General features: G+C 70.8%; 57 protein-coding genes, 1 tRNA gene and 4 pseudogenes (1 of these 62 only partly in view). 30 read left to right on the forward strand and 32 right to left on the reverse strand.

Annotated features, from left to right (window positions below):
* Positions 1–558, reverse strand: partial view of a selenide, water dikinase SelD gene (gene selD / locus F603_RS0126025; RefSeq protein WP_019548875.1) — the 5' portion only. 492 nt of this gene lie to the left of the window's left edge; the window shows 558 of its 1,050 coding nt (coding positions 1–558); the start codon lies at positions 556–558; its stop codon lies beyond the left edge, outside the window.
* Between the two features lie 86 nt (positions 559–644).
* Between selD and F603_RS35245 the strand changes: the two genes are divergently transcribed.
* A tRNA-Sec gene (locus F603_RS35245) sits at positions 645–742 on the forward strand.
* 23 nt (positions 743–765) lie between these two features.
* On the opposite strand, the gene F603_RS0126030 is transcribed toward F603_RS35245, so the two are convergent.
* The 4 genes from F603_RS0126030 to F603_RS0126045 form a co-directional block, all read right to left on the reverse strand.
* The gene (locus F603_RS0126030; RefSeq protein ID WP_019548876.1) at positions 766–2,562 is read right to left on the reverse strand and encodes a selenocysteine-specific translation elongation factor; all 1,797 of its coding nucleotides are present in this window, start codon (positions 2,560–2,562) and stop codon (positions 766–768) included.
* A gap of 5 nt (positions 2,563–2,567) precedes the next feature.
* Positions 2,568–3,890: an L-seryl-tRNA(Sec) selenium transferase gene (gene selA, locus F603_RS0126035; protein WP_019548877.1), complete on the reverse strand. Its 1,323-nt coding sequence runs from the start codon at positions 3,888–3,890 to the stop codon at positions 2,568–2,570.
* 327 nt (positions 3,891–4,217) lie between these two features.
* The gene (locus F603_RS0126040; RefSeq protein ID WP_037957057.1) at positions 4,218–5,267 is read right to left on the reverse strand and encodes a DUF6924 domain-containing protein; all 1,050 of its coding nucleotides are present in this window, start codon (positions 5,265–5,267) and stop codon (positions 4,218–4,220) included.
* Positions 5,268–5,657: 390 nt separating this feature from the next.
* Entirely contained in the window at positions 5,658–6,344 is a 687-nt protein-coding gene (locus F603_RS0126045; RefSeq protein WP_019548879.1) for an HAD-IA family hydrolase, read from the reverse strand.
* A 144-nt stretch (positions 6,345–6,488) separates the two neighbouring features.
* On the opposite strand from F603_RS0126045, the gene F603_RS36100 reads away from it, so the two are divergent.
* The 16 genes and pseudogenes from F603_RS36100 to F603_RS32960 all read left to right on the forward strand — a co-directional run bounded on the left by F603_RS36100 (position 6,489) and on the right by F603_RS32960 (position 50,850).
* A complete protein-coding gene (locus F603_RS36100) occupies positions 6,489–7,274 on the forward strand; it encodes a DUF4232 domain-containing protein (protein WP_245600905.1) in 786 nt (261 codons plus the stop codon).
* Positions 7,275–7,830: 556 nt separating this feature from the next.
* Positions 7,831–13,446: a type I polyketide synthase gene (locus F603_RS32940; protein WP_281168911.1), complete on the forward strand. Its 5,616-nt coding sequence runs from the start codon at positions 7,831–7,833 to the stop codon at positions 13,444–13,446.
* Entirely contained in the window at positions 13,443–18,023 is a 4,581-nt protein-coding gene (locus tag F603_RS0126060; RefSeq protein ID WP_019548882.1) for a type I polyketide synthase, read from the forward strand. The genes F603_RS32940 and F603_RS0126060 overlap by 4 nt, the downstream gene beginning before the upstream one ends.
* Positions 18,020–24,577 (forward strand): type I polyketide synthase, encoded by a 6,558-nt coding sequence (locus F603_RS0126065; RefSeq protein ID WP_019548883.1) that lies wholly within the window; start codon positions 18,020–18,022, stop codon positions 24,575–24,577. Before F603_RS0126060 ends, F603_RS0126065 begins: the two co-directional genes overlap by 4 nt.
* A complete protein-coding gene (locus tag F603_RS0126070) occupies positions 24,574–30,123 on the forward strand; it encodes a type I polyketide synthase (protein ID WP_019548884.1) in 5,550 nt (1,849 codons plus the stop codon). The genes F603_RS0126065 and F603_RS0126070 overlap by 4 nt, the downstream gene beginning before the upstream one ends.
* Positions 30,120–34,613, forward strand: a complete 4,494-nt coding sequence (locus F603_RS32945) for a type I polyketide synthase (RefSeq protein ID WP_019548885.1) — start codon at positions 30,120–30,122, stop codon at positions 34,611–34,613. Before F603_RS0126070 ends, F603_RS32945 begins: the two co-directional genes overlap by 4 nt.
* Before the next feature lie 13 nt (positions 34,614–34,626).
* Positions 34,627–39,822, forward strand: coding sequence for a condensation domain-containing protein (locus F603_RS0126080; RefSeq protein ID WP_026328723.1), 5,196 nt, complete (start codon positions 34,627–34,629; stop codon positions 39,820–39,822).
* 365 nt (positions 39,823–40,187) lie between these two features.
* Positions 40,188–40,916: a thioesterase II family protein gene (locus F603_RS32950; RefSeq protein ID WP_019548886.1), complete on the forward strand. Its 729-nt coding sequence runs from the start codon at positions 40,188–40,190 to the stop codon at positions 40,914–40,916.
* The gene (locus tag F603_RS0126090) at positions 40,897–42,510 is read left to right on the forward strand and encodes an acyl-CoA carboxylase subunit beta (protein ID WP_425427021.1); all 1,614 of its coding nucleotides are present in this window, start codon (positions 40,897–40,899) and stop codon (positions 42,508–42,510) included. The genes F603_RS32950 and F603_RS0126090 overlap by 20 nt, the downstream gene beginning before the upstream one ends.
* The gene (locus F603_RS32955) at positions 42,507–42,776 is read left to right on the forward strand and encodes an acyl-CoA carboxylase subunit epsilon (protein WP_019548888.1); all 270 of its coding nucleotides are present in this window, start codon (positions 42,507–42,509) and stop codon (positions 42,774–42,776) included. Before F603_RS0126090 ends, F603_RS32955 begins: the two co-directional genes overlap by 4 nt.
* 35 nt (positions 42,777–42,811) lie before the next feature.
* Positions 42,812–44,572, forward strand: a complete 1,761-nt coding sequence (locus tag F603_RS0126100; RefSeq protein ID WP_019548889.1) for a fatty acyl-AMP ligase — start codon at positions 42,812–42,814, stop codon at positions 44,570–44,572.
* A 184-nt stretch (positions 44,573–44,756) separates the two neighbouring features.
* A pseudogene (locus tag F603_RS36610) lies at positions 44,757–44,903 on the forward strand (3-oxoacyl-ACP synthase); the annotation flags it as partial.
* A 153-nt stretch (positions 44,904–45,056) separates the two neighbouring features.
* Positions 45,057–46,589, forward strand: coding sequence for an amino acid adenylation domain-containing protein (locus F603_RS0126105; RefSeq protein WP_245600906.1), 1,533 nt, complete (start codon positions 45,057–45,059; stop codon positions 46,587–46,589).
* A 91-nt stretch (positions 46,590–46,680) separates the two neighbouring features.
* On the forward strand, positions 46,681–48,465 hold the full coding sequence (locus F603_RS0126110; RefSeq protein ID WP_019548891.1) for an acetyl/propionyl/methylcrotonyl-CoA carboxylase subunit alpha: 1,785 nt from the start codon (positions 46,681–46,683) through the stop codon (positions 48,463–48,465).
* Positions 48,466–48,590: 125 nt separating this feature from the next.
* Positions 48,591–50,168 carry a DHA2 family efflux MFS transporter permease subunit gene (locus F603_RS0126115; protein ID WP_019548892.1) on the forward strand — a complete coding sequence of 526 codons (1,578 nt, stop codon included), beginning with the start codon at positions 48,591–48,593 and terminating at the stop codon, positions 50,166–50,168.
* Positions 50,169–50,289: 121 nt separating this feature from the next.
* Entirely contained in the window at positions 50,290–50,850 is a 561-nt protein-coding gene (locus F603_RS32960; RefSeq protein WP_158678692.1) for an acyl-CoA-like ligand-binding transcription factor, read from the forward strand.
* Positions 50,851–51,644: 794 nt separating this feature from the next.
* Here F603_RS32960 and F603_RS0126130 read toward each other — a convergent pair.
* On the reverse strand, positions 51,645–52,229 hold the full coding sequence (locus tag F603_RS0126130; RefSeq protein WP_026328724.1) for a TetR/AcrR family transcriptional regulator: 585 nt from the start codon (positions 52,227–52,229) through the stop codon (positions 51,645–51,647).
* A gap of 292 nt (positions 52,230–52,521) precedes the next feature.
* Between F603_RS0126130 and F603_RS35610 the strand changes: the two genes are divergently transcribed.
* A complete protein-coding gene (locus F603_RS35610) occupies positions 52,522–53,160 on the forward strand; it encodes a VC0807 family protein (protein WP_019548896.1) in 639 nt (212 codons plus the stop codon).
* Between the two features lie 84 nt (positions 53,161–53,244).
* Here the strand turns inward: F603_RS35610 and F603_RS36615 are convergent.
* The 8 genes and pseudogenes from F603_RS36615 to F603_RS0126165 form a co-directional block, all read right to left on the reverse strand.
* Positions 53,245–53,442: pseudogene (locus F603_RS36615) on the reverse strand (Lrp/AsnC ligand binding domain-containing protein); the annotation flags it as partial.
* An 80-nt stretch (positions 53,443–53,522) separates the two neighbouring features.
* Positions 53,523–53,627: pseudogene (locus tag F603_RS36620) on the reverse strand (winged helix-turn-helix transcriptional regulator); the annotation flags it as partial.
* A 290-nt stretch (positions 53,628–53,917) separates the two neighbouring features.
* Complete coding sequence (locus F603_RS0126140; RefSeq protein WP_019548897.1) at positions 53,918–55,531, reverse strand: gamma-glutamyltransferase; 1,614 nt, start codon at positions 55,529–55,531, stop codon at positions 53,918–53,920.
* Entirely contained in the window at positions 55,528–56,982 is a 1,455-nt protein-coding gene (locus tag F603_RS0126145; protein ID WP_106431399.1) for an MFS transporter, read from the reverse strand. Before F603_RS0126145 ends, F603_RS0126140 begins: the two co-directional genes overlap by 4 nt.
* A gap of 103 nt (positions 56,983–57,085) precedes the next feature.
* On the reverse strand, positions 57,086–58,741 hold the full coding sequence (locus F603_RS0126150) for a hydantoinase B/oxoprolinase family protein (protein WP_019548899.1): 1,656 nt from the start codon (positions 58,739–58,741) through the stop codon (positions 57,086–57,088).
* Between the two features lie 23 nt (positions 58,742–58,764).
* Positions 58,765–60,855, reverse strand: a complete 2,091-nt coding sequence (locus tag F603_RS0126155; RefSeq protein ID WP_019548900.1) for a hydantoinase/oxoprolinase family protein — start codon at positions 60,853–60,855, stop codon at positions 58,765–58,767.
* Entirely contained in the window at positions 60,852–61,718 is an 867-nt protein-coding gene (locus tag F603_RS0126160; RefSeq protein WP_019548901.1) for a PfkB family carbohydrate kinase, read from the reverse strand. The genes F603_RS0126155 and F603_RS0126160 overlap by 4 nt, the downstream gene beginning before the upstream one ends.
* On the reverse strand, positions 61,718–62,746 hold the full coding sequence (locus tag F603_RS0126165; RefSeq protein WP_019548902.1) for an SIS domain-containing protein: 1,029 nt from the start codon (positions 62,744–62,746) through the stop codon (positions 61,718–61,720). Before F603_RS0126165 ends, F603_RS0126160 begins: the two co-directional genes overlap by 1 nt.
* 218 nt (positions 62,747–62,964) lie before the next feature.
* On the opposite strand from F603_RS0126165, the gene F603_RS32970 reads away from it, so the two are divergent.
* Together F603_RS32970 and F603_RS0126175 are read left to right on the forward strand one after the other, a co-directional pair.
* Positions 62,965–64,140 carry a LacI family DNA-binding transcriptional regulator gene (locus tag F603_RS32970; protein WP_019548903.1) on the forward strand — a complete coding sequence of 392 codons (1,176 nt, stop codon included), beginning with the start codon at positions 62,965–62,967 and terminating at the stop codon, positions 64,138–64,140.
* Positions 64,141–64,231: 91 nt separating this feature from the next.
* On the forward strand, positions 64,232–65,404 hold the full coding sequence (locus F603_RS0126175; protein WP_019548904.1) for an NAD(P)/FAD-dependent oxidoreductase: 1,173 nt from the start codon (positions 64,232–64,234) through the stop codon (positions 65,402–65,404).
* Between the two features lie 421 nt (positions 65,405–65,825).
* On the opposite strand, the gene F603_RS0126180 is transcribed toward F603_RS0126175, so the two are convergent.
* Positions 65,826–67,214, reverse strand: coding sequence for an MDR family MFS transporter (locus F603_RS0126180; RefSeq protein WP_078503762.1), 1,389 nt, complete (start codon positions 67,212–67,214; stop codon positions 65,826–65,828).
* A gap of 166 nt (positions 67,215–67,380) precedes the next feature.
* Between F603_RS0126180 and F603_RS0126185 the strand changes: the two genes are divergently transcribed.
* Complete coding sequence (locus F603_RS0126185; RefSeq protein WP_019548906.1) at positions 67,381–67,950, forward strand: TetR/AcrR family transcriptional regulator; 570 nt, start codon at positions 67,381–67,383, stop codon at positions 67,948–67,950.
* Between the two features lie 348 nt (positions 67,951–68,298).
* On the opposite strand, the gene F603_RS34355 is transcribed toward F603_RS0126185, so the two are convergent.
* Positions 68,299–69,768, reverse strand: coding sequence for a serine hydrolase domain-containing protein (locus tag F603_RS34355; protein ID WP_078503758.1), 1,470 nt, complete (start codon positions 69,766–69,768; stop codon positions 68,299–68,301).
* A 421-nt stretch (positions 69,769–70,189) separates the two neighbouring features.
* Positions 70,190–71,578, reverse strand: coding sequence for an FAD-dependent monooxygenase (locus F603_RS0126190; protein WP_019548907.1), 1,389 nt, complete (start codon positions 71,576–71,578; stop codon positions 70,190–70,192).
* 218 nt (positions 71,579–71,796) lie between these two features.
* Here F603_RS0126190 and F603_RS0126195 point away from each other — a divergent pair, with 218 nt between their 5' ends.
* On the forward strand, positions 71,797–72,408 hold the full coding sequence (locus F603_RS0126195; RefSeq protein ID WP_019548908.1) for a TetR/AcrR family transcriptional regulator C-terminal domain-containing protein: 612 nt from the start codon (positions 71,797–71,799) through the stop codon (positions 72,406–72,408).
* 206 nt (positions 72,409–72,614) lie between these two features.
* On the opposite strand, the gene F603_RS34360 is transcribed toward F603_RS0126195, so the two are convergent.
* The gene (locus tag F603_RS34360) at positions 72,615–73,082 is read right to left on the reverse strand and encodes a TetR family transcriptional regulator (RefSeq protein WP_019548909.1); all 468 of its coding nucleotides are present in this window, start codon (positions 73,080–73,082) and stop codon (positions 72,615–72,617) included.
* A 106-nt stretch (positions 73,083–73,188) separates the two neighbouring features.
* Between F603_RS34360 and F603_RS35255 the strand changes: the two genes are divergently transcribed.
* The 3 genes from F603_RS35255 to F603_RS32980 all read left to right on the forward strand — a co-directional run bounded on the left by F603_RS35255 (position 73,189) and on the right by F603_RS32980 (position 75,005).
* Complete coding sequence (locus F603_RS35255; RefSeq protein WP_019548910.1) at positions 73,189–73,356, forward strand: XdhC family protein; 168 nt, start codon at positions 73,189–73,191, stop codon at positions 73,354–73,356.
* 424 nt (positions 73,357–73,780) lie between these two features.
* Positions 73,781–74,290: an FCD domain-containing protein gene (locus F603_RS0126210; RefSeq protein WP_245600910.1), complete on the forward strand. Its 510-nt coding sequence runs from the start codon at positions 73,781–73,783 to the stop codon at positions 74,288–74,290.
* 31 nt (positions 74,291–74,321) lie between these two features.
* Positions 74,322–75,005 (forward strand): GntR family transcriptional regulator, encoded by a 684-nt coding sequence (locus F603_RS32980; RefSeq protein WP_019548912.1) that lies wholly within the window; start codon positions 74,322–74,324, stop codon positions 75,003–75,005.
* On the opposite strand, the gene F603_RS0126220 is transcribed toward F603_RS32980, so the two are convergent.
* From F603_RS0126220 to F603_RS0126235, 4 genes are read right to left on the reverse strand one after another with little or no spacing between them, the layout of a single operon-like run.
* Positions 74,944–75,621: an SRPBCC family protein gene (locus F603_RS0126220; RefSeq protein WP_019548913.1), complete on the reverse strand. Its 678-nt coding sequence runs from the start codon at positions 75,619–75,621 to the stop codon at positions 74,944–74,946. The genes F603_RS32980 and F603_RS0126220 overlap by 62 nt on opposite strands.
* A 3-nt stretch (positions 75,622–75,624) precedes the next feature.
* Positions 75,625–76,134 carry a (2Fe-2S)-binding protein gene (locus F603_RS0126225; RefSeq protein ID WP_019548914.1) on the reverse strand — a complete coding sequence of 170 codons (510 nt, stop codon included), beginning with the start codon at positions 76,132–76,134 and terminating at the stop codon, positions 75,625–75,627.
* A complete protein-coding gene (locus tag F603_RS0126230; protein ID WP_037957109.1) occupies positions 76,131–77,003 on the reverse strand; it encodes an FAD binding domain-containing protein in 873 nt (290 codons plus the stop codon). The genes F603_RS0126225 and F603_RS0126230 overlap by 4 nt, the downstream gene beginning before the upstream one ends.
* A complete protein-coding gene (locus tag F603_RS0126235; protein ID WP_106431400.1) occupies positions 77,000–79,399 on the reverse strand; it encodes a xanthine dehydrogenase family protein molybdopterin-binding subunit in 2,400 nt (799 codons plus the stop codon). Before F603_RS0126235 ends, F603_RS0126230 begins: the two co-directional genes overlap by 4 nt.
* Positions 79,400–80,339: 940 nt before the next feature.
* Here F603_RS0126235 and rodA point away from each other — a divergent pair.
* Positions 80,340–81,437, forward strand: coding sequence for a rod shape-determining protein RodA (gene rodA / locus F603_RS0126240; protein ID WP_019548917.1), 1,098 nt, complete (start codon positions 80,340–80,342; stop codon positions 81,435–81,437).
* On the opposite strand, the gene ftsW is transcribed toward rodA, so the two are convergent.
* Together ftsW and tatA are read right to left on the reverse strand one after the other, a co-directional pair.
* A complete protein-coding gene (gene ftsW, locus F603_RS0126245; protein WP_019548918.1) occupies positions 81,410–82,681 on the reverse strand; it encodes a putative lipid II flippase FtsW in 1,272 nt (423 codons plus the stop codon). The two genes, rodA and ftsW, sit on opposite strands and share 28 nt — an antisense overlap.
* Position 82,682: 1 nt before the next feature.
* Positions 82,683–82,955, reverse strand: coding sequence for a Sec-independent protein translocase subunit TatA (gene tatA, locus F603_RS0126250; protein ID WP_019548919.1), 273 nt, complete (start codon positions 82,953–82,955; stop codon positions 82,683–82,685).
* Between the two features lie 102 nt (positions 82,956–83,057).
* On the opposite strand from tatA, the gene F603_RS0126255 reads away from it, so the two are divergent.
* A complete protein-coding gene (locus tag F603_RS0126255) occupies positions 83,058–84,521 on the forward strand; it encodes an LCP family protein (protein WP_019548920.1) in 1,464 nt (487 codons plus the stop codon).
* Here F603_RS0126255 and F603_RS0126260 read toward each other — a convergent pair.
* The 5 genes from F603_RS0126260 to F603_RS0126280 all read right to left on the reverse strand — a co-directional run bounded on the left by F603_RS0126260 (position 84,512) and on the right by F603_RS0126280 (position 90,343).
* The gene (locus tag F603_RS0126260) at positions 84,512–87,403 is read right to left on the reverse strand and encodes a cation-translocating P-type ATPase (protein WP_106431401.1); all 2,892 of its coding nucleotides are present in this window, start codon (positions 87,401–87,403) and stop codon (positions 84,512–84,514) included. The two genes, F603_RS0126255 and F603_RS0126260, sit on opposite strands and share 10 nt — an antisense overlap.
* Positions 87,285–87,662, reverse strand: a complete 378-nt coding sequence (locus tag F603_RS32985; protein ID WP_245600908.1) for an ArsR/SmtB family transcription factor — start codon at positions 87,660–87,662, stop codon at positions 87,285–87,287. Before F603_RS32985 ends, F603_RS0126260 begins: the two co-directional genes overlap by 119 nt.
* A gap of 421 nt (positions 87,663–88,083) precedes the next feature.
* A complete protein-coding gene (locus tag F603_RS34365; protein WP_019548923.1) occupies positions 88,084–88,251 on the reverse strand; it encodes an IS3 family transposase in 168 nt (55 codons plus the stop codon).
* Positions 88,252–88,401, reverse strand: a complete 150-nt coding sequence (locus F603_RS35455; RefSeq protein WP_019548924.1) for a hypothetical protein — start codon at positions 88,399–88,401, stop codon at positions 88,252–88,254.
* A 979-nt stretch (positions 88,402–89,380) separates the two neighbouring features.
* A complete protein-coding gene (locus F603_RS0126280) occupies positions 89,381–90,343 on the reverse strand; it encodes a TetR/AcrR family transcriptional regulator C-terminal domain-containing protein (protein WP_019548926.1) in 963 nt (320 codons plus the stop codon).
* A gap of 180 nt (positions 90,344–90,523) precedes the next feature.
* Between F603_RS0126280 and F603_RS0126285 the strand changes: the two genes are divergently transcribed.
* Positions 90,524–91,735 carry an FAD-dependent monooxygenase gene (locus tag F603_RS0126285; protein ID WP_019548927.1) on the forward strand — a complete coding sequence of 404 codons (1,212 nt, stop codon included), beginning with the start codon at positions 90,524–90,526 and terminating at the stop codon, positions 91,733–91,735.
* Positions 91,736–91,984: 249 nt separating this feature from the next.
* Here the strand turns inward: F603_RS0126285 and F603_RS35460 are convergent.
* A pseudogene (locus tag F603_RS35460) lies at positions 91,985–92,171 on the reverse strand (IS5/IS1182 family transposase); the annotation flags it as partial.
* 404 nt (positions 92,172–92,575) lie between these two features.
* On the reverse strand, positions 92,576–93,433 hold the full coding sequence (locus F603_RS0126290; protein WP_019548928.1) for a LysR family transcriptional regulator: 858 nt from the start codon (positions 93,431–93,433) through the stop codon (positions 92,576–92,578).
* 93 nt (positions 93,434–93,526) lie between these two features.
* On the opposite strand from F603_RS0126290, the gene F603_RS0126295 reads away from it, so the two are divergent.
* Together F603_RS0126295 and F603_RS0126300 are read left to right on the forward strand one after the other, a co-directional pair.
* Positions 93,527–93,844 carry a hypothetical protein gene (locus F603_RS0126295; protein WP_019544786.1) on the forward strand — a complete coding sequence of 106 codons (318 nt, stop codon included), beginning with the start codon at positions 93,527–93,529 and terminating at the stop codon, positions 93,842–93,844.
* Positions 93,841–94,599, forward strand: a complete 759-nt coding sequence (locus tag F603_RS0126300; RefSeq protein ID WP_019544787.1) for an SDR family NAD(P)-dependent oxidoreductase — start codon at positions 93,841–93,843, stop codon at positions 94,597–94,599. Before F603_RS0126295 ends, F603_RS0126300 begins: the two co-directional genes overlap by 4 nt.
* A 72-nt stretch (positions 94,600–94,671) precedes the next feature.
* Here the strand turns inward: F603_RS0126300 and F603_RS0126305 are convergent, their stop codons facing one another.
* A complete protein-coding gene (locus tag F603_RS0126305; protein WP_342665900.1) occupies positions 94,672–97,143 on the reverse strand; it encodes a DEAD/DEAH box helicase in 2,472 nt (823 codons plus the stop codon).
* Positions 97,144–97,612 lie beyond the last annotated feature (469 nt).

A 97,612-nucleotide genomic window follows, 5' to 3' on the forward strand; every position in this document is an offset into this window, starting at 1 on the left:
CGTGTCGTTCCGCAGCAGCCGCGCCGGATCGGCGACCCCGGTCACGGCCATCCCGTACTTCGGCTCCGGATCGTCGACGCTGTGCCCACCGCCCACGTGGCAACCCGCCTCGGCGGCGACGTCCAGACCGCCGCGCAACACCTCCCTCGCCAGATCCAACGGCAGCAACTCACGCGGCCAGGCGAGCAGATTGACGGCCATCACCGGGCGCCCGCCCATCGCGTACACGTCAGACAGCGCGTTCGCCGCCGCGATCCGCCCCCAGTCGTACGCCCCGTCCACCACCGGCGTGAAGAAGTCCGCCGTCGAGATCACCGCGGTACCGCCCTCCCGAGGCCCCGGCAACCGCACCACCGCCGCGTCGTCCCCGGTCTCCACCCCGACAAGCAGCTCGCCCGACCCGGCCTGCGGCACCCGCAGACCGGCAACCATCTCCTCCAACTCGCCGGGCGGAATCTTGCAGGCGCAACCGCCACCGTGCGCGAACTGCGTCAGCCGCACCCGCCCGCCGGCGCTCTCCTCGCCTCCTGCCACGGCTTCTTCCTCGATCGACGTCATCCTTCTTCTCCTCCCTGCGCGTACTCCGCCACACCCGGCCGGACTACCGATAGTTTGTCCCCGTTCGCCCGGCACGTACCGGACGAGGAGGCGTGTGGGTGCCTGGTGGCCCTCCCGGTCTTCAAAACCGAGGTGCCCGAGGATCTCGGGCAGGCGGGTTCGATTCCCGTCCGCCTCCGCTCCAACTGCCGTGCAAGGCACGCCGGTTCACTGCCCGCGCCCCGCCGTCCGACAGCGCCGGCGGACGTCGTCCACACGCTCCGTTCGGCCCTGCCGGTCCAGACACTCCAGCAGCGGGACTGCCACCCGCCGTGATGTATCCAGCGCCTGTCTCGCCTCACTCAGCGTGAACGGCCTCCCCAACCCGGCGAGAACCTCGGCCGCCCGCACGTCCGCCCCCGGCAGCAGCACGATCCCGTCCGCCACCTTCCACAACGCTTCCGCCGCACACGCCGCGGCCAACTCCCGTTTCCGCAGCCCAAGTTCGGCGAGACGCCCAGCCTCCGGCGCCCGGAACGGAGCAGCCGCGAGATCCCGACGCACCGCCTCGACCGCCTCCCGCACCCCGGCGGGCAACCTGGGCAGCTCCGCCTCCCCGTACAGCTTCCCCTCCCGCTGCCGCAGCGCGCGAGCGCCCCGCGTCCCCAACAACGCGTCCACCAGCGCCCGTTCGGGCAGACCGAGCGCCCGCCGGGCCGCTTCGGTGCTCAACCCCGGGTCCAACGGATGACGTGCGGCATGCGCAGCCACCGCGGCCTCCAACTGCTCGCCCAAACCGGCCCAGTGGGCAGGATCGGCGAACCACCCGTCGGCCACCTCGACACCCGCAGCAGGCACCCCCATGGCGAGAAGATCGTCCCCCCGGACCAGACCGCGCCTCCGCACCTCGTCCGCACCATCCGGAACACCGCTCATGCCCTCGAGCTCCACCGCCCGCGCAACGGCCGCACCCCGCCGCGCCAGCCGCGGCGGCCGCACGTCGAGGACGGTGACCCCGCCCGCAACCCGGTGCAGCCCCGGATCACGCAGCAGAGCCCGGTCACCGACGCGCAGCGGCAGCGACCGCTCCAGCGAGAGCCGCACCGTGTCCCGCCCCAGCGGCCGCACCCCCACCGGCACCGCAGCAGCCCCGACGTGCAGCACAAGCCGACGCGGCAGCGCACCGGCCTCGTCTCCCCGCACCCGCACATCCACCAGCTCGGCGCCTGCCCACCGCCCCGGCGTCACCAAAGCACCCCCGCGCCGAAGGCGCCCCGCACCCGCACCGTGCACATCGACGGCCACCCTCGCCACCGCTTCCACCCCCGCGCGCTCCTCGCCGAGACACTGCAACCCCCGCACCCGCACCGTCGCCCCCGCAGCAGAGCCGTCCGCGACGACAAGCCGCTCCCCGACACGGAGCCTCCCCCCGCCGAGCGTCCCGGTGACCACCGTTCCGCGACCGCGCACGGTGAACACCCGATCCGCCCACAGCCGCACGTCCGCCTCCCGATCCGCGTCCGGCAGCCCCGCCGCGAGCCGCACGAGCGCCGCCCGCAACGCCCCCATCCCCTCCCCGGAGACCGCGCTCACCGGCACCGCTTCGACCCGTCCCAGAGAGCTCTCGGCGACCCGCCCCCGCGCCTCCCGCAGCACCGGCCCCGGATCGGCGAGATCGCTGCGCGTGACCACCAGCAGCCCGTCCCGCACCCCCAACGCGTCGACGATCGCCAGGTGCTCCTCCGACTGCGGCTGCCACCCCTGGTCCGCCGCGACCACCAGCAGCACGGCCGGCACAGGCCCCACACCGGCGAGCATGTTCCCGACCAACTTCTCGTGCCCCGGCACATCCACGAACGCCAGCGACCCCCCACCCGGCCCGAGCGGCCCCCAGACGAACCCCAGGTCCAGAGTGAGCCCCCGCCGCCGCTCCTCCTCCCACCGATCCGGCTCCATACCGGTGAGCGCCCTGAGCAACGTGGACTTCCCATGATCGACGTGCCCGGCCGTCGCCACCACGTGCACCGCCCTCACCTCCCCGAAACAGCGCGAACGGCACCCACGAGCACCTCGTCCAACTCCTCACCCACAGCCCGCACATCCAGCAGGCACCGCCCCTCCTCAACACGCCCCACCACCGGCGGCGCCCCCGTACGCAACAGCTCCGCAAACGACTCGGGCAGCGAGACCGCGGCGCTCGCCAACCCCACCCCCGGCGCACCACCGCCCCCCACGGCCGACTCGACGGACACCGCCCGCGCATCCACACCGGCATCGCGCAGCAACCCCGCCAACCGCTCGGCACGCACCCGCAGCGCCCCCACCTGCGCGTGCAACGCCGCATGTGTCGGCGTCTCCGGCCCGCGCACCGTCGCTTCCAACGCCGCGAGCGTCAACTTGTCGACGCGCAACGCCCGCGACAGCGGATGCCGCGCCATCCGCCGCAGCAACTGCCCCTCGCCCAGGACCAGACCGCACTGCGGACCACCGAGCAGCTTGTCCCCACTCGCCGTCACGACCGACGCCCCCGCGCGCAACCAGCTCCGCGCATCCGGCTCCTCGGGCAGCACCGGATCGGGCGCGAGGAGACCCGAGCCGATGTCGGCGACGACCGGCACACCCAACTGAGCCAACTCGGCGACCTGCACACTGCGCGTGAACCCGCAGATCCGGAAGTTCGACGGATGCACTTTCAGCACGAATCCCGTCCCGGGCCCCACCGCCTCGGCGTAGTCCGCCGGCGACGTCCGGTTGGTCGTCCCCACCTCCCGCAGCCTCGCCCCCGTCGAGACCAGCAGATCCGGCAACCGGAACCCGTCCCCGATCTCCACCATCTCGCCACGGCTGACGACGATCTCCCTGCCGCTCGCCAGCGCCGTCGCAGCCAACACCAGAGCACCGGCCCCGTTGTTGACCACGTGAGCCGCCTCCGCATCCGGCACCGCGCCGAGCAGCGCGTCGAGAACCGTCCGCCCTCGTCGCGACCGCCGACCGCTCTCCAGGTCCCACTCCACATCGGTGCAACCACACGCATCGGCCACGGCCTCACGAGCCGCAGTCGACAAGGGCGCACGCCCCAGATTGGTGTGGAGCACCACCCCGGTCGCGTTGATGACCGGCCGCAAGCCACCACACGTACGAGGCAGGGCCGCCACCACGAGGTCCGCTACCGCATCGACCGGCACCGCACCTTGCCGCGCCCGCTCCTGTGCCGCCCTCACAAGAGGCTTGACCACGCCCGCACCCAGCCGCTCCACAGCCGCCGACAGCCGCGGATCGGCCAGCACCGCATCGGTACGGACCACGTGCCGCCGCACGTCGACCGCTTCGTCCACTGCACCGTCGGTCTGCACCGCCCGCCTCTCCGCCACGTCTGAACCGGGAGTCGACTGCACAACGCGGATATCGCCGTGACGACACGGAACGGCGGCCGTCCGGTGGAAGCGGAAGCGGCTTACGACGCTTGAACGCCGTCACTGCCGAACCGAACGGCCGTATACGCGAGGCGCTCGGCCGGGAGATCCCAGCCGAGCGCCTGTCTGAACCGGTCGCGGCTTGGTCAACTCACCGCGGTGTTGTGGAAATCCCTTGCATTGCGCACCTGTACTGGCCCTGCGGAGAAGGGCGAGGTGGCGGAGTCGCGGGGAAGTGTTCCTGCAGGTCGAACTCTCCGGCCACTCTTACGAGTTCGGACTCTTCCGTGCATGGATGGCCCGAAGCCACTCCCAGCCCGGAAGGTTGGCCTTGGTCTCATCATCCATGAAATCTTCTATGTCCATGTTGCCGATCGCTAGGTTCGCCACCATGCCCCCGATCGGCTCGGGGTCGATTCGGAAGGCGTACCCGACGGGACCTTCCAGGGGTGTGACCAGGACGCGGTGGTCGGGATCGCGCATCGCGGTCCGGTCCGCGATCATCACGAGGTCCGCGGTCATCTCTCCCTCGTCATGGCTGTCGTGGATCAGTGCCATGAGCTGCTCGGGACTGGAGCCCTCGAAGATCGGGTCATCCACGGTGTCGACGTAGTCGGTGAAGTCTTCGATCGGGTCGTCATAGCCCACCCCCGGACGGTGCATGGTCTCGAGGAGCGACGTCCAGGCGGCGTCATCGGTGAAGTCGGTACGCACGAGCAGACCGAAGTTCTCCTGGGTGAGGAGGGGCAGAGCCCGGGCTGGGGGCTCGTAGTGCGGTGGAGGGTTCAGCGACTCCAGGCAGGCACCCACGGGATCGGGGAGGCCGTCGTCCGCTGCCTCTTCTTCCTCGACAGGGGCCTCCTCCTCGAAGCGTTCCAGCGTTGTGTCGAGGTACGGGCGGTGCAGTACCAGGTGGAGCAGGGCTGCTTGGCGGGGCGTGATCCGGAAGGCGTCTCCGTCGGTGCTGCGGAACGCCAGCAGCGGGCGTAGTTGAGGGTCGGCCGTGGTCTCGTCGTTGGTGAGCAGCACGAGGTCGGGTATCCACGTTTCGTGTGTGCGTAGGGTCTCGCGTGCCTCCTCGGGGGTGGCGCCTTGCCAAGCGGGGTCGTCCACCACGATCAGGCGTCGGGGGATGGGCTCTGGCGGCACCGCGTGGGTTTCGTCTCCCGGGTGCGGGGTGACCAGGCCGGGCAGGCCATCCAGGTGGGAGAGCACGTCGCGCCAGGTTTCGTCGTCGTGGTGGTGGGTGCGGATCAGCAGCATGCCGGGTACCCGCGGGCCGTCATCGATCGGGGGCAGGGGCAGAGCAGGACGCATCGGGGTACCTCGCAAGTCTCGCTGTGGTTTGCCAGTTGCTCAGTTCTACCTGCTGCCTCTGACAAGGCCGGGTTCTCTTGCGGCGGCTTCCTGAGGACCACTCGGTCTTTGTCCAACTCGTCGATGCCGACCGGCTGTTGCCGCGGCGTGGGTTCGGTGGTGGGCGAGTGTTCGTTGCCCGCGGTGCGGTGCGGTGCGGTGCGGTGCGGGGCGGGGCGGGGCGGAGCCGAGTTCAGGTGTCCCCAGAAGATCCCGGTGTGCACGCACGCAATGCCCTGGAAATCAGCCGGCCCAAGTGCCGAGTGCCGCCCACAACATTGGCAGCAGCCACCCGACCATCGCCCGCAACTGGAGTGACGGTTCGTCACCTCTGCTGTGGCGGGCGTCGTGTCATGGCCGTACGGCGGGGAGGCGGACCGCGAGAGAGCCGTCCGGCAGTGTCTCGATGCGGATGCCTGTCAGGTCGGCGGCGTGCGCGTCGGGCAGGTGGGCGGCGGCGCGGGGACCGACACCGAGGACGCGCATGCCGGCGGCGCGGGCCGCGGCGACGCCGGCGGCGGAATCCTCCAGCACGAGGCAGTGGGCGGGGTCGACGCCGAGTTCGGCGGCGCCCTTGAGGAAGCCCTCGGGATCGGGCTTGCCGGCCGAGACGCTCTCGGCGGTGACGCTGACCGCCGGACAGGGCAGTCCGGCCGCGGCCATCCGTACGGTGGACAGCGGGATGTCGGCGGAGGTGACCAGCGCATGCGGAACGTGCTGCGTCGCGAGCGCGTCGAGGAGTGCCCGCGCGCCGGGCACCTCGATGACGCCGTCGGTGTCGGAACGCTCCCACTGCGACATACGGGCGTGGTCGGCGGCGTGGTCGGCGGGGGCCCGTTCCGGCAGCAACGCGGCCATCGTCTCGTGGCTTTGCCGACCGTGCGCGATGCGCAGCACCGCGGCCGGGTCGATGCCCTGCTGATCGGCCCACCGGCGCCAGCAGCGCTCGACGACGGCGTCGGAGTCGACCAGGGTGCCGTCCATGTCGAGCAGCACGCCGTCGACGGGGAGCGTCAGGGGCGTCGCTTCGGTGGTCATCGGTGGGGCTCCTGACGGGACGGCCGACTTTGTTCCGCCACGATACTAAAGGAGCGCGCGGTCGGCGCCCCGCCGGAGCCGGCGGCACCGCTTACTGCCCGAGGCGCCACGTTGAGCAGGCCCCGGTGCTGCCGTGACAGCACGATGCAGTCTCGGCGGGCCGCCTGTAACTCGGTGCGGTTCAGGTTCTGCAAAACGGAGGACCTAGCCAGGGACGCCGCGCCTGACGCGGCTTCAGGCAGGATCGACATCACCATGATCAACCGGGGTTCGACGACCTGCTCGGCGACGGGGTTCGCGGGCGTCGACATCAAGGACGTCGACCACACCTCCAGCCCCATTGAGCGAGGCCGCGCCCAGCCACGTGTCACCAACCTCAAGCCCGGCGACGCTGCTGTCTTCAACCTCGCCCACGCCATCGACAAGAACGGCGACAGCCACACCCATCCGACCGACTGCGTGGCCGTCGTCTCTCGGCGGATACAGTCCAGCTCGAGAGCGGAACCCGGACCCGGGAAGCCGCAACGCCGCCGTCATCAGGCCGTCGCGCACCCGCTGCCCGCTTGCCGGTCATCGATGTCTTCGACAGCCACCGAGAAATGCCGCGGAAACGACAGCGTCAGTGTCGTTCCTCTCGCCGTTGGCAGAGATCCGAGGGCTTCTGGGCGCTCTGCTTCCCCGCTCCGCGCTGGTGCAGACAGCGCCAAGCCACCGCACGACGCTGCCCACGGCCGACGAGGAACCGGTTCGGGACGCGAAGTCTCGCTGAAGCACTGGGCGGCCGCCGTGGTTCCGGCAACCCTGCAGCATCCACCACCCTGCGCCGGTCGATCGACGCCGTTCCGCAATTTCCAGCTTCCTCCAGGCACTCCCTTACCCGCGCCGCGGTCCGGTGCCGGAGCGGTCATGGCCACCACTCAACGTCGGTAGGCGACCCCGGCTCCGGTAGGTGGTTGGCGGAGGCTGTTCAGTCGGAGGGGAAATGTCTGCTTCCTGATTTAGCGGAATGGTGTATTCCTCATGTCGACGTGACTCTCTGTTGTAAATCCTTCGCTAGTGTGCAGATTTGATCATTGATCTACTCCTCGGGGTCCGCTACTGTCCCCCACATGGGAGGCGGTGCCACTCCGTACTCCCTGGCGAGTGCTAGTGGGTTCTGGTTGGTTGGTACGCTGCGGCGGTTAGGCTTCGCCGCCGACCGCTGGGGCGTATCTTTTCGGGGGTAGTTCTGTGTTCCAAATCTTCTTGCCACTTTGTTGGCCTTCTTCTGTCGTGCCCGCCAGGTCCCCGGGGTAGTCTCTGACTTTGCCCTCGCGGTGATTTCCACACCTGGCCGAGGTATTTTTCTGTAGCCCCCTGTGCGTGAAGTGTCGACGTCCAGCGGGCGTTCCTTCATTCGGAGAGCCCACGTGTTCTCCGGTTTCGTTTGCGCCGATTCTTCAGGGCTTTCCTGAGCGCATCTTATCTGCGAAAGGGCGATTGCGGCGTGTCTGGAGTTCGGTCTGCCCTGTTGAGGACAGAGATCGCGGTAATCGGTATGTCCTGTAGGTTTCCTGGAGGTGGCGAATCACCAGAAGCCTTCTGGGACCTGCTGCGGAGAAAAGGTGATGCCGTCGGAAAGGTTCCTGACGGCCGCTGGGCAGAGTACGAGGGGCGTGGCCCGAGGACGGACGCTCTTTTGAGCGAGACCAGCCGGCACGGCGGGTTCCTCACCGATGTTGCGGGATTCGACGCGGAGTTCTTCGGCATCAGTCCGAAGGAGGCGCGGGCGATGGATCCGCAGCAGCGCCTGCTCCTGGAGGTGGCCTGGGAGGCGTTGGAGCGTACCGGAACGGCTCCCGGCAGCCTGGCCGGGACGTCCGCCGGTGTGTTCGTCGGGGCCTGGTCGGACGACTACGGGCGCCGTCTTCTGGAAGACCTCCCCTCGATCGAGGCATGGACCGGTGTGGGGAGCACCCTGGGCAGCGCCGCAGCCCGGCTGTCGTACCACCTGGGTCTGCACGGACCGTCCCTCACCGTGGACACCGCATGCTCCTCTTCGCTGGTCGCCGTGCACCAGGCATGCCAGAGCCTGCGCCTGGGGGAGTCCCGCCTGGCGCTCGCGGCCGGGGTGAACTTGCTGCTGTCGCCCGGACTTACCGTCAACTTCGACCGTGCGGGGGCGCTGTCCCCCAGCGGACGCTGCCGAGCCTTCGACATCGACGCCGACGGGTACGTGCGGGCGGAAGGCTGCGGCGTCGTCGTCCTCAAGACGCTCGCCGACGCCCTCGCCGACGGCGATCCGGTGCTCGGTGTACTGCGTGGAAGTGCCGTCACCCAGAACGGCCACGGCGTAGGGATCATGGCTCCCGACAGCGAGGCCCAGGCCCGCACCGTCCGGCTGGCCTGCGAGGCCGCGGGAGTGGAGCCGACGACGCTCGACTACATCGAGGCGCACGGCACCGGCACTCCCGCCGGGGACCGTGCCGAAGCGGCCGGCCTCGCCTCCATCACCTCCGCGCGGCTCGCGGACGACCCGTGCCTCGTGGGGTCCGTGAAGACGAACATCGGGCACGCCGAGGCCGCTGCCGGGATGGCCGGCCTCATCAAGGTGCTGCTCGCACTGGGACACGGTGAGATTCCGCCGTCCCTGCACCACCGCAACCCGAGCCCCGCGCTGGCCGATGAGCGACACCGCTTCCGTATCGTCACGGAAGCCGTCCCCTGGCCCCGTCGCGCGCGTTCCCGTCGCGCCGGAGTCTCCTCCTACGGCTTCGGCGGCACCAACGCGCACCTGGTGGTCGAGGAGTCGCCTGCGGCTTCGGCTGCCGCTTCCGCCGTGCCCGGTGCGCCGGGTGCCGCGGACACGGTCGGCGAGGTGGCGGCAGGCGTGGGAGCTGACGGCCCGGACCGGCCCATGGTGTTCCCCTGGTCCGGCTCCTCAGAAGCCGCGCGCGAGCGTGCGGGCGGTCGGCTCGCTGACTGGCTCAGGGAAGCGGCGGGAGAGGCGAGTGCCGCATCCGTGGCGCACACGCTGGCTGAGGGGCGTTCACACGCTGCCTGTCGAGCAGCGGCCGTGGCATCGGATTCGACGGAAGTGCTGTCCGCGCTGGACACGTGGTTGGCGGGCGAGGCGCACGCCGATCTGGTCGCCGGACGTGTGCTGCCCGGGGGCGATGCCGGTGCGGTCTGGGTGTTCTCCGGACATGGCTCGCAGTGGACCGGCATGGGACGCGAACTCCTGGCCACAGAGGCGGCGTTCGCCGGTGTCCTGGCCGAGTTGGAGCCGGTCTTCCTCGCAGAGGCCGGTTTCTCGCTCCACGAGTTCCTCACCGGCGCCGACGCGGAACATGCCGGCGCGGACCAGATACAGCCCGTGCTGTTCGCCGTTCAGACGGCCTTGGCCGAAGTCTGGCGGGCGCACGGTGCCGAGCCTGCCGCGGTGCTCGGACACTCCGTGGGGGAGATCGCCGCCGCTGTGGTGGCAGGCGCTCTCTCGCGCGTGGACGGCGCACGCCTGGTGTGCCGCCGCTCGCTGCTGCTGCGTCGAGTCATGGGCAAGGGAGCGATGGCGCTCGTGTCCCTCCCGGCGGGCGAGGTACGCGAGTTGCTCCGGCGGGAGGGCGGGGAAGGGCTCAGCGTGGCCATCAGCGCCTCGCCCGAGGCCACCGTCGTGGCGGGCGGCCCCGACGACGTCGAACGGGCCGTCGAGCGCTGGGGCAAGGAGGACTTCCTGGTGCGGCGTGTGGCGTCGGACGTGGCGTTCCACAGCCCGCAGATGGACCCGCTCCTGGACGATCTCGCGACCGCCGCTGACGGCCTGGCGCCCCAAGTGCCGGACATCCCCCTGTACTCCACTTCGGGGCCCGAGCCACGCGCGTCCTACACGTTCGACGCCGCTTACTGGGTGCGCAACCTGCGCGGTGAGGTACGGCTGGAAGCGGCGGTGCGGGCGGCCGCTGAGGACGGACACCGAGCGTTCGTCGAGCTTTCCCCGCACCCCGTGGTGGTGCACTCCATCCGCGAGTCCCTTCACCACGCGAGCATCGAGGACGCGTGCGTCGTAGGAACGCTCCGGCGGGCGACACCGGAGCGCAGAGCTTTTCTGCGTGCCGCCGCGACCCTGCACTGCCACGGGGTCCCGGTCCGCTTCGACTCCGAGGCAGGCGGTTCGGCGCGTGAGCGGGCCGCCGTCCCCACGACAGCATGGGATCACCAGCGTCACTGGCACGATGCCGTGTCGTCGCCAGGGTTCACCGGCGGCCACGCCCCTGCCACCGGAACGCTCCTCGGCGCGCCCGTCCCCCTGGGCCGCGGGGCCATCGGACGGGTGTGGCACACGCTTCTCGACGGCGCGTCGGCGCCGGGGGAGCCCGACACGTCGGGCGACCGCCCCGCGCTCGCACCCGCCGTCATCCTGGCCACGCTCATAGCGGCGGTACAGGACAGCGCGGGGAAAGCCCAGGAAAGCGGTTCCGCCACGGTATGCGACGTCTCGCTCCGGGAGCCGCTGACCCTGGAGGGCGAGCGGGACGTGCACGTCGTCGCCGTCGACGGCACGGTCAGCGTCTCCTCGTCCCCGACGGCCCACGACGCGGCAGCGACCACGGGCAGCGCCCCGGACGGGCACGGCCCCGAACGACTGCACGCCGCGTGCCGGAACGGAAGCACCGGCGACGCCGGGGCGGGAGCACGGCACGCCCCGGCATGCGGGGCGCCGCGCGCGGACGCTTCCGACGACGGCGCCCCGTCCGTCGCGGGACCGCCGGCCCGTACGGGCGCCGCCGCGTTCCCGTGGCGTGTGGTCACCCACCGGGTGACGGACGAGGAGCTGACCGCGGAACTGGAGGTCGTCGGGGCGCCGACAGGCGACGAACCCCCTGCCGGAGGCTGGGCGGTATGGGCCGACGCGGCGCTCTCGCTGGCCTGCGCGCTACTTCCGGACGGCACCGGGCCCGCCCTCGCCGAGGAGCTGAGCGAGCTCAGCGTCACAGGGCCCCCGCCCCGCCGGGCGCTGCTCACCCTCGCCCGCGATGAGTCCCCGTCCGGTGCGGCCGACCCGGCGGCATCGGAGCCCGGCGGACCGCTCTTCTCCGGGTCGGTTGCGGGCCCCCGGGGTGAGTCGCTGACCCTGACCGGTCTGCGGTTCTCCGCCCCGGAGGCGGCGGCAGGAAAAGTCCCCCCGGACGAGATCCTCCGCGTCGTGCGCTGGGAGCCCGTGCCGGAGGACGCACTGGTCCAGGCGTCCCGCCCCGCCGTGGCAGTGATCGGCGCGTCGGACGGACCCGCCGGTGCCGTTGCCGCGGGGCTGCGGGCCGCGGGCGCCCGAACGGTCTGTCTGGAGGATTCCGGTGATCTGGCCGAGGACGCGCAGCTCGCTCGCCTGGCCGGGGTCGGCACCGCGGTACTCGTCCCTTCCTGCGCGGAACCGGCGGACGGACCGGACACGGCGGAGCACGTCGAGGAACTTGCCTGGCAGATGGTCCGCGCGGTGCGGGACCTCGCACGTGTACCGGAGGGCAGCGCGCCCAGACTGTGGTGCGCCGTCGGCGACTGGGACGGCCGGGGGAGCGATGCGCTGGGGCAGCAGGCGCTGCGTGGACTGAGCCGCGTCGCGGCCGGAGAACACCCCGAGCGGTGGGGCGGGTTGATCCACCGCGACCCGCACACTCCGGACGGCACGGCGTTCCCGAGCCTGCTGCGGGTGGTCGCCGGAGAGCCGCGCGACGACGTGCCGTACGAGGAAGTGCTGCGCCTCACGGCCGAAGGGCCGCTACGGCCGCGCCTCACGCGCGCGCCACTGGCGGCGCCGGAGGACCAGCGCCCGTACTGCACACCCGACGGGAGTTACCTGGTCACAGGGGGACTCGGCGCACTGGGGCTGCGTATCGCGGAGGAGTTGGTCGCTGCCGGAGCACGGCGACTCGTCCTGGCAGGGCGTGGTGCGCTGCCGCCGCGCACCACGTGGCACAGCGTCACCGACCCAAGGACCCGCTACCGCATCGAACGGGTGCGTCAACTGGAGCGCGCGGGGGCGACGGTGCGCACGGTGGCCGTGGACATCGCCGACGAGGAGCAGGTCCGTGCGGTGCTCGACCCCGACGCCCTCGACATGCCGCCGATCCGCGGGGTGGTGCACGCGGCGGGCGTGATCCACGGCGGCACGATCGACGGACTCACCCGCTCCTCGCTCCGGGCCGAGCTGCGGCCCAAAGTCGCCGGCGCGCTGACGCTCGACCGGCTCCATCCGCCGGGCACGGTCGACTTCTTCGTCCTCTTCTCCGCCGTGGCGGGTCAGCTGGGCCTCGCGGGCCAGGGAGGGTACGCCACCGCCAACGCCTTCCTCGACGGTCTCGCGGAGCGCCGACGCGCCCAGGGCTGCCGCCACACGATGAGCATCGCCTGGCCCGCCTGGCGCGACACGGGCCTGGCCGCGACGGCGGGGGAGCTGACAGCGGAGTTCGAGGCCGTCGGGGTGCGTGATCTGACGGCGCGCGAGGGGCTGGCCGCCTGGTGGCACGCCGGGCGACGGGCCGGCGCCCACCTCGTGGTGCTGCCCGTGGACCGCACTCGGCGACCGCCCCGTGCGCTGCCCCTTCTCGAAGAGCTTCTCGGCGAGGGCGCCGACGCCGACGACACCGACCGCGACGGCGACGGCGACACGTACCGGGGAATGAGCGGGGCCGAGCTGCGCGACCGGGTCGGGAGCAGCGTCCGCGCCTTGGTGGCGGCCGAACTCGGCCTCACCGTGGCGGCCCTGGATCCCCGTCGGCCGCTCGCGGAGATCGGCATGGACTCCATCATGGCCCTCGCCATCCGGCGCCGCATGGAGCGGGAGTTCTCGCTCGCCCTGCCCGCCACGCTGCTGTGGAACCACCCCACGGCACACGCCCTCAGCGAGCGGATCACCGAGCTGCTGGATGCGGCCGACACGCCTTCCGCCACCGAGAAGACGGACCGGGAAGGCGCCCCCGGGCCCGGCACGGACACCGCATCCGCCCCGGCGGTCGACGGGTTCGCCGCCCTGCTCGACGAGTTCGAGGCCGACACCGGTTCCGACGGTCGCCACGAAGGGCGTGACGGCACCAAGGAGAGCGCGCAGACCAGGAAGGGACAGGCATGACCAGCATGAGTCAGCGGCTGGCCGAACTGACGGACGGGCGGCGCGGCGAACTCGCCGCCCGGCTCGCCGGTACGGCCGGTACCGTCGCGTCGGAACCGATCGCGGTCATCGGGCTGGGGTGCCGCTTCCCGGGCGGCGTCACCACCCCGGAGGACTTCTGGTCGGCGCTGCTCGAGGCGCGGGATCTCGTGGGGGAGACCTCGCGCGGCGGGGGGAGGGCCAACGGCCGGACCGGGGCGCTCGCGGAGCCCCGACTGGCGCACGGCGGGCTGCTCGACGACCCCTGGGGCCTGGACAACGAGTTCTTCGCGGTCTCGCCGCGCGAGGCCGCCGCCATGGACCCCCAGCAGCGCATGCTCCTGGAAGTGGCCTGGGAGACGGCCGAGCACGCGGGTGTCCCGGTGCCCGGGCTGCACGGCAGCCGTAGCGGCGTCTTCCTCGGGCTGTACTACAACGAGCACCTGCAAGCGGGGCTCGCCGAGCCGGAATCGGTCGACGCCTACACCATCACCGGCGGCCTGCACAGCGTGGCCGCGGGACGGCTGTCGTACACGATGGGGCTCCGCGGCCCGTGCATAGCGCTGGACACGGCCTGCTCGTCGTCGCTGGCCGCAGTCCACCTCGCGTGCCAGAGCCTGCGTCTGCGGGAGAGCGATCTGGCGTTCGCCGGTGGCGCCAATCTCATCCTCGGCCCGGAGCTGAGCCTGTCGCTGCACCGGTACGGCCTGCTCGCCGAGGACGGGCGGTGCAAGACGTTCGACGCGTCCGCCAACGGCATCGTGCGCACCGAGGGCTGCGCGATGGTGCTCCTCAAGCGGCTGACCGACGCTCTCGACGACGGCGACCGCGTGCTGGCGGTGCTGCGGGGCTCCGCCGTCAACCAGGACGGCAAGTCGAACGGGCTCACCGCTCCCTCGGGAACCGCCCAGCGGGAGCTGCTGGCCGACGTGGTCGCCCGGACCGGCACCGCTCCGGAGGACGTCGGCTTCATCGAGGCCCACGGCACGGGCACGGAACTGGGCGACCCGATCGAAGTCGAGGCCATCGCCTCGGCGTACGGCCGAGGGGACAAGGGCGGACTGGCGCTGGGCGCGGTCAAGACGAACCTGGGGCACACGGAGGCCGCCGCGGGCGTCACCGCGCTGCTGAAGGCGGTGCTCTGCGTCCGGCACGGAGTCGTCCCGCCCAACCTGCACTTCCGGCAGCCCAACCCCAAGATGGAGCTGGCCGGTACGCGGCTGTTCGTGCCCACGGCCGTCACGGAGTGGCCGGTCGCCGGGGGACCGCGGCTCGCGGCGGCCTCCTCGTTCGGGATGGGGGGTACGAACGCGCACGCCATCGTCGAGGAGTCACCGGTCCCGGAGCCCGGGACGCGCCCGGAACTGCCCCGCGCGGCACGGGTGTTCGTGCTCACGGGCGCAACCGAGCAGGCGGCCAGGGAGAACGCCGGGCGACTGGCACGGCGCCTGGAGTCCGACCCGCCTGAACTCGCCGACGTCGCGCATACGTTGGCACATCGGCGCGCCCACGCGAAGCACAGGATCACCGCCGTCGCAGACGGTCCGCAGGAACTGGCCGAACGGCTCGACGCCGCCGCACGGGGCGAAGCCGCCACGCTGACCGCGCACACGGCCGTGACGCCGAGCGCGGCGGACGGGGCCGTGTGGGTCTTCTCCGGGCACGGCTCGCAGTGGACCGGGATGGGCCGCGAACTCCTCGACGAGCCCGAGTTCGCCGCCGTGATCGACGCGCTGGCCCCGGTGTACGAGGAGGAGGCCGGTATTCGGCTGCGCGCCGACCTGGCCGAGGCCGACCTCGACGCGCTGCCCGCCGACCGTGTCCAGCCGCTCATCCACGCCGTGCAGGTCGGCCTCGCGGAGACGCTGCGAGCCCACGGTGCCGCCCCCGCGGCCGTCCTCGGCCACTCCATGGGAGAGATCGCCGCCGCCGTGGCCGCCGGGGCGCTTCCCCGCGAGACGGCGGCGCGGATCGTACTGCGCAGGTCGCGGCTGCTGGCCGAGGTGGCAGGGCAGGGCGCGATGGCAGTGGTGACGTTGCCCGAGCCGGAGGCGGTCGAGCGCTGGCACGACGTCGAGGTGGACGTCGCGATCCGCGCCGCCCACGACTCGGTCGTGTTGTCGGGGTCCCCGGCGGCCGTCGACGCTGTGGTGGCGGAGTGCGAAAGCGAGGGAATTCCCGTGCGTCGGGTCGCCTCCGACGTCGCGTTCCACGGCCGGCAGATGATCGGTCTCGACGACCGCTTGGCCGCGAGCGTCTCCGATCTGACCGCGCTGACGCCGCGCGTCCCCGTATACAGCACGGTGCACGAGGACCCGCGCCGGACCCCCGCCTACGACGCTGCCTACTGGGGCGCGAACCTGCGCGGCACGGTGCGCTTCGCCGACGCGGTGGACGCCGCGCTGGAGGACGGGCACCGGGTCTTCCTCGAACTGGCCCCGCACGCCGTCCTGACCCGGTCCGTCACCCACATCGCCCGGCAGCGTGACGTGTCCGACGCCGTCGCCGTCGCGTGCTCCCGGCGCGGTACGAACGCCACGGCGACGCTGCGTTCGGCCCTCGCGACGCTGTACGGGGCGGGTGCTCCCGTGGACCTGTCGGCCCTCGTGCCCGACGGCCGCCTCACGGACCTGCCGCGATACGCCTGGCAGCACAACCACCACGGCATGCCGGACGCGGACCGGAAGAGCGAACCGGAGCACGTCCGCGAGGAGTGGACGCACCGGCTCGTCTGGTCACCCGCACCGCCGGTCCGCCCGGAGCGCCCCGCGGAATCCGCCGGCACCCCGGGCGCGCAGGGCACCCGCTGGCTGCTGGTCGGTGACGACCCGTCGGGCGTCGCAGCCGCGCTCGCCGAACGGCTGGAGGCCGCGGGCGCCCGGTGCCGCCGCGTGGTCTCGGTCGACGCCGCGCTGGCAGACGACGCCCCGCTCGCGGAGATCGACCGGGTGGTGCACCTGGGCGGACTCGCCCTGCCCGGCGCGCCGGACGGCGACCCGGCACCCGTGCACGAGGAGACGATCCGCCTGCTGCGGCTCGTCCGCGTCCTCGCGGACCGCGATCCCACGCCGCGGCTGCACCTGGTCACCCGGCTCGCCCAGGCCGTGGACGGGCGGTCGGAGGTCCGCCCGGGCGGAGCCGCCCTGTGGGGGCTGGGCAGCACTCTGGCGCTGGACTACCCGGCGACGTGGGGCGGGGCGGTCGACGTGGACGCGGACGATCCGCGGGCCGCCGCGGAACTCGTCGTCGACGAGCTCGTGGAGTCCCGTCCGGACGCCGCCGGCCACGAACCCGAGGTCGCCTTCCGCGGCGGCGAGCGGTACGTGCCGCGGCTGGAGAAGGACAGGGTGCCGCGATCGGACCTGAGGCTGGACCCCGACGGCTGCCATCTGGTCGTCGGCGCCAGCGGGCTGCTCGGCCCGCGGCTCGCCAGGCACCTGGTCGCGCTGGGCGCCCGGCACCTCGTCCTCACCTCGCGGAAGGGCCCGTCGCCGGAACTCGTCGCCACGTTGCGGGAGTCCGGTGCGCGGGTCACCGCCGTGGCCGCGGATGTGGCCGACCCCGGTGCGATGGACGCGCTCTTCGCACGCTTCGGCGCGGACCTGCCCGAGCTGCACGGCGTCTACCACGCGGCCATGACCAACGACTTCACCGAAACCGACGCGCTGACCCCGGCCGGAGTGACGGACATGCTCCGGCCCAAGGTGGACGGGACGGTCCTGCTGCACCGGCTGAGCCTCTCCCAGCCGGTCCGTCACTTCGTCCTGTTCTCCTCCACGACCGCGCTCCTGGGCTCGCGGGGACTGGCCCACTACGCGGCGGCCAATCGCTTCCTGGACGCGTTCGCCCACGCCCGGGAGGCACGGGAGCTGCCGTGCCGCGTCGTCAACTGGGGCGCGTTCGGCTCCTGGACCGACACCGCGTCGTACGGGCATCTGATGAAGGAGTCCGGCATGCGGGGGCTCGACGACGACGAGGCGATCCGCCTGCTGGGGCACATCATGGCCGACGCGCGGGTGCAGCGCGTCGTGGCCGACGTCGACTGGCAGCGGCTCGCCGCCGCCTACCGGTCGCGGACCGCGATGCCGCTCCTGGACCCGCTGACCGGCTCAGACATGGCCGGTACGGGGGCCGGCGGGGAGACCGGGGAGGAGCCGGGTGCCGCCCGGGCGAGCGTCGAGGCCGCCCCGAGGGCCCGCCGCAGGACGCTGGTGCGGGACCACGTGCGCCGGACGGTGGCAGAGGTGATGGGCTTCGCCGACCCGCGTCAACTGCCGCTGCGTGTGGGGTTCTTCGAGATCGGCCTGGACTCCCTGATGAGCGTCCAGGCCCAACAGCGGCTCGCCACGGCGTTCGACTGCGACCTGGCGCCCGCTGCGGTGTTCAACCACCCCACCGTCGAGGCCCTGACGGACCACGTGCTCGCGCTGCTCGCTCCGTCGGACCAGGAGGCGACGGCCCCACCCCCGACCGCTTCTCACGCCCCGGACCGCGGCACCGACCTGTCCGAGGACGAACTTGCTCACCGTCTCACGGAAAAGCTGAGGTCCCTCTCATGACCACGAACAACGCCGACCGTCGTGACCTGCTGCTTGAGGCCATGGAGACCATCGAGCGTCTGGAGGAGCGGGCCGGAGCCGCCGAGGAAGCGCTCCGGCAGCCGATCGCGGTGATCGGCATCGGCTGCCGGCTCCCCGGCGGCGCCGGCGGACCCGACGCCTACTGGAGCCTGCTCGACGAGGGGCGCGACGCCGTGGTCGACGTGCCGGAGAGCCGCTGGGACCACGGCCGGTTCCTGGGCGAGGACGCTGATGTGCCCGGCACCATCCGTGCCCGCGGCGCCGGATTCCTGACGGGCTGGGAACCCGACCAGTTCGACGCGGCGTTCTTCGGTATCGCGCCGCGCGAGGCGATGGCCATGGACCCACAGCACCGCCTGCTGCTCGAAGTCGCCTGGGAGGCACTGGAACACGCCGGAGTGCGCGCCTCGGACCTGCGCGGCAGCAAGACGGGCGTGTTCACCGGCATCACTCTCCACGAGTACGCCGTGCGCCAGCTCCGCCACCTCGGCCCCGAGGAGGTGGACGGGTACACGGTCACGAGCTGCCTGCCCAACTACGCCTCCGGCCGCGTCTCCTACTTCCTCGGCTGCACGGGACCGAGCATCGCGGTGGACGCCGCCTGCGCGTCGTCCCTGGTGACGACCCATCTGGCCTGCCAGAGCCTCCGCACGGGCGAGAGCGACCTCGCTCTGGCCGCCGGCACGAACCTGATGCTGCTGCCGGAGACCAACGTCACCATGAGCCAGTGGGGTGCTCTCGCGCCCGACGGACGCTGCAAGGCCTTCGACGAGTCGGCGGACGGCCTGGGACGCGGCGAGGGCTGCGGTGTCGTGGTGCTCAAGCGCCTCGACGACGCGCAGCGCGACGGCGACCGGGTTCTCGCCGTGGTCCGTGGCTCGGCCGTCAACCAGGACGGCGCGAGCACCAACTTCACGGCTCCCAACGGCCTCGCGCAGGAAGCGGTGATCCGCGAGGCGCTGCGCACCTCCCGGCTCACGCCCGCCGACATCGACTACGTCGAGGCGCACGGCACCGGCACGGCTCTGGGCGACCCCATTGAACTGGAGGCCCTCGCCGCCGTGTTCGGCGACCGGAAGCCGGAGGCGCCGCTGCTGGTCGGCTCGGCCAAGACCAACATCGGGCATGTCGAGGCCGCCGCCGGGGTGGCCGGGCTCATCAAGACCGTGCTGGCCCTGCACCACGACCGGATACCGCCGCACCTGCACTTCCACCGGATGACGTCCCGCATCGGCCGCCGCGCCGCACGGCTGGCGGTGCCCGCCGACGGAGCCGCTTGGCCCGACGCCGACCGGGCACCCCGCGCGGGCGTCAGCGCCTTCGGCGTCAGCGGCACCAACGCCCATGTGATCCTCGAGGCGTACCGCCCGGAGCCGGACGGATCGCCGGAGCCCGGCGACGTCCCGGACACCGTTCCCCGCCCGTACCCGGTGTACGCGGCGAGTCCCCGAGCCCTGGCCCAGGCCGCCGAACGGCTCGCGGACCGGATCGACGCCCCGCACGACGCTCCCGCCCTGCGGGACGTCGGCCACACCCTCGGCCTGCACCGCACCCCGCTCCCGCACCGCCTGGTGGCGACCGCACGGAACCGCGCGGAACTGGTGGCCGGGCTGCGGGCGCACGCGGAAGGCGGCACCGCGCCCCGTCCGGTCACCGGACAGGCGCGTGAAGAGGCTGACGCGGTCTGGGTCTTCTCGGGCTTCGGCTCGCAGTGGGCGGGCATGGGACGCGAACTGCTCGACGACGAACCCGAGTTCGCCCGGACCGTCGAGGACCTGGAACCCGTGCTGGAGCAGGAGGCGGGCTTCAGCCTGCGCGCGTGCCTGCGATCCGGCGACTTCGGCGACGTCGCCCGGAGCCAGCCCGTCGTCTACGCGCTCCAGGTCGGCCTGGCCGCGGTGTGGCGCTCGTACGGCCTGCGCCCGGCGGCCGTTCTCGGCCACTCCATGGGTGAGGTCGCCGCGGCCGTGACCGCCGGCGCACTGTCTCCCGCCGACGGGGCACGCGTGATGTGCCGCCGCTCCCTGCTGCTCCAGGAGCACTTGGCCGGCAAGGGCGGCATGGCACTGGTCGAGCTGCCCGCGGACGAGGCGGCTCGCCGCGCGGCGGTCCACCCGGACGTCACCGTGGCCGTGCACGCCTCGCCCCGCTCCACGGTGCTCGCGGGACCGGAACAGGCCCTCGACGCCCTTGTCTCCGAGCTGGCCTCGGAGGGGCTGATGGCCAAGCGCATCAAGGGCGCCACGGGCGCGGGCCACAGCCCGCAGGTCGACCCGGTGATGCCGCTGATCACGCGGGCGTTGTCCGACCTCGTGCCGGACGAGCCGGAGGTGCCCGTCTACACGACGGTGCTGGACGACGCGCGCAAGACCCCCGCCTTCGACGCGGACTACTGGGCGGCGAACGCGCGCAACCCGGTCCGTTTCACCGACGCGGTGACCGCCGCCGCCGAGGACGACCACCGCGTGTTCCTGGAGATCTCGCCGCATCCGATCGTCACCCAGTCCGTGACGGAGGCGCTGACGGCCGCCGGTGTCGCGGACGCGCACGTCGGTGCGTCCACGCGGCGCGAGGCGCCCGAGCGCGAGACCCTGCTCGGCTCACTGGCCGCCCTGCACGTGCACGGCGTCGCCGTCGACTGGCGCCGCCTCCACCCGCACGGCGCCCTCACCACCCTGCCGACCACGTCCTGGCAGCACGAACGCTACTGGTACACCTCCCTAACGGGAGGCGGCGCGGCACGGCGGACGGACGGGCATCCACTACTCGGCACCGGAGTCCGCGTGCCCGGTTCGCCTGTCCAGCACGCGTGGCGCGCCACCGTGGACACCCAGCGCCTGCCCTGGCTCGCCGACCACCGTTCCGAGGACATCGCCGTGATGCCGGGCACCGGGTACTGCGAGATGGCGCTCGCCGCCGCGGCCGAGGCGTTCGGCTGCGGACCCCGGGAGATCCTGGCGGAGGACATCGCCTACGAACGGCTGCTTCCCCTCGTGGAGCCGACGGAAGTCGTCACCCTCCTCACGGAGGAGACGGCAGACAGCGGAATCGTCGAGATCAGCGCACAGGACGCGGCGGGCGAGTGGGCCCGGCACGCCCGCGCCCGGGTCCGGCGGGCCGCAGCCGGCGAACAGGCCGTCCACGAATCCGGCGACGTGGCCGCGACGTATCCCGAGCGGAGCGACAGCGCCGCGCTGTACGAGCGGTTGCGGGCCGCCGGCCAGCACCACGGGCCCGCGTTCACCGGCGTCACCGAAGTAGCGGTCTCGCCGGACGCGACGGACAGCGTCCTGGGGACCATCGCCCTGCACGAGCGGTGCCGCGTCGGCGCCGACGGGATGCACCTGCACCCCGCCCTTCTCGACTCCGCGATGCAACTCCTCGGCGCCGTACCGGACGCGGTCGGAGGGATCGCGGGCGGCGGGGACGGCGTCCTGCTGCCGTCCGGCCTCGGCTCGCTGCGGGTCAGGGGCGACGCGCGGACCGGCGTGCGCTGCGTGGCCGAGATCGTGGAGGCGGAGCCGCGGGACACGGACGGCGTGGCTCTGGTCGGGCGGCTCCGCCTGCTCGACGCCGAGGGCGCCGTCGTCGTGGAGGCGCGGGACGTCCGGCTCGTCTGGCTGCGCGGAGAGGCGGCCGAACCGGCGGCGGAGGACTCCCTTCTCCACGACCTCGTCTGGCGGCCCGCACCGCTGCGGGACGACGCCACCGCCCCGTCCGGCACCTGGCTGCTTCTCGCCGAGAACGGCGACGATCCGCTGGCGGCGGCCGTGCGCGAACGCCTCGGCGACGGGGCCTGCCGGCTGCTGACCGACGTGGACGAGGACCGGCTCCGCGCCGCCGCAGCCGACCCCGAGGTGCACGGAGCGGCCCTCGTACTGCCCCCCGCCGAGCTGGACGAGCGGCTGCGTGGCAGCGATCCGGAGGCGGCGGTGGAGCGGGCCTGCGCGCGGGTGGAACGCGCCATCCTGCTGGCCCGGGTCCTGGCCACGACCGAGCGTTCCGGAGCCCCCGTGCCCCGCCTGCGCCTCGTCACGCGCGGAGCGCTCCCCGTGGACGACACCGAAGCCGGGACCCCCGAACAGGCGGCGCTGCGCGGACTGCTGCGCACCCTCTCCTGGGAGCACCCCGAGCTGCGCGCTGCGATGACGGATCTCGGCGCAGGGCCCGCCGACGCCGCGGCCGACGCGCTCGTCGCGGAACTCGCCGCCGATGACGTCGAGGAGGAGGTCGCCCACCGCTCGGGCACGCGTCTGGTGGCCCGCATGGAGCATGCCCCCGAACCGCGCCGCGCGACGCCGGCCCGCGGACCGACGGGCGAACGGGCCGCGTTCCGGCTGGAGTCCGTCGGTCCGAACGACCTCGACGGCGTCCGCCCGGTGCTGCGCGACCGGCCGCGGCCCGGCGAGGGCGAGGTGGAGATCCGCGTGGCGGCAGCGGGGCTCAACTTCAGCGACGTGCTCAAGGCCATGGGCTGGTACCGGCTCCCCGAGGACGACGACAGGGAGCTGCATCTGGGCGGCGAGTGCGCCGGAGTGGTCAGCGCCGTGGGCCCGGGCGTCACAGGGGTGGGCGTCGGCGACCGCGTCGTGGCCGTCGCGTTCCACAGCTTCGCCTCGCACGTGGTCACCCGGCAGGAGCTGGTCGTGCCGCTCCCCGACGGGCTCGACCCGGTGGCCGCTGCGGCTCTCCCGACGGCCTACGGCACCGCGTGGTACGGCCTGATGGAGGCCGGAAGGCTGAAACCGGACGACCGGGTGCTCATCCACACCGCCTCCGGCGGCGTCGGGCTCGCGGCGGTCTCCGTCGCCCTCACCCACGGGGCGCGGGTCTATGCCACGGCGGGCAGCGAGGCCAAGCGCCGGTTCCTGCGCGACCTGGGAGTCGAGCGCGTGATGGACTCCCGGAGCCTGACGTGGGCCGACGAGCTTCGGGAGGCCACCGAGGGCCGGGGCGTCGACATCGTGCTCAACACGCTGCCCGGCGCCGCCCTCAGGCTGGGGTTGGAGTCCCTCGCACCCGGTGGACGCTTCATCGAGCTGGGCAAGCGGGACATCAACGACGACCACCGGCTCGGGCTGTTGCCCTTCTCGCGCGCCCTCACCTTCACCGCGGTCGACTTCGACCTGCTGACCCGTGCCTGCCCGGACGCCGTCGGGCGCATCCTCCGCGAGACGGTGACGGCGGTGGCGGAAGGAAAGCTCGCCCGGCTGCCCTGTGAGGAGTACCGCCTGGAGCGGAGCACCGACGCCTTCCGCGCCATGGCCGCCGCCGAGCACATCGGCAAGCTGGTCGTGACGATGGGCGAGGAGCTGCCCGACCGTGTGCTCGTGCAGCCCGGCACGGTGCCCTTCGCCCGGCCCGACGGGGCATACGCGATCAGCGGCGGCCTGACCGGGATCGGGCTGGCCACCGCCAGGCGGCTGGCCGAGCGGGGCGCGGGCGCGCTCGTGCTCAACGGGCGCGGCGCACCCTCCGAGAGGGCCTCGCGGGAGGTCGAGGAGATCCGGGCGCTCGGAACCCGGGTGGAGGTCGTGACCGGCGACATCGCCGAGCCCGGCACGGCGCCCCGGATGGTGGCCGCGGCGAACAAGGAGGGGCAGCGGCTGCGCGGCGTCGTCCACTCCGCCGCCGCACTCGACGACGCGGCCGTGCTCCAGCAGGACGGCGAGCGACTGCGCCGGGCCTGGCGTCCCAAGGCGGTCGGTGCCTGGCGGCTGCACGCGGCGACGGAGGGAGAGGACCTCGACTGGTGGGCGGGGTACTCCTCCACCGCTTCCCTGCTCGGCGCCGCGGGGCAGGCGAACTACGCGGCGGCCTGCGCCTATCTGGACGGGCTCGCCGAGTGGCGCGCGCGCCGGGGACTGCCCGCGCTGAGCGTCGCATGGGGCCCCTGGGAGTCGGTCGGAGGCGGCCAGGACCTCGCCGAGCGGGGCTACCGGATGCTGTCCCCGGCCAGCGGATTCGCCGCCATGGAGCGGCTGTTGAGCCAGAACCGGACGCGCTGCGGCGTGTTCGACTTCGCACTCGACACGTGGTTCGCCTCGTCCCCCGCCGCCGCGGACTCGCCGCTGTACGAGCACTACCGCTCGGCGGAGGACGGCGGAGGGCGGGATCTCGGCCCCGCCCTGCCCCTCGCCCTGGCGGCGGCCCCGGACGGCGCCGCCCGGCGGGAACTCCTGGAGGCGGAGCTGACCGAGCATCTGCAAGCGGTCCTGCGGCTAGGGACGCTGCCGGTGGACCCCTCCGCCCCGCTGAGCACGTTCGGCATCGATTCCCTGGGAGCCCTGGAACTGCGCAACCGCCTGGAGACCTCCCTCGACATCCCGCTGCCCGCCACGCTCGTGTGGGCGCACCCCACCCTCGCCGCTCTCGCGGGCGATCTCGCCGACCGGCTGGGACTCCCGCTCGAAACACGCGCTCCGGACGCGGAAGCGGAGCTGTCCGACGGGGACGCCGAAGTACTCGCCCAGATCCTGCAAACGGCCGACGAGGACGTCGCCGACGGCACACCGGAGGAGCCCGCCCGATGACCGATCTGTCCGCACTGATCGACAAGTTGTCCCCGCAGGGGCGGGCCGCCCTGGCCCGACAGCTCGCTGAAGCGGGCGTCACCCTGCCCGCGGGCGCCGGGCCCGACGAGCCGGTCGCGCTCATCGGTATCGGCTGCCGCTACCCGGGCGGCGTCACCTCGCCGGCGGATTTCTGGGAGCTGCTGACCGAGGGACGCGACGCCGTCGGTCCCTTCCCCGCCGAGAGGTGGGAGGGCCACGTGAACGGGCTCCCTCCCGAACACCCGCCGGACGCGCCGGAGAGCCGGAACCCGATCCGCAGCGGGGGTTTCCTCGACGACGCCGCCGGTTTCGACGCGGCCTTCTTCGGTATCTCCCCGAGCGAGGCGGCGGGCATGGACCCGCAGCAGCGGGTGCTGCTCGAAGTGTCCTGGGAGGCGCTGGAGCACGCTGGCCGGTCGCCGCGCGGCCTGAGCGGAAGCCGTACCGGTGTGTACGTCGGCATCGCGGCGCCCGACTACTTCGTCGAGCGGCTGCACGACCCCTCCACCAGGGACGATCTGCACACCGTGACCGGGGCCATCCACAGCACGGCGGTAGGGCGGCTGTCCTATCTGCTGGACCTGCACGGCCCGTCCGTCGCCGTCGACACCGCCTGCTCCTCGTCGCTGGTCGCCGTCCACCTGGCCTGCCAGAGCCTCCGCAACGGCGAGAGCGACGTGGCGCTCGCCGGTGGAGTCCACGTCATCAGCTCCGTCCTCACCAGTTTCGGGCTGCGGACCGGGGGGCTCGCCGACGAGGACGGCCGGTGCAAGACCTTCGACGCCTCGGCCAGCGGCATCGTCCGGGCCGAGGGCTGCGGCATCGTGGTCCTCAAGCGGCTGGCCGACGCCGAGCGCGACGGCGACCGGATCCTGGCGGTGCTGCGCGGAAGCGCAGTCAACCAGGACGGACGGTCCACCAGCCTGACCGCCCCGTCCGTCGCGGCCCAGCGGGACGTGCTCACCGAGGCGCTGCGGCGCTCCGGTACCACCGCCGACCAGGTGGGGCTCATCGAGACGCACGGCACCGGGACCGTCCTGGGCGACCCGATCGAGGTCGAGGCGCTGTCGGCCGTCTACGGGCGTGGAGAACCGGGGACGTGCGCGCTCGGCGCGGTGAAGACCAACTTCGGTCACTCCGAGGAAGCCGCGGGCGTCGCGGGGCTGATCAAGGCAGTGCTCTCACTGAACGCGGGCGCGGTGCCTCCCAACCTGCATTTCAGCGAGCTCAATCCGAACATCACGCTGGAGGGCACCCGCTTCGTGGTGCCCACGCGGACGAGGGACTGGCCGGTCGGGGGAGCCGTGCGTCACGCCGCGGTCTCCGCATTCGGCATGGGAGGGACCAACGCCCACCTCGTACTCTCGGAACCGCCGCAGCCCACGCCCTTGCCCGGTGACCGTCGAGAGGGACTGATCACCGTGCCGCTGTCCGCCGGGTCCCCGGCGGCGCTGCGCACCACCGCGCGGCGCCTGGCGGAGTGGCTGGACGGCCCGGGCGCAGACGCCGAAATGGCCGACATCGCTCACACGCTGGGCCGCCGCTCGCACCTGGAGGAGCGTGCGGCGTGCGTGCTGGACGCCGACGCGGCTCCGTCTGCGCTGGCTTCCCGGCTGCGCGCGTTCACCGCAGGGGAGCAGACGACGGGCCTGGTCACCGGTCAGGAGTCGCCCGCGGCGCGGAAGGGCACCGTATGGGTCTTCCCGGGGCAGGGCGGACAGTGGGCCGGCATGGGCAGCGAGCTGCTGGAGAAGGAACCGTCCTTCGCCTCCGCCGTGGACGAGATCGATCCGCTGATCCGGGCGGAGTCGGGCTTCTCCGTGCGCGAGCTGCTGGTCGGACACGCCGACCCGGACACCGACCTCTCCCGCGCCCAGCCCATGATCTTCACGGTGCAGGTCGCGCTCGCCCGCACCTGGCAGGCGTACGGGCTGCGGCCCGCCGCGGTCATCGGCCACTCCATGGGGGAGATCGCCGCGGCGGTCGTGGCCGGAGCGTTGCCGCTGGCCGACGGGGTACGGGTGATCTGCCGGCGGTCCCGGCTGGCCGTGTCCGACCCGCGCGGCTACGGCGCGATGGCCCTCGTCGAACTGTCCGCGGACGAGACCGCCGAGCGCTTGGCCGCGTACGACGACGTCTCCGTGGCGGTCCTCTCCGGACCCGACAGCACGGTGGTGTCGGGCGCCGAGGAGACCGTGGAGCGCCTGGTCGCGGCGTGGGAGGAGGAGGGCCTGCTCGCCCGGCGCATCAAGGGCGTGACACTCGCCTCCCATTCGCCGCGCGTGGACGGGTTGCTGCCGCTCCTGCGGGAACGGCTGGGGACGTTGAGCCCCGAGGCACCGCAGCTCGACTTCTACTCCACCGCCGCCCGGCACCCACGGGACCCGGTGGTCTTCGACGCCGAGTACTGGGCCGCCAACCTCCGCAATCCCGTGCGCTTCGCCGACGCGGTCGCAGCGGCGCTCGCGGACGGGCGCCGGCTGTTCGTCGAGGTCTCCCCGCATCCCACCTCCGAGCCGCAGATCGTCACGATCGCGGCGGGCGAGGGCGTCTCCGACGCCGTCGTGGTGCCTTCCCTGCGCCGCGACGAGGCCGACCACCTCACGTTCCTCAGCCATGTGGCCGCGCTGCACTGCCACGGGGCGCCCGTGTCGCCGCCCGTGCCGGAGCACGGCCGGCTGCTGGACATGCCCACCACGGCCTGGGACCACCGGCGCTTCTGGCTGAACCCCGCCGGGGCGCGGCAGCGGAAGCAGACCGACCTGCACCCGCTGCTCGGCGTGCACATCGAGCTGCCAGGCGAGCGGAGGGAGCACCTCTGGCAGACGCAGCTCGACGCCGGTGCGATCCCCTGGCTGGCGGAGCACCGCGTGGGCGACGTACCCGTCCTGCCCGGCACCGCCTACTGCGAAATGGCCCTGGCGGCGGGGGCCGCCGCGTTCCAGGCCGCGCCCCAGGAGATCCTGCTGGAGGACATCGACTACCAGGCGTTCCTCGCGCTGAGCGGACCGGTGACCGTCACCGTCGCCCTGCGGATCACGGGCGAGCACCAGGCAGCGGTCGAGGTCACCTCGGCGGGAGGTGTCGAGGGGCGAACCGTCCATGCCTCCGCGCGGGTCGTCCTGCGGCCCGACGGCCGGAAGCCGGGCGGTGAACCCGCGTGCGACGTGGCCGACTTGAGGGCCGCCCACACCGACCGGCGCGAGGCGGAGGAGCTCTACCGCCGCATGCGTGCCGCGGGCCAGTACCACGGCCCGGCGTTCCGCGGCACCGCCGGACTGTGGCTCGCAGACGCCGGAGACGGCGGCCCGCAGGGCGAACTGTCCGTCGTCTCCCGCCTGGCGAGGCCGGAGGAAGCAGCTCCGCACCCGCGGCTGCACACCCACCCCGCGCTGCTGGACGGCTGGTTCCACGGGATCGCCGCGGCCGTCCTCGACCGGCCCGACACCTATCTCCCCGCGGGACTGCGGACACTGCGCGTCGTCGACGACCTGGACGGGGCGGCACTCGCCCACGCCAGGGTGCGGCCCGTCGAAGGGAGCGACGACCTCCTCGCCGACATCGACCTCCTCGCCGAGGACGGCCGCGTCGTCGTCGAGGCGAGGGGCGTCTTCCTCCGTCGTGCCGCCGAGGCCGATCTCCCGGTCGCCGCGGACGGTCGGCTCTACGCCCTCGAGTGGGAGGAGGCGCCGCTGCCCGCGGCGGAGGAGCGGGGGAGCGAGGCCGCAGTCCTGGTGGCCGGAGCGGGCGCACCCGCCCGTGCCCTGTGCGAGGCGCTGACCGCGGCGGGCCGCCGCTGCGTGAGCGCCGACCCGGAGGACTCCCCGACGTTCGCTGCGCGAGCCGCGGAAGCCGAAGACGTCGTCCTCCTGGCGGACTCCCTCCTCCCCGACCCGGAGGGCGCGTCCTGCACGGACGGTACGCCGACGGCGGGCGCCGGCAGCACGGCCGAGGCTGAGGGCCGTTGCCCGGACGGTCACCGTGCCGACCCGGACGGCGAGGCGCTGGCCGCTCGTGCCGGGTCGGCAGTGCTCGCCGCCGCCCGTGCCACGGCCGCTCTGGTCTCCGCGTCCCCGGACATGGAGAAGGGGCGCCCCCGGCTGTGGCTGGTCACGCGCGCGGGCCGCGCGCTGTCGGCGGACGAGGCCCCTGCCCTGGCCCAGGCGGGGATACGCGGCCTCGCGAGGACCCTGGCCCTGGAACACCCCGATCTGCGCACCACGCTGGTGGACCTCGATGTCCGGGAAGAGGACCAATTCGGCCGCCTCGCAGCCGAACTGGCCGCCGGTACGGACGACGAGGTCGCCTGGCGCGACGGCCGCCGCCATGTAGCCCGGCTGCGCCGCAGCGCCGCGCCGGACAGTGGCGACGCCCGGCCGACCGTGCGGGACGGCGGCGGCTACCTCGTGACCGGTGGCCTCACCGGCGTCGGCCTGCACACCGCTGAATGGCTCGCCGAGCACGGCGCGGGCTGCGTGGTCCTCAACGCCCGTTCCGCACCCGGCGAAGAGGCGGAGGCGGCGCTCGCCCGCATGCGAGCGGGGGGAACCGACGTACGGGTCGTGCGCGGGGACATCGCCGCGCCCGGCACCGCGGAGCGGCTCGTGAAGGAGGTCGCCGACGCGGGCGTCCCGCTGTGCGGTGTCGTGCACTCGGCCATGGTCCTCGACGACTGCGTGGTCACCAACCTCGACGCCGCGCGGATGGAGCGGGTCTGGCGCCCGAAGGCGCTCGGGGCCTGGCAACTGCACCGGGCCACCGCCGACGCCGACCTCGACTGGTGGGTCTGCTACTCGTCCATCGCCTCGCTCATCGGCGGTGCCGGGCAGGCCAACTACGCGGCGGCCAACGCGTTTTTGGACACGCTCGCCGAATGGCGCCGCGCCCACGGCCTGCCCGCCCTCTCCATCGCCTGGGGAGGCTGGGGAGAGATCGGCCAAGCCCGTGACCTCAGCCACGAGGCTTTCCCGATGATGCCGCCGGCCGAAGGCATGGCCGTCTTCGAAGCCCTGGCCGGTCGCCGCACGGGGTCCGTCGCGGCCCTCCGGCTCAACCCGGAGGCGCTCGTGCGGACCATGCCGGAGACCGCCTCGTCCTCGCTCTTCGCCCCCCTCGTTGCGGAGGTCCGCGACGCGGCGGACGACGACTGGATGGGACCCGAGGCGCTGCGCGGGCTGGAGCCGCAGCGCCGGCGGGAGGCCGTCTCGGCACGGCTGCTGGCCAGGGTCGCGCAGGTCCTCGGGCACCGTCCGGACGACCTGAGCAGGTCCAAGGCCCTGACCAGGATGGGGCTCGACTCCCTGATGGCCGTGCGCATCAAGAACGCCGTCCTGGCGGACTTCGGTGTCGCGTTGCCCGTCGCCCGGCTGCTGCAGAACGTCAGCCTCGCCGACCTGGAGGACCGCGTTCTCGCCGAACTCACGGGCGGAGCCGCGCGGACCGGCGCGTCCGACGCCGTCACACAGGCACGGGACCGCGCCCGGAACCGCCAAACCTCTCAGAACAGGCGCCGGAGGAACAAGTGACACATCTGTCGGACGACGGGCCGGGACTCTCCGGTGAGGAGGCCGAAGGCATCGCCGTCATCGGTATGGCGGGACGCTTTCCCGGCGCGCGCGACCTCGACGCGTACTGGGCCAACCTGCGCTCGGGCACGGAGAGCATCCAGGATGTCGCCGACGAGGAACTCGCGCGCGAGGGCGTCCCGGACGAGCTGCTCGACGACCCGCACTACATACGTCGCGCAGCGCCCGTGGACGGGGTCGACGAGTTCGACGCCGAGCTCTTCGGCTTCACTCCGCAGGCGGCCCGGACCATGGACCCGCAGCAGCGGCTCCTCCTCCAGTTGAGCTGGCACGCGCTGGAGAACGCGGGCTACGACCCGCTGGGCTGCGACGGCGCGGTGGGCGTCTTCGCCACCTCGTCGGTCAGCTCCTACCTGCTGTACAACCTTCTGTCCCGGCAGGACACCAGGGCGCTGCTCGGCGCCGGACTCAACCTCGAGCTGGTCCAGTTGGTCGGAGGGAACGACCCCAACTTCACCGCCACACGCATCGCCCACTCGCTCGACCTGCGGGGGCCCGCCGTGGGCGTGCAGACCGCGTGCTCCAGCGGACTGGTCGCGGTGCACCTGGCCTGCCAGAGCCTGCTGGCGGGCGAGACGGACATGGCCCTGGCGGCAGGCGTCTCCGTTCGGGTCCCGCACCGGGCCGGGTACCTGTACGACCCGGGCGCGATCATGTCCCCGGACGGCCGGTGCCGGCCGTTCGACGCGGAAGCGGCCGGGACGGTCTTCGGCAGCGGCGGGGGAGCCGTACTGCTCAAACCGCTGAGCGACGCGCTCGCCGCCGGGGACCCCGTCCACGCGGTGATCAAAGGCTCGGCCATCAACAACGACGGTGCCCAGAAGATGGGCTACACGGCCCCCAGCATCGACGGGCAGGCCCAGGTCGTCGCGGAGGCCCTCGCGGTGGCCGACGTGGACCCCGCGAGCGTCGGATACATCGAGGCGCACGGCACCGGTACGGCGCTCGGCGACCCCATCGAAGTGGCCGCACTGGCCACCGCGTTCGAAAGCGTCGGCGCGGGCGACCACATCGGCATCGGCTCGGTGAAGGCCAACGTCGGGCACCTGGAGGTCGCCGCGGGACTGGCGAGCTTCATCAAGACCGTCCTCTCGCTGAGGCACCGTGAGCTGGTCCCGACTCCGCACTACAGGAGCCCCAACCCCGAACTGGGGCTGGAGAAGACGCCGTTCCACGTCGTCGACACGCTCACCCCGTGGTCGGCGCCGGGACCCCTGCGGGCCGGGGCGAGCGCCCTGGGCGTGGGCGGCACCAACGCCCACGTCGTCCTGGAGGAGGCGCCGTCCGTCGGGGACCCGCGGGGCAAGGGAGCCGAAGCGGAGGCGGGCAGGCCCGTCGTGCTCCTGGTCTCCGGCCGTGACCGGGAGCAGGCGTCGGCATCGGCTCGTGTGCTGGCCGACCGGCTCGAAGGCGAGGACCCGCCGGCGCTCGAAGACGTCGCGACGACGCTCGCCACGGGACGGCACCACCACCCCTGCCGCCGCGCGGTCGTGGCGAGAACGCACCGTACGGCTGCGGAGGCGCTGCGCACCCCGGGGCACCTCTCCGCCCACGAGGGACGCGTCACTGCTGACGACGGCGGTGCGCTGCTGCTGATGCCCGGACAGGGCTCCCAGTACGGCGGTATGACGGCGGGTCTGTACCGCGCCGACAGCCACTACCGCCGTCACCTCGACTGGGCGGCCGCAGGCCTCTCCGACCTGCTCGGGCTCGACGTCCTCACGCCTCTGATCGAAGGGCCGGAGGAGGACCTGCGGCGCACCGACCTCGCCCAGGCGGCGCTCTTCGCCGTGGAGTACGCCCTCGCCCGACGTCTGGAGGAGCAGGGGGTACGAACCGCGGCGGTGGCGGGCCACAGTGTCGGCGAGTACACGGCCGCGTGCCTCGCCGGGGTGCTCTCGCCCGACGACGCCCTGCGTACCGTCGCCGCGCGAGGCCGCCTGATGCACACCGCCCCCGCGGGCGTGATGCTCACGGTCGGGCTGCCGCAGGAGGCCGCCCAGGACGCCGTCGAGGGAACGGAACTGGAGGTCGCGGCCGTCAACGAGCCCGGTTCCACAGTGGTGGCCGGACCCGCGGACGCCGCCGAACGGCTGGCGGAGCGGCTCACCGAGCGGGGCGTGACGGCGCGACGGCTGCACACCGCGCATGCCTTCCACACCGCGGCCCTCGACCAGGCGGCCGAGGAGTTCGCCGCGCACATGGCCTCGGTAGCCCTGCACCCGCCCGCCACCCCGATGCTCTCCGGCGTCACCGGAACCTGGATGACCGACGAGGAGGCCCGCGACGCCGACCGGTGGGCACGCCAGATCCGGCTCCCGGTGCGCTTCGCCGACCTGTTGAGCACCGCGCTCGGCGGACCCGACCGGATTCTGGTGGAGTGCGGTCCGGGGCGCACCCTGACCACCTTCGCTCGCCGCAGCCCCGCGTGGGACGGGCGGCACCGGGCGCTCCGACTGGTGCGGCATCCGCGGGAGGACCGCGACGACCACGAGACGTACCTGCTGGGACTCGGAGCGCTGTGGGCGGCGGGAACGGCTCCGGACCGGCAGGCGGCGACACCGCAGGGCTCCGGAAGGCGGGTGCCACTGCCCGGACTCCCGTTCCGGCGCGACAGGTACTGGATCTCCCCGCGCTTCGCCGACCCCGGGGACGGCACACCGGACGAGACCGCCGGCGGGCACGCCCCGGACCTGGCCGCCGGAGACGGCCCGGCACCGACGGCACCCGACACGGGAGCACCGGGACCGGTGACGGGCGGCTCGTCCGAGGAGCTGATCAGCGGTATCTGGTCCGACGTGCTCGGAATTCCCGACATCGGTGCGCAGGGCAACTTCTTCGACCTGGGGGGCGACTCCGTCGTCGCCGTCCAGGTCGCATCCCGGGCCACGCGCGCGGGCCTGCCCATGAGCCCGCAGGACGTGTTCCAGCATCAGACGGTCTCCGCCCTGGCCGCCGCCCTGGCGCCGACATCCGGCGAGCAGACTGCGACCAGCGCCGCGCCGAGCGTCACCCCGCCGCTCACCCCGGTGCAGCAGATGATCGTGGATCGCGCGGGACGGCGGCTCGGGACGTTCACCGTGCCGCTGCTCCTCGACCTGGCGCCCGGGGTTTCGCCGGACGTGGCGCGCGAGGCGGTCCGTGCCGTGATCGCCCACCACGACGCCCTCCGCCTCCGTCTGGAGCAGCGTGACGGCCTGTGGGGACAGCGGATCGACCCCCCGGAGACGTCCGACGACCTCGAGATCCCCCTGATCCCCGTCCCGGACGGCCCGCCGGACAGCGAACCCGCCCGCCTCGCCGCGACGCTGACCGACCTCGGTCGAAGCTTGCAGGACCGGCCCGGCCCGCTCCTGCGGGCGGCGATCCTGGAGTCCGGCGCCGGCGCGCCCGCGCGGCTCGCGCTGGTCCTGCACCACTTCTGCGTGGACAACGCCTCCGAGCGCATCCTGCTCGAAGACCTCACAGCCGCATGCACGCAGCTCCTCGACGGGCGGGAGGTGCGGCAGCCCGAGGCCACCACCGCCTGGTCCTCCTGGGCCGGGTGGGCCGCCGGACTCGCGGCCGATCCGGAGGTGCACGCCGAGCGCGGACAGTGGCTGGAAGTGCTGGGGAGCGGAGCGGCCACGGGCCTGCCCGCACACTCCGCGCCCAGCACGGACGTCCCGCGGCGGGACGCGTGCTCGGCGGAACGGGAGATGCCGCGGGAGGCCACGGGGAAGCTGCTGGAGGCCCAACGCGCCCGGCGTGCCCGCCTGGACGAGCTCCTGCTCGCGGCCGTGGCGGTGGCAGTCGCGGAGGCCGCCGGCACCGAGGACGTCGTCCTGGAAGTCGAGGGGCACGGCCGGGGCGCCCTGCCGCCCGGATTCGACCTCGACCGCACCATCGGCACCTGCACCACGCTCCACCCCGTCCGGATCGGCACGGGGCGCCGGGGAGCGGCGGGCGCGGCGGAGGCCGCGCGGCGCGCGCTCCGTGACACGCCGCGCGAAGGCCTCGGGTACGGAGTGCTGCGCACCCTGCACGCGCCGTCTGCGGCGCTGCTGGCCGATCGCCCCCAGCCCGACCTGCTGGTCGCCTATCTCGGAACCGTCACCTACGACGCCGTCGGCGAACTCGCCGAGGGGCCGCTGCGACCCTCCGCGGCCGCAGAGCTGTCGGTGCGCTCCGTTCCGGCATGCCTGACCCATGGCTCGGAACTGCGGGCCTATCTGCACCATGGCCGGCTCCACCTGGACTGGTGGTTCGACCCCGGCCGCTACGCCGCGGAAACGGTGGAGACAGCCCTCGACCGAGTGCTCTCCGCGCTGGACGAACTCGCCGCGGACTCCGTGGACACCCGCGGGACCGGCGCCACGGACACTCCCTGGGCCGACGTGAACCAGGACGAACTCCGGATGCTGTTCGGCGAGCAGCACCGCGACATGTAAGGACGAAACGCTCATGAGTACGCACGACGTCGAGGACGTGTACATCCTTTCCCCCATGCAGGAAGGGCTGTTGTTCTACACCCTGCAGAACCCGAGCAGCTCCATGTACGTGCAGCAGCTCGCCCACACCTACATCGGCGACCTGGACGTGGACGCGCTGCGCTCCGCCTGGCAGACCGTGGTGGGCAGACACCCGGTTCTCCGCAGCGCGTTCGCCTGGGAACGGCTCGACAAGCCGCTTCAGATGGTCCACCGGGAAGCGCCCGTCGACTTCGAGATGCTCGACTGGCGAGGGCTGCCGGCCGACGAACTGGCCGCGCGCGAGGAGCGGTTGCTCCAGGGAGACCGTGAGCAGGGTTTCGTGCTGTCCCGACCGCCGCTCATGCGCTTCTACCTGGCGCGACTGGACGGCGGGCGACACCGCTTCGTCGTCAGTGTCCACCACCTGGTCCTGGACGGCTGGGCCACCGGCGTCGTGCTCAAGGAGGTCGCCGCCGCCTACACCGCGCTGTGCGCGGGCAAGCCCGTCGACCTCCCCACCGTGCGCCCCTTCCGCACCTACATCGACTGGTTGCGGGAGAAGGACCCCGAAACGGCGGAGACCTACTGGCGGCGTCAGCTGAAGGGTGTACGCGGCCCCACACCGCTGCTGCCCGATGCCGAACCGGGATCCGGCACCGGGGCCCAGCACGTCGCCAAGCTCGAACTCGACGAGGCCGACAGCGCTCTGCTGTCCGGCGCACTGAGGGAGCGCCGACTCACACTGAGCACCCTCACGCAGGCGGCATGGGCCCTGCTGCTCTCGCGCTACGCCGGGACGCCCGAGGCCGTCTTCGGCACCGTCTCCTCCGGCCGCCCGCCGGAACTCGACGGCTCCGACGAGATGGTCGGCCTCTTCGTCAACACGCTGCCCACGCGCATACCCGTCGACCCGACCACGCGCGTGGGGGAGTGGCTCGACGAGGTGCAGCGGCGCGCGGTCGCCGCCCGTGAGCACGAGCACGTGCCGCTCACCCGCATACAGGAGTGGAGCGACGTGCCGCAGGGCACGGAGATGTTCGAGACCGTGCAGGTGGTGCAGAACTCCCTCGACACGTCGCTGCTGTGGGACCGGTTCGCGGATCTCGAAGTGGCCGACCCCGTCTACTTCACCCGGACGAGCTTCCCGCTCACGCTCGCCGTGGTGCCGGGCGACCGCATCCTCCTGCGGGCGATGTACGACCGGTCCTGGCTGCCGGACACGATGGCCGAGCGGCTGCTCGGCCACATGCGCACGCTGCTCACCGAGCTGGCCCGGAACCCGGACCGCCGGCTGGGCGACCTGCCGATGCTCACCCCCGACGAGCTGACGGGGCTGCTCGCCGCGGACGCTGAGACGTCGGGCCACCGCGCCCGCCCGCCCCTGGAGGCGTGCCACGCGCACGCCGGCGACCGTCCGGAGCGCACGGCCGTCACCCACGGCACGGCATCGCTCACCTGGAAGGATCTCGACTCCCGGGCCGGAAAGCTGGCCACGCTCCTGCGGGAACGAGGAGTCGACCGGAACTGTGTGGTGGCCGTCTGCCACCCCGACCCGGTCGCGACGTTGACGGGGCTGCTGGCCGTGTGGCGGGCCGGGGGAGCACCCGCCCCTCTGGACTCCGGGCGGCCCGCCGCCGAACTGGCCGCGCTCGTGGACGCGGCGGGGGCCGAGCTGGTGCTCAGCGACGCCGGAACGGGGGCGGCCTTCGAGGACGCCGATCACGAAGTCCTCCGGCTCGACCGCGACGACGAGGCGATCGCGTCCCTGCCGGAGCACCCGCACTCCCCGGCCACCGAAGACGCGGCCCTCGCCTACGTCGCCTTCACCTCCGGCGCCGAGGACGGCCCCAAGGCGGTGTCCCTCGATCAGCGGGCCCTGGCCGCGACCGCCGATGTCCGGTGGGACGGAGCGGCGCCCGGCGCCGACGACACCTTCCTGCTCCAGGCGCCCCCGGACTCGTACCTGTACCTGTTCTCCCTCGTCACGGCACTGCACGCCGGAGCCCGGATCGTGCTTCCAACCGAACCGGTCGCGGGCGACTCCTCAGCGGCGGCCGACGCGGTCGCCGCCGCGGTCGCCGAGCACGAGGTGACCGGCGCCGTGCTGACACCGGCTCTGCTCGGCTGCCTCGACCCCGAGGGGCCCGCCGGACGCCTGCGTACCGTCGTCGTTACGGGCGAGCGCTGCGCGGCGGCCGCGCTCGCCGGCTGGGCACGCGACGCCGAGCGCCGCGTCCTGAGCCTGTACGGGTCCGCCGAGACCGCAGGCGCCGCCGTGCTGGGGCGGGCGGGCACGGACGGCACCGTGACCGGACGGCCGGCGGGGGGACGCCGCGCGTACGTGCTCGGAGCGTCGGGCACACCGGTCCCGCGCGGTGTCGCCGGGGAACTCCATGTCGCCGGGCCGGGGTTGTCCCCGGGGTACCTCGACCGCCCCGCGCTGACCGTGGAATGCTTCCGTCCCGACCCGTTCGTCGCGGGCGACCCGCAGCGGATGTACCGCACGGGCGACCTCGCCCGGTGGACAGAGTCCGGGGACCTGGAGATTCTCGGGCGGGTGAGCGAACGGCTCACGGCGGGAAGCCGCGCCGCACACCCCGCCGCCGTGGCCGAACTCCTCGGCAGCCATCCTGCGGTGTCCGCCTGCGCGGTCGGCAGCCACGACGGAACGCTCACCGCCTACGTGGTGCCCGACCACGAGGGTGCGGCGGCGGCCGAGCGCCACGAGCAGGTGGACCAGTGGCGTCGGCTCTACGAGCACACCTATGCCGACCGCGCCGACACCGGCGACGCCGAGTTCAACATCGTCGGCTGGAACAGCAGTTACACCGGCGCGGCCATCCCCGAGGAAGAGATGCGCGAGTGGCGCGACGCCACGCTCGCCCAGTTGAGCGCCCTGCGTCCCGCGAAGGTCCTGGAGATCGGCTGCGGCACCGGCATGTTCCTGCTGCCGCTGTCCCGCACGTGTGCGGAGTACTGGGGGACGGACCTGTCCTCCGCCGCACTCGACTACGTACGCGAACAGCTCACCGAGGCCCCCTACCAGGGCGCCCGGGTCACACTGCAGAAGCAGCAGGCCGAGGACTTCACCGGCATCCCCGAGGGCCGTTTCGACCTGGTCGTCCTCAACTCCGTCAGCCAGTACTTCCCGGACGAGGACTATCTGCGCCGGGTGCTCGACGGCGCCGTGCGCGCGCTGCGGCCGGGTGGCCGGATCTTCGTCGGCGACGTGCGGAACCTGGACACCCTCGACGCGCTGCACCTGGAGCTGCGGCTGGAGGAGGGGACCAGCGACGCCTCGGCGCGCGAGCTGTGGCTCGCGGCGCGTTCCCGGGCCCGGCTGGAGGAGGAACTGGTCCTCGCCCCGGACTTCTTCCGGTCCTACGCCGCGGGCCGGCAGCCGGGCGCGGTGGCCCGTGTCTGCGCCAAGTGGGGCCGCGCCCGCAACGAGTTGACCCGCCACCGCTACGACGTGCTGATCGACCTGGCGCCCGCGGAACCGGCGGGTCCGGACAGGACCTGCGAGTGGGCCCGCGACGCCGCCGCGCCCGGTGCCCTCGACTCCCTGCTGGCAGCCGACGTGGACAGCGTGCTCGTCAGAGGCGTGCCCGACGCGCGTGTCCGGGACCAGACCGCCGCGGTCGCGGCGCTCCGCCGCGGGGCGACCAGGGCGACCGCGGAGGACCTGGCCGCATGGCTTGCACGCGGCTCGGGCGTGGATCCGGAGGACCTGCGCGCGTCGGCCGAACGAGCCGGATTCCAGGCGGATCTCCTCCTCGGCGCCGAGGCGGGCACCCTGGACGTCCTGTTCGTGCGCACGGACTCACCGGCGGCGGGCGACCGCCGGGCCGCCCTCTGGCGCCACCACGCCGCCGCGGCCGCGACGTCCCCCCGGGGGCGGCACGCCAACGTGCCCCTCACCCAGCGTCAGGACGCGCGCCTGCTCGCCGCGCTGCAGACGCTCGCCGAACACCGGCTGCCGCCGCACGTCTGCCCGAGCGAGCACCAGGTGCTGGCGGATCTGCCGCTCACTCGCGACGGACGCGTCGACCACCGCGGCCTGAGGTCCCTTTGCGGCACGGACGGCAACACCGCACGCGACCTCGTGGCACCGCGCGACGGGACCGAACTGATCATCGCCCGGGTGTGGGAGGAGGTCCTGGGAGTGCGCCCCGTCGGGGTCCACGACAACTTCTTCTCCCTCGGCGGCCACTCACTCGTGGCCATGCGGGTGATCTCCCGGCTCCAGCGTCGGTTCAACCGCGACATCGACCTCGCGTCGCTGCTGAACCGGCCCACCGTGGCGGAACTGGCCGACGTGCTGCGCGAGGACACCGAAGGGCCGACGCGTTCGCCCGTGGTCACCCTCCAGCCGGAAGGCGACCGGACACCGCTGTTCCTGGTCCACCCCTCGGGCAGCAACCTGCTCGTCTACCAGTTCCTCGCCGAGCGTCTCGCCCCCGACACTCCCGTCCACATGCTGGAGTCACCCGCGCTGCGCCGCTTCGGGTCGGTCGAGGAACTGGCCGCCCACTACGCCGAGGCCATCCGCGCGACAGTCCCGCACGGCCCCTACCGGCTCGGCGGGCTGTCCTTCGGCGGGCTGGTGTCCTTCGAGGTCGCCCGGCAGCTCGCCGAGGCCGGGGAGCACGTCGAAACCCTCACGATGTTCGAGTCGTCCCTGGCGGGACCTGTGCCCACCGACCTGTCCGAGGAGGACCTTCTCGCCTACCGCACCGTGCACTTCACACACGTCTTCGAGCTGATCTTCAACAAACGGGTCCCGTTGACGGAGGACGAACTGCGCGGTCTGGGCGCCGACGAGCAGTTGGACCTGCTCTACCAGCGGATCGATGAGACGTTCCAGGGCGAGGTGGGCACCGGGCTGCTGCGGCGCACCGTCGAGGACGTCCAGCACGTTCGGGAGCTGATCCGGACCTACCGGCCGGGTCCGTACAGCGGCCCCGTACACCTCTTCATCGGCCTCGAGCCCATGCCTCCGCACCTCAACGACCCCGAGTTCTACCGCAGCGACCGGGCGCTCGGCTGGGACGCCTACCTGCCGGACCTGCGGCTCGTTGACACCCCTGGCAACCACCTCACCCTGCTCAACCCGCCGCACGTCGACACCCTCGCCCAGTGGATGCGGGACGTCGCCCGCCCGCACGACCAGGAGACTCCCCGATGAACGGGTCCCGCCCTCTCCGCCCCGGCGCAGATCCCGGGCACGGCTCCCTCTGCCGGCTCGCCGTACACCGGTCCCGCAGACGACCTCGCCGGCGTCGTCCCACGCAGCGATCCGGGTCGCCCCTCCCGATCGGCGGTCGGGACGTCGCGAGGCTCCGGGCGGCCAAGGCGCACGAGCCGTCCAGCGGCTGCACGACGACAGCCGTCCCGGAGTTCCCGGGCCACCGATCTCACGAGTGATCAGTGCAGACCCACGTACAAGAAAGGCAGCACGCGATGACCTTAGACACGACCTCAGCCTCGGAGCGGTCGCTTCTGTGGTTCCGATGCTTCCGGCCCCGACCACAGGCCACCGTCCGTGTCTACGTGCTCCCGTTCGCGGGCGGCGGTGCCGCCTTCTACCGGACCTGGGCCGACCGGCTGCCCGCGTCCGTCGAACTGCGTGCGGCCCAACTGCCCGGTCGCCAGGACCGCATGGCCGAGCCGCCCGTCACCGACTGCGCCGAGCTGGTGCGCTCCCTGACCGACGTCCTTGTCGACGACGCACGGGGTCGGACCTTCGCGCTGTTCGGGCACAGCATGGGCGCGCTCCTGTCGTTCGAGGTCGCCCGGGAGCTGCGCCGCCGCGGCGCGCCGGCGCCGGTGCTCCTCGGCCTGTCCGGTTGGTCGTCGCCACGCGGCGGGCTCCCGCACAGCCGCTACTCCGATCTGTCGGACGAGGAGTTCCTCGATGCCGTGCGGCGCCTCGGCGGCATGCCACAGGACGTTCTTGACGAGCCGGACCTGCTGCGTCTCGTCCTGCCGACGCTGCGCGCCGATTTCAGTGTGGCCGAGAGCCACCGTTACCGGCCTGAGCCACCACTGGACCTGCCGGTGTCGGTGTTCGGCGGCACCGCAGACCCCTTCACCGAACGCCGGGGACTCGAGGAGTGGCAGCGGGAGACCACCGCGCCGGTGACCGTCCGGCACTACCCGGGCAAGCACTTCTACCTGGCCGATCACGCCGACGCGGTCGCGGAAATGTTCACGGCCGACCTGCGCGCGGCGCGTGACCTCGCGGACGGCACCCGTACGGATGGGGATACCCATGACTGACACACACGGCCCGACGAGCACGGACGAGCACGTCCCCGTCACCACGGCTGAGCGCATCGAGGACTTCCGGCGCCGCCGGCGGGAGACCCGTCTGCCGACCGCCCGGTCCGCGGTCGACAAGCAGCACCAGCGTGGCAAGCTCACCGCGCGCGAACGCATCACCGAACTCCTGGACGAGGACTCCTTCGTGGAGCTTGATGCGCTGGCCCGGCACCGCTGCCACGCCTTCGGGATGGAGCAGCGGAGGCCGTACGGCGACGGCGTGGTCACCGGACACGGCACGGTGAACGGACGCAAGGTGTTCGTCTTCGCCCAGGACTTCACGGTCTTCGGCGGCAGCCTGGGCGAGGTGTACGGCGAGAAGATCGTCAAGATCATGGATCTCGCCATCAGCACCGGGTGCCCCATCATCGGGATCAACGACTCCGGCGGCGCCCGCATCCAGGAGGGCGTCGTCTCCCTCGCCTACTACGCGGAAATCGTCCGGCGCCACGTGCAGGCGTCGGGTGTCGTTCCTCAGATCTCCCTGATGATGGGCCCCTGCGCCGGAGGAGCCGTCTACGCGCCGGCCATCACCGACTTCGTCGTCATGGTGGACGGCACGTCACACATGTACGTGACCGGGCCGGACGTCCTCAGAACAGTCACCGGTCAGGAGGTCAGCCACGAGGAGCTGGGCGGGGCTCGCACGCACAACGCGGAGTCCGGCAACGCGCACTACCTGGCCGGCGGCGAGAGGGAAGCCTTCGACTACGTCCGCGACCTGCTCTCCTACCTGCCGTCCAACACGCTCGACGACTCGCCCGTGTACGCCCCGGACCCCGAACCCGAGCAGGGGAAAGAGGCCGCGGCACTGGACAGCATCATCCCCGACGACCCCAACCAGCCGTACGACATGCACGACGTGATCGCACGCGTCGTCGACGGCGGCGAACTTCTCGAGGTCCAGCCGCTGTACGCGCCCAACATCGTCTGCGGGCTGGCCCGGATCGACGGGCACAGCGTCGGTGTCGTCGCCAACCAGCCGCTGCGCATGGCGGGCGTGCTCGACATCAACGCCAGCGAGAAGGCGGCGCGGTTCGTCCGCTTCTGCGACTCCTTCAGCATTCCGGTGCTCACCTTCGTCGACGTGCCCGGCTTCATGCCGGGCACGGAGCAGGAACGCATGGGGATCATCCGGCGCGGGGCCAAGCTCGTCTACGCCTACGCCGAGTCGACCGTGCCGATGGTGACCGTGGTCACCCGCAAGGCGTTCGGCGGCGGGTACGGCGTCATGGGCTCCAAGCACCTGGGCATCGACGTCAACTTCGCCTGGCCCACCGCGCAGATCGCGGTCATGGGCGGCGACGGCGCCGTCAGCGTGCTGTACCGCCGGGCGATCGAGCAGGCGGAAGAGCCGGAAGCCGAGCGGGAGCGGCTGCGTGGCGAGTACGAGGCGGCGCTGTGCAACCCCTACATGGCCGCCGAACGCGGCTACATCGACGCGGTCATCCTGCCCGCGGAAACCCGGGAACAGGTGCGGGAGGCCCTGAGCACGCTGCGCACCAAACGTGTGACCGGCCTTCCGAAGAAGCACGGGAACATACCGCTGTGACCGCCGCGAATCCCGGCCCCGGACAGGGCACGGCGCGACGGGACGAGGCCGCGCCCGTAGGGGCGCTGATGCGCGTCGTCCGCGGACACCCCACGGCGGAAGAGCTGGCCGCGGTCGTCGCGTGTCTCACGGTGGCCGCGTCCCGCGACACCGAGCAGCACCCGGCTCACGTCCCCTCCGAGTGGGCCCGCTCCGCGCGGAGAGGACTGCTGCGTTCGTCGTATCCCATGCGCGGCTGGCGCACTGCGCGCATACCTCACCGCTGATCCTCACGGACCTTGCAGAAAGCGAAAAGCACCCCATGACAGACACCACGACCGGTCCGCCCCGGACCGGGCTGCGCAGCCTGCCCGACATCCTGCGCATGCGCGCCGGACAGCAGCCCCACCAGACCGCCTACACGTTCCTGCACAACGGGGAGGGCGAGGCGGATACCCTGACCTATCGGGAGCTGGACGCCGGAGCCCGCGGCCGAGCCGCCGCGCTGGCGCCGCGTCTCGGCGGCCACAGCGCCGTCCTCCTCTACCCCGCCGGACTGGAGTTCGTCCGCACCCTTCTCGGCTGCATGTACGCCGGAGTGGCGGGAGCCCCCGTGCAGGTCCCCAACCGCGTGCGCGGACTGCAGCGGATGCGCCGCATCGCGGACGACGCGGGAGCCACCACGATCCTCACCACGACCTCCGTGAAGCGCGACCTGGAAGAGCGCTTCGGGGACCGGCCGGAGCTGTCCGGACTGACGGTGATCGACACCGCGTCGCTGCCTCCCGCCCCCGAGGGGGACTGGACGGGGAACGAACCGCGGCTGGAGGACATCGCCCTGCTCCAGTACACCTCCGGGTCGACCGGCGACCCCAAGGGCGTGATGGTCCGTCACGACAACTTGGTGCACAACGCGGCCGAGACGGACGAGCTGTGGCCCTGTGCTCCGGACGGCACCGTCGTGTCCTGGCTGCCGCTCTTCCACGACATGGGGCTGCTCTTCGGCGTCGTCCTGCCGCTGTGGGCAGGCATACCCGCCTACTTGATGGCGCCCGATGCGTTCATACGCCGTCCCGCCCGCTGGCTGGAAGCCGTCTCGCGGTTTCGGGGCACCCATGCCGCCGCCCCGAGCTTCGCGTACGAACTGTGCGTGCGCGCGGCGGCCGAGGGAGCCGTCCCACCGGGTCTCGACCTGACGTCGTGGCGGATCGCGGCCAACGGCGCCGAGCCGGTGCGCAGCGCAACAGTTCGGGCCTTCATCGAGACGTTCTCCCCCATGGGCTTTTCCGCGACCGCCATGTGTCCCGGCTACGGCCTCGCCGAGAACACGTTGAAGGCCACTGGCAGCCCGCAGGGCCAGGCACCCGGTGTGCTCCGGCTGTCCGCGGAAGAGCTCGCCGAGGATCGCGTGCGGGTGGTGGCCGAGGATGCCGGAGACGCCGTCCCGCTCGTGAGCTGCGGTGCACCGGCACGGGGAACCCGGGTACGGATCGTCGATCCCGTCACCCGCACGGTCTGCCCGCCGGACCGTACCGGTGAGATATGGATCAACGGGCCGTGCGTCGCCGCCGGGTACCACGGACGACCCGTCGAGACGGAGGAGACCTTCCGCGCGCGTCTCGCGGGAAGCGAGGACGAGGGTACGGAGCCCCACCTGCGGACCGGCGATCTCGGCTTCGTCCACGAGGGCGAGCTGTACGTCACCGGCCGTCTCAAGGACGTCATCATCCGCAAAGGCCGCAACTTCTACCCCCAGGACATCGAGTTGTCCGCCGAATCGGCCCATGCCGGGCTGCGGCCCAACTGCGCGGCGGCCTTCTCGGTCGACGACGGCGAGAGCGAACGTCTCGTCGTGGCCGTCGAGACCGACGGGCGCGTACTGCGTTCCGTCGGTGCCGGAGAGCTGCGCCAGGACATCCGGGAGCAGATCTGGGACGGCCAGCGGCTTCAGGTGGACGACGTGGTGCTGATCCGTCGCGGTGCCCTCCCCAGGACCTCCAGCGGCAAGGTGCAGCGCCGGGCGTGCCGTCAGCGGTACCTGGACGACGAGCTGCGTGGCACGGCGACAGGAGAGGAAGGGTGAGGCCCTCGTTCCCCGGCACGACCGTGGGGGGTTCGCACGCCTTGGGCATGAGGCGGAAGACAACGGACCCGTACCGCGCACGGCAGGCCGAGAAGTCGCCCGCTGGGCCGTCAGCACCGTCCCGCACACGGCGCGGCGGGCGCTGGACGACGACGGCACCCGCGCGGCGGTCCCGGCGGCCTTCGTGCCGCACCGGGCCGACCTGCGCACAGGGAAGGCCGCGGCAAAGGCTCTCGAGTTCCCACAACGGACAGTGGTGGAACGGAACTTCGTCGACGAGGGCAACATCCCGTCGGCGTCCGTCCTCCTCGCGCTCGACCGCCTTCTCCGCCGAGGAGGCGTGCCGCAAGCCCGACTTGGGAGCGGGCACCGTCCTCACGGCACAGGCGGTGACGCTGCCATGACCCCATCGGACCCGGCCCCGCGGTCCCCCGACGATGACCACCTCACGTCCCGCCATGAGCGGGAGGAAGGAACCCGCACCATGCAGCACGAGGCTTCGGGAGGGACAGCCCACGGTCGGCGGCTCGACGAACTGTTCCACGACCGGATGGTGCAGAGCCCGCAGGCGGTCGCCCTGGTGGACGGCGCACACACGGTGACCTACGAGGAACTGTGGGACGAGGCCGGCCGCGTCGAGGCACAGCTCACGGAAAACGACGTGGTGCCCGGCGGCCTGGTCGGGCTCCACATCAGGCGCGGATGGCAGGTCGTCGCGGGCATCCTGGGCATCTGGCGACACGGCTCCGGCTACGTTCCCGTCGACCCGCGCTATCCGCAGGCACGCCAGGACTACATCATCCAGAACGCGGGCCTGCGCCACCTTGTGACCGGCGACGGTGACGGCGAGCTGAGCGTCGCCGTGCGGAAGGGCGCCGCGGACGTCGCGCCGGCGGTACCGCACGACACCGCGTACATCATCCACACCTCCGGTTCGACCGGGGACCCCAAGGGCGTCGTCGTGCGGCACACGCACGTGGCAGCTCTCCTGGAAGCGTGCGCGAAGACGTACGAGGTCGGGCCCGAGGACGTCTGGTCCTTCTTCCACTCGCACAGCTTCGACTTCAGCGTGTGGGAGATCTGGGGTGCGCTGCTGTCGGGCGGGCGGGTCGCCGTCGTGCCCCACGAAGCGGCCACGGATTCCGGTGCGTTCGCCACCTTCCTGGCCCGGCACCGGGTCTCCGTGCTCAGCCAGGTCCCGTCGGTCTTCGGCTACCTGGTGCGCGCGCTCGCCGCCGACCCCGTGCCCTTGCCGGACCTGCGGTACGTGGTCCTGGGCGGTGAGGCCATCGTGCCGCGGACGCTGCTCCAGTGGTTCCGACTCGGCGTGGCCCCGCACGCGGAGCTGTACAACATGTACGGCATCACGGAGATCACGGTGCACGCCACGGTCGCCAAGCTCACCCCGAAGGTGCTGCGCGCTCCGTCCGTCGGTACCCCGATCGGGTCTCCGCTGCCCCACCTGGACATCGTGCTGCTGGAGGACGGCCGCCCGGTGTCGCCCGGTGTCCCCGGCGAGCTGCACATCGCGGGTGCGGGTGTGGCGGAGGGGTATCTGGACCGACCCGCGCTCACGGCAGAGCGGTTCCCGCGCTACGAGGAACTGGGCGGTGACCGGGTCTGGTACCGCAGCGGTGACTACGCCGTCGAGCGCCCGGACGGCGGGTTCGAGTACCTGGGGCGCCGCGACGACCAGGTGAAGATCCGGGGCTTCCGCATCGAACTGGGCGAGATCGAGGCCGTACTGGCCGAGCAGCCGGAGGTGCAGGAGTGCGCCGTGGTGGTCGTGGACAGGCAGGGCAGCCCGGCCCTCGTCGGCTGCTTCGTCGCGGACCCCGAAACGCCGGGCGCTGCCACGCCCGCCGCGGTCGCCGCGCTCAGGGACCGGCTCGCACAGGTCCTGCCGCGGCACATGGTGCCGGGCAGCCTCGTCCCGGTCGACGAACTGCCGTTGACGCTCTCGGGAAAGCTCGACCGCGGAGCTTTGGTGCGTCGGGTGTCCGATGCCGGCCGGTGAGAGGCCCACGAGGAACGAGCGCGTGAACGCGACTGCGGGAACGCACCAACAGCCCCCGGGACGACCCGGGGAAGAGAACGGGGGAGCCATCGTGCGCAAGGTGCTCATCGCCAATCGCGGCGAGATCGCGGTCCGCGTGGCCCGCGCGTGCAGGGACGCGGGCATCGCGAGCGTCGCCGTCTATGCCGATCCGGACCGGGACGCGCTGCATGTGCGTGCGGCCGACGAGGCATTCGCCCTGGGCGGCGACACCCCGGCCGCGAGCTACCTGGACGTCGCCAACGTCCTGAAGGCCGCCGCCGATTCGGGGGCGGACGCCGTCCACCCCGGTTACGGCTTTCTCTCGGAGAACGCCGACTTCGCGCAGGCCGTTTCGGACGCGGGCCTGACCTGGATCGGCCCGCCGCCGTCTGCCATCCGGGACCTGGGCGACAAGGTCGCCGCGCGGCACATCGCGCACCGTGCGGGCGCTCCGCTGGTCGCGGGCACCAAGGACCCGGTCTCCGGCCCGGAGGAGGTCGTGGCCTTCGCCGAGGAGTACGGGCTGCCCATCGCCATCAAGGCCGCCTTCGGCGGCGGCGGGCGCGGCCTCAAGGTCGCCCGCACGCTGGAGGAGGTCCCCGAGCTGTACGACTCGGCGGTGCGCGAGGCGGTTGCGGCCTTCGGCCGCGGCGAGTGCTTCGTCGAGCGGTATCTCGACCGTCCCCGGCACGTGGAGACGCAGTGCCTGGCGGACAAGCACGGGAACGTGGTGGTCGTCTCGACCCGTGACTGCTCCCTGCAGCGCCGCCATCAGAAGCTCGTCGAGGAGGCTCCGGCGCCGTTTCTGACGGAGGAGCAGAACGCCGAGCTGTACCGTGCGTCCAAGGCGATCCTGCGCGAGGCGGGCTACGAGGGCGCGGGCACCTGCGAGTTCCTCGTCGGCCAGGACGGCATGATCTCGTTTTTGGAGGTCAACACCCGCCTCCAGGTCGAGCACCCGGTGAGCGAGGAGGTCGCGGGCATCGACCTGGTACGGGAGATGCTCCGTATCGCCGACGGCGAGGAACTGGGCTACGACGACCCGGTGCTGCGAGGTCACTCCTTCGAGTTCCGCATCAACGGCGAGGACCCGGGCCGCGACTTCCTTCCGGCCCCCGGCACCGTCACCGGCTTCGCGCCGCCGTCCGGGCCGGGCGTCCGGCTGGACGCGGGCGTCGAGTCCGGCTCGGTCATCGGTCCGGCCTGGGACTCCCTGCTGGCCAAGCTCGTCGTCACGGGCTCGACCCGCCGCCGGGCCCTCGAGCGGGCGGCGCGGGCGCTGGACGAGTTCACCGTCGAGGGCATGGCGACCGCGCTCCCCTTCCACCGGACCGTGGTACGGGACGCGGCGTTCGCGCCGGAGGTCAACGGGTGCGAGGGCGAGCCCTTCGACGTCTACACCCGGTGGATCGAGACGGAGTTCGTCAACGAGATCAAGCCGTACACGGCGCACGGCGCCGGCGCGGACGCCGATGCCGAGGAGGCGTCCCGCGAGACCGTGGTCGTCGAGGTGGGCGGCAAGCGGCTGGAGGTCTCGCTGCCGTCCGCGCTCGGGATGCCGCTGGCCCGCGCCGCGGTCGAGGGAGGGGCGCGCAAGCCCCGCCGCAAGGCCACGAGGAAGTCGGGCGCCGCCGTCTCCGGGGACGCCCTCGCGTCTCCGATGCAGGGCACCATCGTCAAGGTCGCCGTCGAGGAAGGCCAGCACGTCGAGGAAGGCGAACTGGTCGTCGTCCTCGAAGCGATGAAGATGGAGCAGCCGCTGAACGCCCACCGCGCGGGCACGGTGAAGGGCCTCGACGCCCGGATCGGCGCCTCCGTCTCCTCCGGCGCCGTCATCTGCGAGATCAAGGACTGACGCCGAGTCACGTCAGCCGTGCATCGATTCTGATTGCGCCTAACAATGAGGATGCGCTAAAAAGAGTGAGTGAATAGCGAAATGTGGCTCGCGGAGCCCGGCGGCCGGTCAGCGAAGGCGGGGACATGAAGGACGACGACGCCGTGAGGGCGGAACCTTACGGGAAGCGCTGGTGGGCGCTCAGTGCCCTGGTGCTGAGCCTGCTGGTCATCGGCCTGGACATCACCATCCTCAACGTGGCACTGCCGACGCTTGCCACGGACCTGGGGGCGAAGAACAGGGAGCTGCAGTGGATCGCCGACTCCTACACCCTGGTGTTCGCGGGCCTGCTGCTGCCCGCCGGCGTGCTCGGGGACCGGTTCGGCCGTAAGAAAATGATCATGGCCGGGCTGGTGATCTTCGGCGTCGCCTCGGCGTGGTGCGCCTGGTCCACGGGGCCGACCGAACTCATCTATGCCCGCGGCCTGCTGGGGCTCGGAGCGGCCATCGTCACCCCGCTGAGCCTGTCGATCCTCCCCGCGATGTTCCCCGAGGAGGAGAGGGGCAAGGCCATCGCGATCTGGTCGACAGGCACGGTCCTCGGCCTGCCGCTCGGACCGATCCTGGGGGGCTATCTGCTGGAGCACTTCTGGTGGGGCTCGGTCTTCCTCATCAACGTCCCGGTGCTCGCGGCCGGTCTCCTGTGCGCCGCATACCTGCTCCCCGAGTCGCGCGACCCGGCCAAGCCGGGTGTCGACCTGGTGGGCGGGGTGCTGTCCACCGCCGGGCTGTGCAGCCTGCTGTACGGAATCATCGAAGGGCCGGACAAGGGGTGGAGCGACGTCACCATCCTCGGGACCATCGCCGTCGGGCTGCTGGTGCTGGCGGTGTTCGTGCTCTGGGAGAGGCGCAGCGGCAGACCCCTCATCGACTTGGGCCTGTTCTGGAACAGGCGGTTCGCGGTCGCCACTCTCAGCCTGACGGTGCTGTCCTTCGTGCTCTACGGCATTCTCTTCGTCGCCCCGCAGTACCTGCAGGTCGTACTGGAGTCCTCGGCACTCGGTAGCGGCGTGCGGCTGCTGCCGCTCGTGGGCGCCTACATGGTGGGTGCTGGGGTCAGCGATGCGCTGGTGAAGCGGATCGGCGCGCGGTGGGTGACGGGAGGTGGACTGGTCATCCTCGGCGTCGGCATGGCCGTCATGGCTGGGATCTCCTCGGAGAGCGGATATGCCCATACGGTGTGGGCGTTTTCCGTCCTCGGAGTGGGGCTCGGTATCTCCTTGCCGCCGTCGGTGGAGATGGTGATGGCGGTACTGCCCCCCGGCGAGATGGGTCGGGGCACCGCGCTCACGACCGCCCTGCGACAGGTCGGCGGCGCTCTGGGGATCGCAGTCCTGGGCAGCATGCTCGCGTCGTCCTACTCCAACGGCGTCGAGGAGGCCGCCCGGAGCGCGCCGTCGCAGGTCCAAGCCCAGGTGGAGGACTCGGTGGCGGCAGCCTCGGCGGTCGCCGATCGGATGGGTGAGTCGGGTGAAGCTTTGCGAGCTACTGCCTACAAGGCATTCACAGATGGGATGGCATCGCTTTCACTACTCTGTAGTATCGTCGCGCTCCTTGGTGCTTCGGTGATCATCCTGCTACTCGCGAAGCGGGGCGGCGAGGAGTCCGGGCAGCGTCCGGTGAACGAAGGCAGCGAAGGTTCTTCGGCGGATCTGAGGGCCTGAAGCCGCAGCGAAATCGAAGGCCGGCCGCACCCGTGGGGGTGCGGCCGGCCCGCATGTGCGATATGAGAGGAATGCTGTGAAGTCCCCAGCTCCCGGCTTGCGCGAGCGCAAGAAGATGCGGATGCGCACGACCATCAGGCGTGAAGCCCTTCGTCTGTTCGTCGAGAACGGTTATGAGCGGACGACGGTCGAGCAGATCGCTGAAGCGGCGGAAATCGCCCACACCACGTTTTTTCGTTACTTTCCTTCGAAAGAGCACGTGGTCTTCGCCGATGAATACGACCTGCTGCTGCGGGAGGCCATCACTTCGCGCCCGGACGAAGAGCCGGTGCTGATGGCCGTGCGCAATGGGGTGGTCGAACTGTGCAGGAGCACTCTCGACGCCGACCAGGAGGAGTTGCTCACCCGCATGCGGTTGATCGACCAGGTGCCTGCACTCCGCGCACGGCTGCCGCAGCACCAGCGCGATGAGACGGGATTCCTGGCGGAGTTCCTTGCCCGGCGGCTGGGGCGCGACTCCGACGATCTCGTGGTGCGGGTGCTCGTGGGAGTCCTGGGTTCGATGGTGGCGGAGGTCCTGCTGGCCTGGGCGAGATACAGCGGTGAGCAGCCCCTGGAGGAACTGTTCGCGTCCCTCTTCGATGAGGTGTCCGAGTTCTTCACCGCGGTCGGCGAGGGGTGAGTCGAGCCGATCCGGACCGCACTCAGTCCTGAAAGCCTGCCGATCTCGCCGAGGCGTCGCCCACGTCCCCCCATCGCCGAAGCTGGGACTCCGGTGCCTCCGAGTGCGACGTCGAAAAGCGCATGCGCTACGCCAACTCTCTGAGCCAGTATCTGGTCTGAGGCCCGAATTCCTCGCGCAGGGGACGATCCTCGATCCGAGAAGCCTGCCTTCCCGTAGCCACTGAGATGAGCGGAGGCACTATCGCGCCGGCGTCGTAGGCGTGTGCACCTGAGCGCGTTCCTACGCTCTCATGCGTATCCCGGCAGTTGCGAGGTGGGCCCCGCCAACACCCGGCGCCCCGTCGGCGAACGACCTCCGACGGGGCGCTACGGGCTGATGACGACCGGGCACCCAGCCACAACTATGCGTACGGGGGATGTCACGCACAGGGATGAACCGATATCCCGGACGCCATCGATTACACTACTGACTATATTTCACTACTCACTAACAAGTCAACGCTCCCCCCGCCCTCTCACCCTCGAGCGCATCTCGTCGTAGGAGGGCGCCCAACGGTCGCCGGTCAACTTGCAGCCGGTGCCCCTCGTCGGCTGCTCGACAACTTCTTGCAGGCATGGCTCGGCGCGGGCGTTGCAGTTGTCGCCGCGCTCGTCGATCCAGTGGCGGAACACACTTCTCGCAGCCGGTGCGGTCCTCGTCGGCGACCTCCAGGGCGGCGATCGCCTCGGCGGCGCACCCGGAGTTCCTGGCCACCCTCGGAGTATCGCCACTGTGCGCGGCTTCAATGGTTCTCACATGGGCTCGGCCAGCCTGAGTAGCCTGTCGACCAAGGTGCGGGCTTGTTGCTCGTCGGGCGGCACCCTGAACATCAATAGGCGGAAGTACATCGGGGCGAGCACGACTTCCAGCAGGTCCAGCACTGTGGGCGCCGTTTCGCCTCGGGCGGTTGCCCTGTCCAACATGCCCTGTAGTTGCTCTTCTCTCGCCAGCAGTCCGGAGTGGGCGCCGTCTTGGGCGTCCTCCGGGGCTCCGATGCCGACCGCGACTGCGCGCAGGTATACCGCTCCCATCGGGGTCGCCAGGTCGGCGGCCGCCTTGACCGCGAACGCGGTGAGGTCGCCCCGAAGCGAGCCGGTGTCTGGCACGGGAGATCCACGGGACAGCACCTCGTTCACCACGTCGTCGACCAGCGCGGACATCGTGCCCCATCGACGGTAGAGGGTGGTCTGGTGCACGCCGGAGCGCTCGGCGACGGCGGCAATCGTCACCTCCTCCAGGGCTTTCTCGGCGAGTAGTTCGGTGACCGCCGTGTGCACCGCCGTTCGAACCCGTGCCGAGCGCCCACCTGGCCGGCGAACGGGCTGTCTCTCGATCATGCGGCCACCCTAACGCGACAGCTCTTGCGTTAGGAGCTCCCAGGTGGCTAGTCTTCGATGAAGCGAAAATTCTTGCATTAAGGGGGGTGCAGCGGCTCCTGTTCGACCACGGCGCGGTGGGGCACCGCTACCCCGGATCGTGAGCGGCGGCTACGACCGTTGGCACGACGAGTCGTCAGCTCCGTCGACCGACCCGCTCCCTGCGCGCGTTGCGGCCGAACAGGCGCCGCACGCATGACCATGAGCCTGGTCTGCGACCGGCTCGACAACACGCTTGCGTTTGGTGGCAACCATGTCTGACACACGACTGCAGCCCGTCGTCACGGTGGCACTGTGGGATGTCGGCCTGGTCCTGGCCGCCTACTTCGCCTGCAGGTTGACCGGCCTCGACGGGTACGTCGCACTGCTGGCCGCCACCACCACAGCGTTGTTGCGCACCGGATACGTCATGGTCTGGCGGCGGTCCTTCGACGGTTTCTCCGCGGCCATGTGCCTCCTCTTCGGTGCCGGTCTGGCGCTTTCTTTCGTGACGGGGGACGAAAGATTGGTATTGGCCACCAAGTCGGTGATCACCGCGGTACTCGCTGTCGTACTTCTGGGGAGCATCGCCGTCGGAAGCCCCGCCGCATTCGGCGCGGCCAAGCGGTTCGGTGCGCGTGGAGAGGAGGAACGTCGAAGGTGGGATCGGCTGTACGCATCGAAACCGGAATTCCGGCGAATCTACGTCACCATGACCTTCGTCTGGGCAACGGTTCTACTGATCGAGTCCGCACTGCGACTACCGTTGATATACATGCTGCCGATCGATGTGGCAGTCCCCGCGTCCTCCGTCCTCTTGCTGCTCAGCATTCTTCTGGCCGTATGGTGGAGCGCTTGGTACGGCGGCCGCGGCGAGCAGCGAGCGCATGCGGGAACGGCCGTCGCTGAGTGATGGACGCAGCGAGTTGGCTGCGTCAATGGTCAGGGGGGGAGTCGTCGAGGTCCCGAGCAGGGCTCCTGCCCGTTTGATGTGGCGAATGACGACCGCCGTCTGCACTGTCCGCACGCCTGGGGCTTCGCTGATTCTTTGGCTTATGTACTCGTAGAGCTCCTCGATGTCGCGGCATCCGACGGCGAGTACTGGATTCGTCGTGCTGGAGGTTGCTGCGGGATAGGCGACCTGTGGGTGAACGGCGACCGCGTGCCCCGTATTGTGGAGCGATGCTGATTCCACTTGAACCCACAACAGGGCTTCGACGCTGAAACCAAGAAGTTCGAAGGGGATTCTACGTCGAAATGGAGCAGGCCGGAGGCCGTCAACCGGTCGAGTCGCCGGCTGACGGCGGAAACTGGGCGATTGAGGCTTGCGGCCAGGTCGGTGAGCGAGGACCTTCCGTCTCGCCGGAGCTCGGCGACCATATGTTCGTCTTGTGGTCCAGACTTACCCGACTGTGACGCATCGGGGTTTCGGGCACTGGGAGATCCGTGAGGGCAGCTACCTGTGCCGCTGAAAGCTGGCAAGCTCGGCCGTTCCAACCCCGCCCCGCGAGAGTCTGCGCAATGGGCAGCGCACCGCCGGGCAGGCAACGCAGCCTGAGGAACCAACGCGCCGCGTCCCGAACGTCGATGAGCACGCCTCTCGTTCCCGGTACCCGACCGGCTGCACCGCAAGGGCGATCAGCGCGCGGCGAGGCCGACGTGCGGCGGCATCAGGGAGCCTCCGCCGCGCCGACCCGGCGCGGGTCGGCGCAGGCGTGGGCCGTGCCCGTGACCGGGTCGAGGGTGATGCCCTCGAAGTTGCCGGTGAGGGCGTTCCAGGGGTTGACGACCTTGGTCCACAGACGCTCCCGATCCGCCCAGCGCCGCACCTCGCGCAGTATGTCCGGGGGGAACCCCGCCTCCAGCAGGTTCCCCGGCTGCCATCCTCGTTCGGGCGTGTGCGGGCGGGCACCGAACCGGGGTGCGCGTACGGACTCCTCGATGGTCATCCCGAAGTCGACGAGGTTCACCAGGTTCTGGAGGATGTTGGCCACGAGGGAGACCGAGGGCGAACCGGAGACGATGAGGGGTTCTCCGTCCCGCAGCACGAGGTTCGGTGCCAGGTAGACGGACGCCCGCTCACCCGCGCCGGGCATGACGCGCTGGAAGAAGGAGCCGCCGCCGGAGAGTTGGAATCCCTCGCAGAAGAGTCCGTTGACGAACCCGGAGGCCATGTGCGAGTGGGTCAGAGAGGCCACATCGCCCGACGCGTCCACGACGGAGACGTGGATGGTGCCCGGTGAGGGCGGTGCCGCGCCGGGTGGCGGGGCCGTCTCCAGAAGCGCCATCCGCGTCCGGGCGTGGTCCTTGGAGAGCAGCACTTCCAGCCGCTCCCGGTCCTCGGACAGGTCGCGCCGCAGCGGCGGCGCGTAGTAGGCGGTGTTGTGCGCCTGGATGAGCAGGCGCAGCGTCTCCGGCGAGGCGCTGGGCGGGCCCAGGCGTGCCAGGTCCACGGTCTCCAAAATGTTCAGCGCGCCGATCAGTTGGACGCCGCCGTCGTCGGGCGGCGGGGAGGCCACGATCCGGGCGCCCCGGTACGTGCCGGTTACCGGTTCCTGCACGCGGACCCGGTAGTGCTCGAAGTCCCGCTCGGTGATGACCCCTCCGTCGGCACCGACGATCTCGGCGAACGCGCGGGCGAACGCGCCGAGGTAGTAGTCCATGCCCTCGTCGCGCAGGCGCTGGAGCGTACGGGCCGCACACGGCTGCTTGATCGTCTGGCCCGGTACTGCGAGGTGGCCCTCCGCGAAGAACACCTCGCGCATCTGCTCGGACGCGCCCAGGTTCGCCTGCTCGCCGTAGGCCGTGCCGTACAGGAAGGGGTTCACCTCGAATCCCTCGGTGGCGGCGGCGATCGCCGGCGCCAGGAGGCGGTCGGTGCTCCGGCTGCCGAAGCGGCGCCGGGCCTCGTCGAAGGCCGGCCACCAGCCGGGTACGGGAACGCCGCGTCCGCGCGTCAGGTCTGCTCCGGTGAAGTCGGGGAGCGGCGCGAGAGGGGCGTTGACGTTGCCGTTGAGGTAGGTCGCGGTACCGGTTCGCGCGTCCCGGTGAAGCACGCTGAGTCCGCCCGTCAGCGACGTCATGTGCGGCTCGACGACGAGTTGGGTGGCGGCCGCCGCGAGCGCGGCGTCGGCGGCGTTGCCGCCTTCGCGGAGCACGTCGCGCGCAGCGCGGGTGGCCAGCGGATGCGAGGTGACGACCATGCCGCGCTCGCCGGCAACCGGTGGTTTCGGGCCGTAGCGGGCGGGTGCGACGGGGTCGTCGCCTGCGGACGGTGCGTTCATGACTGGAGGTCCTCCTTGGACGGGGCGGGCCGGGGAGCGGCTTGCGAGGGGTCGGGGTCCCGGGGAGCGGGCGATCCACTCCCGGCGTCCGGTTCCGCCGGCTCGCGTACGGCGTCGATGGCCTTCGGTAGGGCGAACGCGGCGACCAGCGCGGACACCAGGCAGACGGCGGCCATGTACCAACCGAAGGAGACCTCGGTACCGGTGGCCGAAACCAGCCAGGAGGCCAGCAGCGGTGCGGTGCCGCCCAGCAGCGTGGTGCCCAGGTTGTAGTTGAGCGCCGCCGCCGTTCCCCGCACGTGTGCGGGGAAGCTCATCACGTAGGCGGTGGTCAGCGGGCCGCCGATGACGTTGTTGATGACGGTGAAGACGACGACGGCGAGAAAGGCGAGGAGGAAGGAGCCAGATTCGATGGCGACGAACGTCGGCACCGTGAACAGCACGAAGACGCTGTAGCCGGACACCAGCAGCCGCTTGCCGCCGTACTTGTCGGCGATCCAGCCGCCCCAGACCGCGGCGGGGGCGCCGACGACGTACGTGAGGATGGCCGCGAGCAGTGCCTGCGCCTCCCCGAAGCCGTTCTGGACCAGCGCGGTGACGAAGTAGCTCTGGATCATGAAGGAGCCGACGCGCTGTCCCGCGCCGAGGCCGATGGCGCAGAACATGTCCCGCCAGTGGTAGCGGACGGCCTCACGGAACGGCGTCTGCTCGACCGCGCTGTTCCTGGCCTCTTCCAGCACCCGCTTGTACTCGGGGGCTTCCGTGGTGTGCCGGCGGATGTAGAGCGTGACCAGGGAGAGGGGAGCAGCCAGCAGGAACAGCAGCCTCCAGCCCCAGGAGTTGAAGGCGTCGGAGGGCAGCGTCACGATCAGGACGTACGCGAGGACGGAGGCGATCAGGGGCCCCAGCGAGGTGGAGCCGACTGACCACCCCGAGAGGTAGTTGCGCCGATTGCGGGGGCCGTGCTCCAGCAGGAAGTTGGCAGCGACGGTGTACTCCGCGCTCGCGCCGAGCCCCTGCACCAGTCGGCAGAGCGCGAGCAGGACGGGCGCCGCGATACCGATCGCGGAGTAGGCGGGCAGGACGCCGATCGCGACCGTGCCGACCGACATCATGACGATGGTCAGGGTGAGGACGTACTTGTGGCCCTTCACGTCGGCCAGCCGTCCCATGAGCGTGCCGCCGACGGGGCGGATCGCGTAGGAGAGGATCAGGCCCAGATAGGTCGAGATCAGCGCGACCGTGGGGTCACCGCCGGGGAAGAACGTCCGCGAGATGACGACGGCGAGGATGCCGTAGAGGGCGTTGTCGTACCACTCCACGGCGTTGCCGAGCATCGCTGCCCAGAGCACCTTGCGCCAGGGGGCGCCGGAAGCCTGCTCGGCGGGTGTGTCCTCTGGGCTCGGGTCGGCCGGGGAAGAAGTGGCAGGTGGTGCGGGGGTGCTCGGCATTGAGACACCTCCTTGCTCTGTCCTGGGGCGGGTCGCCCGGAAGGGGATCAAGTCGACGTGCCCGGCGGGAGGCTTGGCCTCCGGCGCCGGAGCGGGCGTGCTGCTACGTGGTGGTGCTGGCGGAGGTGTCGGTGACGGAGCCCTCGCGGACGTCCCGGTCCAGCTCCCGGGGGCCGCGTGCGGCAGGGTCCCCGTAGCCGCCGGCGCCGGCCGTGACGATGCTGACGCGGTCGCCGGGCTGGAGCACCGTGGCACCGCCGGTCACCGGCTGTGCCCCGTCACTGAGTTCGACCCTCGCCGAGGTGCCGGGCAGTCCGCCCTCGAGGCCCCACGGGCGGGAGAGCTGACGGCTGGTGTCCAACTGGAACCGCACGTCGTGTTCCTCCACGCGGACGGTGCGCCTGATGCCCATGCCGCCGCGCGTCCTGCCGGCGCCGCCGGAGTCGGGCACGAGCTCGTACGCCTCGACGACCAGCGGGTACTCGGTCTCGAGTGCTTCGACGGGCAAATTGGAGGTGTTGGTGACGTGGACCTGCACGCCGTCCAGGCCGTCCTTGGTCGCGCGCGCTCCCGAGCCGCCGCCGATGGTCTCCAGGTAGACGAAGTAGCGGCCCGTCCCGCTGTCGAGGCCCGAGAAGTGCACCCCGGTGTTGGCGCCGTTGGAGGCGGCGGTGACCCGGTCGGGCACGGCGGGGGCCAGGGCGCCGTGGATGAGGTCGACCACGCGCTGGCAGGTCTCGGTGCGCCCGTTGACGGCTGCCGGCTCGACGCAGTTGACGATCGAGCCCAGGGGCGCCTCGATTCGGATCGGCCTGTGCAGCCCCGCGTTGGAGGGGATGTCCGGGTCTACCAGGGTCTTCACCGCGTAGTAGACCGTGGCGTACAGCGCGGTCCACACCATGTTGACCGAGGCGCGCACCTGCGGCGGGTTGTCCGCGAAGTCGAAGTGCAGTCGGTCGCCGGCCACGGTCACTTGCAGCCGCAGGTCCAGCTCCTCCTCGCCCAGCTCCGGACAGTCGAAGCGGTCCGTGAACGTGTATGTGCCGTCGGGTACCTCGACGATGGCGGCGCGGGTGCGGCGCTCGGTGTAGTCGAGCAGCGCAGCCGAAGCAGTGGTCATGGTGGCGCGGCCGTACCGTTCCACCAGCTCTCCGTAGCGGCTCGCCGCGAGCCGGTTGGCCGCCATCTGCGCCCGGAAGTCCGCCTTCCGCTCGGCTGGCACCTGGCAGTTGGTGAGGACGAGCTGGAAGACGTCCTCCACGATGGCGCCGTCCCGTGCGAAGCGCACCGGCGGGACGCGGACGCCTTCCTGGAAGATGTGCGCGTGCCCACGATCGCCGAAGTCGGCGTGATGGGCGAGGTTGGCGGCCCACGCGGTGAGCTGCCCGTCGGCGAAGACCGGGGTGACGAGCACCATGTCCGGAAGGTGCGAACCCCCGCCGGAGTAGGGGTCGTTGCTGAGGAAGGTGTCTCCCGGCCGGATCTCGTCTGCCGGGAAGCGCTCCAGCACGGCCGCGACGACGCCGATGAGGGAGCCGAGGTGCACGGGCGAGGCCAGCTCGGCCTGGGCGAGCATGTGCCCCTCCGCGTCGAAGAGGCCCGCCGTACAGTCCCTTCGCTCCTTGATGTTGCTGGAGTAGGCGGCGCGGACCAGGGTCTCGCCCATCTCCTCGACGATCGAGGCGAGGGCCGAGCCCATGACCTCCACCAGCACGGGGTCCACGGTCTCTTCAGCGGTACGGTGCGCGTGCGCGTTCATGGCGAGTTTCCTGTTCGGTACGGCTAGCGCTGTGCGGCCGCCGGGTCGGTGACGTGTATGACGAGGTTGGAGTGCGCGTCGACGGTGAGCAGATCGCCGGGCAGCAGCACGGTCGTGGTGTCCATCTGCTCGACCACGGCGGGCCCTTCGAGTCGGTTGCCGGGTCGCATCAGCTCGCGGTTGTGGACGGGCACGGGCGTGAAGCCGCCCAGCTCCGGCAGGTGCACGTCCCGGACACCGGTGAGGGAGGCCGAGGCGTCGGCGCCGGCGGGCTCCGCGCGCGGAAGCTCCGCCTTGGGCACCCGGCCCACGGCGCGTACCCGGAGGGTCACGGCCTCGACGGGTTCGCCGGGGGAGTCGTACCCGTACAGGCGGTGGTGCTCCGTGCTGAAGGACTCCAGCACGGTGCTGATCGCGTCACCGTCGAGGGGACCGTCGGGGACCGGCACCGGGATCTCGTAGTTCTGTCCCGCGTAGCGCAGTTCAGCGGTGCGCTGCGTACTCCGGTCGCCCGGCGCGACCTCCTCGGCCTCGAACCAGGTCTCCGCCTCGATGCCCAACTCCCCGTACAGCTCGCCGAGGCGGGCGGCCGAGGCGGTGGCGAAGGGCTGGATACGGGTGCGGGAGAAGTCCGCGCGTACGTCGGTCATCAGCAGCCCGAGCGCCGACTGCGCCCCAGGCGTGGGCGGTACCACCACCGTGCGCATCCCCAACTCGCGGGCGAGCCGCGAGGCGTGCAGCGGTCCGGCACCGCCGAAGGGCACCAGGGCGTAGTCGCGGGGGTCGTAGCCGCGCTGCACGGAGATGACGCGCAGGGCACGCGCCATGTTCGCGGAGACGACCCGCAGGATGCCCTGCGCCGTCTCCTCGATGCCGAGCCCGGCGCGCTCGGCGAGGCGGCCGACGGCGGCCCGGGCCGCGCCCTCGTCCACGGGCATCTGACCGCCGAGCAGCTCAGTCGGGTTGAGCGTGTGGAGCACGACGTTGGCGTCGGTCACCGACGCCTCGGTCCCCTTGCCGTAGCAGGCGGGGCCCGGATCGGCGCCCGCGCTGGCCGGTCCCACCTTGAGGTGGCCGCCGGCGTCCACCCGGGCCAGCGAGCCGCCGCCGGCCCCCACGGTGTGGATGTCGAGCATGGGTGTGCGCAGGGGGCGGCCGTCCAGCTCCATGCCGGTGGTCACCTTCGGCGTCCCGTCCCGGACGAGGGAGACGTCGGAGGAGGTGCCGCCCATGTCGAAGGTGATGATGTCGGGATGGCCGGCGGCCGAGCAGATCTCGGCGGCGCCGACCACGCCGGTGCTGGGCCCGGAGAGCACCATGCGGACGGGGAACTCCTCGGCGGCCTCGAACGGGATGATGCCGCCGTTGGACTGGGTCACGTGCGGTACGGCGCCCAGGCCGCACGCCGCGAGCCGTTCGCGGAGCCTGGCCAGGTACGCGGAGACGACAGGGCCCACGTAGGCGTTGGTGGCGACCGTCGAGAGCCGCTCGTACTCGCGGAACTCCGGCAGCACCCGGCTGGAGAGTGAGATGTGGGCACCCGGCAGCTCCTCGGTGAGGATCTCCCCGACGCGCTCCTCGTGCGCGGGGTGGAGGAAGCTGTAGAGCAGGCAGACGGCGACCGCCTGCACGTCCCGCTCGCGCAGGGCCTTCGCCGCGGTGCGGACGTCCTGCTCGTTTAGCGGCGTCTCGACCCGTCCGTCGTGGCGTACCCGTTCGGTCACTTCCAGGCGCAGGTCCCGCGGCGCGACGGGGACGGGCTTGTCCGCCTGGAGGTCGTACAGCCGGGGGCGGCGGCCTCGGCCCAGCTCCAGCAGGTCGCGGAAGCCCCGCGTCGTGATCACACCGGTACGGGCGCCCCGCTGGGTGAGCAGCGCGTTGGTGCCGACCGTGGTGCCGTGCGCGAAGTACGCCACCTCCGCCATGGTGCGCTTGGCGCCCTCCCGGCCTCCGCCCATCTGGCGCAGGAGCTCCTGGACTCCGTCCACGATGGCGCGGCCCGGGTCGTCGGGTGTGCTGGAGACCTTCCGCACCTGGATGGTGCCGTTCTCCTCGTCGAAGGCGACGATGTCGGTGAAGGTGCCTCCGGTGTCGACACCGATGCGCAATGTCATGGTTTGCCTGCCTGGGCTTGTGAGGGGACGGGACTGTTGGGGAAGGGGGCTCCGTGGCCGAAACCGCCGTACGCGGTGCACGCGGACGCCGCCGCCTCGGCCGCGTCCGCGAGCCCGGACTCCGGGTCGCCGTCCGCGAGGAGCGTGCCGAGAAGGGTGCCGACGAAGGCGTCCCCCGCGCCGAGGGTGTCCACGGTCCGGGTGCGGACCGCGCCCTGGCGCCAGAGCCCCGTGCCGTCGGTGAGCACTGCTCCCTCGGCTCCCCGCGTGGCCAGAGCCCACCGCGCGCCCCGGTCCGTCGCGCTGTGGAGCAGTTTGACCGACTCCTCCTCGCCGAGCTGTGACGCGGAGAACACCGCGAGATGGAGATGGGGGAGAAGGGGTGGGGCCCACGGCTCCCGCCAGTGGTGCGAGAAGTCGAACGAAACCGAGGTGTGGGCGGCCATCTGCGGCACCTGCGCTGCCAGCGAGCCGCTGTAGGCGGTGTGTGCGAGGTCGTACGAACCCAGTGCCCGCAGGTCCTCGGGTGTGAGGGAGAAGACGGAGACTCCGTCGTCCGAGCCCTTGAAGGACCTGTCGCCGTTCTCCAGCCCGATCTCGGCCCAGGCGTTGGGTCCGTGCGCGATGCGCATGCGGGAGGTGTCGACGCCCTCGGAGCGCAGACCTTCCCGAACGACCTCTCCTGCCGGGTCGTCCCCCGTCACGCCCCAGTACGCGGCGTCGGCACCGGCTCTGCGCGCGTACACCGCGACGTTGACGGCGTTGCCGCCGGGAAACATCGTTCCGCCGCCGGCGTCGGGTGGTACCCCTGCGTACCGGTCGACGACGTTGTCCCCGATCCCCAACAGGCGCACGCGCCCCATCAGTACGCGACCCGGTACATGTACCTGCGCTGCGCGGTGTTGTGGCCGCGCTCGGCGGCGCAGAAGTCCAGCAGCCGCCGGGAGGCCGACGCGATGGCGAGCGGGCTGATCAGTCCCCGCTGCTCCTCGGGGACGCCGGGCAGGGTGAAGGCGGTGGAGTCGAGCACCGCATGGGTGTCGTAGTACCGCTCGGCGAAGGCGACGGCGCGTTCCCCGATGGGGCGCGTGGAGTCCTCGCCGTTGAGGATGAGCACCGGGTGCTGGCCGATGATCTCGAAGGGGCCGTGGAAGAAGTCGCCCGCACTGACCGCGGAGGCGTGCAGCCAGTTCATCTCTTGGAGGTAGCAGGCCGCGAGCGCGTTGGCGGCTCCCGAGTTGGGTCCGGCCCCGAGCACGTAGACCAGCTCGGCGTCCCGCCACTGGGCGCCCACTCGGGCACCGAGCGGGGCGACCTCCCGCTTGGCGGATGCCAGCGCTTCGGGGATCGCCTCGATCGCGCCCCAGGCGGCCCCGGGGTCCGGGAGCGCGCCGGCCGACTCCAGTACGGCGAGAGCGATCTGCGTGAAGTGGATGGCCTTCGGCTCGGTGACCGTGACATCGCTCGGGTAGTCGAAGAGCACATCGGCCTCGTCGGCCATCGCCGAGTCCCCGGCCCGCGCGATACCCGCCACGGTGGCACCCGCCTTCTTGGCGAGCTGGACCGCTTCCAGAGTCTCGGGCGTGGCACCGGAGTGCGAGGAGGCGACGACGAGCGCCGAGCCGTCGAGCCCGGCCAGCGGCCGGTGGATCATCTCGGCCGCCGTCATCCGGTGCGAGACGGGTGAGGCCGTGTGGCTCTCCATCAGGTCCTGGGCAGGGAAGGTCGAGTAGAACGAGCCGCCGCAGCCGACGAAGTAGACGGTGCGCAGCCGGTCGGCGAGGCGGGAAGCGAGCTCGCGTGCCGCGGGCGCCTGGGCGACGGTGCGCTCCAGGGTCGGGGCGAGGTCGGTGGCGAGCGGGATGGGGTCGACGGCGACTGGCGACGGCATCGGGAGGGTCTCCTTGGAACGGGTCGGGTGCGCGCCCGCCACCGAGAACGCCGGACCGGCGCAGGGCGCGCGCCGATCAGGAACGCCGCCTTCCGGAAGTCGGTTACTGAGAAGGTTCTCAGTGGCAGTGGTGAGAACCTTCTCAGCGCCTTAGACTGTCGTCAACAGGTTCTTGGGAAAAGTTCTCGAGACGGCCGACCGGGCCGGAGAGGGGCGAGGTGCCGCACAGGGAGAAAGGCTCGGGCCCCCCGAGCATCGTCGAGGTCGCCCGTGAGGCAGGAGTCTCCACCGCCACGGCGGGCCGGGTGCTCGGCGGCTACGGGCAGGCCAGCGCCGCCTCACGCGCCAAGGTCGAGGACGCCGCCCGCCGGCTGTCCTACCGGCCCAACGGCCTTGCCCGCAGCCTCATCCACGGCTCGACGGAGACGGTGGGCGTCATCGTCACCGATGTCGGCAACCCCTTCTTCGCCAGCGCCGTGCGGGCCATCACCGACGTCGTCCGTGCGGCCGGCTACGAGATGCTGCTGGCCAACACCGACTCCGATCCGGAAGCCGAACGGCGGGCGATCCAGGTCATGTGGGAGAAGCGCGTCGACGGGTTGATCGTCGCACCGCAGTCCCCCGAGAGCGCCGAGCGGCTCCGCGCGCTGGCCGACGCAGGACTGCCGCTCGTCCTGCTGGACAGGCCGCTGCCCGCGCTGCCCCAGGTCGACCAGGTCATCATCAACAACACCTTGTGCGCACAGCGGGCCGTGGCGCACCTCGTGCGGCTCGGACACCGTCGCATAGCCGTGCTCAGCGAGGCGGCCCGGGACTTCCCGAGACTGCGCGACGCCGCGCCGGCGGAGGGGGACGCCGAGCGGCCCAGCGCCGCACGGCTCGTGGGCTACGCCGCGGCGCTGCGCCGCGCCGGTCTCACCCCCGACCCGGGGCTGATCGTCCACTCTCCCTACGACAGGGACGCCGCGACGCACGCCGTGCTGCGCCTGCTGCGGCGGGACCCGGGCGTCACGGCGCTCTTCTGCACCGACAACGTGCTCGCCTCGGGCGCGGTCGCCGCTCTCCAGCGCAGCGGACGCGCCTGCCCCGATGACGTCTCGCTCGTCGGTTTCGACGACCAGGAGTGGACCACGCTGGTACGGCCCCGATTGACGGTCGTACGCCAGCCGAACCGCGAACTGGGCAGCACGGCGGCCGAACGTCTGCTGGAGAGGATCGCGGAGCGGCGCGGAGACGGCGCAGGCGACCCGGGCACGGAGGAGGCAGCGACCACCGGGAGCGGCACGGCGCCGGACGCCGCCCGAGACGCCGACGCGCAGGACGGGCAACGGCTGGTGCTGCGCGGCAGGTTGATCGCACGAGACTCCACGGGACCTCCTCCCGCTGTGTCCTGAGACGACGAGCGGGCAGCGCGACGACCGCCGACCCGCTTCCCGGCACGGGGAGTCGAGACCGTGCAGGAAGACCCGTTCGAAGGAGGCGCACATGGCAGCCCGGCGCATCGCCGTCATCGGAGCCGGTGTACTGGGCACCGCGCTCGCCCACCGGCTGACCGAAGAACGCGGAACGCCCGTCGAAGTCGCACTGTTGGACGGTGAGCGACCGGGACACGGGACCAGCCGCTGGAGTCTGGCCTGGCTCAACTCCAACGGCAAGGCACCGCGCGCTTATCACGACCTCGGGACCCGCAGCATGGCCGCCTGGGGACGGCTGGCGGAACGCACGGGCGGCGACGCCTGGTACCGCCCGGTCGGCAACCTGCGGTGGGCCGAGGAGGAGAAGGGCATGCGGCGCCTGGCGGAACGGGTCGCGTGGATGACCGCATGGGGCTACCCGGCGGAGCTCGTGGGCCGGCGCAGGATCGCCGACCTGGAACCGGCGCTGGAGCTGCCCTCGGACCTCACCCGCGCCGCCTGGTTTCCCCAAGAGGGCTACGTACTCACGGAATTGATGATCGCTTCCCTTGTAGAGCGGGCACGGGCACAGGGCGCCGACGTACGCAGCGGCCCGGCCGGTCACGTGACAGCGGTCGAGGGGGAGGCCGGCGGGCCGCGCGTGGTGCGGACGGCGGACGGCGGAAAGCTGGAGACCGACACCGTGGTGTGCTGCGCGGGACGGTGGACACCGGAGGTGTCGCGGTTGGCGGGAGCCCCCGGGGCCGGCGTCCCGATCGTCGACCCCCAGCCCCCCGGCTCCTCGGCGCCCGCGCTGGTCGTCCGGGCAGGACCCGTACGCGACGCACCCCTGCGCGTCCTGCACACGCCGCGCGTCCACCTGCGCGCGCACGGCGCGGACAGCACCCAAGTCCACTTGGAGGCAGGGGACGTGGCCGTCGACCTCCACACTCCCGAGCGCGAACTCGACGAGTGGGCGACGACCCTCCTGGAGCGTGCCCGCTCTCTCCTCCCCTCCCTCCGGAACGCGGAGGTCGTCGCGCGGAAGGTGTGCGTGCGGCCCATGCCGCCGGACGGACTGCCGATCGTGGGCCCGGCGGCGGAAGCGGGCGGCCCGTACGTGGCGGTGACGCACAGCGGGGTGACGCTCGCCCCGGGCCTCGCGGAGCTGGTGGCCGAGGAGCTGCTGACAGGCAGACGTCACCCGGACCTGGCTCCGTTCAGGCCGGAACGGTTCGCGCCGGGATCGGCCGGTGGCGAGTGAGGGCCCGGGTGCGATAGGGCGGTGCTATACCCAGGCCGGCTCGGTTCAGCCCGCGCCGTACCACGACGCGGTGCACGGTGGCCGGGGCGAGGGCGATGCCGTGCAGCCGCTGCACGTCGGCGGCGAGCCGGGCGGGCCCGCGCGTGGTCTGCCGCAGAGCCTCGACCAGGTCCGCAATGTCCTCCGCGTCCGGTGCGGTCCGGGCTCGTGGCCGGCCGGGACGAGTGGCCGAGCGCTCCGTTCCCGCCGTGCTCGCGCCGGCGGGAGTACCACTTCGCCGGACGGCGGCGGGAGATGCCGTTCAGCCGCAACGTGTGCGCTCGGACACCCGGTGTCCACGCGCTCGCACAGTCGGCGATGCCCTTCCGGCGTCAAGGTGTCCCGCCATTTCAGCCCATCATTGTTGCAGCCTGAAAGCCCATCAGTTCTTGCTGTCTTCGGTGGGGGTCGTCGGCTCGGGGAGGCTGGGCAGGAGCAGGCAGAGCGGAACAGCGGCGGCGGTGAGGGCCACGGACCACCAAAACGCGTGGTCGTAGCCGTCTGCCAGGGCGCTGGGGGTGTGAGCGTCGCCGATGTTCTGCTGGAGGATGACAAGGAGGATGGCGACGCCTACCGCACCGCCGATCTGCTGGGCGACGCGGGTGATCATGCTGGCGTCCGGAATCTGCTCGTGCTCCAGTCCGACGAAGGCGGCGCCCATGGGCGCGATCATGGCAGCGCCGAGGGCGATGCCGCGGACGAACAGCGCGGCCATGAGCAGGCTTTCGTCGGTGTCGGCGGTGACGAAGGCGAACGGCACGGTGGATGCGGCGACGAAGACGAACGCGACGAGGGCCACCGTGCGGGAGCCGACTCGATCCATGTACTTGCCTGCCAGGCCTCGGGCGACGAGGGCACCGACTCCTTGAGGGATGAGCAGCAGTCCGGCGCCGAGGGGGGTCGCGCCGCGGACCTGCTGGAAGTACAGGGGCAGCAGCATCATCGAGCCGAACAGGGAGATCCCGCCGAGGAAGAGCAGGGTGGATGACGAGGCCACCGAGCGGTGCCGAAACATGCGCACATCGACCAAGGGGGCGGACGCCCGGGTGAGAGCCCAGACGGCGAAGCCCCCGACCAGAGCGACCCCGGCGAGCAGTGGGATGAGGACCTGAGCACTGGCGAAGCCCGTGCTGCCGTCGACCTGGGAGAGGCCGTAGAGCAACGCCGCGGAACCTGGGCAGAGCAGGATCAGGCCGACGGTGTCCAGACGGACGCGGGGGCGGTCGGCTGCGGGCCGGTCGTCGGGCAGGTTGCGCCAGGCGAGCCAGATTCCGACGAGGCAGAAGGGGATGTTGATGAGGAACAGCCAGCGCCAGTCGGCCAGGTAGAGGACGAGTCCGCCCAGAACCGGGCCGAGGATCGGCCCGAGCGCCGTGGGCACGGTGATGATGGCCATGACCTTGCCGATGTTCCGGCCCTTGGTGGCCTGCATGAGCAGGGTGTACATCAGCGGCATCATGATGCCGCCGGCGAGGCCCTGGACGATCCGGAACGCGATGAGGCTGGTGGCGTTCCAGGCCAGGGCACTCAGGATCGACCCGACCAGGAACCCGCCCAGAGCGACGACCCACAGGCGCCGGCCGCCGAGCCGTGCCTGGGCCCATCCAGCAAGCGGAATGGTGACGAAGACGGCCAGCATGTAGCCGGTGCTGACCCACTGGATGGTCGACAGCGTCGCGCCGAAGTCTTTGGCCAGGTCGTTCAGGGCGACGCTGATGATGGTGGTGTCGAAGACGACACCGAGAGCACCAACGATCAGAGTGATCGCCATGCGCAGCACGGCGGGATCTACTCGGCCGGGGTCTGCGGGGACAGGCTCGGCCTCGCGGGATGTGCTCACGATCGACACCTCTAAGATAGAAACCTCTTCCTTACTCCGCTCAAGGTAGTCCGGTACCGTAAGAAAGACAAATCTATCTAACTTGTGAGGGCGAACAATGGCTCAGCGGCGCCGCGGGGCGGAACTGGAAAAGGCACTCCTCGATGCGGCCTGGAACGAGCTCACCGACAACGGCTACGCCAGGTTCACCATGGACGCCGTCGTCAAGCGCGCGGGCACCAGCCCGCCCGTGCTCTACCGCCGCTGGTCCGATCGCGACGGACTCATCCGGGCCACCATCGTCCACATCCTCCGGGAGTCCCGTCCCGCCATCCCCGACACCGGGAGCCTGCGGGAGGACCTCCTCGCCCTCATGCGGCACATTGCCACCCAGCACGTGCAGCTGGTCACCGTGATGTACGCGCACCTGGCCAGCTACTACCGGGAAACCGGAAGAAGCCCCAGCAGCCTGTTCGACCCCGTCGCGACGGGCCGCACGACAGCGCTCGACACGCTCTTCGACCGCGCCGTCGAGCGGGGCGAGATTCAGCCGGAATCCCTCACCGAGCGCATCAAAACCCTGCCCTTTGTCCTGCTGCGCCACGAGATCCTCTCGACGTTCGCCCCGGTACCCGAACACGTCCTGGAGGAGATCCTCGACACCGTCTTCCTCCCCCTGGTGTGCTGACTGGCCACAACAGCTCACGCTCGACGCTTCGTGGCACCAACCCCATGAGATGGCACACCTAGGGGTTTCCTTCGGATCATCTCGCCGACCAGACGCACATGGCGGCGATGTGGAGTCCGGCTTAAGTAGGAATCAGCAGGAAGCTTGTTGAGATCCTGTCGGATTGGGCGACAGGCATCGGTGTGGCAGGAAAGCCGCCTCTGTGAGGTTCGCCGGATGAAGTGTTAGCACGGATAGACGTCGTTGTCGGCCGGGCGGTGCCCGCCTCCGGTGGACAGGCCGGTTCGCTTCAGCGCCGCTGAGCAAAGCCGACGACCTCCCTGCTTTCGCCGGTGCCGCCTGCACCAGCTACGACCGCGGACTTGTCCGACGCGATGACGGGTTCAGCTGCACGTCTCCTGGACCGCACGACCACATGCCCGGAAGAAAAACCGGGGGCCGCGCCCACCCGAGGCAGCCGCCCGTGTGGTACGGCAAATCACGAGGGGCGCGACCGGATGGAAGCACGGAGACAGCCCGTGCAAGTGTCTGTGCGATTTTACGCCGCGCGGGATTGGTGGACGGGGTCTGGTCGGCAGGGTGTACACGGTTTGTCAGCAGAATCACGATCGACCGCGAGGTTCGGTCGATCACAAGAGAAGTACCGGTAAATCCGGTGTGACCCAGTGTACGGACGGAGGACAAGGGGCCCATATACCATTTCTGGTCGAGTTCGAATCCGAGGCCATGTGCATTTCCGGGGAATTCTTGGTTGTAGTTGCGTTGCAACAGATTTATGCCGTGCGGGGACAGGATGCGCTGACCGCAGTATGAACCGCCGTTCAAGATGGTTTGACTCAGGACCGCGAGATCATCGACTGTCGAGAAGACGCCCGCGTGTCCAGCTACGCCTCCGAATGCCCAGGCGTTGTTGTCGTGGACGGAACCGTGGATGAGCCCCCGTCCTGCCTCGTAGGAAGTGGCCGCTATGCGCTTCCGTTCGCGTGCCGGCGGATTGTATCCGGTGTCCCGCATGCCGAGCGGTGCGGTGATATCCCTGCGGACAAGGGCATCGAGCGTGCGGCCGGTAATTTTTTCCAGGACCAGTTGCAAGCTCAGCATGTTCAGGTCGGAGTAGAGATACCGGGAACCCGCCGGTGACAGCGGGCGGCTTCTGAGAATAGCCTCTGTCTGCTCTTGTTTTCCTCCCTGTACTTGACTCAAAGATGGTTGGGGGTCCGGGGGCAGACCGGATGTGTGGGTCAACAACTCCTTGACCGTGATGCGTTCTTTGTTGTTGACGGAAAAGCCGGGCAGGTAACGGGAAACTGGTGTGTTGAGGTGCAGTCGTCCGCTCTCGAGTTGCTGTACCGCCACGAGAGAGGTGAACAACTTCGACAGGGAGGCCAGGTCGTAGATTGTGTCTGGTCGCGCCTGTTGCCGCTGACGCGCGGGAATATTTCGACCGTCCTTCCCGTATCGGACGGCGTAGCCTGCTGAACTACGCGCAACTACGTTGCCCTCGGAGGCGATCAGCCACGTGGCTCCCGGAAAGAGGAACTCATTACGCGAAGACGGATCAGTCCACTTCTTCATGTCGTGCGCGAAGGCATTGAGGGGGCCGGAAGTCATGCCGGCCTCTTGGGGCGTAGTGCGGTGGAGCACAGAACCAGAAGGGGCATATCCGCGGTGGGGGCGATGGCAACCCGGGGCGGCAGTGTGGGTCTTGTGTTTCTGAGCTCCCTGGGATCCGGCTTCGATCGCGGAAAGGCACAGTGCCAGCACTCCGGCCAGAAAGAACACGGTGATCTTGCCGAAACTGGTGAGAAACGGCTTCATCTTCTCTCGACCCCCTCTGGCTCGGAGCATGGAGACAGGCCGCTCGGGCGGAGGACCCGTGACGAACGCGGAGGCTCTCCAGACGAGACTAGACCCGGGCTGAGTCAAAGGCATGCCAACGGTGGCTGCACGAGTCGCTGAATATCACCGACGTGAGGAGAGCACAATTTGTTGCACCCCTGCATTCGGCCGTCGTGCTGCGGGCCCGTCCACCGTGGAGTTGACAGCCGACAACTGCCCTTGCGGCGCGTGGCCCTAATCCTGGCGGATGGCATCCAGCCGAGTTGGGCCAGGTGCCACTCACAGCGTCGCGCGCCGCACGTGGTGGTCTCGAAAGTGCCGCGGTGTTCGGCCCTCGCCGTTCGTGGACCGGATCGGCCGGCATCAGCGGGGCGATCCGGTCAGCACCACGGTGTCGACCTCAGTAGGCCAGGTGGCCGTCAGGGCGGATGAGGACGTGGCCGTCGGCTGACGCGGTGTACGCCGAGTAGGCGGCGAAGGCGTTGCCGTCGATGTCGATGACATACCGGCCGAAGTCGGTCGGGTCGTCGCCGGGGCGCAGGACGGCGTAGCTGTGGTCCGCGTCCGGGGCGGACGCGCCGAAGACGAGTCGGGTCGCGTGAGGGCCGCGGAAGAGATCGAACAGCCGGATCTGCTTGCCCGTGGAATCCCGGACAAGCGCGTCGGGAGCGCGGTCGCCGGGGGCGAGGGCGCCGGTAGCGGATTGCGGGCGGTAGCTGATGTGCAAGCCGAGATGCTCCTCGCCGCGCTTGTGGGCCTCGGCCCGGCCGGCGGCGTACAACCGCAGGAGATCGTCGCTCGTCTTCAGAGCGGTGGCCGCCACTGCCCTGCGTTCGGTTTCGTAGCTGTCCAGCTTGGTCTCTGCCGCCAATTTCCAGCCGAGGTTGTAGGCGTCTTGAACGCTGGTGTTCATCCCTTGCCCGCCAGTGGGCGGGTGGACGTGCGCGGCGTCGCCCGCGAGGAAGACGCGCCCGACGCGGAATCGTTCGGCGAGCCTGACATTCGGGCGCCACACGGTGGACCAGTGGCAGCCGCTCAAGTGCACGCCGGCCGAGAACCCGTCCAGGACGGTCTGCATGGTGGTCAGGGAGGCGTCGTCGTCCATGCCGATGGGAGTGTTGAGCTGAAACATGTCAGTGCCTGGCAGCGGGGTCATCACCACGCCGGTCATGGGGCTGGTGGCGGCGGCGAACCAGTGGCCGATGGTCGGATCGAGATCCGGGGCGTACACGTCACCGATCACAAGTCGGAAGGTTTCGTCTGTGGTGCCGTGGAAAGCGGCTCCGATCGCCTTGCGCACGGTGCTGGAACCGCCGTCGGCCCCTACCAGGTAGTCGAAGCGCTCGATTTCGCCTGTGCCGAAATATGCGGTCACCGCATGTTCGTCCTGTTCCAACCCCGTCAGCTCCATTGCGGACTCCACCCGCGTGCCGAAATCGGCGAGGCGGGAACGGAGTATCTTTTCGAGTTGGGCCTGACCGAGCGTCCACGGGTTGGGGTACGGCTGGTCAGGCCGGGGGGCCCGCAGCTCGGCCATCCGGCGCTCCTCAACCGTGTGTCCATCGAGGTGGACACGGTAGGCCGGCGGAAGAGAACCCGCGGCCAGTACGGCGTCCACCACGCCTAGGTCGTCGAAGACCTCCAGTGTGCGCGGCTGGATCGTGTCTGCTCGCGATCCGCGGAAAAAACCGTCGGCCTTGTCGACGACGCGTACTTCCACCCCACGTCGGGCCAGGTCGATGGCGAGCGTGAGGCCGGTCGGCCCGCCGCCCGTGATGAGGACTCGCACAATGTGCCCCTTTCGTTCAGTGCGTGATGGATCGCGGCCCGACTCGTCCGGGTCGCGGCGCGGCGAAGGTGTACTCGCCCAGTTAGTGAACATCGTTCACGGTGAACGTTGTTCACGCTAGGCTAGGTGTAGCCGGGAGTCAACCGACTCCCGGTGGAACGGCCGCAGATCGGGATCGACGCCCGCGCGGCCGCACGCGAGGACGGAAAGCGGGCACGATGCTGCTGCGGAAGGCGAACGTGGTCGACGGCGCGCTGGCGCTGCTGGACGACACGGGCCTGGACGGCCTGACCATGCGTAAGCTCGGTGAGGCGCTGGGAGTGCGAGCCGGCGCCCTGTATCGGCATTTCCCCAGCAAGCAGGCGTTGCTGGACGCCATGGCCGAGCGGATCATGGCGTCGGTCGAAGTCACGCTGGAGCCCGGGCACTGGAGCGAGCAAGGTGTGGCCCTGGCCGGCCGGCTACGGCACGCTTTGCTGCGCCACCGCGATGGTGCCCGTGTGGTGGCCGGCGCCTACACCGCCGAGGCCCACACCGTCCTGTTCGGCAACACTTCGGCTGCCCTGCTCCGCCAAGCCGGGCTCCCGCCTCGGCAGGCGGCGTGGGCGGTCGCGGCGGTCAGCCAATATGTGATCGGCCACACGATCGAGGAGCAGGCGCGCGCGGACCTGGTCGAAGGCGGCTTGTGGTCGAAGAAGATGGACGCCTTCACCGAACTCTCGGACGACGTCGCCCTCTCGGCCTTCGACGCCGATCCGGAAGAACGGTTCGTCTACGGCCTACAGCTCTTTCTCAACGGAATTCGTCATGAACTCTCCACCACCGAATGACCGCCCCGGTTCGTAAGACCATCTCGCGGCTTCCCGGGCAGTGTCGAGAGCGAAATCGCTTGGCACGAGTGGGCGTCGGGTCCCATGTGACGAGCGGCAGTGTGCGATACGTGATCAGTTGCTTCTCGCACTCGGCCGGCGTGAGGCAGCCGACTGCGAGAAGTGCCGACCGGGGCCTCGATACCGGCCTCGGCTGGAACGAGGCTCTACCGGTCGGTCGAGACACGCCCGCTTGTGAACCGGGTTCGCCACCAGGGATCTTTTTTGTGCGGCCAGTAGTCCGTTTCGTGCGAGGGTCGACCCTTCCTGTCGCCGGGCCATGTCGGCGATCGCTGCGGGCGGCCCCACATCGCGGTGCGGTGCACCAAGCCGTCCGGGATGAGGGTCGGGCCAGCCGCGAATACCGACTCATGGTCGATCGCAGGCATGTCCGCCTGCGGGGCCGAGTCGTTACCGGAGCCGGCGTCCGCCTGCCCCTCCAGCACACTGCCGATCGTGAAACGGCCGGCGGCCAACATGGCCGTCCGCGCGTCCCGCTCAGTCGCCCCCGAGGTGAGCAGGAAGTTCATCTTGTGGTGCATCCGGCCAAGGTCGCCTGCAGGGGTGCTGCCCGTGTGGAAGCGTGCGCCATCCCGGCGCAGCAGCAGGGTGCGCCGGAAGCTGTTGTCCGGCAATCGATGGCGCCGATCGTCGTCGGGCGTCGGCAGCGGGGCGGGCGCGTGTAGAGCGAGGGCTGTTCGACAGATCGCGTTGCGTACGGCAGCCGGGTAGGTGGGTGCCGTGAGCAGATGGTGCACCGACCAGGACCGGTTGCAGCGTCTGGGAGAGGTGAGTCTTCGACAGGCTGCACTGGGGCGGCGGTCCTCGCCGATCGGACTCGGCCTCGGGGCACGGAGCCCGCAGGAGACCGCGGTCGCCGTGGCCGACGAGATCATCACCGCGCAGTGAGGCGGAACCGGCCGGCGGCTGTGCCAGAGCCGCATGCCGATCCTCCGCCGGGCGCCGCCCCGCGACGGAGAGCCCATCTCGGGTAGCTGCCATGACTGCTGAGCGCGCCGGCACGCGGAAAACGGAAAACTGTATGCTTCGCATGGTCGTTACTCGCCGACAGCGTCATCCGTCTTCCCGACCCGGCCTGTCGGGCGGAGGAAGATAAGGGGAGCGCTGTGGCGAGGCAAGCGGTCAGCGGGGACGGCCCGGAAGGATTCAGGACACCGGGCACCAGTCGTCACCGCCCGAATCCGCAACCGCAGTGTGGTACGGACGCCGGGGCCAAGAGCCGAGCTACCCGTGTACGAGCCGACCGACGGACTCGGCGTGAGCCGCGTTACCGTTCCCCGAAGCTGTCCGGCAGCTCGAGGTGGAGTCCTTGGTGGACAGCCTGCTGCGCCATGGCACCGTCGTACGTCTGATGAGCCCCCGCCTCCTTCGGGACTCGTTCGACATCCTGCGGGCCATCGAGCCGATCGCGGCGCGGCACGCGGCCGAGTCCGACGACGGGACGATCAGCGCCTCGATGCAGCAGTGGCCGGAAGACATGCAGGAGTTGGCCGAGAAACGGGTGCCGCGGGTGTCGGAGGCGATGCTGCATGCCCATCGTGAGTCCCACCTCACGCTCTTCAGGGCCGCGGGCGGAGAGGGGCTGCAGCGCCACCTGTGCATGTTGTGGAACACCTGCGAGCGGTGTGTGACGAACAGCCTCTCCAAGCACGGGCGGCAGGCCGCGGCAGCGCGAGAGCATGCCGACTCGGCGCGGTGCCTTCAGGAGTGCGACTCGGGCGGTACGGCGAACGTACTGCCTCGGCACCTTGAGGCGAACCGTGCCGGGTCTTCGGACCATCTCACCGAACGGGTGGCGCAGTCCTGCCCGCAGGCCCCCTGATCCTGATTCGGGAATGACGTGGAGGTTGTCCGTGACAGATGGCCGAGAAGAACAGTCGTCCGCTGCTCAGCGCGCCTACGCCGAGATCGCCGAGCGCATGGCCTCGGGTGAGCTGCGCCCCGGCATCTGGTTGCGGGAAGAGTCCCTGGCCGCCTCGATGGGGATCAGTCGCACGCCGGTGCGGGAGGCGCTGCGCAAACTCAACTCCGAGGGGCTCGTGCGGATCGAGCGCTACCGAGGCGCTCAAGTCGTGGAGTGGAGCCCCGAGCAGGTCGCTGAGATCTACGGGCTGCGCGCGGTCATCGAGGGCTACGTGGCAGCGGTCGCCACGCAGAACATCACCGAAGACATCCTGAGCAAACTCGAAGCCAACCTCGTCGACTACGACCGGGCGATCGCGGAAGGGGGCGCCGCGGCCAGACAGCGGGCGGCCACTTTGAACAACGAGTTCCATGCGACGTTGCTGGAGGCCACCGGCAACAACGCTCTCATCCACTTGCTCACCGGTGTGCTCGGTCTGGCACTGGTGCGCCGTACGTTCCTCCGCTACACCGAACGCGACCTTGCGCGCAGCGCCGAGCATCACAGGCAACTGATCGAGGCGCTGCAACGAAGGGACGCAACATCGGCGGAGATGATTATGAAAATTCATATCAGGGCTGCGCAGCAGGCAGTGCTGGAGCAGCAGGAGCGTGACGCCCGCGCAGACGGGTGACGAGCCATGCCGACAGTGCACCGCCCACGAAGGCTGCGGCCACCGGTGCGTAGCGACGGGCGCAGGGCCATGTGAAGGCGAGCGCGTTCAGCTCCGAGCCGCCGGACCCGGTGTCGGCCAGGCCGGCGGTAGAAGGGGGGACCTGCGGGCCGGAGGCGTTGGTCGGCTGTCCTTCAGTCAGCAGCGCTTCGAGGTTGTCGGCGAACTGACCGATGATCCGGGCTCCGACGTCCGCCATGGCGCTGCGCCCGAACTGTGCGACCTTGCCGGTGATCTGCAACTGGGTGTTCACCACGACGCGGGTCCTGTTGCTGCCTTCGGGTACCAGGTCGACGGTGACAGCGGCTTCAGCGGAACCCTTCCCACTGCTCTCGTTGCCGCCTGCGTCGAGCACCATGCGGTGCTTGTCCGCGTCCCGCTCGCGGAAGGTCGCCGTGCCGCCGTAACTGACTTTGATGGGCCCGACCTTGACCGCCACCGTCCCCTCGTAGGACCCGTCGTCCTTCTCGGTGACGCTCGCGCCGGGCATGCAGGGGGCGATCCTGGGAACGTCGGTCAGCAGGCCCCATGCCTCTTCCGGGGCGGCCGATACTACGAACTCGTTGTTGAACTCCATGCTTCACTCCTCGTCGTTCCATGTGGCTGTCGCTGCCTCTTCGGCGGCGATGCCGCGTTCCAGTGCCTCCCCGACAGCGCTGACGATGCCGTTGTAGCCGGTGCAGCGGCAGATGTTGCCGGACATGGCGACGCTGACCTCTTCCCGGTCGAGAGGCTGCCGTGCGCACACCAGGTGGTGGCCGGAGAGCAGCATCCCGGGCGTGCAGAAGCCGCACTGGAGGGCGCCGTGCCGGGAGAAGGCGTCTCGCAACCGGTCCGCGTCCGGTCCTTCGAGGCCCTCGATCGTCACCACGTCGCTGCCCTCGCAGGCCCCGGCCAGAGTGAGGCAGGCCCGCATCGGCAGTCCGTCGACCATGACGGTGCAGGCCCCGCACACGCCCTGCTCACAGCCCAAGTGCAGGCCCGTGAGGCCGAGTTGGTCGCGAAGCAGGTCGGCGAGGGTGGTGCGGCCGGCCGTTCGCGCCGTATGCGCTCGGCCGTTGACCTTCATCCGGACCGTGATCTCGTTCATGCGGTGTCATCCCTCTCTGCAGCCCGCAGCGCCCGATGCACCGTGACCGCGTGCAGCTGCAGTGCGTGCCGCCCGGTGGAATCGATGGCCGAGAGGTCCTGACCGATATCGGCTGCGAGAGGCTCGACGAGTCGCACGGGCGCGAGATCAGCGGACGACTTGCCGTGTACGGCCGCTTCGGTACCGCTCAAACGGAGTGGGCGATCGGTCGCCGCGCCGAGCCACAGCTCCACCTCCTGCCAGGAACCGTGTGCATTCCCCTCGCCGCGGGCGACGGCCATCGAGTCGGCGAACTCGCCGGGCTTACGACACATCTTGTGCATCCCCCAGCGTGCCGTCGGCGTGAGGCTCGGCACTTCCACCTCGGTTATCAGCTCGTCCGCTTCAAGGACGGTGGTGAAGAAGCCGAGCAGAAGTTCCCGTACGGGGATGGTGCGCGTCCCGCGTGCGGACCGGGCGTGCACGGCAGCGTCCAAAGCGGACATGACCGTGGGCCACTCGGCGGCGGAGTCGCTGTGCGCGAGGCTCCCGCCGACCGTGCCGCGGTTGCGGATCGCCGGGTAGCCGATGCCGGCGGCGGCGTGCGGCAGCAGACCCCGGGTGACGTCCGGCACTAGTTCGTGCTCGAACATCATGTGGGTGGTGGTTGCCCCGTAGCGTGCGCCGGTGGGTGTCTTCCGGCTGCTGCGCAGCTCTTCGACGCCGGTGAGGTCGATCAGCGTCTCCGGCTCGGCCAGCCGCATGTTCATGAGGGGGACCAGGCTCTGTCCACCGGCGATGACCTTGCCGTCGTCTCCGGCGTCGGTGAGCAGTTTGATCGCTTCGTCGACGGTGGTGGGGCGGTGGTACTGGAAGTCGGGTGCTTTCATCGGGTCGCCTCCCGCGTCGCCTGGTTCGAGGCCTCGGCAGTCGTCGCGCTGAGCTGGAGCGCCGTCCATACCCGCTCCGGAGTCATGGGGGTCTCGTTGACTTGCGTGCCGTACTCGCGCAGGGCGTCCCGGACGGCGTTGGCGATGGCCGCGGGCGGCGGAATGGCTCCGCCCTCGCCGGCGCCCTTGACGCCGAATGCGGTGTGCGGCGACGGCGTCGCCATGTGCTCGATCTTGATGTGCGGGACTTCCGTGGCCCCCGGCAGCAGGTAGTCCAGGAAGCTCGTCGACTTCGGCTGCCCGTCGGCGTCGTGCACGATCTCTTCCAGGAGGGCGTTGCCGATGCCCTGCGCGATGCCGCCGATGATCTGACCGTCGACGATGCGCGGGTTCACCACCGTGCCGCAGTCCTCGACGGCGGCGTAGTCGAGGAGCTTCACCGCCCCGGTGTCCAGGTCCACTTCCACCACAGCCACCTGGGTGGCGTAGGTGAACGCTCCGGTCTGTACCTCCGGACGGTAGTAGTGGGTGACCTCGAGCCCGGCCTCGACGCCCGGCACGTGGTCGGGGGTGAAGAGGAACTCCTTCGCCAGCCGCGCGTAAGTGACCGAGTCCTTCTTGCCCACCACGGCGTGGTCGCGCAGGACCGTGTTGTCGACCGGCTCGTCCAGCAGCACGGCACCGATACGCTTGACCTTCTCCGCCAGCGCCAGGGCGGCACCGTGGGTGGCTCCGCCCGCCATCACCATGGTGCGGGAGGCGAAGGTACCGTCGCCCCGCGGGGTCATGGCGGTGTCGCCGTGCGACACGGTGACGTGGTCCAGGTCGACATCGAAGACCTCGCTGACGACCTGCGCCAGCGTGGTCTCCGACCCCTGTCCGTGTGTCTTGATACCGACGCTCAGGGTGAAACTCCCGGTGGCGTCCATGGCCAGCCGCGCACCCTCCGTACCGATGGTGACCGCCAGCCCGCGCGCGGCCCATTCGAGGCAACCATGGGCGGTCTGTTCGGTGAAGGAGCCGTAGCCGATGCCGATGCGCCGACGTGCCGAAGCGGGCAGGGCTCTCTGGCGCTTGCGCCACGCGTCGTGCTCGATGAGGGCGGTGGCGCGGCGTACGGCCTCGGGGTAATCGCCGCTGTCATAGACCTTGTTGGCGGCGGAAACGTACGGCATCTCCTCGCTGCGCACCATGTTCTTGATGCGCACCTCGTATGGCTCCATGCCCAGTTCGTGGGCGAGTTCGTCGATCGTGCGCTCGATGCTGAAGGCTGCTGCAGGCCGGGCAACGCCCCGGTACGGGCCCGAAGGGGTCTTGTTGCTGGCCAGGCTGCGGGTGCGGAAGCGGTAGTTGTGCAACCGGTACGGTCCGGGGATCATCGCCGAAGCCATCGTCGCGTCCATCGTGGCCGTCCACGGATGCACCGAGTAGGCGCCGCTGTTGACGAGGATGTCCGCCTCCACCCCCAGCAGCGTGCCGTCGGCCGCCGCGTACGCGGTGATCCGGTGCCGATGGTCCCGCGCCTGGGTGGAGGCGACCTGGGCCTCCGAGCGATCCTCCACCCAGCGCACCGGGTGGTCGACCTGGGTGGCGATCGCGGCGAGCGTGATCTCCTCCGGATAGACCGAGCACTTGGCGCCGAACCCGCCTCCCATGTCTGTGGCGATCACGCGCACACTTCGGGCCTCCATGCCGAGTTGGAGGGCGATCATGTCGCGGATCATGTGCGGGGTCTGCGTGGACGACCACACCACGAGCTCGCCGGTCGATCGGTTGTAGTGGGCGATCACACCCCGTGTCTCCAGCGGCACGACGGCCTGCCGGTGCAGCGTGTACTCGCGGGTGACGGTGACGTCGGCCTCGCGGGCAGCCGCATCCACCTCGCCCACTTCGCCAGCGGTGGTGGCGAAGATGTTGTCCGGCCAGTCGTCGTGCACTTTCGGGGCGTCCGGGGCCAAAGCCGCGGCGAAGTCGACCACGGCCGGGAGCGGTTCGAGGTCCACGCCCACTCGCGCGGCGACGTCCTCCGCCTCTGCCCGGGTGCCGGCGATGGCGAGGGCGACCGGCTCACCGACGTACCGGACCTTGTCCTCGGCCAGATTGGGCAGCGCCGCGGCACGGAACCCCTCCAGGGTCGAGGTCGCCGTCAAGGGCTCGGCGAACGGACCGAGCCGCGCCGCGGTCCACACTGCCTCACGGTCCGTCTGCGGCACCGAAATCCCGCGAATCCTGCCGTGCGCAACCTGACTGCGTACGAAGGCGACCTCGCGCAGCCCGGGTAGCTGAATGTCGGCGACGAAGTACCCCCGGCCCGCCATGTGCCGGGAGTCCTCTCGGCGAGGCGCCATTGCCCCGACCCCGTGTCGCCGTACGGAGACGGCTTCCTCAGCGCTCATCCGGCTCACCTCACTCGTGGTGGTCCACTGCGACCACCGAGACGCAAAAACCGTATACAAGAAGAGAGCACAGGACAACGGCGGTGGCACATTCCGAGGGGTAGCGTTGGTTGCTTCCTGCCGCGCCGGATCGGCTGGTCGCGCGGGCCGGCGAGAGGTCGACACCAGCCCGCCGCGCACCTTCGCGTAGAGGTCTCCCCAGGAGCTTGCCCGAGAAAAACCGAGTTGGGGTTTCGGCGACGCGCTTGGTGCCACTGCAGGCGCGATGCGCGTGAAGAAGCCTATTTGCTCGTTGCGCAAGCATTTGACGCGTTCCTGCAGCTGCGCGTCTACCTCCGGCCTCGCGAGGGCCGAGGCGTCCAGTCGTGTTTTGTATACGACTCGGCGCTACCCGGTGCGACCACATCTTCCGCCACGGTCCCATCGCCAGGAGTGATGCCGTGTGAGCAGGACGAGCGGGCCGCTGTGCCGGGCGAGCTGAGCACCGAGGAATTACCGCTTGCCGGGATACGCGCTGACGACGGTTTGTCGAAGGGGGAGGCCACTGGGGTCTGTGGCACCGACATGGCCGGATGTCACCGGGGGCGGCTAACCCCGCCAACGGCTCCGTGCCCATTCTGACCCTTCCCCTGGTGGCGGGATGAGCCGGTGGCAGGCGAGCGACCAGCCCAACTCGTCGTCGTGGCCTCGCGGGGCAGGGCGATCGCGCCTTGCGCGGCAAGGGGAAGTTTTGGGGCTTGGAACCTGCACGTCATACGGCCTGTGACGTTTGCTTGGTTGCGTATGTGCTGAATAGTGTGGCCCGGTACTGGCGTCCGTTCGTGGGGAGTGCTGGGTGGCGAAAGGTCTGCTGCGCAGGGCCGGAGGGACCCGGCCGCGGAACGCCCTGGCCGGGTCGGTGCGATGGAGAATCACCGCCCCGGGGGCGCTGCCGCGGCGGATGGACTGGGTGCTGGTTGGGACCGCCGCCGTGCTCTCTCTCCTCGGTGCCGTGCTGATCGACTCCGCGACGCGCGGGAGCGGGGCCGTACAGGGCGGCGACACGGAGCACTTCGCGCTGTGGCATCTGTTCAACGCCGGGCTCGGGGTGCTGCTCATGGGCGGTGTCGTGTGGTGCGGTCTCACCCGGCTGGTCTGGGCCGCGCCTTGGTTGTATGCGGCTGGTGTGATCCTGGTCGTGCTGGTGTTCACACCGCTCGGCTCCACCGCCAATGGCGCTCAGCGGTGGCTGGATCTGGGCGGATTCGCCCTGCAGCCCGCCGAGTTCGTGAAGGTGAGCACGGTGCTGATGCTGGCCGTCGTGCTCGGCTGCCGGAGCGGCGAGGTCGACGGGTTCGGTTCACGGCGTGTTCTGCTGGCGCTGGCCGTGGTGGTCGTGCCGTCGGTCTTCATCCTGCTGACGCCTGACCTGGGGCAGTCGATGGGGTTGGGCGCGATTCTGCTGTGCGTGCTGTTCGCGGCGGGGGCGCACTGGGGTTGGGTGCTCGGGCTGCTGGGCGCCGTTGCGGTGGGGGCCCTCCTGGTGTGGCAGTTGGAGCTGCTGGACTCCTACCAGGTGGATCGGTTCGCCGCGTTCGTCGATCCGGCGCTCGACCCGGCTGGGGTCGGATACAACACCAGCCAGGCCAGGACGGCCATCGGATCGGGGGGCCTGACGGGTACGGGGCTGTTCAACGGGCCGCAGACGGCAGGCCAGTTCGTGCCGGAGCAGCACACCGACTTCGTCTTCTCGGTGGCAGGGGAGGAGCTGGGTTTCCTCGGGGCGGGAGGCATCATCGTGCTGTTCGGGGTGTTGCTGTGGCGCGCGTTGCGGATCGCTCGGCGGAGCAGCGACCTGCTCGGGGCTCTGGTCGCGAGCGGGGTGGTGGCCTGGCTTGCCTTCCAGACGTTCGAGAGCATCGGCATGAATCTCGGGATCATGCCGGTGACTGGTCTGCCGCTGGTCTTCGTCAGTTACGGCGGCTCGTCGATGTTCGCTGGCTGGGTGGCTGTGGGGCTGCTGCAGTGTGTTCACGTCCGGCGCCCGGTTTCGGCCTGAGTTCCAACGCCCGTTTGTACGCGTTTGATTCCGGCTGTTCGCGACCGGCGCCAGTCGGTGAGGGCCGCGGCAGTGGAAGGGTCTGTGCGAGAGAGCGCGACGAGGACGCCGACTGCGTACATCAGCGAGAGCAGAGCCGAGCCTCCGTAGGAGAACAGCGGAAGCGGGACGCCCGAGATGGGCAGCATGCCGAGCGCGCCGCCGACGTTGATGACGGCCTGGACGGCGATCCACAGAGTGATTCCGCTGGCGGCGAGTCGAACGAAGAGCTCCTCGGCGCGGCTGGCCGTGCGCAGCCCCGCGGCGAGGAGCAGGGCGAAGAGGGCGAGCACGGTGAGGGTGCCGAAGAGGCCCAGCTCTTCGCCGGTGATGGCGAGGATGAAGTCGGTGTGCGGTTCCGGAAGTTCTCCCCACTTCTGCGTGCTCGTGTTGAGGCCGCTGCCGAACACGCCGCCTGCGGCGAGGGCGTAGAGGCCGTGTACGGCCTGCCAGCACTCGTCGTGCGGGCCCGGGTCGACGGCGCCGACGCAGGCGAAGCGGGACATGCGGTGGCCGCTGGTGATGATGAGGAGGACACAGAGGGCGGCGACGGCGCCCAGGGTGAGGCCGAAGAAGCGGGTGGGGACCCCGATCGTCCACAGCATCCCGAGCAGGGCGCAGCAGAGGATGACGGAGGTACCCATGTCGCCGCCGATCAGCACGAGGCCGAGTAGCACCAGGGCGCACGGCAGCAGCGGCACCAGTACGTGCTTCCACTCGGTGAGCAGTCCGAGATCGTGCTTGCGGGCCAGCAGATCCGCTCCCCACAGGACCAGCGCGAGCTTGGCGAACTCGCTGGGTTGGAGCTGGAAGGAGCCGCCCAGGGCGATCCAGTTGGTGCTGCCGTTGACGGTTTCCCCGAGTCCCGGCACCTGGACCAGGCAGAGCAGAACGACGGTGACGATCAGCACCGCGTACGCGGTCATGCGGTGCGCCCGCAGCGGCATCCGGGCGGCCAGGAGCAGCAGTACGCCGCCGGCCACGGCTGCCAGCAGCTGCTTGCGGAAGTAGAACGCCGCGTCGTGCCCGTACCTCAGGGCCTGGATCTGGGAGGCGGAGTACACCATCACCAGGCCGAGCACGAGGAGATGCAGGCTGCTGCCAAGGAGCAGGGCGTAGGCCGTCAGCGGCCGGTCCCATACGCCGCGGAGGCGGTCGGCGGCGCGACGGGCGGGCCGGAGCGGCCGTCGCGTAGGCGCCGGCACCTCAGGATTCGCCGGCGTGGGCGGGCGGGGCCGAGGCGGCGTCCGCGTCGGGCTGCCCCGTCGGAGCAGCGGCGGGTCCGGTGGCGCTTGGCGGTCCGTAGCTGCCCGGCTCACCGCTTTCCTGCTGCATCGCGCGGGTCTCGCTTCTGAAGATGCGCAGGGACTTGCCGAGAGCGCGCGCGGTGTCGGGGAGCTTTTTGGAACCCATGAGCAGGATCACGACGACGGCCATGATCAGTAGGTGCCAGGGTTCGAGGCCGTTGCGCAGAAACATGTCGCGTCTCCTCCGATGCCAACAGTTGCTATATTGCGCAACTATACAAGTATGGGGATGGCGACCTCTCCGACTACGTACGCAGCAGGTGGAGGAACGTGCATGGCAGGCAGCCACAAGGCGTCCCGGCGCGGCGTCGCCGGACGTGCCCACGCCCGGCGACGCCGCCGCAGGCCGAGCCGGATAGTCGCGGCGTCGATATCGGGCACCCTTCTGCTGGCCACCGCCGCCGGCTGCGCGTACCTGCGGCTGAGCGGAAGCATCAGTACCTTCGGCAGCGACGGGCTCAGCGAGCACCGGCCGGAGGAGAGCGCGGGCGGCCAGAACGTGCTGATCATCGGTTCCGACTCGCGGGGCGGGGAGAACAGCGAACTCGGCGGCGGCGAAGGGGACGTGGGCCGCTCGGACACAGCCCTGCTGTTGCACGTCTACAACGACAAGAAGCACGCTGTGGCCGTGTCGGTGCCGCGCGACGCGCTGGTGAAGATCCCGTCCTGCAAGAAGCCCGACGGCAGTTGGACCAGGCCGCGGAAGCAGGCGATGTTCAACGAGGCGTTCGCCGTCGGACAGGCGCCCGAGGGCAACCCGGCCTGTACGCAGAACACCGTCGAGGAGCTGTCCGGGCTGCGCGTGGACCATACCGTCGTCGTCGACTTCGCGGGGTTCTCGGCGCTGACCGAGGCCGTTGGTGGGGTGCAGGTGTGCGTGCCGAACGACGTGTACCAAAAGGACCTCGACCCCGGCCGGAGTCAGCGCGGAAACCTGCTTTTCGCCAAAGGGAAGCACACCGTCTCCGGGCAGCAGGCGCTGGACTACGTGCGGCTGAGGCACGGCATCGGGGACGGCTCGGACATCGGCCGCATCCAGCGCCAGCAGGCCTTCGTCGGCAGCTTGGTGAAGAAGATCAAAAGCCAGGGCGTCGATCCGCAGACGTTGCTGCCGCTGGCCAAGGTGGCCACCGAATCCCTCACTGTGGACGAGGGACTGGGCTCGGTGCGCAAGATGTCCGCCTTCGCCTCTCAATTGAAAGACATCGACCTGGACAACACTGCCTTCGTCACCCTGCCGTGGCGGTACCGGGGGGCCCGGGTCGCGGTCGTCGAGTCCGAGGCCGACCGGCTGTGGGCGGCGCTCAAGGCGGACCGTCCGCTGGATGGGGACGCCGAGTCCGGGGAGTCGGGCGGCGGAAAGAGGGAGGACGGCAAGAAGAGGGAGTCGGGCAGCGGAATCGAGATCTCCGTCCGCAACGGCACCACCGTCTCCGGGCTGGGCGCGCGCGCCACCGAGGCGCTGGAGAGGCATGACTTCACGGTCACCGGCACCGAGACCGCGCACTCCCAGGACGTCGAGACCACGCGCATCGTCTACGACGCCGACCGGAAGGCGGACGCGAAGGTGCTGGCTGCGTACTTCCCGGGCGCCCGGCTCACCCAGTCCGCCTCCGGCGGCGTCGAAGTGGTCCTGGGCAGAGACCACGCCGAGCGTGTGGCCGATTCCGGGTCGGGCGACGAGAAGAAGCCGCGGACCGCCGGGGACGATATCTGTTCGGACCTCTCCTACGGCTGACGCACGCGCCTGGCGGCCGCCTCTTTCGGCAGGCTGCCCGTGGGCGGAACGGCGGTGGTGCGGGTGTACCGCCGCCAGGCCAGGTTGAGAACGAGGCAGTAGAGCGTGAGCACCAGGCTGAGCAGGAGATAGTACGGGAGGGGAAGCCGGGCCATGCCGAGCAACGGGCCCAGCGGGGAGAGCGGCAGCAGCAGTCCTACGGCCCCCAGGGCGGCAGCCGCTAGGTGCGTGACCCGGGCGCCCGCCCGTAGGGCGCTGCTTCCGGTGTGCAAGGTGACCATGACCATGGCCTGGGTGAGCAGGTTCTCCGTGAACCAGCCGGACTGGAAACCCCGTGCGTCCCCCGGACCGTGCAGCACGGAGACGTGTGTGGTGAGCGCGAGGGCGCCGAAGGTGGCCAGGTCGGCGAGGGCGTTGAGGGCGCCGAAGCCGCCCAGGAAGCGCAGCAGCCCACGCGAACCGAGGGTGACCGGGCGGTCGAGGTCCGCCCGCCGGGGGTGGTTGAAGGCGAAGGCGAGCTGCGCGGCATCGAAGCAGAGGTTCTGCAGCAGTACCTGAGTCGGCAGCATCGGCAGGAACGGCAGCAGCACCCCCGCCACCAACATGGCGAAAACGTTGCCGAGATTGCAGGAAAGAGCGACCCGCAGGTACGAGACGATGTTGGCGACGCTGCGGCGACCGGTCAGTACGACCCCGGGCAGCATCCGCACACCCTTCGGGAGCAGCACGATGTCCGCCGCGGCACGAGCCGCGGGCGCCGCCCCGGCTGGGGCGAGGGCGACGTCGGAGGCTCTCAGCGCGGGCAGATCGTTCACGCCGTCGCCGAGAAAGGCGGTGGTCCGGCCGCCTGCTGCCAGGGCGCCGACCACACGTGCCTTCTGCTCCGGCGTGCACCGGGCGAAGACGCGCTCGCGGGCCGCGACCTCGGCGAGTTCGACGTCGTCCCAGGCGTCGATCTCCTCACCGGTGACCGCGCCGCGCGGGCCCGGCTCCAACCCGGCCTCCCGACAGACGCGGAGGGCGGTGCCCGGATGGTCGCCGGTCACCACCTTCACGGCGATGTCCAAGCCCTGCGTACCCGAAGTGCCGGCCGGGCTCGTGAGGGTGGTGAGGGTTTCGACGGCGTCCGGGGCGAGGGCGTCGCGAAGGCCGACGAAGCCGATGAAGAGCAGGCCGCACTCGTCCGCCGTCCCATAGACCTCGGAGAGCCGAGCCGGGCGCTCGGCCAGGCACACGCCGAGCAGCCGCAGCCCGTCCCCTTCCGTGAGCTCGCGGGCGCGATCGAGAAGCTCCGCCCGAACGGCCTCGGTGATCTCCACTGCGTTGCCGTCCCGCTGCCGCACCGTGCTGCAGCAGTCCAAAACCTTCTCCACGGCGCCCTTGACGACCAGCGTGTGGGTACGACCCTGCCCGGGCTCGGCGACGACGGCACACGAGCGGCGGCGGACCGGATCGAAGGGCACCGCGGCGATGCCCTCGCCGTACTCCTGCCCATCCACCACGTCCGTGCCCTCAGCCTGCAGCAGAGCCTCATCGAGCGGGTCGGGTACCGGCGATTCGGCGAGCTGCACCGTCCACAGAGCGTTGACCGCGGCCCAGCGGGCGACCTCGTCGTCCCACATTCCGGCGGGGTCCAGCGAGCACTCCACGGTGGGCCGACCCTGGCTGAGGATGCCGGTCTTGTCCGTGCAGAGCACTTCGGCCGAGCCCAGGTCGCGCAGCGCCGGGAGGCGTTTGACCACCGCCTGACCGTCGCGCGCGAGGGCGGCCGCACCGCGAGCGACGGCGGTGGTGACCACGACCGGCAGCATCTCCGGGATCAGCCCCGCCGCGACAGCCACAGCAAACGGGAGGGTCTCCAAGCCCCGGCCGCGCAGCGCCGCGTTCGCGAGCAGCACGAGCGGCGGCATGAGCAGCATGAAACGGACGAGGGCGCGGACCGTGCCGTTGACGGAACGGTCGAAGGCACTGCGGTGCGTGCGCCCCCGGCCGCTGTCCCCGGTCTCCGCCCCGGCGAAGCCGGCGAACCAGGTGTGCCCGCCCGTGGCGACGACGAGCGCGCTGCCGGCGCCCGAAGTGACGCTGCTGCCTTGGAAGCACAGGTACGGTCGGGAGAAGGGGCCCGCGGCCGCCTCCTCCGGCTCCTCGCAGGGGAACTTCGGCACCGGTGCCGACTCACCGGAGAGCACGGCCTGCTCCACTTGGAGCCCGGTGGCCCGCAGCAGACGCACGTCGGCCGGCACCGAATCGCCGGGGCCCAGCTGCACGACGTCCCCTGGCACGAGCTGTTCGGCCGGGATCTCCCGGTCCCGCGGCGCCGCATCGGTCGAACTGCGCCGCCGCACGGTCACGGTGGCACCGATGAGGCCGCGCAGGGCGGCGAGCGAGCGTCCCGCACGCCGTTCCCCGTGGGCCCGCAGTACACAACTGATCGCCACCAGTGCGGTGCTCACACAGGCCGTGCCCCAGGAGCCGATCAGCAGCAGGACCGGGCCCAGCGCACACAGCACCGCGGTGAACGGATCGCGCAGCCCCTGCGCCGCCGCGCGAACCCATCCCGTACGGCAGCCACCGGGCAGTGCGTTCTCGCCGTGCGCCGCCAACCGCCTCTCGGCCTCCGACTCGACGAGACCGCGCGGCCCACTGCCCAGCCGACGCAGCACCTCGAGGTGAGTGAGGCCGGAGAAGGCACCGTCGACCGCGTGCCCGCGGACCGCGGTTGCGGTGACCGCAGCGGTGGTAGTCGGCTTCGGCACGATGCCGTCAGGCTCCGAAACCACGGGCGTCTCCCACTGAGCCCGAGAGGCGCCGCTCCGGCGAACCGTGCTCCTGCATCTCGCCCTTACGTCGGTCGAGCAGCCACTGGACGACGCGCACGACATCCGGGTCGTCGGCCAGATAGACCACCCGCCGTCCCTCCCGACGGGAACGCACGAGACCGGCGAGCTTCAGCTTCGCCAAGTGCTGGCTGATCGAGGGCAGCGCCCCGCCGACCCGCTCCGCGAGCTGGCTCACGTCGCTTTCGCCCTGTGCCAGCGCCCACACGATGTGTAGCCGCGCGGGGGAGGCCAACAGGCCGAAGACACCGGCAGCCTCCGCAAGCGCCTCCGCGGATGGATCACCGGAATTCTCGACGCTCACCGCGACCTCCACACCCGTCCGACGGGACAGCACTCATACTTACGCAACCCCGCAAGTCTACGGCCGTGCTGCTTGGCCTCAGCAGTCATCTGTTTTCGTGGGTCTGCGGCAGCGGATGAGGGTGGGCGAGGCTGGTGGAGGCGAGGAAGTGGGTGGCTTCGCCGTCGTGGCGGCGGTGGAGTCGACGGCAGTCGGCGAGCCAGGGCATCGTTCGTTCGACGGCCCAGCGGTGGCGTCGTATGTGGCGGCGTGGGTCACGTGGATTTCCTGGGTGGGTTGCTTGTCGCGCAGGCTTTGGAAGGTGTGCTGGTGGTGGAGGCGTAGTAGGTGCTCGGTGTGATCTCGGCGGTGTTCCCTTGGAGCGCATCGCGGATCGGCTGGACGTCGAACTCCTGTTTGTGCTGGTCGATGTAGGCGGCCTTCAGTCCAGTGGGCGGTCCAGCTCGGCGGCAAAGAAAGCCGACGCAGACTTCAAGATCGCGTTCGCCCGCTTCAACTCGCGGTTTGCGTGTTCTAGCTCGGCAATCCGAGCCGCATCGGAACTGGTGGTGCCGGGGCGCAGGCTCTCGTCGGTCTCGGCCCGCTTCACCTACGTCCGTAGCGCCTCGGGTTGGATATCGAGTTGGTCGGCGATACGCCGGATCGCCTCCGCCCGGCCCGTCGGGTCCTTCCGGGCCTCGATCGCCAGCCGCGTCGCACGCTCACCCAGCTCGTCGGAGTACTTCTTGGGTGCAGCCATGGTCGGCTTCCTTCCGGGGCATCGATGTCTCCATCAAACCCGGGGCGGTTCAGAGGACTCGATCCGCACCAACAAGGTTTGGTCGACGGAGTTGCTGGCGGTCGAACGGAAGGCCACTCGCAGTGAGCGCCAACACCAGCGGTGGCCCTCTGGCCAGACGGAGCACGATTCCGAACTCGCTCCGGGCCGACGCCGGGGAAGCAGACCAGGCGGGACTCGACACCCACTACGAGTCGGCGAGCTGTACTGGGCCACAGCCGAGACCCCTCGCCGTCTCCTCCGGCGCGCAGCTGGCCGCCGCACGTTGGACCACCGCCGACCGGCCCGCCGCAGCAGGGCTGTTCATGTGCGCCGGCGGCGCAGGCCAAAGCGACAGCGTTGTCTGTTGCGGTTGTTGCCGCATGAGTGGTGCTGGCGCGCAACATGGAGGAGCCGCTCCATGCCGGCATGCCGGTGTCCGGCGACACGAGAACGAAGCTCTGCGAGGCCGTGGCCCGTCTGTTGTCCGGTGAGCCGCTGCACACCACGGCGCTTTGACCAAGGAGAACCTGGCAGGCGAGGCGAAGGTCAGCCACGCCACCGTCCACAGGGCCGAAGAAATTTTGGTCGAGTGGGATGCCCCGGCCGCCCGTCGTACGCCGGGAGAAGTCGAACGCGACGAGACAGTCGCCGACTTGCCAAAGGGCTGCAGGAAACCATCACGAGGGCAACTGAACTGCAGGACAAGTTCGACGCGCTCGCCACGGTGACCACGAACCTCTACTACGAGCACTCCGCGCTGAAGAAGAAAACACTTCCGCCCAGGGACGGCGTCGGTCGCCGCCCAACCTGCGTCGGGTCCTGGCTGGAGTAACTCCGCAGGTGCGGAAGCCGAGACGAGAGCCCCGGGGCGGACCGGGAGGTCATAGTTCCGGGACGCGTCCGTTTGGGGAAACTGTTTTTTTGGTGTCGGTGGTGAAAGGCCTTTCGAGTTCTCCGTTCAGCCAGCGGAGCTGTCGTCGAGGAGCGGGGCGAGGCCATCAAGGAGGCGCTGGAGACCGAACTCGAAGAGGGCGTCGAGGTCGAGGTCGTAACCAGTCGTGGCGAGGCGCGAGAGCGCGGGGAACCGGCCGGTGGCCAGAATCGTCAGGAGCGAAGGCTCTTGGGTGTCCATCCACTCCTCGTTGTCGAGGCCGCTGTGCGCCTCGGCCTCCCGCTCCGACTCCAGGTTGACGGCGATACCTCGGGCGTAATTGAGCAGCATGAGGTGAGCGGTGAAGGCGGATTGAAGGTCGAGTCCGTGGGCTTGCAGGGTGGCAAGCATCCACTCGCTGTACGGCAGTGCCGAGGTGATCATCTGAGGACGGGTCATGGACAGGGCCTGTGCGAGCCACGGGTGGCGACGGAACGGGCCCCAGAGTTGCCGGGCGGCCAGCTCGATAGCCTCGCGCCAGCCCTCCGGCGGATCGGCCGGCAACGGGCGCTCCGCGATGACCGTGTCCATCATCCGCGTCAGCAGGTCTTCTTTGTCGGCCACGTGTCGGTACAGCGACATGGTCGCCACCCCGAGCTCGGCGGCTACCCGACGCATCGAGACCGCGGCCAGCCCTTCTGCGTCGGCGACCGTGACAGCGGCGGCGACGATCCGTCCGAGCGTGAGCGACATCTGCCCCGATGACTCGTCGGACAGCACGCCTGGGCGGGCGGCGGCACCGGGCCGGGGGGCCCGCACCGGGCGGCTCGGGGCCGCCACGACCGTTCCGACGCCGGGGACGGCGCGGACCATGCCCTCGTGGCGCAGTTCGGTGAGCACCTTGGTCGCGGTCGCCATGGCGACGCCCCACTGCTTGGTGATCTCGCGGGTCGAGGGCACGCGATCGCCGGGCGCCAGTTGACCCGTCTCGATCCGCCGCCGCAGTTCGGCGACGATCTGACTGTAGCGCGGTACCGCCTGTCCGCCCACCGACACCCCTCCGCACTAGTGCACCTGGTTGGGGCGCCATTCTAGCCGCCGACTGCGGGCGATCCCCGCGTCCGGGTACTCCCTACGTTTCTTCGCACTAGTGCGCCACTCTCCAACACCGCCCAACAAGAAGGCATTTCACGCTTGCGGACTCCTGTGCGTACGGCGTACATTTGCGCCATGTCGAACAACGAGATACTCATCTGCGGCGCCGGCATCGCAGGGCCCGCGCTGGCGTACTGGTTACGCAAAGGGGGCTTCACTGTCACAGTCGTGGAGCGCGCTCCGGAACCCCGGCCGGGCGGACAGACCGTGGACCTGCGCGGCGCCGGTCGCACTGTGATCGAACGGATGGGTCTGATGGACCGAGCCAGGGCGGAAAGCGTGGACCAACGCGGCCTGGCGCTCGTCGACCACTCCGGCCGCACCACCGCGCGTGTGCCCGCCGACAGCTTTTGCGGCGAGGGGATCGTCTCCGAGATCGAGATCCTCCGCGGAGATCTCGCCCATCTGCTGTACGAGGCCACCCGGCCGGACACGGAGTACCTGTTTGACGACACCGTCACCGGGATCGATCAGGACGCGGACGGGGCCACCGTCACCTTCGAGAAGGCCGCGCCGCGCCGGTTCGGGCTGGTCGTCGGCGCGGACGGACCGCACTCCGCGACACGCGCGCTGGCCTTCGGTCCGGAGCAGAAGTTCGTCCACCCGCTCGGCCTCTACACTGCCTGGTTCACCGCCGCCGACGACCTGGAACTCGATGGCTGGTACCTGATGCACAACGCGCCCGGCGGACTGGTCGCCTCCGCACGGCCCGGCCGCCTCCCCGGCGAGATCAAGGCCGGCCTCAGCTTCCGCTCGGCACCGATCGCCTACGACCGCCGCGACGTCGCCGCCCAGCAGGAACTGGTGGCCCAGCGCTTCGCCGGACTCGGCTGGGAGACCCCACGCCTGCTGCGGGCCATGCACACCGCCCCGGACTTTTTCTTCGATTCCGTGGGCCAAGTCCGCCTCGACCGCTGGTCGCGCGGCCGTGTGGTGCTGCTGGGCGACGCCGGATACTGCGCGACCCCGCTGACCGGCCTGGGGACCAGCCTGGCGCTGGTCGGCGGATACGTCTTGGCCGGTGAACTTGCCGCTGCCGCGGGCGACCATCACATCGCCTTCCGCCGCTACGACGAGGTGATGCGCCCGTACGTGAGCCAGGCCCAGCAGCTCCCGCCGGGCGGTTCCTCGGGGTTCGCGCCTTCGGGCCGGCTCGGCATTCGCCTGCGGGACCTTTCCATGCGGCAGATGACCCGCTGGCCGATGCGGAACGTGCTCGCCGCACAGTTCGCCAAGGCTGGAGACATCACACTGCCGGAATACGATCTCGCTGCGGACACACGGTGAGCGGTGCCAACCAATGGCCAACGAACGTGTAGACAGGATCGCGCGCACACCGGACGTCCTCAACGCCCCCACCGCAGAGTGTCAGGTCAGGGCAGAGGACTGACCGAGCCGTCACGCACGGGCAGCGCTTCCTTGCCCCTCTCCGAGACAGTTGACGCGTGGTTCGCAGTAGATCGTTCAGACGCTTCCACCTGGGTCCAGTGAGACAGGAGGAGGGCTGGGGACATGCGCACTTTTCCTCGGTCGGTGATCACACTGGTGCTTGCTGTCCCGGCGGCCGCGGTCGACCGGCGAAGGCCGGCGTGACTTTCTTTGAGGGCCCGGACGTGCGAGCCGTCGACCGCGTCATCGTCCTCCTCCAGGATCTCGTGCAAACGTTTGCCTCGGTCCAGTTCCGCAAGCGCCGCCGGCACGTCACCCCGCTGCAGCCGACCAGATGGCCGGAGCGTTCAACCGGCTGGACGTGTAGAAGAACAACGGCTTCGGTGACCAGTTCGGCAAGCAACAAGCCCGGCGCATCCGGCAGGACCTGCACGGCGCGGGGGCGCTGGAACGGGACGTCGTCCTAGGAGCAGCCAAAGGGCGCCTCCGAGCGTGCGGTGCGGAACCTCAGCAAGCTGAGAGACGCGCTGGACCGCCATTGAGTCGACCTGGTCCCATGTCCCTTCGGTAACGGCGTACGTGAAGAACTCGTTCCATCCGGCGAGTCGGCGGTAGCAGGGCAGGGCACAAGCGACGCCGGCGAGGTGCTGGCTCGGTGCGCGGGCAGTCGACACAGGTCAGCCGTGATGTTCTGCACGGCTTTCGAGTCGTTGCGTCGTCGCAGCGGTCCGTGCGGAATCATGCGCGGCCAGCGGCGTCTACAGCGGCAGCGATGAAGGAAGCGACGAGGCGGCGGCGGTCGTCCTGCGACCACGCGAGGACGAGTTCGCTGTGGGGGGCGTCGGCCACGGGGCGGTAGACGAGGTCGGGGTGCATGGGCTCGGCCAGCGAGCGGGGCAGTATCGCGACGGTGCGTCCCAGCCTGATCATGTGCAGCGCCTCGGCCGCGTCCGTCACCTCGGGCCCCTGACGGGCTTCGGGCGCTCCGGTCCAGCGCACGCCTTTCCAGCGAGGCAGGGTCTCCCGGGCGAGGTCGGCAAGAGTGACTTGTGTGCGAGAGGCGAGGCGGTGGTCCGGTGGAAGGATCGCGACGCGTCCCTCGACCGTCAGGGTTTCGTGGTCCAGGCCGGTCATGTCGTCGAACGGCACGTACAGCAGGGCGACGTCGGCGCGGCCGTCGCGGACGTGCTCAGCGCGGTCGGTGGCTCCGCCGAAGAGGATGTCCACCTGGCGGGTGTCGGGCTGGCGGGCGTAGGCGGCCAGGATGCCGGACAGGAGGTTTGCGTCACTGCCCGGTTTGATCACCAGCCGCAGGTGGGTCTGTTGATCGCCGGCCCGGCGGGTCTTCTCGGCAGCCGCGCTGACTGCGTTGAGCGCGTTCCGGCCGTGGTGCAACAGAGCTTCTCCGGCGGGGGCGAGGGCGACGTGCCTGCTGGAGCGCTCCAGCAGACTGACTCCGAGCCGGGATTCCAGGCGTCGGATCGCTTTGGACAGGGCTGGTTGTGCGATGGACAGACGGGCCGCGGCGCGACCGAAGTGCAGCTCCTCGGCCACGGCGACGAAGTACTCCAGCTCGCGGGTCTCCAGCTCGGCCATGCCGTGAGACTATCGCCGATTCATTCCTGTCAGTCATCGAACCATGGCGGGTGGATCTTGGACGCGGGTGAAAAGTGCCTGTTCACTGGGGTAATGATTCACCACACCATGATCGTAGCGTTTGACAATCCGATTCCGTCGCGTGAGTTGGATCAGTATCTTAAGGAGTTCGAGGAGTTCGTGATGGGCTCCGGTCTGGTCGAGTCGGTCGCGGCTCGGCACCACATCAGCGTCCCGGGCGACGTCCACGCGCCCATGGCTGTTGCGAGCGCCATCGTGCAGCTTCGCCTGGCCGACCTCGACGCTTTGAACGCGACGTTCACCATGCCCGGGGCCGTCGACCTCATCAAACGCTGGCAGGGCCGCCACCCGTACAAGGCGATGTGGGCCAACCACGAGCCGCTGGCATGAGCAGCTACGCCGGCAAGGCCGGTCTGGTCACCGGCGCCGGCAGCGGAATCGGGCGTGCCAGCGCGCTCGAATTTGCTCGGCGCGGGGCCGTGATCGCCGTGCTCGACCTCGACGAGGACAGCGCCCGCCGGACCGTGGAGCTGATCGCGAAGGAGGGCGGCCAGGCGGAAGCCGTCGCTGTCGACATCGGCGACGAGGAGTCCGTGCAACAGGCCGTGGCTCAGGTCGTGTCAACGTTCGGCGGGCTCGACTTCGCGCTGAACAATGCCGGGCTTGCCTCACACGGCCGCGTCCTGACGGAGATGTCGCTCCAGGAGTGGGAGCGCGTATTGCGGGTCAACGTGATCGGCACCTGGCTGTGCATGAAGTACGAACTGCCCGCGATGCAACAACGCGGCGGCGGAGCGATCGTGAACGTCGCCTCCAACGGCGGCCTGTACGCGATCTCTGGCGCCCCGGCGTACGTGGCAGGCAAGCACGGCGTCGTCGGCCTGTCGAAAGTGGCTGCCGTGGACCACGGCCCGGACGGCATCCGGGTCAATGCGCTGTGTCCCTCGGTGACGGAGACCGCCATGTTCGATGGCGTCGTCGCGTCGACTGGTGCGCACATCATCGAGCAACAGACGGCCGTGACCCCGCTGCGTAGGCTGGCCACTCCCGAGGAGGTCGCGGCAGCGGCGGTATGGCTGTGCTCCCCGGACGCCTCCTACATCACCGGCACCGCCCTGTCGGTCGACGGCGGCCGCCGGGCTTGAGAAGGGGCCACCAAACACTGGGGGCATTCGCGACGCTGACCGCGGCGTTGTCTCGCCAGCCTCCTTCGTCGGTTATAGCACTCCCAGCTCCCGCAGCTGCTCGGCGCGTTCGGGGGTGAGGCGGTCGCGGCGGGTGCGTTGGTTGGACAGCCATACGCCGAGTTTCACCGGGTGCTCGCCGTCGGTGTCGTGGATGGTTTCGATGTGGTGGCGGGGGACGCCGGTCAGGGTGCCGTGGCGGTTGCGGTACTGCTCGGCGGCGGCGCGGCCGCGTTCCCAGGCGGCTGCCCGAGCCCCTCCGGACGGCGCCGCGGTCGTCTTCGGGCCGGTCGGTGCCGCGGGTTGGGGGGTGACGCCGAGTGCGGTGAGGCGCTCTTGCTGGCCCGGCACCAGGTGTTCCCATCGTTGGCGTTGGGCGTGTAGCCAGGTGCCGAGGTCTTCGCCGTCGATGGTGTGTCCGGGGCGAATGTCGTTGAGGGTGGTGCCGTTGCGTAGGCAGTTGGCGAGGCGGGTGTAGCGGCGTTGCCAGCTGATGTTCCAGCCGAGTGTGCGGGGGTTCCAGTCGGGGTCGATCGCGGCGAGTTCGTCGGCGCGTTGGGCGGCGCGTTCGGGGTCGGCTCCGAGTCCGCCGGGTTGGCGCAGGTTCGCCAGCCACCGGCCGAGGGGGAGTTCGTCCCAGGTGGCGTTCTGGGGGACGCACAGGGTGCCGTGTTCGGCGTGGTAGGCGCGGGCGGCGTCGATCCGGATGCGCCAGTGCTCGTCGCGCTCCGACCAGACCATGCCGAGCTCGTCCAGCCGCTGCACGCGGCGTTCCTCGAGGATGTCGTCGGCGTGCTGCCGGCGTTGTTCGGCGATCCACCAGCCCAGCGGGTAGGTGTCTTCGTCGCGGTAGTGGTACGGGACGCGCAGGTCGCCGTAGGCGGCCTGGTAGCGGGTGGCGGCGGCGTAGCCGGCGCGCCAGTTGTCCCGCTCGGGTTCCAGGACCCGCATCTGCACGAACCGGGCGAGTTCGGCGGGGTCGCGGCGGGTGGAGAACCGCAGCAGCAGCCGTCCTTCCTCCCCGTCGTCGGGGGCGGGTCCCACACGCTCAGGGACAGACACCTCGGCGGCGGGGGTCTGGGGGAGGGCGAGCATGTCCACCATCTTCTCGTCGTGTGCCCGCAGGGCTTGGAGTACGGTCACCAAGGGTTTGTAGGCGCCGGATTCCAGCATTCTTTCCGGATTCTCGTCCGCGTCCAAAAAGACCGGAACAATCAGGGTGGCCATTTTCCCTTGCCGGGGCTGCTGCCGGAGGGCACGGCCGACGGCTTGGACGATATCGACCATCGATCCCTTCGGGTCGATCAACGCGACCGAGTCGACGGAGGGGACGTCGACGCCCTCGGTCAGTACCCGGCAGTTGGAGAGCACGGCGCGGTCGGCGTCCCCGCTGCCGAACTCGCCCAGCACCCGCCGGCGATACGAGGATTCATGCTCGCCGCACAGCCACTCGGCCCACACCCGCCCTGAGTCGGGATGCCGCTCAGGGGCCTCGGCGTGCAATTTCGCCGCGACGTCGCGGAAGCTGCGTGCCCAGGCCTCGGCCTCCACGGTGCGGTGGTGATAGGTGATGAGGGTGCGCAGTCCGCGGTCGGCCATGGCCTCGCACACCGCGGCCTGTGCGGCCGCCAGCCGCTTCCCGCGGATCTCCTCCTCCCGCTTGCGCTCGCCGTAGAGCTCTTCCGGGGGGAGTTCGGGGTCGCGGACCTCGACGCACACGATCTGGAAGCGTGCCAACAGCTCGCGTCGGATCGCGTCGGCGAGAGGGAGCTCATAGCAGACCGGGCCGAAGACGTCAGGGTCGTCCATGCTGCAGGCCACCTCGGCGGGCAGCGCCTCCCGTACCCCCTCGCGCACCCGCGCACTCGGGGGGCGTTCCTCCCAGACCCGCGGGGTCGCTGTGAGGTAGAGCCGGCGACGCGCGGGGAGTTGGGTCTGGTCGTGCACGGCTGCCCACGCCTTGCCCCAGGAGCCGGAGGTGCGGTGGGCCTCATCCACGATGACCAAGTCCCACCGGGGGAGCGGGGCGAGGCCGAAGGCACCCTCATGTGCCTCGACGAGGACCGGTAGGGAGGCATAGGTCGCGAAGACGGTCACCTGGCGGTGCCGGTTGGCCCACAGGGCCAACTGCGGGGCGCTCGTCGTCGAGCGGACTTCCGCGCTCCACAGCAGCGGATCGTCCCCCAGCGAGCACACCGCATACGCCGCGCCCCCACGCCCCTCCGCCCGCCACTCCGAGACGGTCTGTGAGAGGAGTTCGAGCGTGGGCACGAGCACGAGGATGCGGCCGCGCGGCGCGAGGCGCTCCCCGGTGTGGATCGCGGTCTTCGTCTTCCCCGTTCCACACGCCGACACCAGCGTCGCACGCAGGCCGCCTTCCGGCTCACACTCTCCTGGCTTTACCTCCAGAGCACGAACCGCAGCGCCCATGGCTTCTACCTGATGCGGGCGGAGTTTCCTCGGCATGATTCCCGGCTCTTTCCGATCAGCAGTGGAAGGTGACATGAATCCCCAGAGAGTATACGTGCATCACAACAGGATACACACATGGTTGGCCGCCTGACACGCTTCGCCAACCTCACGTCACCCGACGCAAAGACGAGGGTGCCCGAGAACTCCAGAGTCCATCCGTGCATCATTTCCTCGGGTCGACCCCTGAGGGGAGGACGCACGCTCATCCAGGAGAGGTAGTCTCCCCATACCGCTGCGCAGCCGCACCACTCGCACCACGCCCACACCCCACCCACCCTGTAGATGCCCGGCAAAGCCGGAAAACACCCCGCGCAGCGGGGTGTTAAGGATTCCCGCGCAGCGGGAATCCATTCTCTTTCGCGAAGCGAAAGAAGAAACTCCTTAAATGTGCCGCGGAGCGGCACATCAGAATTCCCGCGGAGCGGGAATTACATTCCGCGAATGCGGAATGCTAATCGACGCGAAGCGTCGATTTTTAGGGGATGCGAAGCATCCCCTAACC

Origin of the sequence: Streptomyces sulphureus DSM 40104, assembly GCF_000381025.1 — a bacterium.
Taxonomy (GTDB): Bacteria; Actinomycetota; Actinomycetes; order Streptomycetales; family Streptomycetaceae; genus Streptomyces; species Streptomyces sulphureus.

Excerpts from the sequence above, each read along its gene's own strand:
- F603_RS0126175 (WP_019548904.1), top strand. The coding sequence starts at position 64,232 with ATGGCAGCCCGGCGCATCGCCGTCATCGGAGCCGGTGTACTGGGCACC.
- F603_RS0126130 (WP_026328724.1), bottom strand. The coding sequence starts at position 52,229 with ATGATCGAGAGACAGCCCGTTCGCCGGCCAGGTGGGCGCTCGGCACGG.
- F603_RS0126065 (WP_019548883.1), top strand. The coding sequence starts at position 18,020 with ATGACCACGAACAACGCCGACCGTCGTGACCTGCTGCTTGAGGCCATG.
- F603_RS0126285 (WP_019548927.1), top strand. The coding sequence starts at position 90,524 with ATGTCGAACAACGAGATACTCATCTGCGGCGCCGGCATCGCAGGGCCC.
- F603_RS0126295 (WP_019544786.1), top strand. The coding sequence starts at position 93,527 with ATGATTCACCACACCATGATCGTAGCGTTTGACAATCCGATTCCGTCG.
- F603_RS35610 (WP_019548896.1), top strand. The coding sequence starts at position 52,522 with ATGTCTGACACACGACTGCAGCCCGTCGTCACGGTGGCACTGTGGGAT.
- F603_RS0126045 (WP_019548879.1), bottom strand. The coding sequence starts at position 6,344 with ATGACCACCGAAGCGACGCCCCTGACGCTCCCCGTCGACGGCGTGCTG.
- F603_RS0126255 (WP_019548920.1), top strand. The coding sequence starts at position 83,058 with ATGGCAGGCAGCCACAAGGCGTCCCGGCGCGGCGTCGCCGGACGTGCC.
- tatA (WP_019548919.1), bottom strand. The coding sequence starts at position 82,955 with ATGTTTCTGCGCAACGGCCTCGAACCCTGGCACCTACTGATCATGGCC.
- F603_RS0126230 (WP_037957109.1), bottom strand. The coding sequence starts at position 77,003 with ATGAAAGCACCCGACTTCCAGTACCACCGCCCCACCACCGTCGACGAA.
- F603_RS0126100 (WP_019548889.1), top strand. The coding sequence starts at position 42,812 with ATGACAGACACCACGACCGGTCCGCCCCGGACCGGGCTGCGCAGCCTG.
- F603_RS0126105 (WP_245600906.1), top strand. The coding sequence starts at position 45,057 with ATGCAGCACGAGGCTTCGGGAGGGACAGCCCACGGTCGGCGGCTCGAC.
- F603_RS0126140 (WP_019548897.1), bottom strand. The coding sequence starts at position 55,531 with ATGAACGCACCGTCCGCAGGCGACGACCCCGTCGCACCCGCCCGCTAC.
- F603_RS0126060 (WP_019548882.1), top strand. The coding sequence starts at position 13,443 with ATGACCAGCATGAGTCAGCGGCTGGCCGAACTGACGGACGGGCGGCGC.
- rodA (WP_019548917.1), top strand. The coding sequence starts at position 80,340 with ATGGACTGGGTGCTGGTTGGGACCGCCGCCGTGCTCTCTCTCCTCGGT.
- F603_RS34355 (WP_078503758.1), bottom strand. The coding sequence starts at position 69,768 with ATGAAGCCGTTTCTCACCAGTTTCGGCAAGATCACCGTGTTCTTTCTG.
- F603_RS0126040 (WP_037957057.1), bottom strand. The coding sequence starts at position 5,267 with ATGCGTCCTGCTCTGCCCCTGCCCCCGATCGATGACGGCCCGCGGGTA.
- F603_RS0126090 (WP_425427021.1), top strand. The coding sequence starts at position 40,897 with ATGGGGATACCCATGACTGACACACACGGCCCGACGAGCACGGACGAG.
- F603_RS0126180 (WP_078503762.1), bottom strand. The coding sequence starts at position 67,214 with ATGGCGATCACTCTGATCGTTGGTGCTCTCGGTGTCGTCTTCGACACC.
- F603_RS0126195 (WP_019548908.1), top strand. The coding sequence starts at position 71,797 with ATGCTGCTGCGGAAGGCGAACGTGGTCGACGGCGCGCTGGCGCTGCTG.
- F603_RS0126160 (WP_019548901.1), bottom strand. The coding sequence starts at position 61,718 with ATGGGGCGCGTGCGCCTGTTGGGGATCGGGGACAACGTCGTCGACCGG.
- F603_RS0126225 (WP_019548914.1), bottom strand. The coding sequence starts at position 76,134 with ATGAACGAGATCACGGTCCGGATGAAGGTCAACGGCCGAGCGCATACG.
- F603_RS0126150 (WP_019548899.1), bottom strand. The coding sequence starts at position 58,741 with ATGAACGCGCACGCGCACCGTACCGCTGAAGAGACCGTGGACCCCGTG.
- F603_RS0126070 (WP_019548884.1), top strand. The coding sequence starts at position 24,574 with ATGACCGATCTGTCCGCACTGATCGACAAGTTGTCCCCGCAGGGGCGG.
- F603_RS0126220 (WP_019548913.1), bottom strand. The coding sequence starts at position 75,621 with ATGGAGTTCAACAACGAGTTCGTAGTATCGGCCGCCCCGGAAGAGGCA.
- F603_RS0126305 (WP_342665900.1), bottom strand. The coding sequence starts at position 97,143 with ATGTCACCTTCCACTGCTGATCGGAAAGAGCCGGGAATCATGCCGAGG.
- F603_RS0126300 (WP_019544787.1), top strand. The coding sequence starts at position 93,841 with ATGAGCAGCTACGCCGGCAAGGCCGGTCTGGTCACCGGCGCCGGCAGC.
- F603_RS0126290 (WP_019548928.1), bottom strand. The coding sequence starts at position 93,433 with ATGGCCGAGCTGGAGACCCGCGAGCTGGAGTACTTCGTCGCCGTGGCC.
- F603_RS0126145 (WP_106431399.1), bottom strand. The coding sequence starts at position 56,982 with ATGCCGAGCACCCCCGCACCACCTGCCACTTCTTCCCCGGCCGACCCG.
- F603_RS0126235 (WP_106431400.1), bottom strand. The coding sequence starts at position 79,399 with ATGAGCGCTGAGGAAGCCGTCTCCGTACGGCGACACGGGGTCGGGGCA.
- F603_RS35455 (WP_019548924.1), bottom strand. The coding sequence starts at position 88,401 with ATGGCTGCACCCAAGAAGTACTCCGACGAGCTGGGTGAGCGTGCGACG.
- F603_RS0126155 (WP_019548900.1), bottom strand. The coding sequence starts at position 60,855 with ATGACATTGCGCATCGGTGTCGACACCGGAGGCACCTTCACCGACATC.
- F603_RS0126080 (WP_026328723.1), top strand. The coding sequence starts at position 34,627 with ATGAGTACGCACGACGTCGAGGACGTGTACATCCTTTCCCCCATGCAG.
- F603_RS36100 (WP_245600905.1), top strand. The coding sequence starts at position 6,489 with ATGCAGTCTCGGCGGGCCGCCTGTAACTCGGTGCGGTTCAGGTTCTGC.
- F603_RS32960 (WP_158678692.1), top strand. The coding sequence starts at position 50,290 with ATGCGCACGACCATCAGGCGTGAAGCCCTTCGTCTGTTCGTCGAGAAC.
- F603_RS0126185 (WP_019548906.1), top strand. The coding sequence starts at position 67,381 with ATGGCTCAGCGGCGCCGCGGGGCGGAACTGGAAAAGGCACTCCTCGAT.
- F603_RS0126165 (WP_019548902.1), bottom strand. The coding sequence starts at position 62,746 with ATGCCGTCGCCAGTCGCCGTCGACCCCATCCCGCTCGCCACCGACCTC.
- F603_RS0126115 (WP_019548892.1), top strand. The coding sequence starts at position 48,591 with ATGAAGGACGACGACGCCGTGAGGGCGGAACCTTACGGGAAGCGCTGG.
- F603_RS0126260 (WP_106431401.1), bottom strand. The coding sequence starts at position 87,403 with ATGTCGTGCGCGTCGTCCAGTGGCTGCTCGACCGACGTAAGGGCGAGA.